Source organism: SAR86 cluster bacterium, from assembly GCA_023703615.1.
Taxonomy (GTDB): Bacteria; Pseudomonadota; Gammaproteobacteria; order Magnimaribacterales; family D2472; genus MED-G85.
In genome coordinates, this window is sequence record CP097971.1 from 576,714 (window position 1) to 692,056 (window position 115,343).

The 115,343-nt window shown below is 30.3% G+C and carries 111 protein-coding genes and 1 tRNA gene (2 of these 112 cut by a window edge); 49 read left to right on the forward strand and 63 right to left on the reverse strand.

Annotation, left to right across the window (positions count from 1 at the left end; translation table 11 throughout):
* The 6 genes in view from msbA to M9C80_03070 are tightly spaced (at most 26 nt apart) and all read left to right on the forward strand, a layout consistent with a single transcriptional unit that may run on beyond the window.
* Positions 1–2,348 carry the 3' portion of a lipid A export permease/ATP-binding protein MsbA gene (gene msbA, locus M9C80_03045; GenBank protein URQ70149.1) on the forward strand. Its footprint begins 424 nt before the window's first position, so 2,348 of the gene's 2,772 nt are visible here — the last part of the coding sequence; its start codon lies beyond the left edge, outside the window; the stop codon is at positions 2,346–2,348.
* Positions 2,341–3,057, forward strand: coding sequence for a 3-deoxy-manno-octulosonate cytidylyltransferase (gene kdsB, locus M9C80_03050; protein URQ70150.1), 717 nt, complete (start codon positions 2,341–2,343; stop codon positions 3,055–3,057). Before msbA ends, kdsB begins: the two co-directional genes overlap by 8 nt.
* Positions 3,047–4,036: a UDP-N-acetylmuramate dehydrogenase gene (murB, locus tag M9C80_03055; GenBank protein URQ70151.1), complete on the forward strand. Its 990-nt coding sequence runs from the start codon at positions 3,047–3,049 to the stop codon at positions 4,034–4,036. Before kdsB ends, murB begins: the two co-directional genes overlap by 11 nt.
* A gap of 26 nt (positions 4,037–4,062) precedes the next feature.
* Positions 4,063–4,629 (forward strand): LysE family transporter, encoded by a 567-nt coding sequence (locus M9C80_03060; GenBank protein ID URQ70152.1) that lies wholly within the window; start codon positions 4,063–4,065, stop codon positions 4,627–4,629.
* Complete coding sequence (locus tag M9C80_03065; GenBank protein URQ70153.1) at positions 4,619–5,158, forward strand: DUF1285 domain-containing protein; 540 nt, start codon at positions 4,619–4,621, stop codon at positions 5,156–5,158. The genes M9C80_03060 and M9C80_03065 overlap by 11 nt, the downstream gene beginning before the upstream one ends.
* On the forward strand, positions 5,151–5,285 hold the full coding sequence (locus M9C80_03070) for a DUF2256 domain-containing protein (GenBank protein URQ70154.1): 135 nt from the start codon (positions 5,151–5,153) through the stop codon (positions 5,283–5,285). Before M9C80_03065 ends, M9C80_03070 begins: the two co-directional genes overlap by 8 nt.
* A 7-nt stretch (positions 5,286–5,292) precedes the next feature.
* On the opposite strand, the gene M9C80_03075 is transcribed toward M9C80_03070, so the two are convergent.
* Entirely contained in the window at positions 5,293–6,915 is a 1,623-nt protein-coding gene (locus M9C80_03075; protein ID URQ70155.1) for an electron transfer flavoprotein-ubiquinone oxidoreductase, read from the reverse strand.
* 157 nt (positions 6,916–7,072) lie between these two features.
* Here M9C80_03075 and M9C80_03080 point away from each other — a divergent pair, with 157 nt between their 5' ends.
* The 6 genes from M9C80_03080 to M9C80_03105 all read left to right on the forward strand — a co-directional run bounded on the left by M9C80_03080 (position 7,073) and on the right by M9C80_03105 (position 17,097).
* Positions 7,073–7,825 (forward strand): electron transfer flavoprotein subunit beta/FixA family protein, encoded by a 753-nt coding sequence (locus M9C80_03080; protein URQ70156.1) that lies wholly within the window; start codon positions 7,073–7,075, stop codon positions 7,823–7,825.
* The gene (locus tag M9C80_03085; protein ID URQ70157.1) at positions 7,822–8,751 is read left to right on the forward strand and encodes an FAD-binding protein; all 930 of its coding nucleotides are present in this window, start codon (positions 7,822–7,824) and stop codon (positions 8,749–8,751) included. Before M9C80_03080 ends, M9C80_03085 begins: the two co-directional genes overlap by 4 nt.
* A gap of 359 nt (positions 8,752–9,110) precedes the next feature.
* Positions 9,111–9,791, forward strand: coding sequence for a hypothetical protein (locus M9C80_03090; GenBank protein URQ70158.1), 681 nt, complete (start codon positions 9,111–9,113; stop codon positions 9,789–9,791).
* Between the two features lie 75 nt (positions 9,792–9,866).
* Positions 9,867–11,642 (forward strand): cadherin-like domain-containing protein, encoded by a 1,776-nt coding sequence (locus tag M9C80_03095; protein URQ70159.1) that lies wholly within the window; start codon positions 9,867–9,869, stop codon positions 11,640–11,642.
* 5 nt (positions 11,643–11,647) lie between these two features.
* Positions 11,648–16,126 (forward strand): hypothetical protein, encoded by a 4,479-nt coding sequence (locus M9C80_03100; GenBank protein ID URQ70160.1) that lies wholly within the window; start codon positions 11,648–11,650, stop codon positions 16,124–16,126.
* Entirely contained in the window at positions 16,126–17,097 is a 972-nt protein-coding gene (locus M9C80_03105; GenBank protein URQ70161.1) for a ceramidase domain-containing protein, read from the forward strand. The genes M9C80_03100 and M9C80_03105 overlap by 1 nt, the downstream gene beginning before the upstream one ends.
* On the opposite strand, the gene M9C80_03110 is transcribed toward M9C80_03105, so the two are convergent.
* Genes M9C80_03110 through M9C80_03160 form a run of 11 tightly spaced genes read right to left on the reverse strand, consistent with a single transcriptional unit; the run spans position 17,086 to position 27,424 of the window.
* A complete protein-coding gene (locus M9C80_03110; protein ID URQ70162.1) occupies positions 17,086–18,165 on the reverse strand; it encodes a glutathione S-transferase in 1,080 nt (359 codons plus the stop codon). The genes M9C80_03105 and M9C80_03110 overlap by 12 nt on opposite strands.
* Entirely contained in the window at positions 18,165–18,776 is a 612-nt protein-coding gene (locus M9C80_03115) for a glutathione S-transferase family protein (GenBank protein URQ70163.1), read from the reverse strand. The genes M9C80_03110 and M9C80_03115 overlap by 1 nt, the downstream gene beginning before the upstream one ends.
* A complete protein-coding gene (locus tag M9C80_03120; GenBank protein URQ70164.1) occupies positions 18,776–19,459 on the reverse strand; it encodes a glutathione S-transferase N-terminal domain-containing protein in 684 nt (227 codons plus the stop codon). Before M9C80_03120 ends, M9C80_03115 begins: the two co-directional genes overlap by 1 nt.
* A 3-nt stretch (positions 19,460–19,462) precedes the next feature.
* Positions 19,463–20,521 (reverse strand): haloalkane dehalogenase, encoded by a 1,059-nt coding sequence (locus M9C80_03125; protein URQ70165.1) that lies wholly within the window; start codon positions 20,519–20,521, stop codon positions 19,463–19,465.
* Positions 20,518–21,108 carry a hypothetical protein gene (locus M9C80_03130; GenBank protein URQ70166.1) on the reverse strand — a complete coding sequence of 197 codons (591 nt, stop codon included), beginning with the start codon at positions 21,106–21,108 and terminating at the stop codon, positions 20,518–20,520. The genes M9C80_03125 and M9C80_03130 overlap by 4 nt, the downstream gene beginning before the upstream one ends.
* Before the next feature lie 49 nt (positions 21,109–21,157).
* Complete coding sequence (locus M9C80_03135; GenBank protein URQ70167.1) at positions 21,158–22,003, reverse strand: type 1 glutamine amidotransferase domain-containing protein; 846 nt, start codon at positions 22,001–22,003, stop codon at positions 21,158–21,160.
* Between the two features lie 22 nt (positions 22,004–22,025).
* The gene (locus M9C80_03140) at positions 22,026–23,675 is read right to left on the reverse strand and encodes a sulfatase-like hydrolase/transferase (GenBank protein ID URQ70168.1); all 1,650 of its coding nucleotides are present in this window, start codon (positions 23,673–23,675) and stop codon (positions 22,026–22,028) included.
* On the reverse strand, positions 23,672–24,148 hold the full coding sequence (locus tag M9C80_03145) for a hypothetical protein (GenBank protein ID URQ70169.1): 477 nt from the start codon (positions 24,146–24,148) through the stop codon (positions 23,672–23,674). The genes M9C80_03140 and M9C80_03145 overlap by 4 nt, the downstream gene beginning before the upstream one ends.
* A complete protein-coding gene (locus M9C80_03150; protein URQ70170.1) occupies positions 24,145–25,206 on the reverse strand; it encodes an MBL fold metallo-hydrolase in 1,062 nt (353 codons plus the stop codon). The genes M9C80_03145 and M9C80_03150 overlap by 4 nt, the downstream gene beginning before the upstream one ends.
* 3 nt (positions 25,207–25,209) lie before the next feature.
* Positions 25,210–27,021, reverse strand: coding sequence for a long-chain-acyl-CoA synthetase (locus tag M9C80_03155; GenBank protein URQ70171.1), 1,812 nt, complete (start codon positions 27,019–27,021; stop codon positions 25,210–25,212).
* On the reverse strand, positions 27,014–27,424 hold the full coding sequence (locus tag M9C80_03160) for a DUF1330 domain-containing protein (GenBank protein ID URQ70172.1): 411 nt from the start codon (positions 27,422–27,424) through the stop codon (positions 27,014–27,016). The genes M9C80_03155 and M9C80_03160 overlap by 8 nt, the downstream gene beginning before the upstream one ends.
* 58 nt (positions 27,425–27,482) lie before the next feature.
* Between M9C80_03160 and M9C80_03165 the strand changes: the two genes are divergently transcribed.
* Positions 27,483–28,409 carry a nitronate monooxygenase gene (locus M9C80_03165; GenBank protein ID URQ70195.1) on the forward strand — a complete coding sequence of 309 codons (927 nt, stop codon included), beginning with the start codon at positions 27,483–27,485 and terminating at the stop codon, positions 28,407–28,409.
* 1 nt (position 28,410) lies between these two features.
* Here the strand turns inward: M9C80_03165 and M9C80_03170 are convergent, their stop codons facing one another.
* From M9C80_03170 to M9C80_03180, 3 genes are read right to left on the reverse strand one after another with little or no spacing between them, the layout of a single operon-like run.
* Positions 28,411–30,522, reverse strand: a complete 2,112-nt coding sequence (locus M9C80_03170; protein URQ70173.1) for a S9 family peptidase — start codon at positions 30,520–30,522, stop codon at positions 28,411–28,413.
* A complete protein-coding gene (locus M9C80_03175) occupies positions 30,522–31,388 on the reverse strand; it encodes a DUF1295 domain-containing protein (protein URQ70174.1) in 867 nt (288 codons plus the stop codon). The genes M9C80_03170 and M9C80_03175 overlap by 1 nt, the downstream gene beginning before the upstream one ends.
* A 14-nt stretch (positions 31,389–31,402) precedes the next feature.
* Positions 31,403–31,816 carry a phosphate-starvation-inducible PsiE family protein gene (locus tag M9C80_03180; GenBank protein ID URQ70175.1) on the reverse strand — a complete coding sequence of 138 codons (414 nt, stop codon included), beginning with the start codon at positions 31,814–31,816 and terminating at the stop codon, positions 31,403–31,405.
* A gap of 122 nt (positions 31,817–31,938) precedes the next feature.
* Here M9C80_03180 and M9C80_03185 point away from each other — a divergent pair, with 122 nt between their 5' ends.
* Positions 31,939–34,383 carry a TonB-dependent receptor gene (locus tag M9C80_03185; protein URQ70176.1) on the forward strand — a complete coding sequence of 815 codons (2,445 nt, stop codon included), beginning with the start codon at positions 31,939–31,941 and terminating at the stop codon, positions 34,381–34,383.
* A gap of 42 nt (positions 34,384–34,425) precedes the next feature.
* Here M9C80_03185 and M9C80_03190 read toward each other — a convergent pair whose 3' ends face one another.
* Positions 34,426–35,451: a pyridoxal-phosphate dependent enzyme gene (locus M9C80_03190; GenBank protein ID URQ70177.1), complete on the reverse strand. Its 1,026-nt coding sequence runs from the start codon at positions 35,449–35,451 to the stop codon at positions 34,426–34,428.
* 113 nt (positions 35,452–35,564) lie between these two features.
* Between M9C80_03190 and M9C80_03195 the strand changes: the two genes are divergently transcribed.
* Complete coding sequence (locus M9C80_03195; protein URQ70178.1) at positions 35,565–36,296, forward strand: hypothetical protein; 732 nt, start codon at positions 35,565–35,567, stop codon at positions 36,294–36,296.
* Positions 36,297–36,350: 54 nt separating this feature from the next.
* Here M9C80_03195 and M9C80_03200 read toward each other — a convergent pair whose 3' ends face one another.
* From M9C80_03200 to M9C80_03220, 5 genes are all read right to left on the reverse strand, one after another.
* Positions 36,351–36,731 (reverse strand): hypothetical protein, encoded by a 381-nt coding sequence (locus tag M9C80_03200; GenBank protein URQ70179.1) that lies wholly within the window; start codon positions 36,729–36,731, stop codon positions 36,351–36,353.
* 82 nt (positions 36,732–36,813) lie between these two features.
* Entirely contained in the window at positions 36,814–38,886 is a 2,073-nt protein-coding gene (locus tag M9C80_03205; GenBank protein ID URQ70180.1) for a peptidase, read from the reverse strand.
* Between the two features lie 94 nt (positions 38,887–38,980).
* A complete protein-coding gene (locus M9C80_03210; GenBank protein ID URQ68962.1) occupies positions 38,981–39,436 on the reverse strand; it encodes a heme-binding protein in 456 nt (151 codons plus the stop codon).
* A gap of 10 nt (positions 39,437–39,446) precedes the next feature.
* Positions 39,447–40,061 carry a hypothetical protein gene (locus M9C80_03215; protein URQ68963.1) on the reverse strand — a complete coding sequence of 205 codons (615 nt, stop codon included), beginning with the start codon at positions 40,059–40,061 and terminating at the stop codon, positions 39,447–39,449.
* On the reverse strand, positions 40,036–40,512 hold the full coding sequence (locus M9C80_03220) for a hypothetical protein (GenBank protein ID URQ68964.1): 477 nt from the start codon (positions 40,510–40,512) through the stop codon (positions 40,036–40,038). The genes M9C80_03215 and M9C80_03220 overlap by 26 nt, the downstream gene beginning before the upstream one ends.
* A 55-nt stretch (positions 40,513–40,567) precedes the next feature.
* Here M9C80_03220 and M9C80_03225 point away from each other — a divergent pair, with 55 nt between their 5' ends.
* A complete protein-coding gene (locus tag M9C80_03225) occupies positions 40,568–41,431 on the forward strand; it encodes a haloalkane dehalogenase (GenBank protein URQ68965.1) in 864 nt (287 codons plus the stop codon).
* Here M9C80_03225 and M9C80_03230 read toward each other — a convergent pair.
* The 3 genes from M9C80_03230 to mmsA are packed head-to-tail and all read right to left on the reverse strand — an operon-like array spanning position 41,428 to position 45,580.
* Positions 41,428–42,834 carry a pyruvate carboxylase subunit B gene (locus tag M9C80_03230; GenBank protein ID URQ68966.1) on the reverse strand — a complete coding sequence of 469 codons (1,407 nt, stop codon included), beginning with the start codon at positions 42,832–42,834 and terminating at the stop codon, positions 41,428–41,430. The genes M9C80_03225 and M9C80_03230 overlap by 4 nt on opposite strands.
* Positions 42,835–42,837: 3 nt before the next feature.
* Positions 42,838–44,091 (reverse strand): hypothetical protein, encoded by a 1,254-nt coding sequence (locus M9C80_03235; GenBank protein URQ68967.1) that lies wholly within the window; start codon positions 44,089–44,091, stop codon positions 42,838–42,840.
* Position 44,092: 1 nt separating this feature from the next.
* Entirely contained in the window at positions 44,093–45,580 is a 1,488-nt protein-coding gene (gene mmsA, locus M9C80_03240) for a CoA-acylating methylmalonate-semialdehyde dehydrogenase (GenBank protein URQ68968.1), read from the reverse strand.
* A gap of 84 nt (positions 45,581–45,664) precedes the next feature.
* On the opposite strand from mmsA, the gene M9C80_03245 reads away from it, so the two are divergent.
* Genes M9C80_03245 through M9C80_03260 form a run of 4 tightly spaced genes read left to right on the forward strand, consistent with a single transcriptional unit; the run spans position 45,665 to position 50,254 of the window.
* Entirely contained in the window at positions 45,665–47,239 is a 1,575-nt protein-coding gene (locus M9C80_03245; GenBank protein ID URQ68969.1) for a bifunctional 3-(3-hydroxy-phenyl)propionate/3-hydroxycinnamic acid hydroxylase, read from the forward strand.
* Positions 47,236–47,826: a TetR family transcriptional regulator gene (locus M9C80_03250; GenBank protein URQ68970.1), complete on the forward strand. Its 591-nt coding sequence runs from the start codon at positions 47,236–47,238 to the stop codon at positions 47,824–47,826. Before M9C80_03245 ends, M9C80_03250 begins: the two co-directional genes overlap by 4 nt.
* 18 nt (positions 47,827–47,844) lie before the next feature.
* Positions 47,845–49,416 carry an arylsulfatase gene (locus tag M9C80_03255; GenBank protein URQ68971.1) on the forward strand — a complete coding sequence of 524 codons (1,572 nt, stop codon included), beginning with the start codon at positions 47,845–47,847 and terminating at the stop codon, positions 49,414–49,416.
* A complete protein-coding gene (locus M9C80_03260; GenBank protein URQ68972.1) occupies positions 49,400–50,254 on the forward strand; it encodes a glutathione S-transferase in 855 nt (284 codons plus the stop codon). The genes M9C80_03255 and M9C80_03260 overlap by 17 nt, the downstream gene beginning before the upstream one ends.
* Here the strand turns inward: M9C80_03260 and M9C80_03265 are convergent.
* From M9C80_03265 to M9C80_03275, 3 genes are all read right to left on the reverse strand, one after another.
* On the reverse strand, positions 50,247–50,780 hold the full coding sequence (locus tag M9C80_03265; GenBank protein ID URQ70196.1) for a malonic semialdehyde reductase: 534 nt from the start codon (positions 50,778–50,780) through the stop codon (positions 50,247–50,249). The genes M9C80_03260 and M9C80_03265 overlap by 8 nt on opposite strands.
* Before the next feature lie 135 nt (positions 50,781–50,915).
* Positions 50,916–52,007: a VOC family protein gene (locus M9C80_03270; protein ID URQ68973.1), complete on the reverse strand. Its 1,092-nt coding sequence runs from the start codon at positions 52,005–52,007 to the stop codon at positions 50,916–50,918.
* 2 nt (positions 52,008–52,009) lie between these two features.
* Positions 52,010–52,867, reverse strand: coding sequence for a glutathione S-transferase family protein (locus M9C80_03275; GenBank protein URQ68974.1), 858 nt, complete (start codon positions 52,865–52,867; stop codon positions 52,010–52,012).
* A gap of 163 nt (positions 52,868–53,030) precedes the next feature.
* Between M9C80_03275 and M9C80_03280 the strand changes: the two genes are divergently transcribed.
* From M9C80_03280 to infA, 5 genes are all read left to right on the forward strand, one after another.
* Positions 53,031–55,502, forward strand: a complete 2,472-nt coding sequence (locus M9C80_03280; GenBank protein ID URQ68975.1) for a TonB-dependent receptor — start codon at positions 53,031–53,033, stop codon at positions 55,500–55,502.
* A gap of 97 nt (positions 55,503–55,599) precedes the next feature.
* A complete protein-coding gene (locus tag M9C80_03285; protein URQ68976.1) occupies positions 55,600–56,505 on the forward strand; it encodes a fumarylacetoacetate hydrolase family protein in 906 nt (301 codons plus the stop codon).
* Positions 56,506–56,514: 9 nt separating this feature from the next.
* Positions 56,515–57,375, forward strand: coding sequence for a glutathione S-transferase family protein (locus M9C80_03290; GenBank protein URQ68977.1), 861 nt, complete (start codon positions 56,515–56,517; stop codon positions 57,373–57,375).
* 2 nt (positions 57,376–57,377) lie between these two features.
* The gene (locus M9C80_03295; GenBank protein ID URQ68978.1) at positions 57,378–58,154 is read left to right on the forward strand and encodes an SDR family oxidoreductase; all 777 of its coding nucleotides are present in this window, start codon (positions 57,378–57,380) and stop codon (positions 58,152–58,154) included.
* A 58-nt stretch (positions 58,155–58,212) separates the two neighbouring features.
* Positions 58,213–58,431 (forward strand): translation initiation factor IF-1, encoded by a 219-nt coding sequence (gene infA, locus M9C80_03300; protein URQ68979.1) that lies wholly within the window; start codon positions 58,213–58,215, stop codon positions 58,429–58,431.
* A 1-nt stretch (position 58,432) separates the two neighbouring features.
* On the opposite strand, the gene clpA is transcribed toward infA, so the two are convergent.
* Genes clpA through icd form a run of 3 tightly spaced genes read right to left on the reverse strand, consistent with a single transcriptional unit; the run spans position 58,433 to position 62,272 of the window.
* Positions 58,433–60,673 carry an ATP-dependent Clp protease ATP-binding subunit ClpA gene (clpA, locus tag M9C80_03305; GenBank protein URQ68980.1) on the reverse strand — a complete coding sequence of 747 codons (2,241 nt, stop codon included), beginning with the start codon at positions 60,671–60,673 and terminating at the stop codon, positions 58,433–58,435.
* 7 nt (positions 60,674–60,680) lie between these two features.
* A complete protein-coding gene (gene clpS / locus M9C80_03310) occupies positions 60,681–61,019 on the reverse strand; it encodes an ATP-dependent Clp protease adapter ClpS (GenBank protein URQ68981.1) in 339 nt (112 codons plus the stop codon).
* Positions 61,019–62,272 carry an NADP-dependent isocitrate dehydrogenase gene (gene icd, locus M9C80_03315; GenBank protein ID URQ68982.1) on the reverse strand — a complete coding sequence of 418 codons (1,254 nt, stop codon included), beginning with the start codon at positions 62,270–62,272 and terminating at the stop codon, positions 61,019–61,021. Before icd ends, clpS begins: the two co-directional genes overlap by 1 nt.
* A 101-nt stretch (positions 62,273–62,373) precedes the next feature.
* Between icd and mnmA the strand changes: the two genes are divergently transcribed.
* From mnmA to M9C80_03330, 3 genes are all read left to right on the forward strand, one after another.
* Positions 62,374–63,453 carry a tRNA 2-thiouridine(34) synthase MnmA gene (gene mnmA / locus M9C80_03320; protein ID URQ68983.1) on the forward strand — a complete coding sequence of 360 codons (1,080 nt, stop codon included), beginning with the start codon at positions 62,374–62,376 and terminating at the stop codon, positions 63,451–63,453.
* Between the two features lie 26 nt (positions 63,454–63,479).
* The gene (gene purB, locus M9C80_03325; GenBank protein ID URQ68984.1) at positions 63,480–64,835 is read left to right on the forward strand and encodes an adenylosuccinate lyase; all 1,356 of its coding nucleotides are present in this window, start codon (positions 63,480–63,482) and stop codon (positions 64,833–64,835) included.
* 184 nt (positions 64,836–65,019) lie between these two features.
* The gene (locus tag M9C80_03330) at positions 65,020–66,552 is read left to right on the forward strand and encodes an isocitrate lyase (GenBank protein ID URQ70197.1); all 1,533 of its coding nucleotides are present in this window, start codon (positions 65,020–65,022) and stop codon (positions 66,550–66,552) included.
* Here the strand turns inward: M9C80_03330 and nqrM are convergent.
* The 11 genes from nqrM to M9C80_03385 all read right to left on the reverse strand — a co-directional run bounded on the left by nqrM (position 66,536) and on the right by M9C80_03385 (position 77,392).
* Positions 66,536–66,718 carry a (Na+)-NQR maturation NqrM gene (gene nqrM / locus M9C80_03335; GenBank protein ID URQ68985.1) on the reverse strand — a complete coding sequence of 61 codons (183 nt, stop codon included), beginning with the start codon at positions 66,716–66,718 and terminating at the stop codon, positions 66,536–66,538. The genes M9C80_03330 and nqrM overlap by 17 nt on opposite strands.
* On the reverse strand, positions 66,715–67,683 hold the full coding sequence (locus tag M9C80_03340) for an FAD:protein FMN transferase (GenBank protein URQ68986.1): 969 nt from the start codon (positions 67,681–67,683) through the stop codon (positions 66,715–66,717). Before M9C80_03340 ends, nqrM begins: the two co-directional genes overlap by 4 nt.
* Complete coding sequence (gene nqrF, locus M9C80_03345; protein URQ68987.1) at positions 67,676–68,902, reverse strand: NADH:ubiquinone reductase (Na(+)-transporting) subunit F; 1,227 nt, start codon at positions 68,900–68,902, stop codon at positions 67,676–67,678. The genes M9C80_03340 and nqrF overlap by 8 nt, the downstream gene beginning before the upstream one ends.
* Before the next feature lie 2 nt (positions 68,903–68,904).
* Positions 68,905–69,516 carry an NADH:ubiquinone reductase (Na(+)-transporting) subunit E gene (gene nqrE / locus M9C80_03350; GenBank protein ID URQ68988.1) on the reverse strand — a complete coding sequence of 204 codons (612 nt, stop codon included), beginning with the start codon at positions 69,514–69,516 and terminating at the stop codon, positions 68,905–68,907.
* Positions 69,509–70,195: an NADH:ubiquinone reductase (Na(+)-transporting) subunit D gene (locus M9C80_03355; GenBank protein URQ68989.1), complete on the reverse strand. Its 687-nt coding sequence runs from the start codon at positions 70,193–70,195 to the stop codon at positions 69,509–69,511. Before M9C80_03355 ends, nqrE begins: the two co-directional genes overlap by 8 nt.
* Complete coding sequence (locus M9C80_03360; protein URQ68990.1) at positions 70,185–70,958, reverse strand: Na(+)-translocating NADH-quinone reductase subunit C; 774 nt, start codon at positions 70,956–70,958, stop codon at positions 70,185–70,187. The genes M9C80_03355 and M9C80_03360 overlap by 11 nt, the downstream gene beginning before the upstream one ends.
* Positions 70,955–72,187: an NADH:ubiquinone reductase (Na(+)-transporting) subunit B gene (locus tag M9C80_03365; protein ID URQ68991.1), complete on the reverse strand. Its 1,233-nt coding sequence runs from the start codon at positions 72,185–72,187 to the stop codon at positions 70,955–70,957. Before M9C80_03365 ends, M9C80_03360 begins: the two co-directional genes overlap by 4 nt.
* Entirely contained in the window at positions 72,184–73,509 is a 1,326-nt protein-coding gene (locus tag M9C80_03370; protein URQ68992.1) for a Na(+)-translocating NADH-quinone reductase subunit A, read from the reverse strand. Before M9C80_03370 ends, M9C80_03365 begins: the two co-directional genes overlap by 4 nt.
* A gap of 68 nt (positions 73,510–73,577) precedes the next feature.
* On the reverse strand, positions 73,578–75,077 hold the full coding sequence (locus tag M9C80_03375) for a glyceraldehyde-3-phosphate dehydrogenase (GenBank protein ID URQ68993.1): 1,500 nt from the start codon (positions 75,075–75,077) through the stop codon (positions 73,578–73,580).
* Between the two features lie 39 nt (positions 75,078–75,116).
* Positions 75,117–76,211: an acyl-CoA dehydrogenase family protein gene (locus tag M9C80_03380; GenBank protein URQ68994.1), complete on the reverse strand. Its 1,095-nt coding sequence runs from the start codon at positions 76,209–76,211 to the stop codon at positions 75,117–75,119.
* A complete protein-coding gene (locus M9C80_03385) occupies positions 76,211–77,392 on the reverse strand; it encodes an acyl-CoA dehydrogenase family protein (protein URQ68995.1) in 1,182 nt (393 codons plus the stop codon). Before M9C80_03385 ends, M9C80_03380 begins: the two co-directional genes overlap by 1 nt.
* Before the next feature lie 57 nt (positions 77,393–77,449).
* Between M9C80_03385 and mfd the strand changes: the two genes are divergently transcribed.
* Both mfd and M9C80_03395 read left to right on the forward strand, forming a co-directional pair.
* Complete coding sequence (mfd, locus tag M9C80_03390) at positions 77,450–80,722, forward strand: transcription-repair coupling factor (GenBank protein ID URQ68996.1); 3,273 nt, start codon at positions 77,450–77,452, stop codon at positions 80,720–80,722.
* Positions 80,709–81,536 (forward strand): peptidoglycan binding protein CsiV, encoded by an 828-nt coding sequence (locus tag M9C80_03395; GenBank protein ID URQ68997.1) that lies wholly within the window; start codon positions 80,709–80,711, stop codon positions 81,534–81,536. Before mfd ends, M9C80_03395 begins: the two co-directional genes overlap by 14 nt.
* Here the strand turns inward: M9C80_03395 and M9C80_03400 are convergent.
* Entirely contained in the window at positions 81,533–82,126 is a 594-nt protein-coding gene (locus M9C80_03400) for a NifU family protein (GenBank protein ID URQ68998.1), read from the reverse strand. The two genes, M9C80_03395 and M9C80_03400, sit on opposite strands and share 4 nt — an antisense overlap.
* Before the next feature lie 38 nt (positions 82,127–82,164).
* Between M9C80_03400 and M9C80_03405 the strand changes: the two genes are divergently transcribed.
* The 10 genes from M9C80_03405 to hisIE all read left to right on the forward strand — a co-directional run bounded on the left by M9C80_03405 (position 82,165) and on the right by hisIE (position 89,536).
* Positions 82,165–82,311 (forward strand): DUF2970 domain-containing protein, encoded by a 147-nt coding sequence (locus tag M9C80_03405; protein URQ70198.1) that lies wholly within the window; start codon positions 82,165–82,167, stop codon positions 82,309–82,311.
* Positions 82,304–83,314, forward strand: coding sequence for a tRNA (uracil-5-)-methyltransferase (locus M9C80_03410; GenBank protein URQ68999.1), 1,011 nt, complete (start codon positions 82,304–82,306; stop codon positions 83,312–83,314). Before M9C80_03405 ends, M9C80_03410 begins: the two co-directional genes overlap by 8 nt.
* A gap of 62 nt (positions 83,315–83,376) precedes the next feature.
* Complete coding sequence (locus M9C80_03415) at positions 83,377–83,811, forward strand: hypothetical protein (protein ID URQ69000.1); 435 nt, start codon at positions 83,377–83,379, stop codon at positions 83,809–83,811.
* 76 nt (positions 83,812–83,887) lie between these two features.
* Positions 83,888–84,160: a YerC/YecD family TrpR-related protein gene (locus M9C80_03420; GenBank protein URQ69001.1), complete on the forward strand. Its 273-nt coding sequence runs from the start codon at positions 83,888–83,890 to the stop codon at positions 84,158–84,160.
* Positions 84,157–85,020 carry an ATP phosphoribosyltransferase gene (gene hisG, locus M9C80_03425; GenBank protein URQ69002.1) on the forward strand — a complete coding sequence of 288 codons (864 nt, stop codon included), beginning with the start codon at positions 84,157–84,159 and terminating at the stop codon, positions 85,018–85,020. Before M9C80_03420 ends, hisG begins: the two co-directional genes overlap by 4 nt.
* Before the next feature lies 1 nt (position 85,021).
* The gene (hisD, locus tag M9C80_03430; protein ID URQ69003.1) at positions 85,022–86,893 is read left to right on the forward strand and encodes a histidinol dehydrogenase; all 1,872 of its coding nucleotides are present in this window, start codon (positions 85,022–85,024) and stop codon (positions 86,891–86,893) included.
* Positions 86,890–87,459, forward strand: a complete 570-nt coding sequence (gene hisH, locus M9C80_03435) for an imidazole glycerol phosphate synthase subunit HisH (GenBank protein URQ69004.1) — start codon at positions 86,890–86,892, stop codon at positions 87,457–87,459. Before hisD ends, hisH begins: the two co-directional genes overlap by 4 nt.
* Positions 87,459–88,178, forward strand: a complete 720-nt coding sequence (gene hisA / locus M9C80_03440) for a 1-(5-phosphoribosyl)-5-[(5-phosphoribosylamino)methylideneamino]imidazole-4-carboxamide isomerase (protein ID URQ69005.1) — start codon at positions 87,459–87,461, stop codon at positions 88,176–88,178. Before hisH ends, hisA begins: the two co-directional genes overlap by 1 nt.
* Positions 88,168–88,935: an imidazole glycerol phosphate synthase subunit HisF gene (hisF, locus tag M9C80_03445; GenBank protein ID URQ69006.1), complete on the forward strand. Its 768-nt coding sequence runs from the start codon at positions 88,168–88,170 to the stop codon at positions 88,933–88,935. The genes hisA and hisF overlap by 11 nt, the downstream gene beginning before the upstream one ends.
* 1 nt (position 88,936) lies before the next feature.
* Positions 88,937–89,536 (forward strand): bifunctional phosphoribosyl-AMP cyclohydrolase/phosphoribosyl-ATP diphosphatase HisIE, encoded by a 600-nt coding sequence (hisIE, locus tag M9C80_03450; GenBank protein ID URQ69007.1) that lies wholly within the window; start codon positions 88,937–88,939, stop codon positions 89,534–89,536.
* Here hisIE and M9C80_03455 read toward each other — a convergent pair.
* Genes M9C80_03455 through M9C80_03465 form a run of 3 tightly spaced genes read right to left on the reverse strand, consistent with a single transcriptional unit; the run spans position 89,529 to position 92,393 of the window.
* Positions 89,529–90,515 (reverse strand): glycoside hydrolase family 16 protein, encoded by a 987-nt coding sequence (locus tag M9C80_03455; GenBank protein ID URQ69008.1) that lies wholly within the window; start codon positions 90,513–90,515, stop codon positions 89,529–89,531. The genes hisIE and M9C80_03455 overlap by 8 nt on opposite strands.
* 17 nt (positions 90,516–90,532) lie before the next feature.
* The gene (locus M9C80_03460) at positions 90,533–92,212 is read right to left on the reverse strand and encodes an amino acid carrier protein (protein ID URQ69009.1); all 1,680 of its coding nucleotides are present in this window, start codon (positions 92,210–92,212) and stop codon (positions 90,533–90,535) included.
* A gap of 1 nt (position 92,213) precedes the next feature.
* On the reverse strand, positions 92,214–92,393 hold the full coding sequence (locus M9C80_03465; protein ID URQ69010.1) for a hypothetical protein: 180 nt from the start codon (positions 92,391–92,393) through the stop codon (positions 92,214–92,216).
* 135 nt (positions 92,394–92,528) lie between these two features.
* On the opposite strand from M9C80_03465, the gene M9C80_03470 reads away from it, so the two are divergent.
* Positions 92,529–93,296: a glucose 1-dehydrogenase gene (locus M9C80_03470; GenBank protein ID URQ69011.1), complete on the forward strand. Its 768-nt coding sequence runs from the start codon at positions 92,529–92,531 to the stop codon at positions 93,294–93,296.
* On the opposite strand, the gene M9C80_03475 is transcribed toward M9C80_03470, so the two are convergent.
* The 8 genes from M9C80_03475 to M9C80_03510 all read right to left on the reverse strand — a co-directional run bounded on the left by M9C80_03475 (position 93,283) and on the right by M9C80_03510 (position 98,987).
* Positions 93,283–94,260 carry an AAA family ATPase gene (locus tag M9C80_03475; protein URQ69012.1) on the reverse strand — a complete coding sequence of 326 codons (978 nt, stop codon included), beginning with the start codon at positions 94,258–94,260 and terminating at the stop codon, positions 93,283–93,285. The genes M9C80_03470 and M9C80_03475 overlap by 14 nt on opposite strands.
* Complete coding sequence (gene tmk, locus M9C80_03480) at positions 94,257–94,853, reverse strand: dTMP kinase (GenBank protein ID URQ69013.1); 597 nt, start codon at positions 94,851–94,853, stop codon at positions 94,257–94,259. The genes M9C80_03475 and tmk overlap by 4 nt, the downstream gene beginning before the upstream one ends.
* A complete protein-coding gene (gene mltG, locus M9C80_03485) occupies positions 94,850–95,803 on the reverse strand; it encodes an endolytic transglycosylase MltG (protein ID URQ69014.1) in 954 nt (317 codons plus the stop codon). The genes tmk and mltG overlap by 4 nt, the downstream gene beginning before the upstream one ends.
* Before the next feature lie 58 nt (positions 95,804–95,861).
* Positions 95,862–96,092: an acyl carrier protein gene (gene acpP / locus M9C80_03490; protein ID URQ69015.1), complete on the reverse strand. Its 231-nt coding sequence runs from the start codon at positions 96,090–96,092 to the stop codon at positions 95,862–95,864.
* Positions 96,093–96,171: 79 nt separating this feature from the next.
* A complete protein-coding gene (gene fabG / locus M9C80_03495; protein ID URQ69016.1) occupies positions 96,172–96,888 on the reverse strand; it encodes a 3-oxoacyl-[acyl-carrier-protein] reductase in 717 nt (238 codons plus the stop codon).
* Positions 96,885–97,802: an ACP S-malonyltransferase gene (gene fabD / locus M9C80_03500; GenBank protein ID URQ69017.1), complete on the reverse strand. Its 918-nt coding sequence runs from the start codon at positions 97,800–97,802 to the stop codon at positions 96,885–96,887. Before fabD ends, fabG begins: the two co-directional genes overlap by 4 nt.
* Positions 97,803–97,807: 5 nt before the next feature.
* The gene (rpmF, locus tag M9C80_03505; protein URQ69018.1) at positions 97,808–98,017 is read right to left on the reverse strand and encodes a 50S ribosomal protein L32; all 210 of its coding nucleotides are present in this window, start codon (positions 98,015–98,017) and stop codon (positions 97,808–97,810) included.
* Between the two features lie 64 nt (positions 98,018–98,081).
* Entirely contained in the window at positions 98,082–98,987 is a 906-nt protein-coding gene (locus tag M9C80_03510) for an RluA family pseudouridine synthase (protein URQ69019.1), read from the reverse strand.
* A gap of 191 nt (positions 98,988–99,178) precedes the next feature.
* Between M9C80_03510 and M9C80_03515 the strand changes: the two genes are divergently transcribed.
* A complete protein-coding gene (locus M9C80_03515) occupies positions 99,179–101,155 on the forward strand; it encodes an Rne/Rng family ribonuclease (protein URQ69020.1) in 1,977 nt (658 codons plus the stop codon).
* Here M9C80_03515 and nudC read toward each other — a convergent pair.
* Positions 101,127–101,936: an NAD(+) diphosphatase gene (gene nudC, locus M9C80_03520; protein URQ69021.1), complete on the reverse strand. Its 810-nt coding sequence runs from the start codon at positions 101,934–101,936 to the stop codon at positions 101,127–101,129. The genes M9C80_03515 and nudC overlap by 29 nt on opposite strands.
* Before the next feature lie 20 nt (positions 101,937–101,956).
* On the opposite strand from nudC, the gene nhaB reads away from it, so the two are divergent.
* Both nhaB and dusA read left to right on the forward strand, forming a co-directional pair.
* Positions 101,957–103,462 carry a sodium/proton antiporter NhaB gene (gene nhaB / locus M9C80_03525; GenBank protein ID URQ69022.1) on the forward strand — a complete coding sequence of 502 codons (1,506 nt, stop codon included), beginning with the start codon at positions 101,957–101,959 and terminating at the stop codon, positions 103,460–103,462.
* A complete protein-coding gene (gene dusA, locus M9C80_03530; protein URQ69023.1) occupies positions 103,462–104,433 on the forward strand; it encodes a tRNA dihydrouridine(20/20a) synthase DusA in 972 nt (323 codons plus the stop codon). Before nhaB ends, dusA begins: the two co-directional genes overlap by 1 nt.
* On the opposite strand, the gene M9C80_03535 is transcribed toward dusA, so the two are convergent.
* Both M9C80_03535 and M9C80_03540 read right to left on the reverse strand, forming a co-directional pair.
* The gene (locus tag M9C80_03535) at positions 104,422–104,982 is read right to left on the reverse strand and encodes a VacJ family lipoprotein (protein URQ69024.1); all 561 of its coding nucleotides are present in this window, start codon (positions 104,980–104,982) and stop codon (positions 104,422–104,424) included. The genes dusA and M9C80_03535 overlap by 12 nt on opposite strands.
* Before the next feature lie 148 nt (positions 104,983–105,130).
* Positions 105,131–105,805 (reverse strand): Mrp/NBP35 family ATP-binding protein, encoded by a 675-nt coding sequence (locus tag M9C80_03540; GenBank protein URQ69025.1) that lies wholly within the window; start codon positions 105,803–105,805, stop codon positions 105,131–105,133.
* Positions 105,806–105,842: 37 nt separating this feature from the next.
* Here M9C80_03540 and metG point away from each other — a divergent pair, with 37 nt between their 5' ends.
* Genes metG through rnt form a run of 3 tightly spaced genes read left to right on the forward strand, consistent with a single transcriptional unit; the run spans position 105,843 to position 109,403 of the window.
* Positions 105,843–107,798, forward strand: a complete 1,956-nt coding sequence (metG, locus tag M9C80_03545) for a methionine--tRNA ligase (protein URQ69026.1) — start codon at positions 105,843–105,845, stop codon at positions 107,796–107,798.
* Positions 107,795–108,835: an NAD(P)/FAD-dependent oxidoreductase gene (locus tag M9C80_03550; protein ID URQ70199.1), complete on the forward strand. Its 1,041-nt coding sequence runs from the start codon at positions 107,795–107,797 to the stop codon at positions 108,833–108,835. The genes metG and M9C80_03550 overlap by 4 nt, the downstream gene beginning before the upstream one ends.
* Positions 108,822–109,403, forward strand: coding sequence for a ribonuclease T (gene rnt, locus M9C80_03555; protein ID URQ69027.1), 582 nt, complete (start codon positions 108,822–108,824; stop codon positions 109,401–109,403). Before M9C80_03550 ends, rnt begins: the two co-directional genes overlap by 14 nt.
* Before the next feature lies 1 nt (position 109,404).
* Here rnt and M9C80_03560 read toward each other — a convergent pair whose 3' ends face one another.
* Both M9C80_03560 and cofE read right to left on the reverse strand, forming a co-directional pair.
* Positions 109,405–110,466, reverse strand: coding sequence for a pyridoxine 5'-phosphate synthase (locus M9C80_03560; GenBank protein ID URQ69028.1), 1,062 nt, complete (start codon positions 110,464–110,466; stop codon positions 109,405–109,407).
* A gap of 20 nt (positions 110,467–110,486) precedes the next feature.
* The gene (gene cofE / locus M9C80_03565; protein URQ69029.1) at positions 110,487–111,248 is read right to left on the reverse strand and encodes a coenzyme F420-0:L-glutamate ligase; all 762 of its coding nucleotides are present in this window, start codon (positions 111,246–111,248) and stop codon (positions 110,487–110,489) included.
* 68 nt (positions 111,249–111,316) lie between these two features.
* Here cofE and M9C80_03570 point away from each other — a divergent pair, with 68 nt between their 5' ends.
* Positions 111,317–111,490 carry a Trm112 family protein gene (locus M9C80_03570; GenBank protein ID URQ69030.1) on the forward strand — a complete coding sequence of 58 codons (174 nt, stop codon included), beginning with the start codon at positions 111,317–111,319 and terminating at the stop codon, positions 111,488–111,490.
* Positions 111,491–111,493: 3 nt separating this feature from the next.
* Positions 111,494–111,570 (forward strand) — tRNA-Arg (locus tag M9C80_03575).
* Positions 111,571–111,710: 140 nt separating this feature from the next.
* On the opposite strand, the gene M9C80_03580 is transcribed toward M9C80_03575, so the two are convergent.
* The 5 genes in view from M9C80_03580 to M9C80_03600 are tightly spaced (at most 45 nt apart) and all read right to left on the reverse strand, a layout consistent with a single transcriptional unit that may run on beyond the window.
* Positions 111,711–112,100, reverse strand: a complete 390-nt coding sequence (locus M9C80_03580; protein URQ69031.1) for an aspartate 1-decarboxylase — start codon at positions 112,098–112,100, stop codon at positions 111,711–111,713.
* Positions 112,101–112,145: 45 nt separating this feature from the next.
* Positions 112,146–112,958 carry a pantoate--beta-alanine ligase gene (gene panC, locus M9C80_03585; GenBank protein ID URQ69032.1) on the reverse strand — a complete coding sequence of 271 codons (813 nt, stop codon included), beginning with the start codon at positions 112,956–112,958 and terminating at the stop codon, positions 112,146–112,148.
* Positions 112,959–112,960: 2 nt separating this feature from the next.
* Positions 112,961–113,776 carry a 3-methyl-2-oxobutanoate hydroxymethyltransferase gene (gene panB, locus M9C80_03590; protein ID URQ69033.1) on the reverse strand — a complete coding sequence of 272 codons (816 nt, stop codon included), beginning with the start codon at positions 113,774–113,776 and terminating at the stop codon, positions 112,961–112,963.
* Positions 113,760–114,977, reverse strand: coding sequence for a bifunctional phosphopantothenoylcysteine decarboxylase/phosphopantothenate--cysteine ligase CoaBC (gene coaBC / locus M9C80_03595; protein URQ69034.1), 1,218 nt, complete (start codon positions 114,975–114,977; stop codon positions 113,760–113,762). Before coaBC ends, panB begins: the two co-directional genes overlap by 17 nt.
* Before the next feature lie 22 nt (positions 114,978–114,999).
* A protein-coding gene (locus M9C80_03600; GenBank protein URQ69035.1) for a HupE/UreJ family protein crosses the window boundary here: on the reverse strand, positions 115,000–115,343 show its 3' end. 604 nt of this gene lie beyond the right edge of the window; only the last 344 of its 948 coding nucleotides appear in the window; its start codon lies beyond the right edge, outside the window — the gene reads right to left on this strand; it ends in the stop codon at positions 115,000–115,002.

Genomic DNA, 115,343 nt, shown 5'->3' on the forward strand with positions numbered 1-115,343 from the left:
GTTTTTTATTAATTGGTTTATTTTTCTACTTGTTGTTTCTTAATTGGAAATTAACATTATTATTAATTGGTACTGCACCGCTAATTGCAATAATTGTTTACTTTGCTGGCAAAAGATTAAAAAAATTAGCCACAAGAATTCAAACAGCAATGGGTGATGTTACGCACATAGCATCGGAAGCAGTTGATGGTCATGTTGAGATCAAATCATTTAATGCAGAAGAATACGAAAATTCTAGATTTAAAGATGCCAATCAATCAAATAGGAAGCAAAATTTGAAGTTAGAAGCTACTGGAAATCTTGCCACTCCAATAATACAGATATTAGTATCAGTATCATTATCATTAGTAGCATATTTTGCACTTGGTCAACAGCTTGGTATAACATTAGATCCTGAAACTTTTGTTGCATTTTTTTCTGCTGCTGGATTAATGGCTAAACCAGTAAGACAACTATCAAATGTTAATATTGTTATTCAAAAAGGACTAGCCGCTGCTAGTGAAATTTTTGAACAACTTGACCAAAATGAAGAGAAAAATCTTGGTGAATTAAAAGATCCTATCATGGGTAATATATCCTTTGAAAATGTTTCTTTCTCCTATGATTCCAGTAAACAAGTTCTTAATAATATTAATTTTGAAATTAATACAAATGATACAGTTGCGATCGTTGGTAAGTCTGGCTCGGGAAAAACTACTCTTGCAAATCTTATTCCTCGTTTTTATAACAATAATTCTGGAAATATTTTTATTGATGGAATACCTATAGATAAATATGATCTCGAATATTTAAGATCTTCTATATCTATAGTTAATCAATCTCCAACATTATTCAATGACACAATAGCTAAAAATATTGCCTATGGTGATAAAAATATAGATTTTGAAAAAATTTATGAATCGGCAAGGTTGTCTGGTTGTACAGAATTCATTGAAAACTTACCAGAAGGCTTTGAATCAGAAATTGGAGATGATGGAGTTTTATTGTCCGGTGGTCAAAGACAAAGATTAGCAATTGCAAGAGCATTTTATAAAAACTCTCCAATCATAATTTTAGATGAAGCTACTTCATCACTTGATTCAGAATCTGAACTTATTGTTCAAGAGGCATTAGAAAAATTAATATCAGACAGAACCACTATTGTTATCGCTCATAGACTATCAACGATAGAAAATGCCTCAAAAATTTTAGTCCTTGATAATGGCAATTTGGTTGAATCTGGTTCACATAAGGAATTATTAAATAGTGATGGTATATATAAATCACTCTATAAAAATGCATTTGAGGATTCATCACCAAGTAAAGATACAAAAAATAAATCTAATCAAATACTTGTTCCTACTTATGAAAATGAACCATCTTCTAGTTTTGTTATAGATAGCTGGTATAAAAAAAGTATTTGGCTATACATCCTTTATCCTTTTTCACTAATTTTCTCTTTTTTAATAAAAAGTAGAAAACAAAGAATACTTAAAAATACAAAATCTACATATAGATCAAAGATACCATTAATTGTCGTTGGTAATATTAATATAGGTGGAACAGGCAAAACTCCATTAGTAAAATATTTAGCACAAAAACTAATTGATCATGGTTTTAAACCAGGGCTCGTGAGTAGGGGTTATGGAGGCAAATTTAAAGAAACATTAAAAGTTGATATGAGTACACCAGTTAAAAAGACTGGTGATGAAGCACAGATTTTATCAAAACTAAATGTGCCATTTTATATTGACAAAAATAGGGTTAGAGCAGTTAAAAAACTAGAAAAAGAAAATGATTGTGACTTAATAATTTCAGATGATGGTTTGCAACATTACAAAATGCAAAGAGACTTAGAAATAATAGTTGTAGATGGGAATAGGCGTTTTGGAAATAACTTATTATTCCCGGCAGGACCCCTAAGAGAACCTGTAAATAGACTTAATGATGCAGATTTTATTGTTAATAATGGCGGCCCAACTCAAGAAAATGAATACTTAATGAGTATCACTCCATCAAAATTTGTTCACTTAAAATCTGGTAAATCCTACTCGATTGATAGTTGGCCTATGCATAAACAAGTCCATGCCATAGCAGGATTAGGTAATCCGGGTAGATTTTTTGACTTATTGGAGCGATTAGGGTTTGATCTAATACGCCATCCATTTCCTGACCATCATAATTTTAATGAAAATGAACTACATTTTCTTGATCATTTACCCATTGTAATGACTGAAAAAGATGCCTCTAAGTGCAAAACAATTGATAACAATAAAATTTGGTATCTTGCAATCGAAGCTGCAGTAAATGATAAGTTTATCGATTCAGTTATAGACAATCTATCTTTAACAAATTCTTCAAATGAATAATGATATTTTTATCATTATTCCTTCTCGAATTGGATCTACAAGACTAAAAAATAAACCACTTGCAGATCTGAATGGCAAAACTTTAATTCAGAGAGTATTTAACAAAGCAAAAGAAGTTACCAATAATGTAATTATAGCTACTGATTCGAAAGAAATTATTGATCATTGTAAGCAATTCAATGCTGAATGTATTTTAACAGACAAAAATCATATTTCTGGAACAGATAGAATTTTTGAAGCAGCTACAAAATTAAACTTAAAAAATGAACAATTTATAATTAATTTACAAGGTGATGAGCCATTCATGAAAAGAGAATTAATAGATCAAATTATTCATGATTTTTATCAATACAAATGTGATGTAATAACAGCATCTCATAAACTTGATCAAGTTGATTTTATAAATCCAAATTCCGTAAAAGTTTATGCCAAAAAAGGCTATGCGGATAATTTCTGTAGATTGCCAGCAAAATCAAGAGATTATCAAAAACATATTGGAATCTATGGATATTGTTTTAAAACTTTAAAACAAATAGTTTTATTAGAACCAACAGCAAATGAAAAAGAACATAAATTAGAGCAATTAAGATTTTTGGATAATGGAATGAGTATTTACGTGAGTGAATTTTATGAAAATATTGTTTCTGGTATAGATACACAGGACGACTTAAATAATGCTATTGAGTATATAAAAAATAATGAAGATTAAAGAAAATGCAGTTATACAAAACTCATTAAAATTAAAGTCTAGAGCTAAGTATCATTTACTAGTTAACAGCGTTGACGATTTTGATGAGTTGAGTGAATTTGTCTTATCAAAAAAATTAAATTATTTTATTTTAGGTGAGGGCACTAATATTATTCCTTCTGATTTTTTTAATGGTATTGTTATTAGAAGCAAATTTAACAATCTTAAGTTAAGTAAAAATAAACTTGAGTGTGGATCATCAATAAATTGGCATAAATTAGTTCTTTATGCAATTGATAATAATATTTATGGTTTTGAGAATCTTTCTTTAATTCCTGGCTCAGTAGGTGCTGCTCCAGTTCAAAATATCGGTGCGTATGGTGCTGAAATTTCTAATTTAATAGATAGCATAGATTGTTATGATATTGAAAATAAAAAAATACTAAATTTGGATAGTTTTGACTGTAAATTTTCTTATAGAGATTCAATTTTTAAATCAAAAAAATATTTAATTTATAATATCAATTTTCATATAAATAAACTAAAGAAATTAAATTTTAAATATCAATCTCTTACTGATTATATAAGCGTGAATAGGATTGACCCCAACAAAATTACACTTAAAACTATGTCTAATATAATTTGTTCTATAAGAGAATCAAAACTACCAGATCCAATAAAATTACCAAATGCTGGAAGTTTTTTTAAAAACCCTATTGTATCGATTGAGACTTTTAAAAAATTAGAAAAATATGATATTGTTTTTTGGAAGATCAATAACTCAACATTTAAAATCGGTGCAGCTCGATTAATAGAACTTATAAAAGATGAGTTACCAATAATAAATAATGTAGGTATTTATGAAAAACATTCCTTAGTAATTACAACTAACGGCAATGCATCATTTAACAATTTAATCAAATATATCCAGCTTATTAAAAACAAGATCTTTGAAAAATTTGAGATTAATCTTGTGGTAGAACCTCTTATATTAAAATAATGTTTTTGTGGTCAACAATTGCACATATGATAGCAGTATCAAGTCCTGGTCCTGATACTGCTATAGTAATTCGTCAGGTAAATATTTATGGAAGGAGCTCTGGTTATCGAGCTTCACTAGGTATATCTATAGGAGTTTTAATTCATTGCTTGCTAGCAGTTAATGGTATTTCTATTTTAATAATTAGCAGTGATATAAACAAATTTTTTATAACTCTTATAGGAAGCTTCTATCTTATTTTTATAGGTCTTAAAACACTTTCGTTTGATGAAAATAACAATTCAAATGAAAATAATAGCCTTTCAAATAGTTTTCTTGTTGGTCTTATTACAAATATTTTTAATTTCAAAGCTTTTTTATTTTTTATATCTATATTTACAATTTTAATCGAGCAAATAAGTGGCATTTATCTTATAATTTTCCCATTATATTTTTCTTTTTTAACTTTAGTTTGGTTTTGTTTTTTGAGTTACTTATTAACTATTAACGAAAATATTAATTTATATAAAAATAAAATTTTTAGATATAGCACTTCACTTTTTTTATGTTTATTAGGTTTATTTATTTTCATAAATTTTTTATATGAGTATTAATAAAATTATTAACGATATAGGTCAAATAGATGACTCTGACTTTCCTCCAGTAGATAAATGGGATCCTGAATTATGTGAAGGGCAAGAAATAAAAATTGATAGAGATGGTAATTGGTTTTTTAATCATTCTTTAATAGAAAACCCTAAATTAGTTTATTTATTTTCAAAAGTTCTTAAAAAGGAAGATAACGAATATTTTTTGGTAACACCATATGAAAAAGTTCCAGTTACTGTTGATATAGCTCCTTATATGATAGTTGATTTTGAATTTAATAAAGATGATTCGTTAAAATTAATCACAAATTTAAACTATTCATTTATTTTAAAATCATCTAATGAATCAAAACTTATTCATAATAATAATTCTTTAATACCTATTGTAAAAGTCAGAAACGAAATCGAAGGTTTTTTCAGTAGGTCTATTTACTATAAACTCATAAATCTATCTATTAGAAATAATCACTATAAAAAGGATATCCTTATCTTGAGAACAAAGCATAATGATTTAGTAGTAGGAAAAATTGCATAAAAAAGAGCACCTTCCAAAAAAAATATGCCTAACATGTAATAAAAGCTTTTCATGGAGAAAAAAATGGAAAAGAGATTGGCCTAATGTACTTTATTGTAGTGAGAGATGTAAAAGATCTAAAAAGTAAACAACATCTACATGTTAGGATAATTTGGCCCACCTGGGCCCTCTGGACTAACCCAATTTATATTTTGCGATGGGTCTTTAATATCACATGTTTTGCAATGCACACAGTTTTGTGCATTTATAACAAATTTTTTCTCATTGTTTTTTTCAACAACCTCATATACACCAGCAGGACAATACCTTTGTGCTGGTTCATCATACATAGGTAAATTTACTAATATGGGTATACTCGGATCTTTGAGTTGTAGATGACAAGGTTGATCTTCTTCATGATTTGTATTGGAAAGATAAACTGATGAAAGTTTATCAAATGAATAAATACCATCTGGTTTTTCATATTCTATTTTAGGCATTTCATTAGCTTTTTTAAGACAGGCGTAATCAGGAGTAGCATGACGCATAGTGATAGGCATGTTTCCTCTAAATATAAATTGATCTATTACATTAATGGCTGCACCTAACAAAGCACCAAATTTATGAAAGATTGGACCAAAGTTTCTTGATTTATATAGTTCATTATATATCCAAGATTCTTTTATGACTGAATCGAAACTTGTTTCAATGTTATTATGAATTTTATCAAAGGCATGCTTACCTGCTAATTCACCTGATTTCATTGCTGTATGAGAGCCTTTTATTTTTGAGAAAACTAAAGTTCCAGCATTACATCCAATCAAAAGACCACCTGGAAAATCCATTTTAGGCAATGACTGAAGACCTCCTTTAATAAGTGCCCTGGCACCATATGATAATCTTTCTCCATTTGTAAGATATTTTTTTATTACAGGATGTTGTTTCCATCTTTGAAACTCATCAAAAGGACTTAGATGTGGATTTTGATAATCTAATGGGATAACAAATCCTATATATGCTTCATTATTTTCACCATGATAAAAATATGATCCAGCAGCTATGTCTGGAGTAGGCCAACCATTTGTATGGATAACCAAGCCTTCTTCATGAAGTTTAGGATCAATTTTCCACACTTCTTTAAAACCAATACCATAATGTTGAGGATCTTTATCTTCAGATAAATTATATTTATTTATAACTTCTTTACCTAAATGACCTCTACATCCCTCACCAAGAATAGTCAGTTTAGCTTTGATATTAATACCAGGTTCATTTGCTGGTTTAAGTTCACCATTTTCTGATATGCCCATATCTCCAGTTTGAACTCCAATAACCTTATCATTTTCATATAAAAGTTTACTTGCAGGAAAACCAGGAAAAATTTCGACACCAAGTTGTTCTGCTTGTTCACCCAACCATCTACAAAGATTTCCTAAACTAATAATATAATTACCATGATTATTCATAGCAGGCATAACAAATGGTGGGACGGGTATACCCATATTTTTTAGGAAATAAAAAATTTTATCTTTTTTTACAGGAACATTTAGAGGAGCATTCAATTCTTTCCAATTGGGTATTAGTTCATCTAATGCATTAGGCTGAAAAACATTTCCTGAAAGAATATGAGCACCTATTTCTGATCCTTTTTCAAGAAGACAAATAGAATAATCAGTATTATTTTCTTTATTGAGTTGTGCAAATTTTATGGCAGTAGCAAGTCCTGATGGCCCACCACCAACAATTACTACATCATATTCCATCTCTTCTCTGTGCATAGGATCTTATATTGTAATAGTTAAAAGAAATACATTATAATTATACTGTATTATAAGTATTATTTATATTAAAATCATAGATTAATAATCATAATTTATATTAAATTTGCGTAAAAATAAGTACAATTTGCAAAATAAATAAATCTATAACAACATCATGAAAATTTTAGTACCAATTAAAAGAGTTGTCGACTATAACGTAAAGGTAAGGCCTTTATCTGATAATTCAAATGTAGATCTAAATAACGTAAAGATGTCTGTAAATCCATTTTGTGAAATCGCACTTGAAGAAGCTGTTAGATTAAAAGAAGCAGGTACTGCATCTGAAATAATTGCATTATCTATTGGTAAAACTGAGTCCCAAGAACAATTAAGAACTGCTCTTGCCTTAGGAGCTGATAGAGCAACTCTGATTGAATGCGATGATTTACTTGAACCACTTGCATTAGCAAAAATTTTGGCTAAAGTTGTTGAAGATGAAAAACCAGAAATTGTTATTTTAGGTAAACAAGCAATTGATGGAGACAATAATCAAACAGGTCAAATGTTAGCATCTCTTTTAGATTATCCTCAAGCAACTAATGCATCAGAAGTAAAAATCAATGGTGATACAGTTGATGTAACAAGAGAGATAGATGGTGGATTGCAAACGCTTAAACTTAACTTACCAGCAATTATTACAACTGACTTAAGATTAAATGAACCAAGATATGCGTCATTACCAAACATCATGAAAGCTAAGAAAAAAGAATTAACTATTAAGCCTGTCTCTGAAATGGGAATTGATGTGTCATCCCGAACTGAACTGATATCAGTTGATCTTCCTCCCGCAAGAGATGCAGGAATAATTGTTGAGTCAGTAGATGAGTTAGTTGATAAATTAAAAAATGAGGCAAAAGTAATTCAATGAGTATTCTAGTAATAGCAGAACATAACAACAAAGAAATAAAAGGAGCTACTTTAAGCACTATAGCTGCAGCCTCAAAATTGGGTTCTGATATAGATTTATTGATTGTTGGTGACGATATATCAACTATTATTGAAGAATCAAAAAACATAGATAGTATTAGTAAAATTGTATCTTGTGATGATTCTTTATATGCCCATAACTTAGCAGAAAATCTTTCAAAGTTAGTTTGTACTATTTCATCCGAGTATTCATATATTATGACATCAGCTACTACTTTTGGTAAAAACTTGTTACCAAGAATTTCCGCTAAATTAGATGTTCAACAAATATCAGATATTATTTCTGTAGAATCAGAGGATACATTTAAAAGACCAATATATGCTGGTAGCTGTATTGCAACTGTTAGATCTAATGATGATGTGAAAGTTATATCTGTAAGAGCTACCGCATTCGATCCTGTTCAAAAAAATAATTCCAATGTACCAGTCTCAACTATAGACGTAGCTGGTTCAGCTGGAATAAGTGAATTTGTATCAGAAGAATTAGCTAAAAGCGATAGACCTGAACTAACGGCAGCTTCAATTATTATTTCAGGTGGAAGAGGGATGCAATCTGGTGATAATTTTCATTTATTAGATTCAATAGCTGATAAGTTAGGCGCTGCAGTCGGAGCTTCTCGAGCTGCTGTTGATGCTGGATTTGTTCCAAATGATTATCAAGTTGGTCAAACCGGAAAGATTGTTGCACCAGATTTATATATTGCTGTTGGTATTTCTGGAGCTATTCAACATCTTGCAGGAATGAAAGATTCAAAGGTAATAGTTGCTATAAACAAAGACGAAGATGCACCTATCTTTCAGGTAGCAGACTACGGTCTTGTCTCAGATTTGTTTACTTCTCTTCCAGAACTTGAAGCTAAACTATAAAATATTTTGATAACAGTAATTTTTTAGGTAGAATTCATTCTATCAATAAGATATATTTTTTATTATTATTCTATTCTTTAAATATCAGTGCTTTAACTGGTTATGTTGAAATAAATTCAAATATTGCAGATAAAGACTGGGATTTTATACCTAAACTTACAAACTCTTTTAGTAGCAGTTCTAATTCAAGTGTTAATATTTTTTTAAATAATGATTCGTATGGCGTAAGAATTTCATCTGCTAAATACGAGTTAGATCTTGAAAGATCTGTTGAACCAAAACTTGTTAATTTAACTGCAAATACCTTTGAGTCAGAATTTTATTATATTCTATCTCATGACACTGCTATCTCACTTTTATTGTCAACTCAAAAAGCCGACACACAATATTTTGATTGTTATACATTTTCCAGTCTTACAATTGGTTCATGTGCTAATGCCACAATTAACTTAACTAGCTCAAGAGATAAATATAACAGAATGAATGATTCAATTTTTCTTATTGAAGGAGAAAATTCATCAGTAGGTTTAGCTTTTTATAAAGCACTCGATAGTGTATTGATCGACGAGATTAAATTATTTATTAATGTCACTGAGAATGAATTTGATTGGTTATCACCAGTAGAGGACATAAAATCAGGTTTTCTCTATAATTTGACTTATCGTGGAGAAAAATTAGGTAATATAATTGAGTCTATTCTAACTAATATGCCTCAAAGAACACCTTGGAATACTTATATATATGGAATAGATATAAAAAAAGATTTTATTTTTTATAAAAATCTTATTTTTTTTAATGAATATTCATTTTTAAGTATTGAACAGTCTGATTACGACAAGATTAATAATATTCCTAGCTCAAATATGTCCTTAACTTCTGGCTTAAGATTAAAAATAAATGATCTTTCATTAGAGATTTTTGGTAAGGCTTATAAAAATAATTTATACGGATTCGAGCATATTTCATTTAATCAAAGATCAGAGCATCATTTTGACCAAAACTTCGCTTCAATAGGTATATCTTTAAAATATAATTTTTAGATAAATACTTACTTTTTGTATATAAATTTGATAAGGTTATTGGTACTTTTCTTTTTGTTTTTAGGGAAACATAACATGAATTCTAATTTAAAATTACTAACTATTCTTACTGTAATATTTTTAATATCCTCTTGTGGTGGTGGAGGTGGCGGAGCTGGCCCAGCTGCAATTATTAATTCTTTTACAGTAAATACTAATACAACCCCAATTTCAACAGAGGTTCAATTATCTTGGACGTCTGAAAATTCAACTGGATGTACTGCATCAGGTGCTTGGTCAGGTGCAAAATCAACTGAAGGCACTGAGTCAGTAACAGTATCTGTCGTTGGTTCAAACACATATAATCTAACTTGTAGTGGTGGAGGTGGAGACGCATCAAGTTCAGTATCAGTAACTGGTACTACAACTGTTGCTGGTATAACTGTAGATGGTTACATTTCGGGCGCTAGTATATTTATAGATACTAACGATAATTTTTCTTATGATTCTAGTGAGCAATCGACTACATCTGGTAATAATGGTGTTTTTGAAGTTCAATTTACTAATGGAAGTTTAATTAGTCTTGGTGGTATGGATCAAGATACTCAAACACAATTAAATAACTTTCTTCTTGTTCATGAATTATCTGGATATGAGGGTACAAAAGCAATAACACCTGTAACATCAGTCGCTGCATTTATTTCTGCTGATACAGATATAAATACGCTCTTAGGTATTGATTCATCTATAGATATTTCGTCTTTTGATCCTGTTGCAAATAAAGGTGATAATGGAATTAATGATTATTTATATGAGAAGGGAAACCAATTAACAGTCCTAGCTTATTCCTTACAGAATTTAACCAATAATCTCAAGACTACTACTGATTCAACTCAGGATTATTTTAAAGCAATTGCTGAGGAATTGAATGCTGAATACGCCTCTACTTCATCACGAGTCAATATAGAAGGATCAGCCTTCATTGAAAAAGTATTGGATAATCTAATAAGTGTGAAGACAATTGAGTTATCTGCAGACAATAAATCAAATGTAATTTCAGCACTTTCATCTTTACTTCCTGTTGTTGAAGTAAAATCTACAGATGATCTCACTACTTCAGTAATTCGTTTCGCAACAAATAAATTTCAAACAGATATATTATCTATTAGTTCTGGTACTGCAGATGCTACTTTAATAAATAATTATAAAACAGGCGTTCTGGCATACATTGCTGACAATCAGTCCATAAATTCTGCTGATATTGAACCTGGTATAATATCTTTTGATGATAATGTTCAAACCAATGAAGATACATCTATACAAATAAATGTTCTTGCTAATGATTCATTTACACCATCATCAAGCTTTACATTAACAGCGACTTCACCATCTAATGGTTCGATATCTATAAATGGATCTTCAATCTCCTATGTGCCGAGCTCAAATTACTTTGGAACAGATACTTTTACTTACACAGTAACTCAAGGTACTAAGTCTGCATCTGCTCCAGTTAATATAACTGTGCTACCTATAAACGATGCACCAGTAATTAATATAGCTTCAACATTTAATTATTTAGAAAATTCAACAGATCCAGTGGCTACAGTTAGTGCTACGGATGTTGACACAACAGATACGGTTGTACTTTCACTTGAAGGAACAGATAAAGATTTAATGCTTTTAGATGGAAATATTCTTTATTTTGTAAATGCACCTGTAAAAGCAACAAAAGATACATATTCAATTACTTTACAAGCTACCGATAGCGTTGAAACAGTAAGTAAAGATGTAACAATCATTATTCAAGGATTGTCAGATCTTTCTGGCTATGAAGTTCCATCTTCAATCGACGTTATAGAAACAAAGGACTAAAAAATATGAAAAATATAAAAATCACTAAATTTTTAATAATATCAATACTTTCTGTATCAATACATGCTACCGATTATGACAATGCAAAATTTGATAATTTTGTAAGTGGCCAAGGAGTGAATGAAGTATTGGCTGAAGCACAATTTATTATATGCTCAATGGCTAAGATGGGTACAAAAGAGCTCTCAGGTGATGGAACCTATAAAGCCACTTTATATTCAGATGAATGTGAACAGGCTGGAGCAGCCTCTACTGATTCATCTCAAGGCACAACAGCACCATCAAGCGCATCGAGTTCATCTTCTTCATCTACAGCTGCAACTGCTGGTTCTGATAATACTGCAAGAGAAATCGATACTGTAATTGTTAATACTGGATTTACAACTCCTACAATGCAGACAACTAAAGCCTGGTTGTTGAATGATAAACCTTATGATGAAAGATCGAATCCAGAACCAAAAAATATTACTTATCTTTTAGGTGAACAAACAGCACCAGCAAGCGATACAAATAAATATGGTGACTTTACTCTTAGATATCAACGAGCAACAGCTTTTGGTAATACAAATGAAGAATTACCAGAATGGTATTCATGTCCTGACCCAACTTCAAATGATTATCAATATTCATGGTGCTCAGATGGTGCGCCACTTGGTCAAGGCATTCTTATAGCTCAAGGTGGAAGTATCAAGTTTAAAAGTGATATACATAATTCACCACAGCAAAATGTAGTAGCTGACTATCTTTCTAATGGAGATATTGCTGGAATATATTCTAGATCTGCAGGTTTTAGAGATGAGTCTCTTTATGATCCAACATGTGATGAACAAGCTTATGATTCTAATGGTAATTGGGATGGAGATGCATTTTGGAATTGTCAACCACAAGCTTATAGAGATTCTGAGGTACAAATCTTAGGTATTTTTGCCTTTGGTATCTCAGATACATCAAAATCATATTGCACCAAAATGTCAGAACTTTATAGTGTTGATTGGACGCAATATGATGAAACAATTGGCGGACCTCCACTAACTCCTTATACGCTGTCAGAAACAGGAAAAAGATATCTTGGTGAAAGTAATTCTTGGGATACTGAAGAAAAATGTTTTTCTATAGATAGAGCTGATGCAATTCAGAATATCTGGGATTATGGTGTTTATAACTCAGATGGCTCTAGTTATGCCACAACAAATCAATCATTTCCTATTAGATCTACTGTTACAGTAGGTGATTCTTCAAGACGAGTTCATGGATATGCAAGTTATTGGGGTGTTTGGGTTGATGATGAATATCAGCAATATATTACTGATGCAACAGAATGGGTTAGAGACGATGATACTGCTGAAAGTGAAAATCAAGCAAAATTTAAATTAAAAGTAAAAACCATAGAAATAGATAAAAGAGAAAAATCTTTTATGGCATTAAATGATTTAGACAGTACTTCATTTAGATTTTGGGTAAACGATTCATACTGGTCTGATGAATATCAAAAACTAGGATTTCCTAAAGTTGAGCCCTATGAAGGTAAAATTCAATTTAAATCAAGTAAAGCTACTTTTACTGATTACAACAATGGATCAGCTTCAGAGCCTTTGACATATGGTTTATATGGATATCACGATGGAGCAAATACTTTTATAGCTGATTTAACTGGTGCAAAAATTGATAAAGATAATCTTAGAAAAATGATCAAAAATGATGCAAGTGATCCTGGTAAGCCCATGAATTTAACAATGGAGTTTAATGAATTTCCAACATATGAAAATCAAGCTTATGAATTTGACGACTGGGTTAGAATTTATTTATGTAATTCACATTTTGAACCTCCAACAGCAGCTGATGTTTATGATTTCTCAAAATTAGGCATATCTACTGGACTCTGTTTAAGTGTTGAAGGTAGAGTAAAAGCATCATCTGCATCTAACGGAAATGAATTAACATTATCAAGTGATCCTAATGAACAATACTACTTTGCAAGATTTAAAGACTTTGAATCTAACTTAGAATTAATGTTACCAGACAATCTTCTTAACCAAGGTGGTAATACATATGATTTTAAAATTTCATTAAATGGCATAGAGAGACCAGCAGGTATGGAGTTAAAATTACAAAATTTATTCACGCGTTTCGGAAGTTTAGCTCAGGGTGATAACGATGGTGGAGATATTCAAAGAGGTTTAGAGTCATTCCTGGATAGCTCAGATAGTTTTACTTTTTTAATATCAGGTAGTACTAACTTGTACGACCATGAGGGTAATAGATTTAGAAAAGTTATGGGAAGATTTAAAGTATCAGATACACCTCCTGCTACTGTTTTTGTTGATGATGTTAAAGTTAATGAGCCTTTGGGCACTGGATCAACTCCGATTACTCATTCTATAACTTTATCAAGTGCTCAATCATCTGCGGTAAGTTTCGATTATGCTATTTCAGCAGCAAGCACAGCTGATGCAAATGATTATTCGTCTTTAACTGCAGGAACTGTAACAATAGCAGCAGGTGATACAACTGCATCTATCTCATATAACGTTCTTGCCGATGGTATAGCAGAGGGTCAAACCGATGAAAAGATAATACTTTCATTATCTAATCCTACCAATGCTGTTTTAGGAAGAAGTACAGCAACAACATATATCTATGATCAAGATACAAATAGAGTTGTTTATGAAGATTATTATGGATCTTACGATGCAGCCTCTAACACTTTTTCTATAACAGAAGGTCTTAAATATAATCCTGATTATGTAAGAGAAGATCTTCCTGCGCCAATAACTTTTACAACAACAGAATGGATTACCCATATGAAGAAAATTTGGGGTGAAGGTGAAGATTGGGAGTTTACTGATTACCGTGAATTAAATGTCTACTCAGACGATACTCATCAAGATTACACAATAACCAAAGAAGCAATGAGTGATCCCACTTCAGCAACACAAACAGCTGGTGTCTCAACAACTAAATGGACTAGAGTAGATCCTTCTGAATTACCAGATACTTTGTATTGTATCCGTGAATGTTTGACAGCATCTAACTTAAACGCTCATTATGCTGATGTAAAAACTCAAGCTGATCCTTTAGGTGATGCGTCTTATACCGCATCAGTTGTTAATCCATCACCAACCCCATATGCAGATGTTGGGCCATATATTAAATCAACTCAAACTGTTACAAGAACATACGATGCCGGTACTGAATATGAGTGGTCAGAATCAGTAACTTATACTCGTGGTGATTGGCAAGATGGAATTGTTGCTAGCGACGTTTATACATATACGTCACCCAGCGATATATTTACCGATAAAGCTGGATCTGCATTAACTGTGGGTGTTGATTGGGGTGTTTCACGTCCTGGCGATTTAATAAGAGGTGCCAGATTTGCAAATCCAGATGGTTGGACTAGAGAAACAGAGTGGGGTATTAATACAGGTATGTTAATCACTCAAGATAATCTTCAATATATTGAGTGTGATTACACATTAGATTCAAGTAACAATAAGGTCTACACGGATTATCATCCAGAATATACATCTGCAAACGGTAAATTAACTGAAACCAGATATTGTGTTAATAAATTGTGGGGCAATGATAATATCTTAACTTCCTACAATGTAAATGTAAGATTAGAAAAACAATATGATATTTATAACAGTGATGGCACAAAGGTTGCTCTTGATCCTCCAAAAACACTTTACTATAGAGTGCCAAATGACGCAGCTAAGTATGGTAAAGACGCAGACAAAAAATTTAGATTGGACTACCATGGTGATCATTTAGGTGGTATCCCTGGAAGTGTTATAGATATTAATACTGGTCAAGATCTTGGTGAATATGTAACTGAATGGAAAGATGGCTATAGATGGGTCCAAAGATGGGTAATTCCTGATGGCTCAATTTTAACTGACGGCAATAACACAGAGTATCTTGTAAAAGCCTTGGCTGGTGAAGAATGGCTTGGTAAAAAAGATAGCGCCATTGGAACACTTAGCAGCCTACTGACTACCAAAACAGCCTCAGATTTACTTACTAATTTAGATGTTGATTTTGAAATTAGTCAAAGAGTTGATAATTGGTATGATTGTAATCTTACATACGAGCGAACTGAAACATATACGGATAGTGATGGTAATACTCAAACCGAAACATTTACTGAAACTGATTGGGATGCTTGCCACGCACTGGAACCAGATACTGATGAATACAATGCTGCCTGGACATTAACAAATACTTTTGCAAATTGTAACGAAAAACTTCAATATTGGATTGATGAAAGAAATGCTCAAATTGCTCAAGATAAAGCAAATCAAGAAGCAAATGGTGGAACATATGATGGGCCTGCAAATTATACTGAAGATGAGAATTTCATGTCTTGGTTCAGTCGAGAACAGGATAGATGTAAAGCAATTGGTCCATTGCCGACAGAAATAATCAATGGTGGTAATGCTTCTGTTGTAAATGGAACAATAGTTTATGATCCTACTCCATAGTGAAAAATACTCATAAAAATAGGGCGCCAAAGCCCTATTTTTTTTATATTTGTTTTGCTATATCAATTATTTTTGTTTTATTTTTCTATTTACTTAGTTTTTTTAATTTAATTCAAGATCAGCAATCTATTAATTTAATCGGAACGGCATCAAGGTGGTGTGAACGAATATCTGATAATGTTTTTCGTGAACCAATCAATACAATAAGTAATATCGGTTTTATGGCTATTGGTCTTTATTTAGCATATGTAATCTCAAATGATAAACATAAAAATAATATAAATCATTTTACTGGGATCAATTCAATATCAATCATTTATGTAATCGCTGTAATTTTTTTAGGTCCTGGTGCTATGTTAATGCATGGTACAAACACTGAATGGGGAAATTGGGTAGATAATTTGAGCATGATTATGTTCATAGTAATTCCTTGGCTGTATAACATTTTATTGATGAGAAAAAAATCCATTAATAACTTTTTACACACATATATTATATTGATTTTTTTGTATGGATTATTTCGAGGTTTATATGGTTGGGAGTTAGGGATAAATTTAAATGTTTTTGGTGTTTCAATTGGTCTTTGGATAATTTCAGAGTTTTTATATCATTTTTGGTCACCGTTAATGAGAATTGCATCAGGTTTTATTGGGTTCTTTGTAATGATGATTTTTGGCATGAATTTAACAGACATATTTAATAACTTTTCAGAATACTGGTGGATATTATTATTTTGGTTACCAGGCCTTTTAGCAAATACGAAGCCATTTACCAAGAGATCTATTAAGTGGTTCATTTTTGGTTCAATAGCCTATTATTTCGCATTTAGTGTATGGCTTACAGGAGTACCAGATCATCCATCTTGTAATCCTGATTCATTAATACAGGCACATGGTCTATGGCATTTGTTGTCTGCTATAGCATGTCTATTTTTCTTTTATCATTACCGATCACAAACTTTAATTAAATAATTTTTCACAGCCAGTTTTATCTAATACACATAAAAGCTCTTTTATACTTTCTTTGTTTAATTTCTTTGCTTCATTCTTGATCCAAGAAAGGCATTTTGCTTGGTAAGGAAAAGTCTTTTGTTTCCAATTTATATTATTTAGCTTTAACTCAAAAGTATCTTCACCAGATTTAATTGCAGTATCGTTAGCATAAAGATATGGCACATATATATTTCCTATTTCTTTAAGCAAGGGCTTTATGTGATTTAAATTTGAAACATCAATCCATCCTTCATTATTGTTATTAAAATAATTTGGTTTTGATGATAACTTATTTCCTAGCAAAGAATTTGCATTCATTTGATCATGCCAACCAGACAAATCTTCCATCAATTCAATCCATGCGACAGCTCTCATTGATATTTTATGTGCTATCTTTCTTGAGGTAGGATCAAAGTTAATTAATTGTGTTAATTGTCCATATATAGCAAAGTCACATGAAGAAGGTCTACTACCTAAAATGAATGGTGAATGTAATAGACAACCATCTAATATTCTAAGAAAGTCTTGATAATTATTTTCTATAAATTCTGCAGTATATTTATTAGATCCAACTACCCAAAGTCTATTAGTTTGTTTATCTGAAATGAAATCTGATATAGTTTTCTTTATTTTTTCGTTAGTTGTTACTCCATGTAAGAGTGTTAATTTATTTTTTGCATTATTAATATCTTCATCAAATGCCCATCTAAAATGGAACATAAATTTAGTTAGCCATTCATCAGCATAATCTTCTATAAGATAATTTACTAAAGCTAGTGTTGGATTGTTTGGTATAACAGATTTATTTGGATATTTTTGTTCTATTTCTCTTATTATAGGAGTGGAATCTGTTATGGGGTCTGAATCTTCATCTAAAATTACTGTAGGTAATAGAATAGGTGAGGGTACAGATTTATTAATGAGTTTTAAATTAGATTTAACGTCACCCCAAGTGACGTTGTAAGGTACATTTTTATATCTTAAATAACTAAGTATTTTACGTGTATAAGGCGAGGCAGGATTACCAAAAACTTTAATGGGCTGCATTACTTTGTATTGATTGCTACTTGAAATGCAGGCCGTTCTTTTATTCTTTTTACATAAGACTGAATATTTGGCATTTCATCAGATACACATCCTAAATCAGATAGTTTAGTACAACAATGCCCTGTCATAAACTCAACGCCAGAAAAGCTCCCTATTAAATAATCTTTACCATTTAATGCTTCTTCTATGGCCATCAAGGATTTTGATGCAAGTCTTTTAGCCTGACCAAGGACCACATCATCTCTTCTGTCTGGTGGCAATAAGAGAGTATGCACAACTATTGTATTCATAGGTTGTGCGATCATACCTTCACAAAAATGAAACCACTGAAGATAGTAAGGATATTCAGAGGAGTTAACAGATGGTTTTAAGCCACCATTTTTATGTTTTTCTAATATGTAATCAATTATAGCGCCAGATTCATATATGCTTATACCATCATCTTCTAATACTGGAATTCTTCCAAGTGGATGTCTTTTTCTATGTTCATCTGATTTAAGATCTTCAGGATGGAACTTCATTATATTTAATTCATACGGTAATTCTAATTCTTCTAACAACCATAGAATTCTTTCAGCTCTTGAGTGCGGTGCAAAGTGTAGTTTTAACATTATTTTTTTACCATTTTTTCAGCTTCTTTAGCAAATTCTTTTGCTTTATCTGCATCTTTTAATAAATTTTCAACATCAACAGGAACTTTAATTCCTTTTTTCATACCAGGTTGATCATACATTTCATTTTTCCATCTCTCTAAATTAATAAGACCATCCGTGGTAACACCAGACCAATTATGTGTCCTGACCCAACACCAATTAGCTATATCTGCTATTGAATAATCATCAGCAAGCCATTGATTTTTCTCTAATCTTTTATCAAGAACTTCAAATAACCTTCTAGTTTCGTTTTGATATCTGTCTATAGCAGCATTAATTTTTTCAGGAAAATATCTAAAAAATACATTAGCCTGACCCATCATTGGACCTATTCCTCCCATTTGAAACATTAACCATTGAATAACTTTTGATTTTTCATGAGTATCAGTAGGCATGAGTTTATTTGTTTTTTCTGCTAAGTAAATCATTATTGCACCAGATTCAAAAATAGATAAATCATCATTAGATATATCAACTATTGCAGGTATTCTTCCATTTGGACTTATTTTTAAAAAATCAGGTTTATGTTGATCCCCATCTCTAAGATTTACTAAAATTGCATTATATTCAATTTCTAATGCCTCTAAAGTGCATGATACTTTATGACCATTCGGAGTAGGCGCTGTATATAGATCTATCACTATTTAATTATATATAAAATCAATTAAAACATTCGATAATTTTTCTGGTTTAGTCCATTGAAAAAAATGTCCGCCACCAATGGTTTTATTAAATATAACATTTGGTGCCATTTCACGAATGTCATTTTCCATATTATTTGTTACAGGATCATTACCAGCAAAAACTGCTAGAAATGGAATATTTGATTGTTTGAAAAAATCTCTTGCTTTACCAACAGCCTCCAAGGATTGATCTGGAATCATAGGGACATGGGAGGGCATTGCTCTTGGACCCATTTTATATTCAGGGGAAGGAAAAGGCGATTCAAAAGCTTTTACAAGTTTTGATGAGAAAGGAGAGAATTTACCTAAGCCAATTATATGAAATATGTAATCAAGGAATGTAATAAAAGGATTTCTTTTTTCCATCATTGATGATGAAAGAAAACCTGACGGAAGATTTTTTGCATCCCATGTATATTTTTGCCAATACATAAATTTAAGTGCTGGATGCCCACCTTTATCCATCTTTTTGACTTCTTTCATCATAGAAAACAAAGATAATCTTTTATTACTTGTTCTGAATGATATAACTTCATCAATTACACTTTGTGAGGTATTTGGAAAGTAGGGTAAACCCGTATTACCCATAGATATTTTTATAAACTTTTCAGAATTATCAGCAATCATTCTTAAACCTATTAAGCCACCCCAATCTTGGCCAAAAAAAATTAAATTTTTAAGATCATTTTTTCTTAACCATTGATTCATCCAATCAACCTGATTTTGGTAAGAGTAATCATCTCTCGACGCAGGTTTATCAGATTTTCCATATCCAACTAAGTCTGGCGCGATGACTCTTATGCCAGCTTTATTTAATATTGGTATCATTTTGATGTATAGGTAACTCCATACTGGTTGGCCATGCATTGCTAGCAAAATTGGTCCATTTGATGGACCTACGTCAATATGATGAATTCTTATTTCACTTCCATCTTTTGCAATAATATTTGTATATATTGGTTTGAATGAATATTCTTTAATATTTTTAAAATACTTATCTGGAGTTCTTAGTATTTTCATTTAAAGTCTGTAATAACATTATCAGATATCAATTCTGAAATTAAACTTTCGAACGGTTCATCTTGTCCAAAGTAGTATTTTTCTTTATAAACATTTAATGGAACACCGTGATGGCCAGCTTTTTTTTGATCTTTTTCGTTTATTTTAATTTCCTCAATAAGTTGATTTTCATTATTTTTTATCGTTTCTCTAACTTCATCTAAATCTTCTCCAAAATCTGCAAAAAGCGGTTTAAGAAGGTCGTCATTATTCCAATTTTTTACACTCCATATTAATGTAGAAAGTTCAAATGCAAACTCAATGCCTTTACCTCTGTTAGTCATTAATTGTCCCATATGACAGACTTCAAAAATATATGGTTGATCTTTAGATATCTTACCTGTTAGAACATTTTGTCTAATAGGATCTGGTTTGATTGGCATATTTAGTGGCATATCTAATTTTTTAGCTTTCTTTTTAAAGTCCTTTATAAAAGGTATGAAAAAAAAGATATTTTTATTTTTAAACCACTCAGGCATTCTTATTGCAAGTGGATAAACTATTTTGAAATTTATATTAATTTGATGATCATTTTTAAGTTTCAACATTCGAGGAAGAATAAGATACGAATAAGGACTTCTATATGAAAAGTAAAAATCAATCATTGTTTGATAAAATTTTAACTATTTCATATATAGTTTCATGACCTGAATTTTGATTCTGGCCTGTTACAAATTTCTTTTCGTCATCTACTACAGTCATTGATGCAAATATATCAATTCTTTTAGTTTGAGCCATAAATATAGCTCCAGCTTTTTTTAGTTCCTCCTCGGGATGTTGAGGAGTGAATGATATACCAAGTTGGTTTAGCTGTTTGTCCGTTACTCCAGTCATTTTTCGTCCTGATATCAGTAGATTACCATCTTTATCTTTTGCATTTATAAGACCTAATACACCATGACAAATTGCACCTATGATTGTTTTGTCATAGTAAGCTTCTGAAATTTTTGTAGCTAACAATTCTGAAAACCCTAAATCATAAGCAGCTCCCCAACCACCACTTAAGAAAACAACATCATAGTCTGTAAAATCTAAATCATTTATTGATAAAGAATTTTTAAGTTTATTCATTAATTTTTTATCTTTTTCAAATTTTTTATCCTCTGGAGCTTTAATAAACCACGGAACTGGCTCTATAGGAATAAATCCCCCATTGATTGATGCAATATCAATACTCATATTGGTTTTAAGCAAATCAAAGTAGGGTATAGATAATTCAGATAAAAACAAACCAGTTGGTTTCCCATTTGTTTCACCAGGTTTGTTTAAAGTTCCATGATTAGTTGCAATTATTAAAGCTTTTTTATTTTCAAAGTTTGGCACATCAAAGTCATATGTAAATTTGGGATGTAGACCTGCAGTAGTTAGTATATGAGGCAATGCAATAATAGAAATTATTATAAGTATCAATAAAGTTAAAGTAATTTTAAATGTCATGCTCATAGTATGTTTCTTTGTTACTAGTTTAATTTATCCAATAATTAACTTCATCACCTTCAACATATTTATCAGTTGATACTTTATCAATTAATACGGGAGTTGCAATTGATGGCGGCCATATTGGTTCAATCTGTTGACTTATATGCTCATTTAAAAGCATGTTTAATAATTGTTTTACTTCAAGTTCATTTTCAATAAGATTAACGGCTTCATAAGGATCAGTATCTAGATTGAATAAATATTGTTTTTTTGGAATTTGTGATCTAATCAATTTCCAATTTTTATGAATAATTGCCTGATAACTTTGATCTTTCCAATATAAAGTTTCATGAGGTTCAAGATCTGAATTATTATCTATATATGGCAATAAGTTAACACCGTCATAAATTACATCTTTTGGTGGATTGATGTTAGCAGCACCCAATATAGTATGAAATATATCAACATGATGTATTCGTTTATCATATACAGATCCAGGCTTGATTTTATCAGGCCATTTAGCCAAAAATGGTATGTGAATACCACCGTCAAAGAATGTAAGTTTCCAACCTCTATATGGTTTATTTATATCTTTTAAACCAATATATCCTGCACCACCATTATCAGATGTAAAAATTATCAATGTATTATCTGATAATCCATTTTTTTCTAGAGCTTCTATTACCTTACCTACACCTCTATCTAATGCAGTAATCATTCCTGAATAAACCTCTAGTGTATGATCGCCCATATGAGAATGTTTTTCATAATCGCTTCTTAGAGCTTGAAGGGGGTTGTGCGGTGCCCAATGACTTAAATATAAAAAAAACGGTCTGTCTTTGTTGTTATTGATAACTTTTACAGCTTCTTCAGTGTAATAATCAGTTAAATAACCATTTGGTTTAAATTCATCAGAATCATTAAAGTTTGAACCATAATATGTAGAAGCCCAAATCATATCCTCTACGGGGTGATCTTTTTTTGCGTTAACAACGTCAGGATGATCTTTTGGTAAATATAAACCTGAAGTCATCAACAGGCTATCATCAAAACCTTGATCGTTAGGTTTTTTTCCATCAACAAAAGCACCTAAATGCCATTTACCTATATGTGCTGTGTAATAACCATTTTGTTGAAGTAATTCAGCAATAGTAATTTCTTCACTTGGCATACCTGCAACAAACAAACCAACCTGATCCCAATCTACATTATCTAATGTTAAAGGTGGAAGAGACTTATCATAATTTCTATTACCAATAATATTAAGCAATCTTGTAGCTGTTTTAGGATACGGGGTAAAGTCAAATCCAAATCTGGTAGAGTATCTTCCAGTCAAAATTGCTGCTCTTGAAGGCGAACATGCTGCACTCGCTGCATAACCATTATTAAAAGCAATCCCTGTTTTTGCAATACTATCAATATGAGGTGTCATTAGTGTTCCATCAGCAGCTCCACCACCATAAAATGATATATCATTAAAACCCAAATCATCTGCCAATATTAAAATAATATTTGGTTTTGATTTATCGATATCTATATTATCAGGAATGTCCCATTCAATATTGATATTCTCATTAACAGAGTTTATTTGATTGTTAATAAAAGATATTAAATTAATGGCAATGGGTGCCCTAAAATAGTTTATCAAAGATAGCAGAAGGATTATTGGTATAAGTATTAAGATAACTTTTTTCATAGAGACTTAGCTCTTTTTCTTATAGACAATAAAAACATAATAATACTATATCCAAGAAAATATATATTAGTAATCCCACCAGGTGGTCTGGATATATAATATTCTGGTGTGAGAGGGTGTAGATAAGTAGTTATAAGTCTAAATACATAATCTAAAAAAATAATAATCCATAGAAATGGTATTAAACTTTTATATCTAATAAAAATTATCATACAAAAAATTAGTAATAATACTTGAACTCCACCCCATAGTGAGCTGTACATATGAATTACAACATTAGGATCAAGCCCATTAGTTTCATTAAAAATTTTGATTGTAGCAATATCATTCACTCCAGAATCATTTTTTAAGAAGTGAACGAAACTTCTAAAAGTATAAACAAAGAGAATTGGTATTAAACCGTAAAAAGCAATTTTAGAACCTAGGTAGTTATTATTTGCTGTTTTAGGAAAAATAGTTGTTAATATTTTCATTCGCCAAAATGAGAAATAATAATTTCATCTGTGTTTACAGGAAGTGTAACCATAGTACCATCAATTGAAGGTGTGAAGTTTGGAAATATATCATCAACACCTCTGTAAAAAATACTTTCCATAATATTATTTCTAGGAGCTGGAAGAGCATGATATGTAATTAGGTGCCCAACATTAGCCTTTTTTGCAGATTCAGCAGCTTCTATTGCTGTAGCATGATAATCCTGAACATCAAAAAGAATTTTTGATAGATTTGTATTTCCAGTAGCTCTAATTGTTTTTTCTAATGTATTAAGAAGAGGGATTGACATAACTTCATGAATTAATACATCAGCATCTTTCGATTTGTTTATTAGATTCTCACTGTAAATAGTATCGCCACTAATAACTATTGATCGACCTTTGTAATCAAATCTAATACCGTATGCTGGTTCTACAGGTGAATGTTGAACTTCAAATGCTGAAATTTTAAGATCATTTGTGTTTACAAATGTAGGTGTTTCTAAACTAATAGTATTAGCAATGTAACCAGCATTACTTATTGGTGTTACATCATCACCATGATGTGAATTTCTGAATATATAATCTTGAGAATAAGTTAATTCAAAACCATCTGTTACAGACTTTACTCCCTCAGGACCATGAACCAATAACTTACCATCTCTCCCATTAACCCATCCTTGTAAATGAAAATCTGCAAGGTCTGAGATATGATCAGAATGTAAGTGGGTAAAAATTATAGCTTTTACATTAGTCCATGGAATACCATAACTATTAACATTATTAAACGATCCATCGCCTGTATCAACAATATAAATATCATCTCCTGCCTCAACTAATACACATGTTTGAGCTCTATTTGGAGATGGAACAGGTGACCTAGAGCCACAAACTATCGCCCTAAGAGTATCATCTTCGTCAAGAAATTGGTCTGGCACTAAATTAATAATAGCTCTCTCTAACAACCTATCCTGAACATAGTAAGAGTTGTTAACAAGATAAAATCCAATAGATACAACTATTAATAATATTAAAATTAATATTTTTAAAAACTTCATTTATTAAAATCCAGAATTGCCCTGAATAATATCTTGATAAAAATCATGGTTTAATGGTTCATAACTGGTTGACCCATTTTTTAATACATAGATATGATCGTTTCCAATTTTATCTAAATGATAAGATTCATTTCTTAAATCATTCTTTTTTAACTTAAATGTTCCAGTAGTGTCTAAATCACCTGTTATTCTGATAAATAAAGGTTGGGCATACTTAGGTAATGCATTTATGACGTACTTTGAAAATTCATCCCAATTAAATTTTTCTATACTGTCAAAGTTAAAAGCTGCCATTCCAGCTCTACCTTCACAGTTTGGTACTTCAACACCAAAAACATTAGCCATATTTACTTGATCAAATTTATTTAAAATTTCGCCTACTTCATTTGTTGATACATTTTCAGATTTCCACCTAAATGTATCACCTATTCTATCAACAAATTGATAATGTTTTTTTCCTAATGAGAATCCTACATCGACTGTCTTTAATAAATCACCAGAATTAAACCACGCATCACCATTTTCAAATACATTTCTTATTAATTTTTTTTCACTTGCTTCTTTATCTGTGTATCCATGATATTCCGCATTTTCTTTAACCTTAACTATTAACAATCCAGGCTCTCCATCTTTTACCTTTATATATTGATCATTTTTATCTTTTAAAATCTCATCAGTAGCAATATCATATTCAATCAATTCAACAGTTCCACTTGTCATTCCTACTGTTTTTGGTTTATTTAATAAGTTTAAAAACATTGTATTAGCTTCACTAGCTCCATAAATTTCAATAATTCTCTCTACTTTAAATCTATCTGTAAAAACGTCCCATATATCTGGACGAAGACCATTACCTACCATAGCTTTTATTGGATTATTTATTTCTGCATCACAAGGCTCTTGAAAACTTAAATATCTGCATAATTCACCAACATAAACAAATGCAGTTGTATTATATTTTTTTGCATCAAGCCAAAAGCTGCTCGCAGAAAATTTTCTTTTTATAAATGTTGACGCTCCAGAATGTATAACTGCACAAAGCCCTAGTATCAAGCCAGTGGAATGATAAAGAGGTAAACAGTTATAAAGACAATCATCTGATGTCATTCTATATCCAGCTTCAGCAATATTAGTTGAACCCGCAACAAGTTTTACATTTGGAAATATAGCCGCTTTTGGTACGCCAGTTGTTCCTGATGTAAAAATATAAAATGCGGTATCTTTAGCTGTAACATTATCAAGTGTATTAGGTAATTGAACATCTGTGTTATCGACTTCCTCATCAATGTTAGTTGCCCATTCTGGACAGCGTTGATTTATATTTTCTTTAACCCATAGAATATCTTTTTTATTCTTAATATTTATAGAATCTAAAACCTCATGTAAGGGCTCAGATTGTTCATTGCCAAAAATACACTTCTTAGAATTTGATGAATTTATGCAATGAATGAGTGGGTCTCCAGTAAGACTATAATTAATGAGTACACTGGTTGCTCCAAGCTTATTTATTGCAAGAAGTGTGGTTATGTATTCAGTTCTATTTTCCATGAATAGAACAACTTTATCACCGTGTTTAATTCCATTATTATCTAGATAATTTGCTATAACATTTGATGCATCATCAATATCTTTATATGAGTGTGTTTCATCTTCATACAAAATAAAGGTTTTATCTGGATTTTTATTAACTTGTTTTAAAAAGCTATGTGCCATAGAGGCATTATCATTATCTTCTGGCCACTTATAGTTCATACTCGGAACCAAATATTTTAGCTCACCAATAACTCTAAAGAATTCTGTTATTTTATTAATCATTATTTATTGTCTCTATATTTAATTGTCCCTCTAGACCAGCATCTCTATGAATATGAATTTTTTGATACTCTGGATCCATTATCATGTTGTACATTGATTTTCTATTGGGATATTTTGCAATAGCAACAGTGTCCCATAGATCCTCAACTTCCCCGCACATCATTCTACTAACTTTTGAAACAAATAAAAATTCACCACCATATTTTTTTATCAAATTTTTAACTTCTGATGCATAAAGTGCATATGCTTCCTCACCTGTAAGTTTTGAATCCCTGCCATCATCATAAATAGCTTTATCCTTATATTTAAGTAAATTTACCATTGATATTGGTCCAAAATCTGGATCTTCTAAAAAGCCATCGATTTGTTCTTTATTGGGTATGATTTTATTTTCTACTTTCATATTTATTAATTTTTGACATATTATATTATTATATCCTATTCAATTCTTGGAGATTATTATCAATAATAGAGTTATAAAACATACTGGTTCAAAATATCCTATTATACAAGCGCCGATGGGATGGATTGCAAGGAGTAAACTTGCATCCGCTGTATGTGAGGCAGGTGGATTTGGTATTATTGAAACCTCATCTGGTGAAATAGATAATTGTAAAAATGAAATAAAGGTGATGTCGAAACTCACTGATAAGCCATTTGGTGTAAATTTACCTTTACTATTTCTTAAAGACGATTCAATGGTTAAATTTTGTGTATCATCAGGCGTTAAATTTGTTACCACGTCTGCTGGAGATCCTACAAAATATATAAAAGTTCTTAAAGATTCTGGAATAACTGTTTATCATACAGTTCCTAATTTAGAAGGCGCTTTAAAAGCAGCTGAAGCTGGTGTTGATGGTTTAGTTGTTGAAGGCACAGAAGGAGGTGGTTTCAAAAGTCCAATTGAAATTGGTTTGCTTGTATTAATCCAATCTATATCTAAACAAATAGATCTTCCAATAGTTGCTGCTGGTGGAATTGTTGATGGTAAGGGAATGGCCTCTGTATTCGCAGCAGGCGCAGAAGGTATTCAAATGGGAACAAGATTTGTTTCATCTGCTGAGAGTCCCGTTCATTCTAATTTCAAAAATACTATTGTAAATTCTTCTATTGATGGAACTTTAATTTTAAATAAAAAAGCTAAACCTGTAATTAGAGCTCTTAAAACTGAACTTACTGAAAAAATTGATCAAATTGGTGAAATGGATATGTCAGCGTTAATGAAAATAAAAGAATTATATTTTGATGGTAATATGAATGCTGCGCCTGCGCTATCTGGTCAATCGGTCGGTTTAATAGATCAAGTAAAAAATGTTAAAGATATTATTGATGAAACTATTAATGAATTTAATAAAGTTTGTAAAGATATGGGAAAGATTAAATTTTAAATTATTCTACTAGATTTAAAATAAAACTATATTCTTCGGCAATTTCTTCAAATTGATTAATCCTTCCACTTAATCCACCGTGTCCACCAATCAAATTCATTTTCATCAAAATTGGATAATCTGAAGTATTAAATTCTCTCAATTTTGCGATATATTTTGCTGGCTCAAAATATTGTACTTGAGAATCATAAAGGCTCGATGTGACAAATACTGCTGGATAATCTAAATTTCTGATATTGTCGTATGGAGAATATTGTTTCATATAAAAATATTCTTCTTTATTGGCTGGATTTCCCCATTCATCATATTCAAAAGTTGTAAGTGGTATGGATGGATCTGACATAGTTGTTAAAACATCAACAAAAGGTACACTAGATATTATTCCTTTATACAGAGACGGTTCCAGGTTTATGATTGAGCCCATTAATAGACCACCAGCACTTCCACCTCTTGCGAATACATTATTTTTATCTCCAATACCTTTGTTTAATATTGCTCTTACCCCATCATTAAAATCATAAAATGTGTTTAATTTATTGAACATTCTGCCATCTTCATACCACTCCTTGCCCATTTCACCACCACCTCTTACATTAATAATGGCAAAAATAAAACCTCTGTCGAGAAGTGGTATTAAAGAAGATCTGAATGAAGCATCGATATTTATTCCATAGGATCCATATCCATAAAATAGTATGGGTGCGTTTTCTGGGTTTGTAGTATTTTTTGAGATAACAACAGCTGGTATCTTTTTTCCATCTCTTGCTTCAATAAAAAATCTGTTGTCAGTGTAGTCATTAGAATTGAAATTATTTATATCCTTATTCCATAATTTAAGAGATTTGTTAACTTTAAAACTATAAGAATAAATAGTTGATGGGGTAGTTAAACTTGAATAAGAGTAATTAAATGAAGTTTTTTTAACCTCATTATTATATGAAAGTGCTACATCATATGCATCATCGTTCATTAATAAGGACTTGGTAGACTTTGATTCGAGATCAAATATATTTATTTCTGGTAAACCATTTTCTCTAATCTCTAGGACCAAAAATTTGTCTACCAGCAACATATCATTTATAAATACATTTTCTCTATGAGGAATTATTTCCTCCATTTGATCGATATCTCTATTATTATCAGATATTGATTTTAATATTTTAAAATTAGGTGCGTTTTTGTTACTAAGAACTATAAACACATTTGATTCAACATGTTCTAAATAATATAAATGGTCATCAGATCTTTTTATATAGATCTTTGGTTGTTCCATAGGGGATGATGAGTCAATTAATCTAATTTCATTAGAATTTGTTGCTTCAATATTTATGTAAATAAATTCTTTTGATCTTGATGGATATATCGACATATTATATTCAGTGTCTATTTCTTTATATATAAGGACATCATCACTTACGTTTGATCCAATTTTATGAACGTATACTGAATTGGATATGAGCGTAACAGGATCTTTCTTTGTGTAAATGATATGTTTATTGTCTTTTGTCCATATTATTCTGCCTCCTGTATCTTCTATAACATCATTAAGATACTTACCAGTTTTAGGATCAAAAAATTTGATTGTATACTCGCGTCTACCGTTGTTATCCTCTGACATACCAATTAGATTATTATCATGGGATGGTGACAAAGATCCTACTGAATAGAATTGTTGTGATTTCAATTTTATATTAGGATCTAAAAGTAACTCTTCATTGTTATTTGAATCTTTGCGATAGTATTTTTCTAACTGATCAGATTTATTAATTTTTTCATAGTAACTAAATCCATTATTTTCTATGGGAAAACTTATCTCTTGATCTGGTATTTGTTGAAAAAGTTCTTCAACTAATTCTTTTTTAAAAGGTTTTTTTGATTCAAACCACATGTCTGCATATTCATTTTCTTCTTTAAGATATGAAATAACATCTTCTTTTGATCTAGAGTCATCTCTAAGCCAATAATAATTATCTATTCTTACATCTTCATGTTGAATAAGCTCAACTGGTATTTTTTTTGCTTTGGGTATATTCATATTTTCAGTTGAGACACATGCAGTTAGTATAAAAAAAATAGTTAAAGAAAAATATTTTTTATTTAGTAAACTTTTCATTATTTCTTAAACCAAATAATCAATTGGGAAGTGTTATCCATATAGCTTTGATAATCACTTCTGTTTTTTAAACTTCTATTATCCATCATTGGACAAGAAATATATATAAACAACAAATACATTGAAAGAGGGCATATAAATGTCCATATTGGAATTATGTTTGACGATAAACCAAACAAATAAACTGAAAACCAGAATAGAACTTCACCAAAATAATTTGGATGTCGTGAATATTTCCACAAACCATCTTTCATTGTAATTCCTTTATTTTTTATATCTGACTTAAATTGCCTCATTTGATAGTCTGATACTGTTTCAATTACCACAGCAATAATTGCTATTAAGCTAGCAAAAATTAATAAGAATGAATTGTATGTATTCGAAATAAAAATGTAATACAAAGGTAGTAATGATAGATTAACTTGAAGTGTAGGCATTAAGTGAATGCCAAAAAAATTTATTAACTCAGATCTAATTGGCGTAGTATTTTTTAAATCAACGTACCGAAAATCTTCGTGTTTAAATCCAGGCCATCCAATAATCCAATTATGTGTCAGCCTAAGTGCCCAAAAAATTACAGGTATTAATATATAAAGATGTTTATCTGGATTCATAGAAAAGTCATTTGCTAGTGACAAAAAAATAACTATAGGAATTGGCGCAACAGACCAAAATGGATCATATAAAGACGAATTTTTTAAAATAACACTAAATATATAAACAAATATAGTTGCTAAAATATGCCAAACTAGAATTTTTAGCCAAATATTAATGATAGATTCGGGTACTAATATATAAGCTAAGTAGAAGGTAAAACAATAAATAAATAAGCAAGTCAATAAACTATTGAATTTATTTTTTAACATTAGAGTTTTATTAACTAATCTTCTTCTAATTTATTTCTTATATCTAATTTTTGAAGGCTTATCTTATCTTTTAAAGACATTATGTATGCTGCACCGGCTAAAATTAAAATACCTGATGCTTCATATATTATATTTATGGAAGGTAGGTCTTTGCTTTGAAGAATAATCATTCTTGTTAATGCTGTCATAGCAATAATAATAGGTAACGTTACAGGTAATCTATTATTTACATAAAACGCAAGCACCATTCCCAAGACTTCTGCATATATAAATAGTAAAAATAAATCACTTAAATTAACAGTTCTTGTTTCAATGAGTCTCCAGATCTCAATACCAGTTGCAAAAAGAGTAGCAATAGCAATTATCATTAATATGCATCTCTCAGAAACCCATATAACTTTTTCCCATACGCTTGGTTGATGATTCATTACGTGATTTTACGTAATTTTTTAGTAAATATAAACAATATACATAAATATAAGTTCGATCAAACTTGACATAACTGCATTGATTATTAAAAATGACATAAATATATGTTAGGGGATAACACATGAAAAAATTATTTTTGTTTATTTGTATTGTGTCTGTAAGCTCATCTTTCGTAATAGCCCAAGATAATCTTGCTATCGAAGAAGTTATAGTAACAGCAGAAAAGCGTGAAGCTAACCTGCAAGATGTTCCAATGGCACTTGATGTTTTTACTGCTTCTCAAATTGAAGATCAAAATATCGATACAGCTAGAGATATTTCATCTTACTTACCATCTTTGATTGTAAACTATAATATTGATCCAATGTTTGCTTCAATGCGTTTGCGAGGTATTGGAGTGAGTATAAGTGATACTGCATTAGAATCAGACGTGGCTTTTATAGTTGATGGTGTATATCTAAATAAAACTGGTCTTGGTTTAAATGATCTAGTTGATGTTGAAAGAATTGAGGTTTTATATGGACCTCAGGGAACGTTATATGGAAAAAATACAACTGCAGGTGTTATCAACGTTACAACAAAAAAACCTGTTCCTGGTGATGCAAATGCATATGTTGAAATAGAAAGTGGTGATTACAACCACACAAAAATATTAGCAGCAGCAACAATGGGTTTATCAGATACTCTAGCGCTTAGATTAAGTGCAAATGTCAACGAAAATGATGGATACATGACAAATATGACGGACGGATCCTCTGCAAACGGAACTGATGATTCAACAGTAAGTTTAAAACTTTCATATGATAACGATGTTAGTAGCGTTTATTTTACTCATACTGATACATCAAAAAATTCTTCATGTTGCGCTGTTGATTCTATATATACACAAAGTCCAATAATTTTGGCAGGTGTTGGTGCGCTTGGTGGGCCAGCTGGAGCACTAGCCGATACCGAATATAACAATTACGAGTATAGATCAACACCCGGAATACCTGTCTTTAACTTAGATTCAGATTTAACTTCTCTTAAAATTGATACTGAGCTAGAAAATGGGACTTTAACATTAGTAATGGCAACGAATGATTTCACTACATACAGTTCAAATGATGCTGACTACTCACATTTGGACATGGCAACAATTCATTCAGAAAAGTATGGAGATTCTATGACAATAGAAACAAGATTTGATTCAAATTTAATAAATAATAGAGAATACACATTTGGTACATATACTTATACTGCTGAAGTTGGTGAAAAAGGTATTGGTCAAAATGAATACTTCTTTGGTATTGGCACCGATTTTGATGCAGTACTAAACGCAACTGTTGCAGGACTAACTCAACAAATTACTCAGCTAGGAACACTGGTAGCTCAAAATTTAGCTACGCCAGTACAAATAGCTACTCTTGGTGCATTGCAAGGTCAAGCACAAGCTTTAGGAGGTTTGAATGCACTAGTTGATGGTGGAGATGGAATATCTCAACATCACGTATGGTCAGATGATAGTTTTGCCGTATTTGGCAGAGTTACAACTTATATTGATGAAACATTAAGATATACAGTTGGTCTTAGATATACTTCAGAAGAAAGACAAGGCGACATGTACACAAAGACTATTACACCTGGGTATATTACAGTTGCTCCATCTATTGCAGCTGCAGCAGGGCAACCACAACTAGCTGGGGTCACAGTTTCAAGACAGACTTTAGTAGCACCTATCTGGCCGCTTAATTTAGTATCACAAGATGTTGATGCAGTTTTTTCAAGAGATGATAGTTCAACAACTTGGTCCTTAAGTGTCCAAAAAGATATTAAAGAAGACGTTATGTTATACGCTAGGGCAGCTACAGGTTATAAACCAGGTGGCTTCAATTCTACTTTTGGATTAACAGCTGATACGAGAGGATTTGATAAAGCTGAGAGTAATAACCTTGAAATAGGAATTAAGTCCCGACTTCTTGATAATAGAGTTCAATTTAATGCAGCGATTTTTGATTTCGAAGTTGAAGGACAACATTATATTACTCAAGATGCATCAGGTCTTGGAAGAGTTGTAGGTAATGCTACAGTACCATCTGAAAGATTAGGTTTTGAAGCATCTGTAATTGCAAAAATATTACCAAACTTAATATTTAATGCAGGCCTTACTTTAATTGATGATGGTGACCCTGCACCTGAAACTAATGCTGAAAACAGAGTTTCACCTGATGATGCATATGTTCTTGGATTATCATACTTTCAGCCTTTCATGGGTGGAAAGCTGTTTTCTAGATTAGACTATACTTATGATGAGGGTAATTATCAAAATAGTTCACAACCATTAGGTACATCTGGCTGGTCTGGTGTTCCTGGCTATCCAGAAATATCTCAACCAATTGAAGTAGAGAATTTAAATTTTAAACTTGGTTGGGCTAATGATGATTTTGAAGTTGCATATTCAATCAAAAATGCTACTGATGAAAAACACGTAAGATTGGTATTAACAACTAGTGGAGTAAGTGGTTTGAATGGAATGTTCATGAATTCACCACAAATTCAAACAGTTAGTTTGAAATATAATTTTTAATTAATTATTAATTATAAAAAAGGGAGTTTTTAAGCTCCCTTTTTATTTTACAGTATCTAAAATCTTTATTTCTTCTTCATTCATTTCTGGATCAATTTGTTCGAATAAGATGCTGGACATATATCTTTCAGCTGTATCAGCAAGCATACATAAAATATTGCTTCCTTTATTTGCATCACGAGCAACGCTCATAGCAACTGCAAATGTTGAACCACCAGAAATACCAGTAATAATTCCTTCTTTAGATGCTAATTTTTTTGACCATAAAATACCATCAGCTCCTGTTACAGGTATGTTTTCGTCAAAATATTTGTTATCTATAGATTCTTGTAAAACATATGGAATAAAATCTGTTGTCCATCCCTGAATAGGATGCGGGTTCCATTCAGGATGAGACGAAGAGGGTGAATTATCATTTGAACGTTTTTGTTCAATACCACTTGCAATTAATGGTGCTACATCAGGTTCAGTGATTATTAATTTTGTTTCTGGCATTTCTTTTCTTAGAATTCTTGAAACACCTGTAAAAGTTCCACCTGTACCATATCCTGAAACCCAATAATCTAGCCCAAGATCTTTAAAATCATTAACGATTTCAATACCTGTTGTTGATTCATGAATATCAGCATTAGCTGGATTTTCAAACTGTCTAGCATAAAACCATCCATTTTTCTCAACCAAAGCCTGTGCTTTATTGTATGAACCTGTGCCGCCCTCTGAACCGGGAGTTAATAAAACTTTTGCACCTAGAAATCTCATCAATTTTCTTCGCTCTATAGAAACACTGTCAGGCATTGTGACTACCAAAGGATATCCTTTAGCAGCACATACCATAGCTAAGCCTATACCTGTATTTCCACTAGTTGCCTCGACAACAGTTTGGCCAGGTTTTAGTGATCCATCAGTTTCAGCATTATCAATTATGCTTTTTGCTAATCTATCTTTAACTGAGCTAGCTGGATTGAAATATTCTGCTTTCACATATAAATTTATATCTTTCGGCGCAAGATTTTTTATTTTTATAACTGGCGTATTACCAATTGTATTTAGTATATTTTTGTAAATCATAGTTTATTCAACGTAATTCTATGATAATTTATTCATAATTTATACATTATTTTTTACTAATTATATATATTGAATAGTACAATATTTTTTATTAATCAAATAGGGAGATATCTATGTATAAGAATATATTTTTAAGCTTTTTTGCAATTTGTTCTATGAGTTTTTATGTATATGCTGATGACCATTCATCAGATATTAAAAGTGATGGATCAGTTGGTGAATTTAATTACTTTTCGGTCACAGACCCAGTAGAATTTGTTTCTGCTTTAACTTCATTTAGCGACACAAAATGTGCAAATAAATGGAGGGAAGCATCAAACGGATCCTATAGTTTGTGGTCTCTTCGTGGTTCTAGTTATAGTCATTTTGTCTTAGTTAGTTATGAAAGTTGGGATGCTATGGATAAAGGTAGCAAAGTGTTATCTTCGTGTCCTGCCTTTGCTAATATGGTTAAATCATTTGATGATTCAACTAATTCTGAAAGATCATGGAATTGGGTAACTGAAAATGCACTTTCTGGAAGAACTTGGCAAGATAATACAGTTTTTTCAAAATTTAATTTTAATGTTAAAGAGGGAATGGCCGGTGATTATGCTGCAGCGTGGAAAAAATTGATGAAAGCACAAATGGATAATGTACCAGGTTCGTTTGGAATTAATACTGTTGTTTATGGAAATGGTTATGCTAGTCATATGGTATATCTAGGTGCAAATTCAACAGAAGAATTAACTTCATCATTTAAAAAGGTAACGTCAACAGACGATTTTAAGGAATTTTTTTCAACGGTTAAAGATATTAGAAGTAACATAAATACAGAAATGGTTACATTAGTTAAAGCATTCTAATTTTCATCCACATAAAAAAAGAGGGCATATAGCCCTCTTTTTAATTAAAAAGTATTAGTCCTTAACCCAAACAAGTAGTAATTGGAAGATTACGATAAATGCATGAAAAGCCGTTTGTAACGATCCACCAATTATTCCAGGAGTATCAATTAATACAGATAATCTATCACCAGATGCAGCTCCCATGTCAACGAGTTGTCCAACATAAGAACCTAATATACCTCCACCTATTTGACTAGTATTAAAAAAGAAAAATCCCACAAATAGACAATATATAGAAGTCATTATTTTTCCTATCATTGGTGGGTTTTCTAAGGATCTAACATTATTAGCCATTCTAAAACCAAGCCATGTTAACAAAACCATAGCCACAAAATACATAGAATTCGATATGAACGCTATATACATTAAATTTAAAATTTGATATTCAGTCATTGTTCCTCTCCCTTAATTATTTAAAATAACAATATTATTATTAAAACATATATTTAATAACTTGAGGTTAACTAATAGAATATTATATTAAATTTCTTAAATCAGTATAATCCATAATTGATTTATTTATTTGACTATGTCTGATACCTAGATGATGATCGATAGACCATAAACTAACACCAACGTCATAAGAATTAAATCCATCGTGACTAATAATTGCAATTTGTGGTCTTTCAAGTAATTCAAAGTGTTCACCGCCCCAATCGGGTAACTCTTCAGGTCCAAATCCTGACTCAATTGATACAACTGAAATATTTAATTTATATGCAACTTCCTCTATTATTTTATGCAGTGAGCTTGATAGAGGATTATCCATTGCGATAACTACAACACTGCCTCTGGATAGTTTATGGCCTGATAATATAGTTTCTTTATTAATAATTCGAACCTTTACACCAAGCTCCATTAAACGAGCAGCAAATGCAACAGATCGATCATCATTACCATCAACTGACCACATTAATGCATCTGTACTTATTTCAAAATTAACTGGCAGTGAATTCCATTTTATTAAGTTAGAATTAATATGTTCTGGCACGGTTAGTGCAGACAATCCATACATCATAGATAAATTAAATGCTGTTGTATCGTACATGATGGATGAACCATCTCGAAGATTAGCTTGTTTTTCTTTTATTAGTACTGCTTCATCTATTTCAGCATCAAATTCCATCATTGCAGCTAGAATAGGGGCCTCAGCTTGCCTATTTGGAATTATTAAACTACCTGTTGGAATTGTAAAATTTTCTATTACATCCCCAGTTTGTTTGAGAGCATTTTTAACTAATATTGGTTTATCATTCTTATATAATTTTATATCTTGAAATTCTAATTTTTCAATTAATGTATTTAATCTACCAATATTTTTAGTCGGTAATACTACAAAAGTTTTATTTGCATATTCACTATCTCTTGATACATTATATTTTCTGCCTTCCCAATAGTCTTGATACATAGCTTTTGAATTTTTAAGAAGTGTTTTTAAATTAACCATTGTGCTTACATACTGATGATGTACAGATTCTTTATAAGACTGAATTGTTCCTTCTGGTCGCTTTACACCATCTTCTGCCATTCTAGATTGCTCATATAAAATCCCAAGAGTACCTCTAAATTGAGCATAAAATGAATATCCAGGATACAAATCTTCATGCCATTCCCCAGTATAAAAACGCCAGTTTTTATCATCGAATGCATTTCCTTGATCTTGAGCAAATACATTACCCCATTTAATTAGATCTTTATCTATGTTTTTATTGATAGGCTCTCTGGGAGGACCAGTCATGAATGTATCTTGTGCGCCCATTTCGTGAGCGTCTACTAATATTTGTGGTTTCCATTCATTAATTAATTTAACTCTACCTCGTGTCTCGGGTTGTGTAACATATATCCAATCTCTATTTAAATCAAAAAAGTAATGATTTGTCCTACCATATGGCCAATCACCTGTATGAAGCAATGATTGATCATCATAATTTGGTGATGCGCCTCTATATTGTTCTATGGATTTAATAAATCTTGCTCTACCGTCAGGATTCATTAATGGGTCAATAATTATTAACATTTTATCAAGCATCTCAAGAGTTTCTTTATCATTACTGGCTATTAAATGATAAATTGCTGCCATTGCTGCATCAGCTCCTGATGTTTCATTGCCATGAATAGAATAAGCCATCCATGCAATTGCAGGTAATTTCTCAATTAATGATCTAGCTTTATTTGCTTTAGTATTTGTACCATCTGATAATAGATTAATATTTTCTTTAATTTGATCTAAATTATTTAAATTTTCAGGTGACGAAATAAATATGGCATATAAAGGTCGGTCTTCATGTGATCTTGCATATTCTTTTACTATCATTTTGTCAGATTGTTTTGCCCATTCAATAATTGCACTTGATATTTGATAGGGGGATGCAGCACGTTCACCAATTTCAAATCCTAAGTATTTAATTGGTTTATCAATCTGATTTGAATATGATCCATCTAAAATAATTCCATCATATAAATCTTTAGACAAAGATGTAGGCTCCATTAATGTTGAAGAGCTAATGTGTAATGAAAATATAAGTATTAGTATGGTTTTATTATTCATAATTCATTTGTATATTATTTAAATATAAAATTATAGAGCAGGGATATATGGTATACAATATTAATAGTTCGCATAATATATATTATGTTTAATTCTATATCGCTTTATGACCAGGTATTAGTCCACATGCTTCAATTGCAGCAACAGCACAAATCTCATCTTCGTCAGATCTATCTCCTGATATGCCAATAGCACCAATATTTTTATTACTAGTTTGTATTAATAAACCACCAGGTGTTGGTATTAACTTACCATTACTTAAAGTTTGCATACCTATAAAAGCTTTATCTAATCTTGGTTGTTCTTCAAGAATAGTTCTTGCCATTGTAGTTGAAATACCATATGCAATACATGTCCATGCTTTTGCATAAGCAACATCAGCCCTATGAAGTCCTGATCCATCCTCAGCTAATGTAGCTCTAATAACTCCTGCAACATCTACAACAGTTACTGTTAATGGTGTAAAGTTTTCAATTCTTGCTTTTTTTATTGCTTCTTGGCAAATCTTAAGAGCTATATCTAAATTAATTTCACCTGGATTTGTTATCATAAATACCTCATTAGAATAATATTAAATAAGTTGCAAAAGATGTAACAATCGTAAAAGCTATAATTCCTAAAATATTTCTGTCTATTATTATTACCTTACCAAATATTTGTAATATGTGTTCAGGCACACCATTGATATCATTTAATTTACCTTTATAAACACCCATTGATATAGAAGCTATCAAAAAACTAACAAGCCACATATATGTATACAAAATTATTATTAATAAAACTTCATAACTTGAGTAAATCCATAAAATAGGTATACCAATAATTGCTGTATATATAAATGCAATAACTTGCCAAACAAGATGAAATCTAGCATGCCCTGTCCAAAGCGGATTAGTTGCATGAGATTGATTTAAATCTATTAAAGGAGCAATAACTCCAAGAGCAATAAATATTGCTGTTAATAAAATCTTACCAATTAATATATCATTTATATTTGAGAAATTTAGTGCCCATATTGACCAAAGTAATAATAGTACGATTAATTTTGAATAGGTTTCTTGAGCTGTTAAGGCAAAATTAAAGAGCTTGTTTCTCTCAAAGTCTCTTCTTGCTATTACGTCATCAGGTATATTCATATTATTTAAATCTTTAAGAAAACCAACGATGTTTGCCAAATTGATTAGATTGTACCTTTTTACCAGTTTCTATATAAAACTTAAATCCTTTAATAACATGATTTATATATGATTGAATCATAAACTTAATATATAAATTCCATGCTGCCCATTTAATAAATGAATTTCTATAAAGAATATCAGGATTGATTCTTACTCGTAATGACGAATTAATTTCATTACCAGTAATAATCCAATTTACAATTGACTTTCTTTTTGATCCACCTATTTCAAGATCATAACCATTTTCAGACCAATTAAAGAATCTTCGCTTATATCTAACACCATTTAAATAAACTAATTCATCTATAGAATTATTACCAGGCCATGACAATGCTTTATTTGAAGCACAAAATGGATGAAAATCCTCTAAACAACCTGGTTTTTTAATTGCATCTTCAATTGTTTGTTTTGGTTTATTAAAATTAGCTGAAGCTTCTACATAATACATTAGACAATAATAACTGTTTTTTAAAGTGTATTCTATTTACATATATAATCTAATTATGGAAAAACAATATTTAACTATTTTTGGTAAAAAAATGGCTTACTATGATGAGGGTGATGGTGAAACTATGATATTTATTCATGGAAATCCTTCATCATCATATTTATGGAGAAATATATCACCCGACTTTATTAATACTCATAGAGTTATTGTTCCTGATTTAATTGGCATGGGGGATTCTGATAAATTAGATGGGATTGATAATCCAGATTACAATTTTCATGGACAATACAAATATTTAAGTACCCTTCTAAGTGAGCTTAATATTCTTACTCCCATTCATTTAATAATTCATGATTGGGGCTGCGGACTAGGATTAAAATATGCAAGATTAAACAATGATCTCATAAAATCTATTACATTTATGGAGGGTGTAACTGTGCCACTTTCATGGGATCAATGGCCTGAAATAGGTACAAAAATATTTAAACTATTTAGATCAGATGCAGGTGAAGAATTAGTTTTAGAAAAAAATGTTTTTGTAGAAAGAATTTTATTAACTGACCCTTTAAAACCTATGAATGATGAAGTTAAAGAAAACTATAGAAAACCATTTAAAAACTCAGGAGAAGATAGACGCCCTACTCTTTCATGGCCAAGGAATATTCCTTTTGACGGAGAGCCCAGTAATGTATACGAAGAAATTAATTTGAATGCAGAGTTTCATAAAAATTCATTGATACCAAAACTTTTTATAAACGCCGAACCAGGTTTTCTTCTTGTTGGAACTCAAAGAGATGAAGTTAGAACATGGAATAATCTTACTGAAATAACCGTTTCAGGGAATCATTTTATCCAGGAAGATTCACCAGAAGAAATTTCTGAAGGCATTAAAAAATTTCTATCTAATTTAAAAAACTAATCTGGTATTATAAAACCTAAGCTTTCTTGTAAATCAAATACCTCATTATCAGAGGCATTCTTTCTTTTTATATAGTAGTTAACAGCGACATCTGGGAATAAAATATAATTTAATAGATCAGTTTCATTTTTATATAAATTGCTTAAATCGTTATTTATACAAATGTCCTTAAAGTCTTTTTTGTAAATTTCAATAGTTTTTTCTGCTTCACAATCTTGATTACCAGCTTTTTTTTCAGCTATTTTTAATAATTTATTACTAATCTTACCTGGGATTTTTCCATATTTACCTGTCACCAAATCAATCATTTCGTTGGTTAAATTCTTATATCTCTCTCCATCAAGTATATTCATTAAAGCTTGTGTACCAACTATTTGTGATGTTGGTGTTACCAATGGTACATAACCCAAATCAGCTCTTATATTAGGTATTTCATCTATAAGTTGTTTAAATTTATCTTCTTGATCTAAATCTTTTAATTGTCTCTCTAAATTACTAAGCATTCCTCCAGGTACTTGGTTATAGAGCATTGTTGTATCGATACCCTTCAAACTTCCTTCAAAATTTTTATATTTTTCTCTAAGTTTTGAAAAATATACATTTATTTCATTTAGTAATTTCATATCATAAGGATTTTCATCATTTTGATAGATCATAGAAATAAGACTTTCAGTAGCTGTATGGCCATATGTACCACTAAATGATGAAATTGATGCATCTAGATTATCTACTCCAGCTTCATATGCTTTTATATTTGTTGCATCTGATAATCCTGTTGTAGCATGTGAATGAAGGAATATTGGAATTTTCATGTTTTTCTTTAGTAATTTAATTAAATCATATGCAGCATACGGTCTTAGAAGACCAGCCATATCCTTTATAGCTAAAGATTTTGCTCCAACATCTTCGATCTTTTTAGCAAACTTTAGCCAATATTTATTATCATGTATTGGGCTTGTTGTATAAGCCATGGTTCCTTGTGAATGTTTGCCGGTCTTGTTGATATAAGTTATAGATTTATTAATATTATTTATATCATTCAAAGAATCAAAAGATCTGAATATATCAATACCTTTCTTTGCCGAATTATTTATAAAAATTTCTAATACTGAATCATCATATCTTTTATATCCAACTATATTTTGACCTCTAAGTAACATCTGTAATTTAGTATTTTTGAAATATTTTTTAAATATAGATAATCTTACCCATGGATCTTCATTTAGATATCTAAGACAACAATCATAAGTTGCTCCACCCCAAACTTCGATAGATTCATAACCAACTTTATTAAGTTTCGGTAAAATAGGAATCATGTCTTTTATTGACATTCTAGTAGCAATTAGTGATTGCTGGCCATCTCTGAGAACTAATTCTGTTAAGTTAGGTTTTTTATTTATCACTTGCTAAATATTATTACTATTAATCGAATTTATAAAGTCATTTATAGCATGTGCACATGATTCAGGATTTTCAATTACGTTAAAATGGGCTGAATCTGGTATTAAACAAAATCTGCTAAATCTCGCATCTTTCTTTAATTTAACCTCACTATAATGTTCTTTTTTTGTAACAAATTCACTTTTGTATTCTGACTCATCTTGAAAAACACACCCTGGATAAATATCTTCTATTTCGTTTCTAAAAAGATTATAAACACCAAAATAGGGCTGATCTGATATGTAATCACCACTTTTAGTTTTTTTAAATTCATCCTGTCCTTGGAACTGCATTATTGGAATTGATAATTTCATTAAACCAACTCTTGCATCAACTTCTTTTTTAACACCACCTTGGAGTATTGACTGTTGAAACTTATAATAAAATTTTTTATACGCAACCTGAGTTTTGTATTTTAGATGTGTGTAACGATCATAAAGATCTGATCCTTTTTTAGATTTGATTGCATTATTTTTAAAACTTTCTGAGAGTAAATGAAGTGGTTTGCTTCCAAACATAATCATTAAAAACAACACTCTAAATTGATGTCTTATGGCCATCATTGAGTGTGGTGGCCCAACACATATTGCTGGTGCTAATTTTTCCCATTCAGGATCCAAATAATTCCATAATTGTGCAGCTCTTGAATAACTCAATACTCTTGAGGGGTTATACATACAAAGATTTTCTAAAATTACTGCTCCTCTATCATGACCAATTAAATGTGCTTTATTAATGCTAAGTTTTTCAAGGATTAAATCTACAGTCTTAGATTGATTGATATGACTAAATCTAGGATCAATTTTAGTTGATTTTAAATTTATTGAATTATGAAAAATACTTAATCCATCATTTTTAGAATATAGATGTGAGGGTGATATTTTAAAATGATTTTCATAATATGGCATATGCAATATTATTATTCTCAAAGATGGGTTTAAGTAATACAGTTCCTTGGCGAGCCACATCATTGACTCAGTTGGATCTGAAGGTATACCGCCTATGAGAATTAATGTATTGTTTGAATCAGCATTTTTATCACCTAATTCTGTTACAGAGTGCTTTTCATCATTAAGTAAAACATAATATTTATTGAACGATATATTGTTAATTAAAGACTTATTAAATAATTTTTCTCTATAAAATATTCTCAAGTAAATATATAGGTCAACAAAAATGAATGCTATATAAATTATTGTCTGAAGAAGTTTATCTAGCAATCTATTTGTCTATTTTAGGAAAACCTAAGTCAACTTTACTATCTGACGGATTGGGCCATCTCGTTGTAAGAGATTTTGTTTTTGTATAAAAATCTATTGATGACGGACCAAATGCTTTAGTCTCAGAAAAACCACTATCTTTCCAACCACCAAAACTATGCGCATATGTTGGCAATGGAATGGGGACATTTATTCCTACTGAACCAGCTTGAATTTCTTCTGACCACTTCTTTGCAACACCACCATCTCTGGTAAATAAAGCAGCTCCGTTACCTAATTTATGAATATGTGCGATTTTCATTGCATGGTCGTAAGAATCAGCTCTTACGAATGATAGCACTGGACCAAATATTTCATAATCATAAACACTCATTCCTGGCTTTACATTGTCTATTAAAGTTGGCCCAACAAAACAACCCTCTAACTTATCTGATTGAATCCTACCATCAACTACAAGTTTTGCTCCATCAGGTTCTGCAGACTCAATAAAAGAATATATTCTTTTCTTATTTTCATAACCTATTACAGGACCTAATTCAGTAGATTCATCATCTGTAACACCCATAACCAAATTTGGTATTCTCTCTTTTATTTTTGCAACTAAATCATCTGCAATATTGCCAACTGCTACAACCACTGACACAGCCATGCATCTTTGACCAGCTGCTCCAAAGCTCGCAGACACTGCTGCATCTGCTGCCATATCAAGATCTGCATCTGGAAGAACTATCATATGATTTTTTCCACCCCCAAGAGCTTGTACCTTAGTATTATTTTCAATACCAAGCATTTTTAAACTTTTAGCTACACCTGTACTCCCAATAAAAGCAAGACCATCAACTTTTTTATGACAAACTATTTGTTCTACTACATTTTTGCCTCCATTTAAGACGTTATAACAACCATCAGGCAACCCTGCTTGTTTATATAAATCTCCATATAATCTTGCAATAGATGGTACTTTTTCACTAGGTTTGCATATAGAAGTATTTCCAGTAGCCAAAGCCATTGCGCTTTGAAGGATAGGTATTAAAATTGGAAAATTGAAAGGTCCTACTCCTGCAACTACACCAATTGGATATCTTAAATCTGCAATATCAATTCCCCGTGAGACATTTTGACTATAATGAGTTGGATAGTAATGTTGAACACCAGAAATATGTGTTAATGCCTGAATTGCTCTATCAAGCTCAGCTGCTGCATCAGGCTTTGTCTTTCCACATTCAGAGATGCATATATCAAGAATTTTATTTGTATTTTCAATTACAAGCTGTCTAAATTTAAGGATTAATTCAGCTCTATAGCCTAAACCTGTTTTTGACCATTCATTAAAAGCATCAGCTGCACATTCAATAGCTGTATCTATTGATTCTCTTGAAGCATGAGCTACCTCACCAATTTCTTTTCCATATGAGGGATTTAATATTTTTGAAGATTCAGTTGAATCAGAACTAGATTCGCCATTTATAAAATTATCTACTTTGTACATTTATTAATGCCTTTTTTTAATATTTTAACATTTACATTGACTACTCTATCCACTTGACTAAAATTAATCAATAAATTTATAAAAATGAAACATTACGATATAGCTATTATTGGTTATGGTCCTGTAGGTGCAGTAACCGCAAACTTATTTGCAAAGCAAGGATTTACCATCGCTCTAATTGAACCAAAGTTAGATATATGGGATATACCTAGAGCCGTTCACTTTGATGGTCAAACTCAAAGAATTTTTCAGTCTATGGGAATTATGGATGAAGTTTCTAAAATAATTCATCCAATGACAGGAATAACATTTTTAAATAATAAAGGTAAAGAAATTGTTTATTTTGGAACAGAACATAAAGCACCACCAAATGGTTATAATGAAAGTGTATTTTTCAATCAACCAATCTTTGAAAAACTTCTTAGAGATCGTGCTTCTGAGTATACAAATATTGATTTTATGCTTGGTAACAAACTCACAAAAATTGTATCAAAAGAAAATAAAAATAATCTAGAAATAATTAATACTGATACCAATGAAACAGATTCATTATCATGTGAGTATTTATTGGGATGTGATGGAGCAAACAGTTTTGTAAGAAAATATTTAAATATAGAATCTCATGATTATAAATGTGATGAAAATTGGATAGTTGCTGACTACTTAGTTGATAAAAAATATAAAGTAAATTCTGATAGATACCAAATTTGTGATTACAAAAGACCTACAACTATTGTCCCTGTTGTAGGTCAACATGTGAGATGGGAATTTAAAATAAATCATGATGACGACTTAGACCATCTTGAAAATGAGGATAATATTCGAAGTATGATGAAGCCTCATTTGTGGAGAATTAATCCAGATATACCTCTTTCGAGCGGTAAATTATTAAGATCTAAAGCTTATACATATCATGGTGTTTTGGCAAAAAATTTTAAGTACAATAATTGTTTTCTTCTTGGTGATGCTGCTCATCAAATGCCTCCATTCTTGGGTCAAGGTTTATGCCAAGGTATAAAAGATGCCTATAATCTATGTTGGAGATTAACCGGCGTAAGAAACAATGTAATGAATACTAAAATACTAGAAATGTATTCACTTGAACGAAAAGGTGTTGTTGATTTTACTATTAGAAATGCTATTAAACAGGGTGACATAATTGGAAGTCAAGATAGATTTAAAGCATACATAAGAGATATTTATTTAAATATTTCAAAATATATTCCTAAGCTTTTAGACAATTTAAGAATTGCTTATTCATGGCGAATAAAAAAAGGTAATATCGATACAGATTTATTTCCTAATAAAGCAAATGGAGTAATCATACCGCACCCTTCCCTAGCATTAAAAAAAGATAACAAGTTGTTTGATGAGTATATCGGTAACAATTTTGGATTACTTGTCTTTGATAATAGTATTAATATAGTTAATGAAATTAAAAAACTTAGTTCTTCTTCTATATTTGGAAAGAATATTTTTCATATAGATGAAACTAATGAGTTCAATAAAGATAAAAAAATATTTAAATGGTCTAAGGTAAATAATATTTCTGCAGCAATAATAAGACCAGATAAACACATATACGGTTGTGTAGATAATACAAATATAATTAATGATATTGATCAGTTGACTAATAAATTAATTAGCGAAATTCAATGACAAAAATAAAAAGTTCAAAAAGAGAGGATGTAGAACAAAAACTTATTCAGGCTGCTAGTGAATTAATATGTGATCTTGGACCAAATAAAATTACTATAAGAGATATTGCAGACCATGCTGGCGTAAATCATGGACAAATACACCATTATTTTGGCGGGAAAAAAGGTTTGTTAGAAGCTACCTATAAGCAACTTGCTTTTGAACATGTTCAAAAACTTGATCGAAGAAAGGTTAATATTCACAATTTAGGTAATGAATCAGTTGCTAAGACTGATCCAGAATACTTTAAAGCAATAATTAAAGCTGTTGCTGACGACCAATTACAGCTCGCTACACTTGAAATAGATGAAGGATTATCAATTCCCAGAGCATTAATTCAACAGTTAAGAGTAGCAACAAAAAAAAATGCAGTATCAAGTGAAATGAAAGCGGCTGTAGCAATTGCATGTGTGCTGGAGTATGGGTTAAGTATGATGGATTCATATATAGATGTTGTTTTGGATATGAAAAAAAAAGATAAAGAAGTATTTATGTCATACTTCTTAAAATCAAGAAGTGCATATATAAATGAATTAATTAAAAAATAATATATTTAGGGGAATATTATGTTTTTAAGAAGTAAAACTATTTTACTGCTACCATTGTTAATATCATTCTTAATGGATGGCAAACCAAATATAATTATAATTCTTACCGATGATTTAGGTTGGGGTGATGTTTCATATCATGGTGGGTCAATACCAACACCTAATATCGATGAATTAGTATCAAAAGGTCTTGAAATGAATAGATTTTATAGCGATCCATCATGCAGTCCAACAAGAGCTACGATGCTAACAGGTATTAATAGTTTTGCTAATGGAGTAGTTCGTCCTTTCGCTAATCCAAGAGTTGAATCACATGGAATGCCTTTAGAACATAAAATAATGCCTGAGTACTTCAAAGAAGCTGGCTATCAAACTGCTCTATCTGGTAAATGGCATCTTGGAATGTCTGAAGAAGGTTTTCTTCCAATAAATCGTGGCTTTGATTCAACTTATGGTCATTTGATGGGTGGTATTGGTTACTTTGATCATGCATTTTCAGGAAGATTAGATTGGCACAGAAATAGTATACCTTTATATGAAGATGGTTACTCTACAACTTTAATTGCTGATGAAGCAGTAAGAATAATTGAAAATATTAATGAAGATAAACCTCTTTTTTTATATGTTGCATTTAATGCCCCGCATACACCTATACAAGCTGAGAATAGTGATATTGAATTGTTTAAAGATATTGAGGATATTTACGAAAGAAAATATGCAGCAAATATATATTCACTTGATAGAGAGATTGGAAAAATAATACAAAGTGTTGAAGATAAAGGTATTCTTGAAGATACTATTATCCTTTTTTTTAGTGACAACGGACCAGTTTTTGATATCGACCCAATTGCAAACGTAATTGCTCCAGATTTAATGAGTGCTAGAGGCAGCTCAGGGAAACTTAAAGGTAGCAAGATGAGTGCTTATGAAGGTGGAATAAGAGTGCCAGCCGTTTTCTATTGGAAAGGCGTATTAGAAAAATCAAAATCTGAACAATTTTTCTTTGCACAGGATATATTACCAACACTTTTATCTGCAGCCTCAATCAATGTTGATAATTCTAAATTCACGGGTATTAATCGTTGGAATGAAATTTTAAACAACGAAATTAAAGATCCTGTTAATGTACATACTGGGAATATTATAATTAATGATGAGAGAGCATTATTTAATGGAAAGTGGAAGTTGTACTATAGACAAAATGTTCAAACGAATGGCCCAAAAGTATATGAACTATTTAACATCATCGAAGATCCATTTGAAACAAAAGATTTATCACAAATTCACCAATCTATTTTTTTAGAAATGAAAGAAACAATAGACAACCAAACATTATGGATGAATCCACCTATTATAGATCCTGTGATGATGTACCTTTGGGGTGATAGATTTACAGATGATGAAAGATTTATTGGAGAGCCTTGGTTAGTGCGTGATTATGAACTTAAATCACCTCCACCTACATTTAAGGCTAATCTAATTTTTATCTGGATACTTATATTGGCAAATAAGTATAAAGTTTTAGGAGCATTTATATTATTAATATCAGTAATATTAATTATAAGAAAGTATAGTGCAGCTAGATCCTAGTGACATTAAAACCAAAGAAGTTTTCAATTGGAAAGGCTATCATCTATTGCATTTCTATGGATCAGCATGTTCCCAAAAATTAAGAATTTTTCTTAGTCTTAAAAAAATTGAATGGAAATCGCATCAAATAAATCTTCAAAAACAAGAACAATTCGGTGATTGGTTTTTAGGTATAAATCCGAGGGGTTTGGTCCCTACCCTTGTTTATGATGGAAATGTTTATATTGAAAGTAACTACATAATGTTTTTTATAGAATCTATTAATTCAAATATTAATCTTATTCCCATTAAATATATTAAAGAGATCGAAGAAAGTTTGGAGTATGAGGATAGCTTACACCAAGATTTAAGAATATTAACTTTTAGATTTATAGTGCCTCATTTTCTAGGTAAGAAAGATTTAAAAAAATTAAAAAATAAAAAAAATAATAAAGGAACTATAAAAGGTGAGATTGATATAAAGAAGAACAAAGAAATCGATTTTTGGATGAATCATCACAAGTTTGGAATTACTGATGAACAAGTTAATGAATCCTTTAAAAAATTTTCTGAAGCAGTAAATAAAATTGAACTAAAGTTAACTAAAAATAGTTATATATTAAATAATCAGATCACAGTCCTAGATATAGCATGGTTCATAAACATTAATAGAATAGTTAAAGCTGGTTTTGATCTTAAAAATAAGTATCCAAATACGAATAAATGGTACAAAAAATTAAAATGTAATAAAAATTTTTCAAACGAGGTTAAGGAAGGTCTTCCATTGCAAATAATAGTGAATATCTTTAGATTATATAACTTTTTTACTGGTAATCTTTTAAAAAATATCGTTAGATAATTTCACAAACATCTTCAAAATCTAATCTTGGTAATCTCATAAATATTTTTGACGGATCACCATAACCAATACAACATAAAAAATTTGATTTTATATTTGTACCAGCAAAAAACTTTTCATCAACTAATTGATTATTAAAACCTGACATGGGACCACAATCTAAACCAAGAGCTCTTGATACCATCATAAAATATGCTCCTTGAAGTGAGCTATTTCTAAATGCTGTCGATGTATTCATATCATCATTATTTTTGTACATAGGCGCTACATCCATATGAGGAAAAAGTTTTCCCATATTGTCAGCAAAGTCTAAATCATATCCAATTATCGCGATTACTGGTGCTGTCATAACTTTTGGAACATTATTAGGTAACAGTGCTTCTTTAAGTTTTTCTTTAGATTCATTGGATTTAATAAATTTAAATCTTGCTGGGCAACAATTAGTGCTCGTTGGACCCATTTTTGTTAATTCATAAATTTTATGTATTAATGAATCATCGATATCTTTATCCTGCCAGCCATTCATACTTCTTGCTTCGCCAAACAATAAATCAAGTTGGGATGAAGTTATATGTTCTGCGTTATCTTTTAATTTTGTAAATTTAGCTTGTGCCTCAGCTACAGCCTTCTTTTGATCATCTGTTAATTCAATCACTTTAAATTATGCCTCTTTTTTAGCAGCAATTTCCATTTCCTTGATCGTAGTAGCAATTGTTGGATTCTCAGCCCTTGCTTTATCAATCTGATCAACAGGCATTGTTATACCAAAAGTACTTGGAACTTCAGGACCGTATTGAGCCATTGCCAAATCTCTAAAGTTAGAATTTTCTGGCTCAACAGAAGAATTTATTAAATCTCCATCTGTCCAATGTTCATGTGTAAAACCATGTGGATCTCTCCAATAATCATACATTTGACTTCCTAAAAGATGTCTACCAATTCCCCATTCATGGTAATACTCATCAACTGTTTTCATATGGTAATGACCAGCCATCAAATCATCAACAGAGTCAGTAACCTCATATCCAGCATGGCCATATGTAGGTACCCCTAGGCCACCTGGTAAGCCCATATTATTCATTGTGTGATGATCAACTGGTTTATCACCCATATCACATCTCATGAAAGCTCCCATTGAGTTTCCATCAGGCCCTATACAATTATTGCTAACTAAAAAACCTAAAACATTTGAATACCATTCAACTGATGCTTGAGGATCTTTACAATTGATTGCTGTGTGGCCTAATCTTTTTACTTTTGAAGTTAGTTCATAAACCCATTTATCTCCATGAACTTGCCATTCATCTGCAGCTTTCCCAAAACGTTGAAGAACATTTTCTCTTTGTTTGGATTGACCTGTATTTAAAACTTTAGATACAACCGCAACTGGTTCAGATTCACTCATTCCATGACAAACTTCTACTTCAATACCATCAGGGTCCATAACAGTTACTTTATGTCCACCACCAGGTTCGATATTATCAACAATAGGTACATTAAATTCTTTAGAAAGCGCTTCTAAGTCAGAATAATTATTTGCTTTATAAGCCGATCCTATATACTTATTTTCTTCGCCTTTAGTCGCTACATAAATATACGGTGAAGTTCCAGTGCCTCTAAAGAAAATACTATTTTCATCCTCGTGGGCAAGCATCATTCCGAAGTGATTTAGATATTTTTTCTGAGCTTCAAATTCTGTAAGTTCAAACCTTACATAAATAATGTCTGCTACTTTGCATATTGGTTTAGTCATAATTATTTCTCCTCTATTAATTTATTAATTTCTGTCCATAGTAAATCATTATGATCATTTGGACCCTCTCCGTACAAACCTATCAATTCTGGTTTCCATTCACCTGTTTCATAATTAATTATAGCTTCCGTATAACTAGGTCTAGATGAAATATTATTCCAATATTTTGATAAATTTGGAAGTTTTTTACCATCAAAAACTCCATAAAATCTCATTTCTTGAACTCTATGTAATAAGGCCGTTAAACAACAATCAGCTGCTGAATATGAATCACCATATATAAATTGTTTACCATGATTTAAATAATTCTCAGTATAAATAAGATGCTTTGCTAGAAATGACATCATTTTTTTATAAACACCTGGTGGTGGACCTCCTAACAATCTAACCATAATAAATATTGGTTTTCTTTTATTAACACCATGATTTTTTAAATAATCCCATAAAACACTAAAAAAGGATCTTTTGCATAATAATCTAGCTAATACAGGTATTGAGATACCTCCTCCAGTCGTTCCAAACGTTTCACCAAGTTCTTTTTCGTCATCTAAAAATAGATAATCTAATAATTTATTAAATTCTTTATCATCAGGAGGAAATAATGATTCACCTTGATTTGGAAACTCTTTATCAATGTATTTCATGATTTCAATGCTGTCTGGTATTGGCTTGTTATCTGCAAGTAGTGTTGGAATTAATGTTTTTGGATTAAGTTTTTTATATGAATCTCTTAAATGATCGCCTTTTGACTCAAGATAAACTAAGTTATAGTTGAATTTTATTTTCTTTTCAGATAAAGCTAGTCTAGCCATATTTGATGCAACAGATTCACCATATCCATAAAGTGTTAAATTTGACATATCAAAATAATATAATATTTTTAGTCAATTGACTAGTTCTTAAAAAATTAATTATTTATTTAAAGTATTCATATTATATATACATATAAATGAGCATTATTTGTTGTGTATTTTTATCCAATTGGATAGAATATTTTTAACGATAATAAATCAGGGGGATTTTATGTTATATACTACATCTGTTATTAAACAAAATATAGTCTTAGCTATTTATAAAACATTTTTTGTAATATTGGCATTAGTTATGTCAGTTAACACTTTTTCACAATCTGATTCGCGACTTGAAGAAGTAATTGTTACAGCTCAAAAGGTTGAAGAAGGTTTATCAGAAGTACCTATATCAATTCAAGTTGTGTCAAGCGAAAGACTTGAAGATATCGGAACTACTTCATGGGAAGAATTAGCAGCATATGTACCAGGCCTTCAAGTTGCAAAAGGCGTACAAGAGCAATCTATTTATATGAGAGGTGTTGGTTCTGGCACAAATAAAGGTTTTGAACAGTCCGTAACACAATTCGTAGATAATATGCCTGTTACAAGAAGTCAGCAATATACAGTTCCTTTACTAGATGTTGAGAGAGTTGAAGTATTAAAAGGAACGCAAGGTGTTTTGTTTGGTAAAAATACTATCGCTGGTGTCATAAACACTGTTAGCAAAAGCCCTGAAATAGGTGGCGGATATGATGCAAGCGTTTCATGGGAAACTATAAATGAAACGAGATCAACAAAGATTCAAGCCGCTTCGAATATCCCACTTAATGAAAATATGGCTATGAGAGTTGCTTTAATGACAAATGAAGCAGATGGATGGGTTAAAAATTTATTCAAAAATGGCGATCCTGAACCGAATACTGAATCTCGAGCTTTTAGGACAACTTTTCTTTTTGAAAACGATGAATTTGCAGCAAATATAAAGTTATTTAAATCAAGCTATGACAGAGTTGGTCAACATTCAAGTTTAACTAAATGGGGATTAGCTGCTCCTCCTCCTATACTTCAAGCTGCTGGTAAAGTTCCAGCAATTGCAGCATTTACTGTTGGCAGTATTGCTTATCCTAATATTATTGCTGGACAAGATTTTGCATCCTACCAAGATGGTACTTTTGGTACAAATCCAAATGGCGGAACAATTGATTCTGAGAATATGATAATAAATTTATCGACAACTAGAGGAAATATCGATATTAATTGGACAACATCTATATCAGAATATGACTTTACAGAAGGAGCTGATGCTGACTTTACACCCTTAAGTTTCATAGGCGTAAGTGGAAATGAACAAAATGATGCTACTACTCATGAATTAGTGATTTCATCTCAACTAAATGATAGGTTTAGTTATATTGCAGGATTTTTTCTAGAAGATACAGAGTACTCCTTTCAAAATGAAGCATATGTTGATGGTACACTTGGAAATCCAATGATTTTAGGTGCCGTTACACAACAGGCTTTAGGTCTTAATGCGCAATCACTGATGATAGCAATGACAGGTGGGCGACTCACAGCTAGAAATGCAAAGACTCATCACTTTCATGATTTAACAACTGAAAGTCAGTCAGTATTCTTTCAAGGTAAATATGACATATCAGATAAATTATCTACTACTGTTGGAGTAAGATATTCTGAAGACGAAAAATCTCTTAAAGATAAACAAGTATATACAAGTGATGTAACAGGTGGACATGATCCAGTTGCTAATGCGACTTTAAACCCACTTGTTGGAGCATTCTTCATGGGAGCTTTAGGAAGAGCTACATATGATTTTCCTATTCAGACAATTTCTGAAGATACTGTTACACCATCATTTAAATTAGATTATGAATACTCAGATTCAACTAGGTTATATCTCAGTTGGGCTGAAGGTTATAAAGCAGCAGGTTTTGATGGAACTGATAACGTTCCAGCAGTAAATTATACAACTCCAGGCGATGGTGCGAGATTTGAAGCTGAAGAAGCAACAACAACTGAAGTTGGTGCAAAAATGAACTTTCCAAATTTAAATTTGAGAGCTAATGTAGCAGCTTTTTCAACAGAATACATAAACATGCAAGTATCAGCATTTGTTGGAGCTAGTTTTCAAGTCTCAAATGCAGGGGAATCAACTATTGAAGGTGTAGAATTAGATTTTGAATGGTCACCTGTCGATGGTTTATATATCGGTGGTGCTGTATCAACCTTAGATTTTGCATTTGATGTATTCTTAGGTAGTTGTACTGTTGCTCAAGAAGTTGCTTTTTTAGCGGCGAGTGGCGGCGCTGGTGAATGCACACAAGATATGAAAGGTAAAACTGGTGTCTATACTCCTGATATATCATCATCTTTATACGCTAAATACATAACACCAATAAATAGTGATATAAATATGATTTTAGGTTTAGATATGAATAAGACTGCTGAATATTATTCTCAAAATGATCTAGATCCAGACAATCTATCACCTGAAACTAATAAAGTTAATTTCAGATTAGGCCTTGAAAGTTCTGACGAAAAATATTTATTAACATTTTTTATAAGAAACCTCACAGATGAAGCTGGAAGATCTTTTGGTGTTGATTTACCTCTTATTTCTGGTTCTCATGTTCATTATCTTGAACCTGGTAGACAAGTTGGTGCTAGTTGGAGAGTTAATCTATAAGATTTGAAAAATAAATATAAAAACACCTGCATATGCAGGTGTTTTTATATATTGATAAATAATTATTAGATAACTAATATGTATAAAGGAGAAATATATGGCTTTTAAACTGGCAAATGTTAATGGTAGGTCGTCACTAGTTAAAGATGGATCATATTATGACATTGAAGAAATTTCTAATGGTAAATTAAGTTCTGACCCATCTGAATCGTTACAATCAATAGATATATTAAATGATTTATCGAATAATATAGTTAATTTTAAATCCAAAGGAACAATTGATAATATTCAATTAGGTCCACCTGTAACCAATTCAAGAAATTGTTTTGCTGTTGGTTTAAATTATAAAAATCATGCTGAGGAAAGTGGAATGGAAATACCACCCTTCCCAATGATCTTCACAAAACATACAACGTGTATAACTGGTCCATTTGAAGATATAGAAATGAGAAGTGATATTGTTGATTATGAAGCAGAATTAGTAGCAGTAATTGGTAAGTCTGGAAAAAATATAACTAAAGAAAATGCATGGAATCATGTTGCAGGATTAACAGTTGGTCAGGATATATCTGATAGATCTGTTCAATTTCATGCAATACCACCTCAATTTAATCTTGGTAAATCTTTTGATACATTTGGACCTATTGGTCCTTTCTTAGTATCACCAAATGCATTTGATAATAAAGAATCGCTAAATCTCGAATGTTATGTGAATGATGAATTAAGACAAAAAGACAACACTAGTGATTTTATTTTTGATATTCCATATATTATTTCTTACATTTCTGAATTTATAACTCTAAATACGGGTGATTTAATATTTACAGGAACTCCAGCTGGTGTTGGAGCTACACAAGGCAAACTTCTTAAAAATGGCGATATTCTAAAAACTACTATTGAAGGAATTGGTACTTTAGAAAATAAATGTGTAAGAATTGCAGATCACTCAAATGCTTCATTTATACCAGAATTTATTAAAAGCAAAATGCCAAAAAAAGATTGATTTAACTTAATGAATCATCCAAATATTTACCTTTACCACGCAAAGTGGTCACTTTGCAGTCAAATGGTAAGGGTTGCGCTTTATGAAAAAGGCTTAAATTTTGACGGTGAAATTATAAAATTATGTGATCATTATGAAGAAGCTGATAACTTAAGTGATAATTTTTTAACTAATGTTAATCCAACTGGTGTTGTACCTGTTCTTAAAATAGATAATGAATTAGTAAGAGATAGTGCAGTAATTATTGAAAGAATAGACTCTATTGATGGAAATATATCAATTAAATTATGGCCTGAAGATAAAACTGAAAGAAATAAATTAAGAAATTGGGTAAATAATACAACTATTACTGAAGGTGTTCCACTGGGAAAAACAATTGGTACTTCAATACCTTTATTCTCAGCTGGTTTAATTGAAAATATGATAAAAAAGTTAAGCTTTAGTGCAATTTGGAAAATTCTAAAAAAACATCCAAGACCAGAAAGAAAAAGAGCTTTTTTGTTAATGTATTTTTTTTCTTTAAAAAATAAAATTGGTCCAATTGCTTATAAGGGTTTTGTAAAAGGAATTCTTGAATTAGAGACTGCTTTAAATGATAAAGAGTTTTTGTTTAACGATTTTTCACATGCTGATATTAATTTAATGTGTTGTTTACATCGTTTAGTAGATTTAAGAATGGATTCGATTCTTGAAATGGATGAGCTTAAGAATGTTGGATATTTTTGGGAAAAATTAAAAACTAGAAAAAGTTATAAACAAGGAATTATTAATTTTTCGGATCATGATCAATTATTAAAAGAGGCATTTCCAGATAATATAAATCCCCATACAGACAAGTTAAAAAAAATGCTTATTAAGAAAAAAAAGTAATTATGGAATTAAAACTAAATGGAAAAAAAGCAATAGTTTGTGCATCAAGCAGAGGGTTAGGTAAAGCGTGTGCAGAAGAATTAGCTAAAGAAGGTGTTGAAATAACTATTAATGGCACAAATAAAAAAAATTTAAATAATACATTTAATGAATTCAAGGATAAAAATTATAAGGTACAGGCAGTTTTAGGTTTACTTGAAGAGAAGGATACACAAGAAAAATTGTTAGAAAAATGTCCAAGGCCTGACATCTTAATTAATAATAGCGGCGGACCGCCGCCAGGTAATTTTTTTGAATGGAAAGAACAAAACTTTCTTGATGCAATAAAATCAAATTTCACACAATCAGCACTTTTAATGCAATCTGTAATTCCTGGTATGAAAGAAAGAAAATTTGGAAGAATAATTAATATTACATCTGCAATGGTTAAAAATCCTCACTTAATGATGGGATTATCTACATCAGCAAGATCGGGATTACATGGTTTATCAAAAGCATTATCTAGAGAGGTATCCCAATATAATATTACAATCAATAATTTACTACCTGAACGAATTGCAACAGACAGACAAATCAATATTATCAACTACCAAGCTAAAGTTGCAAACATGTCCTTTGATGAGACATTAAAAATAGTAGAAGATGGTATTCCTGCAAAGAGAATGGGTACTGTAAATGAGTTTTCAGGAATATGTACTTTTTTGTGCTCAGAGCAAGCATCATACATAACTGGTCAAAGCATTGCTATTGATGGTGGAAGTTCTACTAATCTATTATAAAGATGTTAACAGCTAAAATATTCAAAAGATAAGTGTTTATTGGTGTAAAATACAATTAATGGCAAAAGAAGATCATCTAGAATTTGAAGGAGAAGTTATCGAGACTCTTCCTAATACTAAATTTAAAGTTAAACTTGAAAATGATCATATTATAACTGCTCATATTTCAGGAAAGATGAGAAAACATTATATTCGTATCCTAACTGGTGATAAAGTTAAAGTTGAGATGACGCCCTATGATCTTACTATTGGTCGTATAACTTTTCGAGGAAGATAGCCTAAACTTTTACTTTTTTTGCAACTTCAACAAAAACAAGCTTACCTTTTTTTATATCTAATTTAATTTGACCACCAGATTTTAAATTGCCAAATAGCAATTTATCTACTAATGGTTTTTTTATATTTTTTGATATGAATCGTTCCATTGGTCTAGCACCCATTTCTTTATCATAACCATTTTCAGCAATCCAATTGATAATATTCTTTGATACTATAATTTCAACATTTCGTTTATCTAATTGAGCTTGAAGTTTGGTAAGGAACTTATCAACTATTGAAAGAATTACGGATTTATCTAAATAATTAAACTGTATAACTTCATCTAACCTATTTCTAAATTCAGGTGAAAACAATTTATTTAAAGAATTCATTGCATCAGATTCGTTAGATGAAGAATTAAAGCCAATATTTCTTTTTGCTAAAAGTTCAGCGCCAATGTTAGTTGTCATTATTAAAACTACATTTCTAAAGTCAGACTTTCTGCCATTGTTGTCTGTTAGCACACCAGCATCCATAACTTGAAGTAATATGTTGAATATATCAGGATGTGCTTTTTCAATTTCATCTAACAGCAAAACACAATGGGGAGATTTAACCACTGCTTCTGTTAAAAGTCCTCCTTGATCAAAACCAACATATCCTGGTGGAGCTCCAATAAGTCTAGACACGGTATGACGTTCCATATACTCACTCATATCAAATCTAACAAGATCAACACCCATAATTTCAGAAAGTTGTTTACTGATTTCAGTTTTACCTACACCTGTTGGGCCAGTAAATAAAAATGAACCTATAGTTTTATTCTCATCTCTCAAACCTACTCTGGATAGTTTTATTGCATTTGAAAGAGTTTCAACAGCATCATCTTGTCCAAAAATAACTCTTTTTAAATTATCTTCAAGATTTTTAAGACTCTTTTTATCTGATGCAGAAATGCTTTGTTCAGGAATTTTCGTTATTTTTGATATTGTTTTTTCAATATGTGATTGATTTACTTTAATTTTTTTACTATTTTTTCTCTCTATGTTTAACATTGCGCCTGTTTCATCTATAACATCAATTGCCTTGTCAGGCAAAAATCTATCATTTATATATTTTGCTGAAAGCTCTATAGATGTTTTAATAGCTTCATTTGAGTAATCTACATTATGGTAATCTTCATAGATATTCTTAATCCCGTCTAGTATTTCAACACATTCGTCATAGTTGGGTTCAATAACATCAATTTTTTGAAATCTTCTTGAAAGTGCTTGATTTTGATCAAATATTCCTCTGTATTCCTGAAAAGTAGTTGATCCTATACACCTTATTTGCCCTTTAGCTAAAGCTGGTTTTAATAAATTTGATACATCTAAAGAGCCACCTGATGCTGAACCAGCTCCAATGATAGTATGAATTTCATCTATGAATAAGATAGGCTTATTTTCTGAATCTAAGAAATTAAGCACTTCTTTTAGGCGTTTTTCAAAATCGCCTCTATATTTGGTACCGGCTATTAGTGCTGCTATATCCAAGCTATAAATAACAGATTCATGAAGAATACTTGGAACTTTATTATTAACTATAAGCTCTGCTAATCCCTCAGCAATTGCAGTTTTACCTACTCCAGATTCACCAACTAGTAATGGATTATTTTTTGTTCTTCTAGATAAGATTTGGATCAGTCTTTCTATTTCTTTTGTTCTACCAATAAGAGTATCAATTTTTTTTTCTGCAACTAAATTATTTAAATTAATTAAGTAGTTAGATTCTTTAGTGTTTGAGGACGTTTCGCTAACTTCTTGATCCTCATCTACCTGAGCTTCATCTTTCTTTTTGGTTGCTCCATGTGAGATATAGGAAACAACTGCAAGACGATTGAGGTTATTTTTATTTAATAAAAAAACTGAATGTGATTCTTTTTCAGAAAAAATAGCTACAAGAATATTAATAGGTTTTACAACCCCTTTTCCACTTGACTGAATATGAAATACAGCTCTTTGTAAAACTCTTTGAAAGCCTAAAGTTGGTTGCACAGACTTGCTTTGATCAATCCTAGTGACTATATTTTTCTTAAGGTGTTCTTCAATACTATTTTTAAGTGTTTCAATGTGGATATTGTTAGTCTCTAAACAATCTTTTACATCATAGTCATTCAAAATCATTAACAATAAATGTTCTACAGTTATATATTGTATGTTTGCTTCATGAGCCTTGTCGAAAAGACTTGCTATTGATAATTCTAATTCCTTACTAAACATAATTTATTTAATCTGATAACGGCTCAATCTCACTAAGAAGCGGATGTTCATGATGATTAGCCATACTGTTAACTTCTAAAGATAGCATTTCAGCTATTTCTTTTGAAAATATACCACAAACTCCTTTACCTTTGTTATGAACGGCCATCATTATTTGCGTTGCTTTTTCATGAGGATGTCCAAATACTGTTTGAAGAACGAATACTACAAACTCCATAGGCGTATAATCATCGTTTAAAAGAACAACTTGATACAAAGGGGGTTCCTTAACTTCAGGTTCTTTTTCTAAAACGACTGCACCAGTATTTGATGATGAATTATCTTTTTGATCTGATAATTTAATCATTACATTCTTTTAATCATTTCATCGGCAAAACCTGAACATGTAACGAGGTCTGCATCATTCATCATTCGTTCAAAATCATATGTAACTTTTTTTGCAGCTATAGTTTTTTCCATTGAGCTAATTATTAAATCAGCAGCTTCTGTCCAACCAAGATGTCTAAGCATCATTTCTGCTGAAAGAATTAAGCTTCCAGGATTAACACGATTTTGCCCAGCATATTTAGGGGCAGTTCCATGAGTAGCTTCAAAAACTGCATAATTGTCTGAAAGATTTGCTCCAGGGGCAATACCAATACCGCCAACACATGCAGCCAATGCGTCTGATATATAGTCTCCATTTAGATTCATTGTTGCTATAACATCATAATCTTTGGGTCTTAAAAGAATTTGTTGCAAAAAAGCATCACATATAACGTCTTTTACAACTATGTCTTTTCCTGTTGAAGGATTTTTAATAATTTGCCAAGGGCCTCCATCAAGATCTTCAGCACCATAATCTCTTTTTGCTACTTCATAACCCCAGTCTCTGAAAGCACCTTCAGTGTATTTCATAATATTACCTTTATGGACCAAAGTAACAGAAGATTTATTGTTATCTATTGCATAATCGATTGCTTTTTTTACCAAGCGATTAGTTCCACCGTATGAAATAGGTTTTACTCCAATTCCAACATTTTCAGGATAACGCATTTGATATACACCAAAATCTTTTTCTAAAACTTTAACAATTTTTTTTGATTCAGCCGATTTTGCCTTAAACTCAATACCAATATAAATGTCTTCAGAATTTTCTCTGAAAATTACCATATCAACATTTTCAGGTTTTTTAACTGGTGAAGGAACGCCATTAAAATATCTAATTGGTCTTAAGCATACGTATAGATCCATTATTTGTCTTAAACTAACGTTAAGTGATCTAATACCCCCACCTACTGGTGTTGTTAAAGGACCTTTTATGCTAACAATAAATTCTTTAAGAGCTTCAATTGTTTCATCTGGTAGCCAAGTATCTTTTGTATAAACTTTTGTTGATTTCTCTCCACAGTATACTTCCATCCATTCAATTTTCTTTTTATTGTCATAGGCAATTTTTACTGCATTATCTACAACATTTTTCATTGCGGGCGTAATGTCAACACCAATTCCATCTCCTTCTATGAAAGGTATTATCGGATTATCAGGCACGACCAATTTTCCATCGCTATATTGGATTTTTTCGCCATTTTTTGGAACTTTTATTTTATTAAATTTCATACTAAAAATATCCTGTTGTTATCTGTATTTATGATGAAAATCGTTCATAATTATACTCCTAAAAATATAAAGAATGTGTTAACGCATATAAAAATAAGCTAATGATTGATAAAAAAGTAGTTGTAGGTATGTCTGGGGGCGTTGATTCATCTGTAGCTGCTTACATATTAAAGGAGCAAGGCTATGAAGTAGTTGGTTTATTTATGCAGAATTGGCAAAGTGAACCAGGTGAAGTTTGTACATCAGAAATAGATTTTAAGGACGCAGCAAAAGTTTGTGACATTCTAGATATTAAACTTCATAGGGCAAACTTTTCAGATGAATATTGGGATAGAGTTTTTAAAGAGTTTATTAGTGAACATGAAAAAGGTAGAACACCCAATCCAGATGTTTTATGTAACAGAGAAATTAAGTTTAAAGCTTTTCTAGAATATGCATTTAAGATAGGCGCAGATCTTATTGCGACTGGACATTATGCAGATTTAGTTAAAGAAGATAACAGAACATATCTTAAAAGAGCAATAGATGAAGATAAAGATCAGACTTATTTTTTACATGAAGTTAAGGAGAGTGATTTCGAGAAATGTCTTTTTCCACTTTCAAATTTAAATAAAAGTGAGGTAAGAAAAATTGCTGAGAAATTAAATTTACCAATAGCAAACAAAAAAGATTCTGTTGGTATATGTTTTATAGGTGAAAGAAACTTAAAAAATTTTTTAGGCAAATTTATGTCATTTACTAAAGGTGAAATACTAGATGAAAAAAATAATCTAATAGGTAAGCATCAAGGTGTACCACTTTATACAATTGGTCAAAGACAAAGACTTAATATAGGAGGATTAAAAAATAAAGAAGAGCTTCCATGGTACGTTTATGACAAAGATACAAAGAAAAACATTTTATATGTTTGTCAGGGTTTGAATAATAAGAAATTAATGCAAGATGGATTGAAAATTAATAATATAAGTTGGATAAATGATAAAGCCATTACATATCCTCTGGAATGTTCTGTTCAAGTAAGACATCAGCATAAACCTGTTCAATGCAGATTAAATAAAGAAAAGGATATGTATAAAGTAACTTTTAGTGAGCAAATTCGTGCAATTACTCCAGGACAGTCAGCAGTTTTTTATAAAGATAATATTTGTTTAGGAGGCGGAATAATAGATGAATCTTTTTAACTCCATTATTTGTATAATGTACCAATATGAAATATAGCCATCAGAATATATCACCTTTAGATAGTAGATATGCATCAAAAATTTCTAACATTAGGGATAATTTTAATGAAGGTAATTTAATAAAAGTAAGATTTGAAATTGAGATAGATTGGTTAATATTTATTTGTACAAAATACCCTAAGCTTTTTGTATCAATGAATCGAATAAATATAAATAAACTATTAAAATTTAAGAAAAGTTTTAACGATCAAAGTATCAAAAGAATAAAAAAAATTGAAAAAACAACTAATCATGATGTAAAAGCTGTTGAGTACTTTATAAGAGATCATTTTCAAAAAGATAAACAACTTCAAAAATTTATACATCTTATTCATTTTGGATTAACAAGCGAAGATATTAATTCATTAAGTTATGCTATTTTAATTAGAGATGGTAAAAAAGCTTACATAACTGAACTGGTTAAATTAAATAAGTCTATCCAAAAATGTGCATCTAAGTGGTCAAATATATCATTTTTATCTAGAACACATGGACAACCTGCATCTCCATCAACCATAGGAAAAGAATTTAAAGTATTTAAAAAAAGACTAGATTTAGAGATACAAATACTTAAAAGTATAAATGAAATGGCTAAGTTTAGTGGTGCAACAGGAAACTTCCATACTTTAGAACTTGTAGATAATAAAACAAATTGGATAAATGCGACTAAAAAATTTATTAATCAATACAAAATTAATCAGAATCCATATACAACTCAAATTGAGTCACATGATTGGATATCTCAAATAAGTCATTCGTTTGTTCGAATTAATAACATTTTGACAGATCTTTCTCAAGATATGTGGATTTATATATCTAATGACATATTTTCGCTCAAAATGATTAATGATGAGGTAGGTTCCTCTACTATGCCGCACAAGGTTAATCCAATTGATTTTGAGAATGCTGAAGGAAATCTGGGTTTGTCAAATGCCTTATTTAATTTTTTTGCAAACAAACTATCTAAATCAAGATTACAAAGAGATCTTTCAGATTCTACTGTTTTAAGAAATATTGGCTTAGCTTTTGGCTATGCAAGCCTTGCTATATTCTCAACTCAAAAGGGATTATCAAAAATAATACCCAACAAGAAAATAATTACTGAAGAATTAGATAACAATTGGGAAGTACTAACTGAAGCTATCCAAACAATCATGAGGCTAGAAGGTATTTCAGATGCATATGAACAGATAAAAAAACTTTCTCGAGGAGCTTCAATTAATAAAGACGATTATATAAATTTTGTTACCAAACTTAATATTAGTAAAACCTCAAAACAAAAGTTACTAAATCTAACACCACATTCTTATGTTGGTTTATCTAGTTATCTTTCTAAAAACTAAATCTAACAAAAATAGTAGTAAAACTACATAAAATAAAGCTTATATTCTTTTTTAAAGCGTTATATGCAATACAATATTGACTTTTGAGTACAAGTATTATTTACTGCACTACATATTTTATTAATAGGGAAATTATATGTCTAAATTAAATGATCTGTCAGAAGATATAAAAAAAATTGAATCTATGAATTCGGATAAATGGAGTTCCATAAAACCTGAATATGTTGCAAGAATGCGTCTGCAAAATCAATTTAAAACAGGCATTGATATTGCCAAATATAATGCATCAATTATGCGAAAAGATATGGAAGAATATGATGCTGACTCATCTAAATATACACAATCATTGGGTTGTTGGCATGGTTTTATTGGACAACAAAAACTAATTTCTATAAAAAAACATTTTAATGATACAAGTAAAAAATATTTATATTTATCTGGCTGGATGATTGCTGCTCTTAGATCTGAATTTGGACCATTACCGGACCAATCTATGCATGAAAAAACTTCAGTAGCATCATTAATAAAAGAATTATATACATTTCTTAGACAAGCAGATGCGAGAGAACTTGGAGGATTATATAGAGATTTAGATGAATCTGAAGGAGATGCTAAAAAAGAAATACAGAACAAAATTGATAACTTTCAAACTCATATTGTCCCTATTATTGCAGATATTGATGCTGGTTTTGGAAATGAAGAAGCTACATACCATATGGCAAAACAAATGATTGAAGCTGGAGCATGTGCTATACAAATAGAAAACCAAGTATCTGATGAGAAACAATGTGGTCATCAAGATGGAAAAGTTACTGTGCCACATGCAGAATTTCTTGCAAAAATTAATGCTGTTAGATATGCGTTTCTTGAACTAGGTGTTGATGATGGAATTATTGTAGCCAGAACAGATTCTCTTGGAGCTGGATTAACTGCAAGGATTGCAATTACTAAAGAAAAAGGTGACTTAGGTGATCAATATAATTCATATTTAGATTTAGAAGAGGTAAATCAAGAAGATATGAATCATGGAGATGTGATGATTAACAAAGATGGTTATTTATTGAGACCTAAACGTTTACCTAGTAACTTATATAAGTTTAAAGAGAACACTGGTGAAGATAGATGTGTTTTGGACTCTATAACTAGTTTACAAAACGGTGCGGACTTAATATGGATTGAAACAGAAAAACCGCATATTGGTCAGATAAGTGGAATGATGTCTAGAATAAGACAAGTTGTTCCAAATGCTAAGTTAGTTTATAACAATAGTCCATCATTTAACTGGACACTAAATTTTAGGCAACAGGTTTATGATTCAATGTTTGAGTCTAATGAAGATGTTTCAAGTTATGATAGAGATTCACTAATGGATGAAAAATATGATAAAACTGACCTTGCAATTAGAGCTGATGAAAAGATTAAAACATTTCAAGCTGATGCTGCTAGAGAAGCAGGCATATTTCACCATCTAATAACGTTACCAACTTATCATACAGCTGCTCTATCTACTGATAATCTTGCAAAAAGATATTTTGGAGAGGATGGTATGTTGGGATATGTTAAAAATATTCAAAGAAAAGAAATTCGTCAAGGTATAGCATGTGTTAAACACCAAAACATGGCAGGTTCTGACATGGGTGATGACCATAAAGAGTATTTTGCAGGTGATGCAGCATTAAAAGCATCAGGTAAAGATAATACTATGAATCAGTTTTAGCACAGCTCTCTAATTCAGTCTTTCCACATATGTTACATTTACCATCATCTGAATTCATAATACCTCCACACGATCCAGAAATAGGCTTATTCCTTAGTATTAGACCTATAGATAAAGCACCAAAGGATATCAAAATGACGACAAAACTTATTAAGAAAGTATTCATGGAACCAGATCATACCATTTTTTTGTTTTAATAATCGAAATCTCATCATAATCGTTAATTATAAACATTGCTGCAATATTATATTTCTCTGCAAAAATAAATGACTCAGGATAAGTCTGTGCATTTAATGCTGTAGCATAGGCATCCGCTTCAGTAGCATTATAGTTATTTATAACAGTCACAGATAGAACAGAAATATCATTATTATTAGTTGAATTTTGTTTAATAGTGTGTGAAATTTTTTTACCTTCATTTATCAAAAAATTTCTATACTCGCCAGAAGTTGCTATTGATAGAAAATTAGATGACTCAATTATATAAATATCACTATTTTGAAATTGGTTAGGATCTTGAATAGCTATTTTCCAAGTATTTTTATTATTCTTACCGTTTACAATTAATTCACCACCAATATCTATCAAGTAATTTTTATGATTTTTACTTAAAAGATATTCATGAATTTTTTGAACTGCGTAGCCTTTAGCTATAGAGGACAAATCCAGCCAAGTGTTTTTACCAACATTGATACTCTTATCATTATTTATAGACCATTTACCATCAGCTAAATTTGGGTTTGGCATTTCATCAAAAACTGGAGCAAATCCATTTGAAGCAGATAAATGGCCAAAACCAATTTTATAAGCTTCATTTTGATTTTGAATTTTGTAAGCTATTTTTAATATTTCATGAAGATCATCTGAAACAATATTATCTTTTATCAGGCCTCTATTTAAGAAGTTAATTTCAGAATTATATTTATAATTAGATGCCATGATATCGATATCACTTAATATTTTTTCGACATCACTTTTATTTATTCTCTTTTCAGCATTTATAGACCAAGTTGTACCGAAAATTGATCCAGAAATGATATATGAATTTGAAAAATTATATAAAACGGCAAAAGTAATGCATAGAACGCCTGCAAATATAGCTACAAATTTTGAGAATAAATATCTATCCACCAAAATCGTCTAAAGCAATATTCTCTGGTTCTACACCCATGTCAATCAACATATCAATAACTGCTTTATTCATCATTGGAGGACCACACATGTAATACTCACAATCCTCTGGAGCTTCATGTGATTTTAGATAGTTTTCATACAGCACATTATGTATAAAACCAGTCTCACCATCCCAATCATCATCTGGTTGAGGATCTGATAATGCAACATGCCACTCAAAGTTATCATATTTATCTGCAAGATCATTAAATTCATTCACATAAAACATCTCTTTGAGACTTCTTGCGCCATACCAAAAAGTAATTTTTCTATCAGTATTAATTCTTAAAAGTTGATCAAATATATGAGATCTCATAGGAGCCATTCCTGCACCACCTCCAACAAATACCATTTCTGCATCAGTTTCCTTCGCAAAAAATTCTCCAAATGGTCCAAAGACTTTTACTTTATCTCCTGGTTTTAAGCCAAACGTCCATGATGACATAACGCCTGGAGGTACATCTTGACCAGGTGGCGGTGATGCAATTCTAATATTAAATTTTATTACACCTTTTTCTTCAGGATAATTTGCCATTGAATATGCTCTAATAACCGGTTCATTACTAACAGATTTATTATTCCAAACTTTAAATTTATCCCAATCTTCTCTGTATTCATCTTGAATATCAAAATCTTTGTATTCTAACTCATAAGCAGGTGCTTCTAATTGAACGTACCCACCGGCTTTAAAATCAACATTCTCACCTTCAGGTAATTTTAAAATTAACTCTTTTATAAATGTGGCTACATTTTCATTAGAAACAACTTCGCATTTCCATTCTTTTACACCAAATACTTCTTCTGGTACTTTAATTTTAAGATCATTTTTTACTGGAACCTGACATGATAAACGCCACCCATCATTTTTTTCCTTTGAATTAAAATGTGATTCTTCTGCTGCCAAAATTGATCCACCGCCTTCTAAAACCTGACATTTGCATTGACTGCATGTACCACCCCCACCGCATGCTGAAGCCAGGAAGATATTGTTTTCCGATAGTGTTTGTAATAGTTTAGACCCTGCTGGTACAGTAATTGGATTTTCTGAATCTCCATTAATTTCTATAGAAACGTCGCCCGTAGCAACCAATTTTGATCTAGCTGCAATAATTATTAAAACAAGTAACAACACAATTCCACAAAATAAACCCACGCCAAAAATTAAATCAATACTCATAATTAAAGTGATATTCCTCCAAATGACATAAAACCAAAACTCATTAATCCTACTATTATAAAAGTTGCACCTAAACCTTTTAGCCCTTCAGGTATATCAGAATATTTTAGTTTTTCTCTTATACCAGCAAGAATAACGATTGCTAAGGCCCATCCAAATCCAGCACCAAAACCATATACAATACTTTCACCAAACAAAAGATCTTTTTCTATCATAAACAGCGATGCACCTAATATTGCACAATTAACAGTTATGAGTGGTAAAAACTGTCCTAATGCTGAATATAATGCAGGAACGTATTTATCCAGAAACATTTCTAAAATCTGAACTACAGCTGCAATAACTCCTATGTAACTTATTAATTCAACAAATTCTAGATTTGTGCCACTTATTCCCATCCATACTAAAGCATCTTCTCTTAGGAAATAGTTATATATAAGATTATTTATGGGGACAGTTAACAAACATACAACTATCACTGCTATTCCTAATCCAAATGCTGCATCAATTTTTTTAGATATAGCTATAAATGTGCACATTCCAAGAAATACAGATAACGCAATATTCTCTATAAATACTGTAGTAATAAATATATTTAAATAATGTTCAAACATTTAATTCTTTTTTTGTTAAATTTGGAGCTGTTGTATGATTAGATAACTTATAGTCATCCTCTTCAACTTGAGCTGGTCTGTAAGCTCTAATAGCCCAAATAAATAAACCAATTATAATAAATGAGCTTGGGGGTAATAATAATAAATTATTACCAACATACCATCCACCATTTGAAACAAGGGGAAGAATTTCATATCCCATTAATGTTCCAGCTCCAAAAAGCTCTCTTAGAATAGCAACACCAATTAATATTATGCTATATCCAAGTCCATTACCTAATCCATCAAAAAAACTTAATAGTGGTTTTTCTTTCATTGCAAATGCTTCAGCCCTACCCATGACAATGCAATTTGTGATTATTAATCCAACAAATACTGAAAGCTTTTTACTAGTTTCATAATCGTAAGCTTTCAAAAATTCATCAACAACAATGACTAATGATGCAATAATCGTCATTTGTACAATTATTCTGATACTACTTGGTATATGGTTTCTGATTAATGATATAAACAAGTTTGAAAATGCTACTACGCTTGTTAGAGCCACACACATTACTAATGTTACAGATAAGTTACTAGTAACAGCTAAAGCTGAACAAATGCCTAAAATTTGTAATGTAATTGGATTTTCATCAATTAGAGGCTTAACCAAAACTTGTTTATATGCTTTAAGATTCATAATTCAATTCTCTAAATAATTTTGAGTACCCTTCGTCACTAAACCAATATGACAACATATTGGTTACACCTCTACTAGTTAATGTTGCGCCTGATAATCCATCAACTTTATATTCGCTATCATTGTCATCCATTTGAACTTTGCCTTTAATTACTGCTAATTGAACTTTATCATCCTTATATATTTTTTTTCCTGGCCATAATACTTTCCATTTAGGATTATCTACTTCAGCACCAAGACCGGGAGTTTCTTTATGATCGTAAAATTCTAATCCGGCAACAGTATTGAAGTCTTCTTCAATTGAAATATAACCATAAAGAGTTCCCCATAAACCATAACCTCTAATTGGTAATATAAGCTTATCAATAGACGAGTCAGCATTACGGACAATATAAAATTTTCCAACATTTTCTCTATTTTTCACAATTGCAATATCTTTTGATGCTGGAATTTGAGTAGATAAACTTGGATCTCTTGTGACAGCTATTTGATCATAGGTTTCAATATCAAAATTCTTGTATTCTTCAATGATCTTGCCAGATGTAAAGTCTATAAATTTCATTTCTAGCTGTGAAAATTGTGATGCAACATCTTGATCTACTTTATAAATATTAGCAGCTTGAAGAATTTTAATTCGCATATCATTGAGTTTATTTTCTTTTTGCATATCTCTTAATGAAACTGCTGAAAAAGAAACAATTAATGAACAAATTAAACAAATACCAAGTGCTACGCTTAATGTTTTTAAAATTGAATCATTCATGACGTTAAAGCTCTTCTTTTCCTGATATTACTCATAACTACCATATGATCTATGACTGGAGCTAGTAAATTTGCAAACAAAATAGCTAGCATCATACCTTCCGGAAATGCAGGATTAATTACTCTTATTAATATTACTAAAACACCAATAACAAATCCATATATCCATCTACCTGTATTAGTTCCAGAGCCTGAAACTGGTTCAGTTGCCATAAAAACTAAACCAAATGCAAAACTTCCAATTACAGCATGCCAGTACCACGGAACATAAAACATTGGATTAGTTTCAGAGCCAACTATATTTAAAAATGATGACATTAAAATCATACCAATTAAAGTGCCTAAAATTATTCTATAAGATGCAACTTTTGTATAAAGCAAAATTGCTAAACCAATAAGTATTGCTATTATTGAGGTTTCACCGACAGAACCTGGAATATTACCTATAAAAGCATCAAACCATGAGAAATTATTATACAACCCTGGTAGTCCATCTTCTGCAGCTACACTTAAAGCAGTAGCCCCACTATAACCCTCTGGAATAATGTTATTATCTGATAATCCAGCGACCCAAACTTTATCGCCTGATAATTGCGCTGGATATGCAAAATAAACAAAAGCTCTTCCTGTAAGTGCAGGATTTAAAAAATTTTTACCAGTACCACCAAAGATTTCTTTACCAATTACTAATCCAAATGTTATACCCATAGCTGCTTGCCACAAAGGAATATCCGGTGGACAAGTTAATGCAAATAAAACTGTAGACACAAAAGCTCCTTCATTAATTTCATGTCTTCTTATTACGGCAAATAAAGTTTCCCATGCTATGCCTACGACAAAAATAACAATGTAAATTGGCAAAAAATATGATGCTCCAAACCAAATCTTTGCAAAAAAACTATTTTGATCATAGCCAACAATATTAACTATGTAGTGATGCCAGTCACCAGTATTAGTTTTACCTATGAGTTCTAAATATTCCAATGAATGAGAGCCTAAATTATACATTCCATAAAACATTGCAGGAAAAGTAGCTAGCCATACGGTAACCATAATTCTCTGAATATCAACTGCGTCTCTTACATGAACTGGGTTTGTAGTTTTTTTTGTTGCTGTAGATGAAAATATAAAATTTTCAAAGGCATCAAATAAAGGAAACCACTTAGAATATTTCCCATCGTTAATAAAATTGGGTTTAACATTATTTATATATTTTCTTAAAAATTTCATTGTTCTGAATATAAAGTGTTGAGATTGTCCATTAGTATTGAAGAATAATCGTACTTACTTGGACAAACATAGGAACATAACGCAAGATCTTCATCAACTAATTCAAGCATACCCAAATCAACTGCCATCTCAATGTCTGATACAACCAAAGCTTTTAATAATTGAGTAACAAGTATGTTTTGTGGAATAACTTCTTCATATGAAGGTACTGGAACTATTGCTCTATCACCCCCATTTATAGAAGTATTAAATTTATATTTACTTGGTTTTACCATTGATGATGTAAATACATTTAGCTTTGAATGAAGATTTGTACCTGGCATAAGCCAGTTCAAGAAAACATCATTTCCTTCATCAGGTATTACTGAAACTAAAGAATCATAAAATCCTAAGTATTTCATAACACCCTCAGATTCATGACCATTAATAACTGAACCAGAAATAATTCTGCATTTATCACTAATCTTTCCTGCAGTTAATTCATCGAGATTAGCGCCCATTCTTGTATTCAATAATGATGGTTCATAAACCGATGGGCCAGCTAATGCAATGAGTTTATTTGTTCTTATTTTCTTATTATTTATAAGATAACCTATTGAAATTAGGTCTTGAAAGTTAATAGTCCATGCAATTCTGTCCATACTTACTGGATAAATTTGACTAATATGAGTTCCACTTAAGCCTGCAGGATGAGGTCCGATAAACTGATGATAATTAATACCATCTAAATAAGTGTTAAAGTTGTGATTTTGGTAAACTAAATTTATATCGCAATTAAAAATTTTTTTAATAGTTTCTAGCCCTTTTTCAAAGTTATCTTCATCATGAGTAATTATTTCATATGGATCAATTGACAAAGGGCTTGAATCACACGCGTTTATAAAAACTGCATTTGGTTGCGAGTCAATACTTGGAGTTCTATTAAATGGCCTTGTTCTAAAGGCAGGCCATAATCCTGATTTTATTAAAAGTTCTTTTAAGTTTGTATTATCAACTTCAAACTCTACGAATTCTTCATTTTTACTTATGTCTATTTCAACAGATAAAAATCTTCGTTTATCTCCTCTGTTAACAGAAGCTATAACTCCACCAGCCGGAGAGGTATAGAAAACTCCAGGATTTTTTTTATCTTCAAAAATTATTTCACCAGCCTTAACAGCATCACCCTCTCTTTTAATTAAGGTTGGTTTCATTCCAACAAAATCATTAGATAGAATTGCTACCGTTGATATTATTGGTATATCAGTTATTTTCTTTGAAGGCGAACCCGAGATAGGAAGGTCTAATCCTTTTTTAATAATTGTTACTTGTTTCTGAGTCAAAATTTTAGTGCAATAAATGAGTAAAAACGTTGTGATTATAAAGGTAAATTGGGGTTGATTCTACAATTTCAACCAATTGGCTTAGGTAATCTTTCTAACGATATATTAGCAATTTTTTTAGTTAAATTGATAACTTGCTTTGAATAACCATATTCGTTGTCATACCAGCAATAAAGTGTCAATTTATTACCTTTTGTTATCGTAGCTTTTGAGTCAATAACGCTGGCAAAGGGACTTGAATAAAAATCAGTGGAAACAATCTCTGACGAATTGACATATCCAAGAATTTCTCGAAATTTTGAATGAAATGCCATAGACCTTAAATAATCATTTATTTTATCAGTAGTTATTTCAGTACCTAATTCAAGTGATAAAATTGCCAAGCTAACATTTGGTGTAGGCACTCTTATAGCATTACCTGTTAATATTCCATCTAGCTCTGGAATTGCCTTACCTACAGCATTTACAGCACCTGTACTTGTAAGAACCATATTTAACGGCGCACCCCTTCCTCTCCTATCACCTTTGTGAAAATTATCAATTAAATTTTGGTCATTTGTATAAGAATGCACAGTTTCAATATGACCACTGATAACTTTATATTCATCATTTATTATTTTTAATACTGGGACAATCGCATTAGTAGTACATGATGCGGCTGAAATTATTGAATCATTATCGTAAATATGATCATTAACTCCAAAAACTATGTTCTTAATATCACCTTTTGCAGGAGCTGTTAGTATTACTTTGTCAGCACCACTATTTAGGTGTTTTGAAAGAGCTTCTTCATCTCTCCATACACCAGTATTATCTATAACAATAGGATTGCTTATTTTGTATTTTTTATAATCAACAGTAGCTGGGTTATTTGCATATATTATTTTTACAGGGTTGCCATTTATTACTAAATTCGAATTTTCTTCATCAACTCTAACTGTGCCATCAAATGATCCATGAACAGAATCTTTCGATAACAAGCTTGCCCTTTTATATATATCCTCACCTTTTGCTTCTCTGATAACAATTGCTTTTAATCTGTAATAGTTTCCAGGACCAGTATTTTGAACCATCATTCTTGTGATTAATCTACCAATTCTTCCAAAACCATATAAAACGATATCTTTAGGTATTTCTGGTCGTGATGATTCATGATTAATAACTGATTCTAATTCTTTATCAATATAACTTTTGATACCAGATGAGTCATCCTTGAGTTTTTCAAATTGAGGATAATTTACGGCCAGTTCACCAACATCTATCTCACAGTCGGCAATATTTAATGTTGAAATATATTGCAAAATGGGAAAAGTTTCTTGCTCACTTAATTCATTTTCATCAACTTGACGAGCAAATCTATGCGCTCTCATGATTCCAACGGGCGACTCATTGACAAGTGATTTACCATAGATCAGAACATTTATACCATCTCTGTACAAATTACCAATAATGGGAACCATCAACTCAGCCAATCCTTCTCTCCACTTCCAATCACCAAATGAATCTGCAGGTAAAATTCTGTTTTGTCTTTTAGTAGATTGGAGATTGATATCTCTTTTATCGCTCATAAACTAATTATAAATGGTTTGTTGCGATACCTGAATAAACTACGCAGAAAAAGTATTAAGATGGTAATCAGAATTACCAAATAGTGCATCTATTGAAATCATTTTTTTTAAATAATGTCCTATCATCATCTCCTCACTAACTCCCATTCCACCGTGGAGTTGCACTGCTTCTTGTGCAGAAAACTTTCCTGATTTACCAACATAAGATTTTAATGCTGAAACATGTTTATACATATCATCTGAATTATTATTGACTTCAAGAGTAGCCTTAATCAATAAAGATTTGGCAAGTTCAGATTCTATATACATATCAACCATTCTATGCTGCAGAACCTGAAAGCTAGATATTGGTTGGCCAAACTGTTCTCTTTCTTTAGTATATTGAAGAGTCTTTGAGTAGCACGATTGCATACATCCTACAGCTTCTGCGCAAATACAAAGAGTAGCAAGATTTATTGTACTTTTAATTAATTCGACAGCCTCACCACCAGATGCAATAAGACAATCATCATCAAGTTTTACGTTTTCAAAGGAAATTTCTGCACAAGATTGACCATCTATCGTTGAAAATGAATTAATTGACACGCCTTGGGTAGTAGAATCAAGAATTATTATTTTTAAAGTATCATTTGATGAACATGTAACTAAAAGCTTGTCAGAACAAGCTCCATTTAGTACAAGCGTTTTTGTTCCATTAAGTACATTATCAGAAGAAAGAGAGGTTTCAGCAGATAAATAATCATAGCTTTTGCCAGCTTCGGCATATGCAAAAGATATATGCATTTGACCAGAACATATCTTTTCTATTAAATCGTTTTTTTTAAGATAAGAAGATTTGTCTAATAATAAACCTGATAAAACTACTGTTGGTAAATATGGTTCTATGACAAGAGCTTTGCCAAATTCTTCAAATAAAATAGATAACTCAATTGGACCAAATCCTAAACCACCACTTTCTTCAGAAAATGGCATTAACAGCCAACCTTGTTCAGCAAATAAATTCCATACATTTTCATCAAAATCATTCTTTGATTTGATAATTTCTTCACGCTTATAAAAATCATAATCAGATTCGCAGAATTTTTGAATCTGTTCACGAAGCATATTTTGTTCTTCGTTATAATTAAGATTCATTAAACGCCTAGAACAAATTTAGATAGAATGTTCTTTTGAATTTCATTACTGCCACCATATATTGAAGTTTTTCTTAAGTTTAAAAACGCAGATAAACCATGAGCAGCATAATCTGGTCCAGCTGGTTTTGCATTACTTTCAAACCCATTAGGACCTGGATACATTAATGCATATTCACCAGCAGCTTCAACAAATAGTTGAGATATGTTTTGTTGCATTTCTGTTCCTTTAATTTTAAGAATTGATGATTCAGCTCCAGGATGACCACCATTTTCTAGCTCAGACAATAATCTTAATTCTGTTATTTCAAGTGCAGATAATGAAACTTCAAGCTCATTAACTTTCCTTTCGAGATCTTTATTGTTAATTTCATCTACTATTGACCTTAATTTTTTTAATTGCCGCATGGATGAACCGACTGCAGCTATTCCAAATCTTTCATGTGCCAGTAAAAATTTTGCATATGTCCATCCTTTGCCTTCTTCACCAATTAGATTGCAAGCAGGCACCTTTACATCAGTGAAAAAAACTGAGTTTACCTCGTGATCACCGTCAATTGTTATTATAGGTTTAACCTCTATGCCTGGTGATTTCATATCAATTAATAAAAAAGATATACCCTCTTGTTTTATTCCACTATTATCAGTTCGAACTAAACAAAAAATCCAATCTGCATTTTGTGCTAATGTGGTCCATGTCTTGGAACCATTAACAACATAATAATCTTCATCAAGGTCATTTCTTCTTACAGCTTTAGTTTTTAGTGAGGCTAAATCTGAGCCTGATCCTGGTTCTGAATACCCTTGGCACCACCATGTATTAAAATCAAGAATATCAGGAAGAAATCTTTCTTTTTGCTCATCATTACCAAATGTGTAAATTACTGGTCCGACCATTCCAACACCAAATGGTAGTATTGGTGGACAACCCGCTAAACCCAATTCTTTATTAAAAATATACAATTTGGAAGCAGACCACCCAGTTCCACCATATTCTTTTGGCCAGTTGTAACCCATCCAACCCTTTTTTGAAAGAGCTTTGTGAAAGTCAATCAAGTCTTGTTTGCTTATTGTAATATCTTGATCAGTTTTTTCTTTTACATGTTTAGGGTAATCATTTTCTAACCAATCTCTTACCTCTTCTCTAAATGAAAGATCTTCTTTACTAAAATTTATATCCATAATTTTTCTTTTGTTGTTTAATGATTGATAAAATAAGCAAACATTATACAGTCATAAATGAAGAAAAAACAGGATCAAAGCGTTGCTTTTGAAATATGCAATAAATTTAGAAAAACTAAAAAATCTTTATGTATTATTGTTGATAACGTAAGGAATGCTCAATTATTAAAAAATGAAATCTCATTTCATATTGGCGACGACAGTGTTGAGTTTTTTCCAGAAAATGAAATATTGCCATATGATCATTTTTCAGTACCTGAATCAATAACAAAAAGAAGGTTTCATATCTTAAATAAGTTTAATCAAAGAAATATTGTTATTACAACTGTAAAGAATTTATTTGAGCGATACCCACCTATCTCCCATTTTAAATCATTTAAAAATTTTGAAATAAATCAAATTTTATCTATCAAAGATTTGGTGGCAATTTTAGAAACTTTAAATTATTCAAAAAAAGAAAATGTAGAAAATATTAATGACTATTCATTAAGAGGTGGGATTGTGGATTTTTACACGCCTATTTACAAACATCCTTTAAGAGTAGAATTTTTTGATAACAAAATTGAATCTATAAGGTTCTTTGACGTCTCAACCCAGTCATCAATCAAAAGAGAATCTAAGTTTTCAATTTCCACAGGTTCTATTATTTCTCTGAATGAAGGGTCTATTAAGCTTTTTAAAGATCAATGGCGTAATTATTTTAATGATTATGATGAAAGAAATAATAAGATTTTTCAGTCAATCAATAACGGCAAACATATTGAAGGAGAAGAAATATATCTACCATTTTTTTTCAAAGAAATGTCAACTTTTTTTGATCTATTTCAAGATAGAGAATTCCTTAGAATTAATGACTTAGATGTATCAATTAACGAATTTTATGAACAAATAATAAGTAGGTTTGATGAAGAGAATATTGATCATTCACGCAGTCTATTGATGCCAGATCATGCATTTGTCAATATCAATAAAATAAAAAAAACTGTTAATAATTTAAAGGAAATACATATTGAAGATAAATATGTTGAATTAAAAAAGGATTTTGAAAATGTACTGTCTGATATTGAGAAGAAAGAAATAGACTATGAAAAGGTTCTTCTTTTAACTACTCAATTATCAGAGTATGAATCAATACTAAAAAAATTTGCTCCCTTGATAAATGAAATTGATACCTTTGAAAATATTAAAGAGGGAATAAATCTGATGCTTTCACCAATTGTTAGGCCGCTTAACTTGAAAGATAAAACTTTAATAATTCATAAAGAATACTTTTCAAAAAGTAATTCAAAATTAATGCCTCAAACTATAAATAATCAATCAAAAGTAAATATAAATTTTTTTAAGCCAGAAGATTTAGTTGTTCATGAAAATTATGGTATTGGTAAATATGAAGGATTAGAAATTATTTCAACTAACAATACTAAAAATGAATATTTTAAAATTACCTATTTAAACAATGAATCATTGTACGTACCTATTAGAAATATAAATTTATTATCAAAATATCATATTAAACCTCATGAAAAGAATTACGTTTATGATTCATTGTCATCAAATAAATGGAAGAGTAACAAACAAAAGGCCTTATTAAGAGCTAGAGATCATGCAGCAGAGATATTAAATGTTGAATCAAAAAGGTCTAAATCCTCTTCATATCAATTAAATATACCCGATAAGATTTTTAACGAATTTAATCAAGACTTTCCCTACGAACTTACTCCAGATCAAGCCATTGCAATTGATGCAATACGAAAAGATATTAATCTTATAAAACCAATGAATCGTTTGCTTTGTGGTGATGTAGGATTCGGTAAAACAGAGGTAGCAGTTAGAGCTTCATATGTATCATGCTATTCTCAAAAACAAGTTGTTATCCTAACACCAAGTACAGTTCTTTCTGATCAGCATTACGAATCCTTTCTTAAAAGATTCAAAAATGTGCCTGTAAATATCAAACTACTTAATAGACATACATCATCTAAAAATAAAAATCTAATAATAGATGATTTTAATAACAATAAAATAGATATTCTTATTGGGACTCATTCAATTTTTAATAAGGACATTAATTTTAAAAATACAGGACTTGTTGTAATTGATGAGGAACACAAGTTTGGAATACGACAGAAAAATATCATAAAAAGTAACCAAGAAAATATCCATATACTCTACTTGTCAGCAACACCAATTCCAAGAACGATGAATTTTATTTACGCGGGCCTAAAAGATTTTTCATTTCTTCAAACTCCACCACAAAACAGGTTATCAATTAAATCTTTTTTAAAAGTTAACTCAGAACAGTTATTTAAAGAAGCAATAAATAGAGAAATCTCAAGAGGTGGCCAAACATTTGTTATTCAAAATGATATTTCAAAAATAGATAAACTTTCTATTTATATAAAAAAAATATTACCAGATTCACGAGTTAGAATTGCACATGGGAAACTCAAAAAACAAGATATTACTGATGCAATGACACAATTCAATAATGGAAATATAGATATACTAATTTGCACCACAATTGTTGAAATGGGCTTGGATATACCTAATGCTAATACAATTTTAATAATAGACTCACACAAACTGGGTCTCTCGCAACTTCATCAATTAAGAGGAAGAATAGGTCGTTCAAATAGACAAGGATATTGTTATTTATTTATTCCAACAGATGAGCTAAAGAATAAATCAAAAAATAGATTAGACTCAATAATCAGACATTCAAAACTTGGCTCTGGCTATTTTATTGCACAGGAAGACTTAGAAATTAGAGGCGCGGGCGAAATACTTGGTGATAAACAAAGTGGTCATATAAATACAGTTGGTTTGAGCCTATATTTATCAATGCTTAAAAATTCTATTAATTTAATAAAATCAAAAAACGAAGAGATGGTAATTGATACAGAAGTAAACTTTTATGATGAAGCTTACATAAGTAATGAATATCTTCCTTCTCCAATAGAAAGGTTAAAAATTTATAAAAATTTGATGGATGCTGAAACTATTGAAAAAATAACTAAGATTAAACATGATCTTATAGACAGGTGTGGAAAGTTGCCTTTTGAGGTTTTAAGCCTGATTCAAAATGCTGAGCTAAATAATAAAATAAAAAAAATTGGTATCACAAGTATTAATTCAAACAAAAAAAATACGGTTTTAAATCTATCAAAAAATATACCAAGAAAAAATCTTAATAGAATTATTGAAGTTATTAAAGAAAATCCAACTACACATTCAATAACAAAACAAAATAAATTCGTAATAAAATATAATGAAGATGACTCTATTAAAAGAAAAAAATTCATTAGTACTATGCTCAATGAATTATCTTAAAACAATATTAATTTTTATCCTTTGTATTAATTTATCTACAGATGAAGTAATTAACGAGGATTATAAAATTGAGATGATTATTTTTTTAAACCAGGATATAGATACTGAGGAGTTATTTTCATCTAAATTAGTTATTCCGCAAGAAGATTTTATTTCATATTTAGAGCCAAAACTTTACTTAAATAATAGTTTGCTTACTAATCTTAATAACAAAAATGAATTTTACGATCTTCTAAGTTCGGTGCAACTAAATAATACTGTTAAAAAAGATTCTTCGAAAAAATCGGTGACTAATCCTAATACTTGGTTTAGAAAAAATGAAGGTGCATCAACCTTAGATAAACTAAGCAAAAGAATTAAATCTAATAATAAATATATCCATTTGAAGACTCTTTCATGGATACACCCTATTTTTGATGAGGGTAAATCTAAATATTTACATTATCAGGATAATAATAATTTTGGTTTTTTCATAAGATTGTATAAAAACAGATTTCTGCATACAGACCTCAAGGCATATATTGGTCATGTCCCCATTGATGAAGAATATATTTCAAGTGATTATGTCGAGTTATCAAAGAGAGAGATATATAAGATAAGTAATGATGTTAAAAAAAATATAGATATAAATCTTAAATTAAATAAAGAGATTGATTACGTAGAAATTATAACCAAAGAAGATAAATATAAAACTACAAAAAAAATTGAGGATATTAATATATTTATTGACGAATCAAGAAGAATTTTTGATGAAGAAATTCACTTTTATGATCATCCATATTTTGGTGTAATTATATTAATTTCAAAAATTTAAGACTTATAATACGCATTTTCATCATTATTATGATCTGTCACATCAGTAACTTTCTTTAATTCAGGAATTTGCTCCAATAAAGTTTTTTCAATACCATCTTTAAGGGTTACATCAACCATACCACAACCTTGACAACCACCGCCAAACTGCAATACAGCATTACCAGAATGTGTAAACTCTATAAGACTAACCTCACCGCCATGAGATTCAAGCATGGGATTAATTTCGTTATAAATAATATAATTAATTCTATCTTCTGCTGGACTATCAGGAGATATATTAGGTAGTCTTGCATTAGGAGCTTTAATAGTTAACTGGCCACCAAAATTATCGTTATCGAAGTTGACAATACAGTCTTTTAAAAATGGGATTGATCTGTTTTCGATATATACATCAATTAATTTAAGATTTAATAATAAGTCATCGGGTTCGGATTCATCTTGTTTACAAAAAGCAAGACAAGTTTCAGCTTTAGGCGTTCCTGGATCAGAAATAAAAATTCGTATAGATAATCCAACTTCATTTTTATCCTTTACAAGTTTTGCTAAGTACTCTTCAGCAGATTTTGTAATTTCTATAATTTTTGACATACAATCATTAAATGTGGTTTAAGCGATTATTAAACTCAATGCTGGGCATAAGAAAAAGATCTGAATTTGAGCATGATCTTAAACACATAACAATAAAGAAAATAATCGTTCTTTTTTTATTTCTTAATATAACATTTATTGGGATAATTTTTTTTATAACAAGAATCATCCTCATTAATGAATAAATTCAATGCAATCAAAAAACTTTTAACTGATCATTATAAAAAAAATATTATTATCCATAAGAGCCCTGATAAGGGATATAGATCAAGAGTAGAGTTTGGTTTTACTGAAAATGTATTTACGATGTATGGCAATAAAAATAAAATATTTCTGACAACCTTTGATATAGCAAAAAAAGAAATATCAACTTTAATGCCAAAACTATTAGAAGAAATCAAATTTAATGATGAAATTCAAAATAAACTTTTCCAAGTAAATTTTAGAAGTAATTCTTTAGGTTATGTAATGATAAGTCTCATATATCATAAAGAAATATCAAAAAAATTAATTGATTTAATCAATCAAATTTCAATTAAATTAAATTGCGAAATTATACTTAGAAGTAAAAAATTTTTTTACTCTACCGGCACTGGTTTTTTAGAAGATGTTTTAAATGTAAATGAACAATTTATTCTATATCAAACTGATCAGTCTTTTTATCAACCTAATTTTTATCTTTTGCCAAAGATGATAAAGAAAGTTAAATCTTTAATAAAAAAACCGAATGATCTTATAGAGCTTTATTGTGGTTCTGGAACATTTACTATTCCGCTTTCAAAACAATTCAAAAGAATTTTTGCAACAGAAAATAATCGTAAATCAATTATATGTCTTGAAAAAGGTATTAAAAAAAATAATATTGATAACATTTCATACGCTAGAATTTCTGACGATGAGGTAAGTGAATTATTCAATGGAAGAAAATTCAAGAGAATGAAAAATATTCAAATTAACGAATACAATTTTTCTCATATATTAGTTGATCCTCCCCGTTCAGGCCTTTCAAAGAATTTAATATCTATATTAATGAAATTTAAAAATATAATTTATATATCATGTAATTTTGATACTTATCTTAGAGATATAAAATTATTAAGCGCATTTGAAATTATTGATATTGAGTTATTTGATCAATTTCCAAACACATCTCATGTTGAAATAGTTTCATTATTGAAACAAAAATAACTTTTTTTTGACATTTATAATTTGTAAAGTAACAATATATTTTTAATTAATAGGAGGAGAAAATGGATGAATTACAAATACTAAGTGCCACTACAGAGATAGCTCTTTGGGAATTATTTCAATCTGGTCGAACAGCAAATCTAACATTTGCAATTGCTGGTGTAATAGCTGTATGGGTAGCTGCAAGATTTTCAAGTGTTGCAGTCGAAAAAGGCGTGAACATGTTTGGGAAAGTTATTCTCACTTTATTTGCAGCATCTGTGATGTTTGGTGGTTTTTCATTAATGATGTCTACTGAAGCTGTTTGGATTGGTCATGCAAATGCTCTAGCCAGTCTTGATATGAATAATGGTGATGCTACCTTATCGGAGGGATCAATGAGATATATTGCTGAAAGCTCAGAATCAAATCCATTACGAATGGCAGCCGGTGGAATGTTCTACGTAACTGGTTTTCTAATTGCAATTAGTCAACTATGGTTTGATACAAGTAAATAATTAATTATAAAGGCATATTATTTATATGCCTTTTTTTACTTTACAATGTGTTAACATAGTAATACACTACAACGCTATGAAAAAATATAAGTTAAATGAATCTTTACTTTTATTAAAAAATAAAAAAGAAGTTGATGAGTTTTTACGTGATTTATGCACACCAGCTGAAAGAAAAGCATTAGAAGAAAGATGGGCTGTTGCACAATTTTTATATGACAGCAAATTATCATATAGAGATATTGCATCAAAATTAAAAACAAGCACTACCACAGTTACCAGAGTAGCAAGGTTTTTAACGAATGAACCTTACAAAGGTTACCAAAAGATTTTAAAAAGGATCAACAAATGAATAAAAGACTAACAATAGCTATCCAAAAAAATGGAAGACTCTCTGCACAAAGTAAGAACTTAATTAATAAGTCAGGAATTAGTTTTAATTCTAAAGCTGATAAGCTTCTAGCAAAATCAAGCAATCTACCTGTAGATATACTTTTTGTAAGAGATGATGATATTCCCTCTCTAGTTTCAAATGGTGATGCTGATTTAGCTATAGTTGGTGAAAATGTTTTAATTGAAAAAACATTATTTAAGAAAAAGAATATTATAAAATCTCTAGATCTTGGATTTTCTAAGTGCAGACTATCTATTGCAGCTCCAGAAAATTCAAGATTTAAAAGTTTAAGAAACAAAAAAATTGCTACTTCCTATCCTAATGTATTAAAAAAATACCTCAAAGATAATAGTATAGAAGCTACGGTTATTAATATTCATGGTTCAGTAGAACTTACTCCGTATATTGGTATGTCGGATTGTATATGTGATCTTGTTTCATCTGGTGCGACACTAGAAGAAAATAATTTAAAAGAAATTAAAGTGATACTTAATTCTCAAGCAGTTTTAATTAAAAATAAATTACTTGATAAAAATAAATTTAATATAGCTGAGATGGTCATATCACGAATGAAGGGTGTTATTAATGCATTTGAAAGCAAATATGTCATGTTAAATGCTGATTCAAATAATATTGAATCAATATGTAAACTACTTCCTGGTTCAGAGTCTCCAACAATAATTCCATTAGAGAAAAAAAACAAGGTTGCTATTCATGCTTTATGCAAAGAACCTGTATTTTGGGAAACAATGGAAAAATTAAAGGCAAAAGGCGCGTCTTCTATTTTGGTTATGCCAGTAGAAAAAATATTAAATTAGAATGAAAAGTATAACGTTAAACAATAAAAATTTAGTTCTACCCTTTTCAAGCACTAAATTAAGTAGAAATGAATTAAAGAAAATAGATTTGTTTAATAAACTTGTTCTAGAAAAAGGTGATCAAGGTATTTCAGAAATATCACAGATATTGGGTGAAAAAAAACTAAAAAATTTAAAAGTAAAAAATAGTGAAATTAAAAAATCAGTAAAGAATATTGATGAGAGTCTTAAAAATGCAATTTTAGAAGCCTATTCAAACATTTATAAGTATCATAACTCACAATTTAAACAGCTATCATCAAAACCTATTGAAACAACAAAAGGTATAAATTTATGGTCAGAATTTCGACCAATTGACAATGTGGGACTATATGTACCAGGTGGCTCTGCTCCTCTATTCAGTTCGTTTTTAATGCAAGCAATACCAGCTATTATTGCTGGATGTGAAAATATAACTGTATGCACTCCTCCAGATAAGAATGGCGATATAGATCCAATAATATTATGGGTAGCAGATTTTTTAAAAATTAAAAATATTTATAAGGTTGGAGGAGCACAAGCCATCTTTGCTATGGCATATGGAACAAAAACAATTCCAAAATGTCTTAAAATCTTTGGCCCTGGAAATAAATATGTTACAGAAGCTAAGAAAATTATATCTAATATCACATCTATTGATATGCCAGCTGGTCCAAGTGAAGTTTATGTTGTTTCGGATGATCAAAAAAAGTCTAAATTTATTGCAGCTGACTTATTATCACAGTTAGAGCATGGAACAGATGCACATGCAGTAGTGGTTTCAAAAAATAAAAAACTTTTAGACATAATAAAAAAAGAATTAGAAATTCAGTTAGATAATCTGAAACGAAAAGATATATTAAAACTTAGTACAAAAAATACTTATTTTGTTAAAGCTTCATCGGACAAACAACTTATTAACTTTATCAATGAAAATGCTCCAGAACATTTGATACTAATGGATGACAACTTTTTAATTAATACGCCAAAAATTATAAATGCCGGATCAGTTTTTTGTGGTAGTTTTTCTCCTGAATCATTTGGAGATTATGCTTCTGGATCAAATCATACACTTCCAACATCTGGTAATGCAAAAACTTATTCAGGGCTCTCTGTAAAAGATTTTGGTAAAACCATAACATTTCAATATGCATCACCGGAAGGTTTTTTAAATCTAGCTCCAACTGTTGAGAAAATGGCTGAAGCAGAAAAATTAGATGCTCATAAAAATGCTGTTTCAATTCGTGAGAATTTGGCTTTAAAAGAAGTTGAATCATTGAATCGAATTGCTTTCATTAATAGAAATACAAATGAAACAAATGTTTTACTTAATTTAAACCTTGATGGAACAGGTAATTATAATATCAACACAGGATTAAATTACTTTGATCATATGCTCGAACAATTTTCAAAGCATGGAAAATTTGATATTTCGTTAAATTGTGATGGCGACACATACATTGATGAACACCATACAATTGAGGATGTTGCAATAACATTAGGAGAAGGTTTTAAACAAGCTATTGGGGATAGGCTTAATTTAGAAAGATACGCTTCTAGTGAAGATTTAGTAATGGACGAAACAAGGGCTCAAGTAAGTATTGATTTAACATCCAGATCATATCTTAAAATGAAAACTCCTCAATTAAGAGAGTTTGTTGGAGACTTTCCAACAGAGATGTTTAAACATTTTTTTATAAGTTTCGTAAACACTCTAGGTTTCACTTGTCACATAAATGTAAGTGGTAAAAATAGCCATCATATTGTTGAAGCAACCTTTAAAAGTTTTACTAGGGCATTAAATACAGCACTTAAAGTTACAAACGAGTCATCCTCTACAAAAGGACTCTTATGATAGGAATTATTGACTGTGGAGGAGCAAATTTAAATTCAATTAAGTATTCCCTTGAAAGAATAGGAAAAAAAAGTTTTGTTTCAAATATAAAGTCTGAACTTTCAAATGCTGACTCGTTGATATTACCTGGCGTGGGTTCTGCAGGAATAATAATGAAATCATTAAGAAAAAATAAATTAATTGATTTTATTTCAAATACTAATAAACCAACTCTTGGAATATGCATAGGTATGCAAATTTTATTTGAATATTCTGATGAAGATAAAACTGAATGCCTGGGTATTTTCAAGGGAAAAATAAAAAAATTTAAAAACAATAAAATGCCTGTTCCTCAAATGGGTTGGAATAAAGTTAAATGTATTGAAGAATACAAATATCTAAATAATTATTATTATTTTGCAAATAGTTATTACTCGGATAGCACAAAAAACATAATAGGTGTTTCAAATTATGGTGATGACTTTTCTTCTATAATAATTAAGGACAATTTTGTAGGATGTCAATTTCATCCTGAAAAATCTTCAAGTGCTGGCGAGAGGTTTCTTGAAGAGTTTCTAGATTTATAATGAAGATAATTCCAGCAATTGATTTATTAGACGGCCAATGCGTAAGATTATTGCAAGGCGATTATAAAAAAGTAACATCTTATAATATCTCTCCAATTAACCAAGCTAACTACTTTTTTAAAGAAGGTTTTAGATATTTACATATCGTTGATCTTGATTCTGCAAAAAATGCAGATAATAAAAATCTAAATATTATTAAGTCAATAAACAAGATTAAAAACTTAAAAATACAAGTTGGTGGCGGAATTAGAGACATTCAAAAGGTAAAAGACCTTTTAAATATTGGTATTGATCGTTTGATTGTAGGAACTGAAGCAATAAAAAATAAAAATTTTCTTAACGCTCTTAAAAATGAAGTTGACGTAAAAAAAATAGTGTTTGGGTTAGATTTTAAAATTATTGAAAATGAAGCTGTTTTATATACAAATGGTTGGTTAGAAAAGTCTAGATATAAGCTTTTTGATTTTATTGAAAAAAATAGCTGGATATTCAACATACTTGCTACTGACATATCATCTGATGGGATGTTGAGTGGCCCAAATATAAAAATTTATGAAAAAATTTTAAATAAATCAAGTTCAAATGTTATAGCATCAGGAGGAATATCTGCAGTTTCTGATATTAATAATCTTAAAAAAATTGGTATTCAAGAATGTGTAGTCGGTAAAGCAATATATGAAAATATCATCCCTATTGAGGATATTAGAAATGCTTACTAAAAGAATCATTCCATGTTTAGATGTCAAAGATGAGAAAGTTGTTAAAGGTATTAAATTTAAAAATCATGAGATTGTTGGGTCAATAGAAACATTAGCAGAAAAGTATTGTAATGAGGGAGCTGATGAATTGGTTTTCTATGACATTGGTGCAAGCACAATAAACAAGACAGTATCAAAAAAATGGGTTAAAAAAATAGCTAAGCTTATCAATATACCTTTTTGTGTGGCAGGTGGTATAAAAAGCGTTAATGATGCTCGTAATATTCTTAACAACGGAGCTGATAAAATTTCTATCAATACTCCTGCTATCGAAAATCCTTTATTAATAACAGAATTAGCAAATGAATTTGGGGCACAATGTGTAGTTATTGGTATTGATTCATTAAAAATTAATAACGATTACTATGTTTTTTCAAAAACCGGTGATCAAAAAACAATAACAAATACAAAACTAAAGACTACTGATTGGCTCAAAAAGGTACAAAATTTGGGTGCAGGTGAGATTGTCTTAAATTGTATGGATAAAGATGGGGTTAGAGATGGTTATGATATTGAACAACTAAATATACTTTCAGAAAATGCAAGAGTTCCATTAATTGCATCAGGAGGTGCTGGAAATTACGAACACTTTAAAGATGTCTTAAAAAAAACAAACGTAAGCGGAGCTCTTGCTGCAAGCGTATTTCATAAAAATGTAATGACGGTTACCAATTTAAAAAGATATTTAAATGATAAATCTATTAACGTGAGGCTATAAAATGAATACAAACGAGATTAAATGGGATAAACAAAATCTAATACCAGCAATAATTCAAAATACACATACTCTAAATATACTTATGTTAGGTTATATGAGTGAAGAATCAATTAAACAATCATTAAAAACAAACGAAGTAACATTCTTCAGTAGATCAAAGCAAAGATTATGGGTAAAAGGAGAAACCTCAGGAAATAAATTAATAATTGATAATATAGAATTAGATTGTGATAAAGACGCATTGCTTATTAAAGCAACTCCCAAAGGTCCAACATGTCATCTTGGAACAGAATCATGCTTTAGAGTTAAGGATAATCTAAATATAAATATTTTTGAAAAATTAGAATCAATAATTGAAGATAGAAAAAACTCTCAATTAAATAATTCATATGTTGCATCTTTGTTTACTAAAGGTATTAAAGAAATAGCAAAAAAAGTTACAGAGGAAGCTGGTGAAACATCAATATCGGCTGTATCAAATGATGGAAGAGTGATTGATGAATCAGCTGATCTAGTGTTCCATTTATTGGTACTCTTAAATGCATCAGGATTTAAAATGAGAGATGTGATGAATGAGTTAATAAAAAGAAGTTCTAATTAGTAAGCGGAATATACTCAATCCAATCAATTAATAACCTCTTTTTATCTGGATTATCTGGGTAATTTGAGCATTGCGCGTCAATACAAAAATGATCACTTTCAAGCGCATAGTTATCAAAATGACCTCCAACAGCAACATTTAATATAAGATAAAATTGATTATTAAAAGGATAGCTATATTGATTTAGCGGAACTGAATACGGATTTATTGAAAAATAAGGTATTTCTTCTTGGTCTAGATACATATCAATTTTATTTTCTAACCAAACAAAAGTTATTGAATGAAAATAATTTTGAAAATCATTGTCTATTGATGAAGTTGTATTCTGAGCAATATATTTATTATTTGGCCATTCGTTACCAAAATGAATTGCAGAACCGATAATATTTGACTCGGTTATGCGACCTCTGGCTTCCATTAAGTCTATTTCTCCTCCAGTTGGCCATGGTACATTTGAATTTGGCATCATCCATATTGCAGGCCACATTCCAGTTCCTTCTGGTACTTTAAAACAAACAGTAATTTTTGAAGGGTGAGAAAAAATTTTCTTATCTTTTGTCATAATTTTTGCTGATGTATATTGTTGAATAACATTATCAGAACCAGTATTTTCTTCAAAAATAGGTTGTATCTTTAAATAACCATTTTCTATGAATAAATTTTCTGAATCATTTTCAGTATAGTTTTGTGCTTCGTTGTTTCCGTTGCACCCTCCTCCGTTATCATTACAACCCTCATCATAAGACCAATTTGCTATATCAAGAGTGCTATCAAAATTTTCATGCCAACTACCATAACTTTCGTTTGATCTACTTACACAATTATCTTTAGATGTTGACATGGGAGGAGTGTAACTATATGAATTTGATAAATTTATTATTTCATTAGCAGTCAAAATAACTTCTGTTTTATTATTACTACCACTGCATGTAAATACAAATATAAATGTAAATAAATAAGCGAAACACTTTGGCATCATAATGTTTTACTTGATAGCTACTTTAAAAATGAATCAGATAAATTTTTCATTTCTTTTCTAAGAACAAATAAAGCAATCAGATTAGGTATTGATACAAGTGCAACCACTACATAAGCTATATTCCATACAACAGTTGTATCAATTACAGCAGCTAGTACAAAACATATTACATAAAAATTTCGATACCAGAAAACACCTTTTTCTCCAAAAATATACGCAGTTGATCTATCTCCGTAATAACACCATGTAATGGCAGTTGAAAAAGCGAAAAGTAATAAGGCAATTGCAACTAATTTTCCACCAAATTGGCCAAGAATACCTTGCGAAAATGCCTTAGCCGTTAATTCAGCAGAACTTACTAAAGATTTACCTTTAAAAATTAAAGACTCAACAATTTTCCCATTAATTACATTTATATTTCCTGTATAAAGATTGTTAGGTTTATCATTATCATTATTTTTTGTTGTAACAATGATACTCTCCGCAATGGACCTCGCATTTATAACAGTGATATTAGAAGATATTAATCTACCATCGACTATTGATATTGAACCTGAAAATTCGTTTACTTCAGAATTCATAGATTGAACATATTTTGTTAATTCAACAATATGATCTGGATAAACATAACTTCCATCAGGATTTTTTTGATCACTATAGACTCCCTCAAGTATCACCATATCGGTATTAGAAAATGTAGTTTCGAATTTTTGAGTCCAAACACCACTTGATAGAATAACAAGAGCTGTAACGCTACAAACAACTATTGTGTCAATAAATGGTTCTAAAATTGAAACAACACCTTGATCAATTGATTTATTTTTTGATGATGCATGAGCGATAGGTGAAGATCCTTGTCCAGCCTCATTTGAATATAGGCCTCTTGCTACACCATACTTTAGACTCATAGCAAAGCTTGCTCCTAAGAAACCACCAACCGCAGCAGAGCCAGTAAATACTTGAGCAAATATAGCATTGAATGACGGAATAATATTTTGGTAATTTTCTATCAAGATAATCACAGCGCCACCTAAATAAATTAACCCCATTATTGGAATAATTTTGCTAGCAACAGACGCTATTCTTTTAATTCCACCAATAATAATTATCCAAAGCAAAGCTCCTAAAAATAAGCCAGTAAATAATTTAGGTACAGAAAATTCACTATCCATAACAAGAGCAATATTATTTATTTGGGGCATATTCCCTGATCCAATTGCAGTTATCATCATTAAGAATGCAAACAAAATAGCTACCCATTTCATTTTGAGTCCTTGTTCAATATAGTACATAGGCCCACCAGATATTGAACCATCATTTAATTTTGTTCTATATTTATGCCCTAAGGTTACTTCAACGTACTTAGTTGTCATTCCAAAAATTGCAGTAATCCACATCCAAAATATTGCAGCTGGACCTCCGGTCCAAATTGCTAATGCCACGCCACCAATATTTCCAGTACCTATTGCTCCTGACATTGCTGTCGTAAGTGCCTGAAATCCACTTGTTTCACCGTCAGAGTCAGTATTTCTATTTTTACCTGAAACAATTTTAATTGCACTTTTAAAATATCTAAACTGAGGAAAACGAAGATATATAGTAAAAAAAATACCTGTGCCTATCAATAAAGCAGGAAACCACCAAGAACCACTAAGATTAGAATCAAGTAGTATTAAAAAATCATTAAATTGATTCACTTTAATCTCCGTATTTTTCAATTAAATCGGTATAGCCACCTACAAGGTTATTCTCTATAAAAATTTGTGGCATAGTTCTGGCAGCAGGATTTCTTTTCATTAATTCGTCAAAAATATTTTGATCGTCAGTATTATAAAGCTCATAATCGACGTTTTTTAAATCAAAATATCTTTTTGCCATTTCACAATAATAACAATTAGACTTTGAATAAATTTCAACTTTTTTAAACATAAGCTAGTAGATTTGAATTAATAAAATACCTATTGATTTAACTTATAATAGATTCTACATTAATCAATATACTAATAAACAAAAATGTCATTATTTAGTTTAAAAAATAAATCTGTTCTAATTACAGGCTCATCAAGAGGAATTGGTAAATCTATAGCCACACAATGTGCAATCCATGGAGCTAAAGTTATTATTTCAAGTAGAAAAAAAGATATGTGTGAGAAAACTGCAGAAGAGATAAATTCTCTAGTTGGTTCAGACAAAGCATATCCGATTGCTGCTAGCATAAGCGAGCCAGAACAACTTAATTATCTTGTTGATAAGACTAAGGAAAAATTAAAAAAAATTGATGTATTGATATGTAATGCTGCTACAAACCCTTTTATGGGATCAATGCTTGATATGCCTATAGATAAATTTGATAAAGTAATGAACAACAATATTAAATCTAATCAAATTCTATGCAATTTAGTTTTACCAGAGATGGTAAAAAGAGAAGATGGATCCATTATTATCATTTCAAGTATTGCTGCAATTAAAGGAAGTTCTATTTTAGGCGCGTATAACATAAGTAAGGCAGCAGATGTGATGATAGTAAAAAATATTGCAGCTGAGTTTGGTAACAAAAATATTAGAGCTAATTCAATAGCTCCAGGCCTTATCAAAACAGATTTTGCAAAAGCATTGTGGGAAAATCCTGATATTTTAAAATCAGTATTAGGTAACACTCCTATGCAAAGAATTGGAGAACCAGATGAGATTGCAGGTGTAGCAGTTATGCTGGCATCAAAAGCTGGTGAGTATATTAATGGACAAACAATCGTTGTTGACGGCGGTACTACAATTGTTTAAATGAGTAACCAATTTCACTATAAATATAATTTAGAGCATGAGCTTCATTGATAGATCCAACTTCATAAACATTATTTCTTAAATTATTAATTTCTTCGATAATATTTGATAATTTAAGTGCGCTATAACTTAGTTTATTGAATATCTTATATTTTCCATTAAATGCTTGGTTGGTTGTCTTGGAATATAAGATTATTTTTAAAAACTCTATAAGAAAATTAAGTTTATTAATGAAAGGCAAATCTAATTCAGATATTTGCTTTATTGCAATATTTAAATTGTAATTTTTAATTATAAAATTAATAGTAATTTCTACAAATTCTTTGAATACATCGTGATTACCACTTTCAATTGATTCAAGGATGGTAAATGGTGCATAAAAACTGGGGAAATCTACTGATGAATAGTCGTTAACATTATTGTTATTTAGCCATTTATTAACAATATCATCACTAGGTGCTTGTATATTTATAACCTGTGAACGGCTATAAATTGTCTTATTTAATGATCTTGATCTATTTGTTGTCATTATTATAAATGAGTTATTTGATGGTTCTTCTAGAGTTTTTAAAAGAGCATTTTGTGCTGATTGATTCATGCTCTCAGCATTTAATATTAACGCAACCTTATGATTTGAAAGTGATGGGGTTAAAGAAATAAATGAAATGATATCTTTTTTGCCTTTTTCTTCGTCCCAAGACCCTTCCCTTCTACTAATATCGTTGATGAGTATTTTTTCTTTATCTAAAACATAAAAATCAGGATGATTGTTTTTTTTAAATAAATTCAAAGTTACTTCACTTGAATTTACATTTTTTGTATTTAGTAAGTCTAATGCAATTCTTTTTGATAAAAGTTTTTTTCCAACCCCCTTTTGACCATTAATAATTACGCTTTGTGGAAGTTTATTAATATTAATATTTTTATAGATTTTTTCTAACCAATCACAATTACTTATTTTCATGGCTTTAATTTAAGATAATTTAAAATAGTAATATGAATTTCATTTATTGAATTTTCTGCATTAATAATTTTAATTCTATTATTAGATATTTTTGCTATGTCAATATATCCGTTTCGTACTTTCTCAAAAAATCTAAGTCCTGATGATTCAATTCTATCTTTTTTATCATTAGCTTTTCTAGCAAAACCTTTTTTTGGATCTATATCCAATAAAAAAGTGCAATCTGGTTCAGGGCATTTTAGCTCTTTTATAATTTTATTTATTAAATTAATAGAAATGCCTCTTCCATATCCTTGATACGCTAGAGATGCATCATAATATCTGTCTAAAAGAATGAAATCACAATCAGCATTTTTTATTTTTTCTTCAATAAGTTGTGCTCTTGAAGCAAACATTAAAAATAACTCTGAAAAAACTGAAATAGAATCATCTAAATTCAATAAAATATTTCTTATTTTTTCACCGGTATCTGTTGACCCTGGTTCTCTAAAAATTAAAACCTTAAACTTTTTTTTGACTAATAGGTCATAAAGCATATTTATTTGAGTTGATTTACCAACGCCCTCGATGCCTTCAAAACTAATAATTTTCATTTATCTAATTTAAGTTCCTTTATCATGTTTAGGTGTTCTTCATATGATTTGGAAAAGTAATGAGATGTAGGCGAATTAGCAACAAAGAAAAGGTACTCACCCGGTTGTGAGATTATTGCAGCTTTAAGAGATGATTTTGATACCATAGAAATAGGGGTTGGTGGTAATCCGTTAATCATATATGTATTGTAAATATTATTTTTATCAAGAATATCAGATTTTTTAATATCTCCATCAAAATTTGGTAACAAACCATAAATAATTGTTGGATCTGCTTGTAGTCTCATGGGTATAGTTAATCTTTTTAAAAATACTGAAGCTATTAGTTCTTTCTCATTATTATTTCCTGCCTCTTTTTCAATAATCGATGCAAGTATTAACGCTTCCTCTTTAGTTTTTATTGGATTGTTTGGATGCTTGTCTTTCCATATTTCATTCAAATATGATATCAATGCATTATTACTTTTTTTTAAAATTGATGATAGGTTCGAGTTATATTTATAATAATATGTATCAGGTTGAAAAATTCCTTCTTTAAAAATAAAAAAACTATTAACACAATTAAAAAATTTACAATCATTAATCAAAGTTGAGTCTTTGATATTATTTTGTAAATCATAGATATTTGATCCCTCTTTAATTACAAATTTATGAGTTACTGTATTTCCATTGCTTATATCTTTAATAATAATATCTAATGGTTTATTTTTTATATTATATTCACCAGCCTGCAATGTTTCTATTTTATTTAATCTTAAATATATTTTAAGAAATAATTTATTTAAGACGTTTGAAGGTGCTATTAAATTTAATATTTTATTTTGTGAGGTACCATACTCAATAAAAATCGTATCTGAATTAGAAATGCTTTTAGATTGAATAAATGAAAAATATGGTCCAATCAGTATTATAGATATTATTACAAATAATATGGAAGCTCTTTTCAACATAAACTAACTAATCGTTTTTAGACTAGTTAAATTATAGCGTGTAGATATTGTAAAGTTTTTACGAATTAGAATTTATATAATCAACAGCTTCATTAACTGTAGAAATTTTTTCTGCATCTTCATCAGCAATTTCTAGATCAAATTCTTCTTCTAACGCCATTACTAGTTCGACTGTATCAAGAGAATCGGCTCCAAGATCATCCACAAATGAAGAATCATTTTGAACTTCATCCATAGAAACACCTAATTGATCACTGACAATTTTCTTTACTCTATCTTCTACACTCATAAATGCTCCCTAACCTAAATTTGAATTTATTTTACAACTAATCTAAGTAACATGCACGAATTAGCAAAAATAATTTGCATTAATGCATGAAAAGACCTCCATCAATAGATATTGTTTGTCCGGTAATATATTGTGCCTCATCACTTGCTAAAAATGACACTGCATTTGTTATATCATCAACTATACCAAATCTCTTTAAAGGTATAGTTTGCATAATATTATTTTTGGCATCATTATTTAAAAATGAAGTCATATCTGTTTCTATGAACCCTGGTGCAATTGAATTAACTGTAATGCCTCTTGAACCTAACTCTTTTGCAAGCGATTTTGTAAAACCACCTAAGCCTGCTTTTGCTGACGCATAATTTACTTGACCAGCATTACCCATTAGCCCTGCTACTGATGAAATATTAATTATTCTACCGAACTTATTTTTGACCATATTCTTTGTAAATGCTTTTGTTAAATTAAATGTGCCGGTTAAGTTTGTTGCTAGCACATCATCCCATTGTTCGTCTTTCATTCTTAAAAAAATTTGGTCTGAAGTTATGCCAGCATTATTAATTAATATGTTGGGTAACATGTCTTCTCTTTTTAAATATTTTATACAACTCTGAATAGATTCTCTGCAATTAATATCAAGCTTGTAAGACATGAGATTGGGTAGTTTCTTTTCAAACTGAAAATCACTCCTTGATGTACCAATTACAGTATGACCAATTTCAGCAAAATAATTTGCTATTGATAACCCTATTCCTCTTGAAGCTCCAGATATAAAAATTATCTTTTTAATCATATAAATTCCTTTAACTCATCAAAATTTAAAGATGACATTGAAAAAATTTTATTCGCACCATTAAGTTTTGCTAGTCCAGATAGAACTTTTCCAGGGCCACACTCAATAATAATACCATTGTATTTATTTATACTATTCATAGTTTTATACCATTGAACAGGATTAGTTAATTGATTAATCAAATTTTCCTTAATGGTTATTGGATCATATGAAATTTGTGCATTATAGTTTTGTATCAAAGGAATAGTTGGTGTATTAATCTTTACCTCATTAATTTTTTCTCTAAATTTATCAGATGCTTCCTTCATTAAATTACAATGAGATGGAACTGTAACTTTTAGTTCAATGCATCTTTTTGCACCAGCCTCTTTGCATAGTTTTATAGCTTCAATTACTCCCTTTTCATTTCCTGCAATAACTATCTGCTTAGGTGCATTTAAATTTGCTGACGAGACAGAACAACTATCTTTATCAGAGATTGTCGAACATATCTTATTTATTATTTGTTCATCTAAGCCTAATATTGCACACATTATTCCTTTTTCAGACTTTTCCATCAATAAACCTCTTTGATAAACAAGATTTAGAGCATCTGCTATATCAATTGAGTCTGAGGCCACAAGTGCGGAGTATTCTCCTAATGAGTGACCAGCGCATATGTCAACTTTGATCTTAAGATCACAAATCAATTTCTTAAAAAAAAAATACGATGTAATTAATAATGCTGGTTGAGTTACAGAAGTTTTATTCAACTCTGCGGGAGATCCATTTTTTATAATCTCAACTAAGTCAAAAGGTAATATATTATTAGAAATGCTTGATATTAAATTTATAGTATCTTGATCAAAACTGTCTAGCATCTCAGAGTTTTGTGATCCTTGGCCGGGAAAGACTAGGGAAATATGTGTTGCCATAATAATTAGGCTGACGTTTCTTCGGCTTCTTCTTTTATCGGTTTACGTAGGTCCTTAATAAGTCTTCCCTTATAAAATCCATCTTTTGTCATCTGATGTCGAAGGTGTTTTTCTCCTGATACAGGATCGATAGATAATTTAGATGCTTTTAAAGAATCATGTGAGCGTCTCTGCCCTTTTCTAGATCTTGTAACTTTACTTTTTTGAACTGCCATCTTTCTAACCTTTAAAAAAAACGTATCCTAACAAAATTATACTAAATTTAACAGATTTATATAATTAATAACTTTCAACTAATTTCATAAAGTCATCATCAGGCTCAATTTTTATATCTATAAAAATGTCATCTTCATCTTTAAAATTAAGTTTATATGAATGTAGCGCCATTCTTTTAATATTATTAATTAAATTTGACTTGTTAAATTTATGATCTCCATATTTATTATCATTAATCACAGGATGGTTTATATTGCTGGACTGAAGACGAATTTGATGAGTTCTACCTGTAAATATCTCAATTTCTACTAGTGTTGATTTAGTCAATCTTTTAATAGGTTTAAAAAAAGATATGGAATCTTTGCCAGCATCAGATATATATGATTTTTTTTTGCCAGTTGATTTTGATTCAATTGAGTTATTGAGTTTAATTTTTGATTTTAAATGACCTTTTAGTATTGCTAGATATTTTTTTTCAATCTTATTTGCAATAGATATTTTATTGAAATATCTGTTAGCTAATTTATTTTTTGAGAGTACTAAACAACCGCTAGTTTCTTTATCAATTCTATGACATAAATCAAGCTCACTGTTCAATAATGATCTCATGATTTCAATAACGGTAATTGAATTCTTTGTACCAGAGTGAACTGCTATGCCACTTGGCTTGTCAATAATAATATAATTTTTATTTTCAAAAACTATCCTTTTCTCAAGCAAGTCCATATAGTGAGTAGGAATTTTTTTGTCAAGTTTTACATCGTCCTCTGTGATTGGTGGTATTCGAATTAGATCACCAGTTTTTATTTTTGTTTTTGCTTTTGCTCTCTTTGAATTAATTCTTACTTCGCCTTTGCGAATAATTTTGTATATCTTTGATTTAGGAATATTTTTGAAGATTGAAATCAAATAATTATCTAATCTTCTGTTGTTATTATGTTTATCAATTTCAATATTTTTGACACTCATCACACAAATCTATAGGATATACTCCTAAATAACTAGTTATTACTAGTAAAAATATAAAGAAAGATAAATACAACAGTTTTTTTTACAACCCATAAATTGGGTTAATCATTAAGCAAATAATGTAAGACTTACTGATAGAAGCTTTCATAGCATACTGCTGAATTATCTTCCTATAAAATAGGGAGAACAAAATGAAAAGAATTTTAATCAATTCATCTTATAGCGATGAATTAAGAGTTGCACTAGTCGATGGTGCAAAACTTTACGACTTTGATACGGAATCACCTGAAAGAGTTTTACTTAAAGGAAGTATTTTTAAAGCAACAGTTTCTAGAATAGAGACAAGTTTAGATGCTGCTTTTGTAAATTTTGGCTCAGAAAGACATGGATTTCTTCCTCTAAAAGAATTATCAAAGGATTATTATAAAAAGAATGCGAAAGGTAAATTTGAGTGTACTCTAAAGGAAGGTCAGGAAATAATTGTACAAGTTACAAAAGAGGAAAGAGGTACCAAAGGTGCAGCATTAACAACTCAAATAGGTTTGGCTGGAAGATTTTTAGTATTAATACCTAACTCATCAAGATCAGGCGGTATTTCAAGAAGAATAAGTGGCGACGAAAGAGATCAAATAAAAGAATCTTTGAATACACTTAATATTCCAGAAAATATGAGTGCTATAGTAAGAACTAACGGTCTTGGAAGAACCTCTGAGGAGCTTAGTTTAGACTTAGCCTACTTACTAGCATTATGGTCTGAAATTGAAAATATGTTTCCAAATGCTATATCGCCATCATTAATATATCGAGACGATAAACTGATAGTAAGAGTAGCAAAGGATTACTTCAAAGATGATATAGAAGAAATTTTAATAGATGATATTGATACATTTAATGAAGCAAAAGAGTTTATAAATGCTGTTATTCCTGATCATTCTGAAAAAGTAAAATATTATAATGAAGAAATACCATTATTTAATAGATATCAAATAGAATCGCAAATAGAGTTAGCTTTTCAAAGAGAAATAAATTTATCATCTGGTGGGTCGATTGTAATTGATCCTACCGAAGCAATGACAGCGATTGATGTCAATTCTGCAAGATCTACTAAAGGAAAAGATATCGAAGAGACTGCTTATAAGACGAACTTGGAAGCTGCTAAAGAGATAGCAAGACAATTACGACTAAGAGATGTTGGTGGGCTTGTGGTTATTGATTTCATAGATATGCTTGATGAATCTAATCAAGAGAAAATAGAAAATGCCTTTAGAAAAGCAATATATTCTGATAGAGCAAGAGTTCAAATTTCTAGTATTTCTAAATTTGGTTTACTTGAAGTTTCAAGACAAAGATTAAGACCTTCTTTAAATGAATCTTATGATATTGAACATGTTTTAGTCAGGGGTCCTAGATCACTAGGCCAATCCATTTTAAGGATAATTGGCGAGGACTCAGCTAAAGATAATACATCTGAAATTCATGTTTATGTTCCATCTGATGTTGCAAGCTACTTATTAAATGAAAAAAGATATGAAATTATTAATATCGAGAAAACTAACAACATAAGAGTTTTAGTTATTGCAGATCCATATAAATCAAGACCTTACTACAAGGTTGTTAGAATTAAAGATACTGAAAAGAAAAATCAAGATTCATATAAGCTTAGTCCTCAAAGTCCTGAGCCAGGAACAGAATGGAGAGATGATAAGAATATAAATAAATCAAATAAACCATTAGTCGATGGAGTTAGTCCTCCAAAGATGCCAAAAAAGAAAAAAGACGGTCTAATTGGGTGGATAAAAAATATTACTGGCTTAGAACAACATGTTAGTCAGGATAAAAAAACTATAAAGAAGAAACCTCAAAGACGTAAAAGTACTTTTAAAAAACCATTTAATAAAAATGCTTCAAGTAAATCTAAGCCTAAACAAAATTTCAAGAATAAAAATAGACAAGAAAAAACTGTTAAAAATGACAATGTTCCTAAAAAGAGCACCCCACACAATAAGAAAAATAAACCTAATTCTAAAAATAAATCTTTTAAAAAGAATGAGAAAGTTATAGACAAAGCTCCAAAAAAACTAGTAATCCAGGAAGTAAAGAAGGAACCAAAAAAAATAAAAGAAATTCCTACTAGAGCTTCTAACGACCCTCGATATAAGAACGAATAATCTGTCCAGAAAGTGATGATTCTGGAGGAATTAATGGTAGTTGATCGACGTTATACCAATTTGCTTCTGCAATTTCTTCCTCATCTATAACAAGATCACCTGATTCATATTCACATTTAAAACCAAGCATTAACTGTGAAGGAAATGGCCAGGGTTGACTTCCAATATATTGTATATTTTTTACTCTTATACTAACTTCTTCCATCACTTCTCGCATAACTGTTTCTTCAGCAGATTCAGATACTTCAACAAATCCTGCTAGAACACTAAACAAACCTTCTGGGAATAAATTATTTCTAGCAAGTAATATTTCATTACCTTTTGTAACCAAAGCAAGAACACATGGCGATATTAATGGATATATCATTGATGATGTTTGAGGACAATACAAAGCTTGTTCTTTGGAATTAAATTTATTTAATTCACCTGAGTAACCTGAATATTTATTACTTCTTATCCAATGTAATAACTGATTTGCTCTACCCATGAGCAAAATATCATCAGACTTTGATATTACTAATAGATGTCTTAAATCATATTCTACAATCGACTCATAGCCTATGTTTATTTCGATATTGGTATTTGATATATCAACCGCATAAATATCGTTTCCATTATTACCAATTCCTATGTACAAATGGTCTTTAATCTCAATATTTAAAAGATTTTCTTGTAATAAAAATGTTTGTAGATTGGGTTCATAAAGAATTTTATTATTATTAAAGATAATCAAAATATTATTATTACTAGCTTTAATGTCCAAAAATCTTTTAAAATGCATATAATCCTATTTGTATAAAAATGTTAAGCGAAATTCAAAAACTTTTTCTTGGTGATGCTCCTGATTGGTATAAGTCTACCATAATAGGGTTCCTCATATTTAACCCAATATTGTTAATCATATTGAACAATCTTATGCCTGGAAATTCTGGATTCATTCTTGGTTGGATTATTCTTCTTCAATTTATTTTTACGTTGGCTATGGCTCTAAAATGCTATCCATTACAGCCTGGTGGCCTACTAGCAATTGAAGCAGTAATTTTAGGTCTTACATCTACTGAAACTATTTATTATGAGATTTCTGAAAATTTAAAAGTAATTTTATTATTAATTTTTATGGTAGCTGGAATATATTTCATGAAAAATTTAATGCTTACTATATTCTCAAAGTTACTTTTAGGTATAAGATCTAAAACTTTTTTATCGCTTCTTTTTTGTGCTTCAGCAGCTGTTTTATCGGCGTTTTTAGATGCCTTAACAGTAACCGCTGTTTTGATTGGAGTTATGATAGGTTTCTATAGAATTTATCATGCGGTTATTTCAGGTAATGACTTTAGAAATCAGGATCATGACTTTAAAGATAATTCTCAAATTGACACCCTAAAAGAAAGTGAACTTGAGGACTTTAAAGGTTTTCTTAGAGATCTTGTTATGCATGGTGCTGTAGGAACTGCTCTAGGTGGCGTATGTACGACTGTAGGTGAACCACAAAATTTAGTAATAGCAGGTAAGGCTGGCTGGGATTTTATGGAATTTTTCCTTCAGATGGCTCCTATTACAATGCCTATTTTGTTTACTGGATTAGTTACATGTGTATTGCTTGAAAAGTTTTCTGTTGCTGGTTTTGGTAATAAATTACCATCAAATGTTAGAGAAGTATTTAATGATTACTCTAATTATAGAAATGAAAATATAACAACAAACGATAAAGCTGTATTACTTATTGAATCAATTGTATTAATTTTTTTAGTTCTTGCTCTAGCATTTAGTATTGCTGCAGTGGGTTTAATAGGCTTAACCGTAATGGTTTTATTAACTGCTTTTAAAGGAGTCACAAAAGAACACGATTTAGGTGAGGCATTTCATGAAGCACTTCCCTTCACAGCCTTATTAGCTGTTTTCTTCGCAGTCGTAAGTGTGATTTATGATCAAAAACTTTTCGATCCAGTTATTAACTATGTTTTATTACAAGATCCTTCTGTTCAGCCTTCTTTATTTTATATTGCAAATGGTTTCTTATCTGCTGTAAGTGATAATGTTTTTGTTGCGACTATCTATATTAAACAGGTTGCTTTAACAATTCCTGCTGGTACAGATCAATTTAATAATCTGGCTATAGCAATTAATGTTGGTACAAATATACCAAGCATTGCAACCCCCAATGGACAAGCTGCATTTTTATTTCTTTTAACATCATCCCTTGCTCCTTTAATAAATTTATCTTATTTAAGAATGGTATATATGGCACTTCCTTATACTATTATTCTATCTATTGTTGGTTATATAGCTATATATACCCTTCTTTAATGCTCAGAGACTTAAACCACAAATTATGTATTGCTCCAATGATGCAATATACAGATATGCACGATAGATATTTATTAAGACTAATATCAGAAAAAGTGTTTCTTTATACAGAAATGATTGCAACTGGTTCTTTGATTTATGGTAAGTGCTTTGATCAGCTTGAATTTAATAATGAAGAACATCCTGTTGGTGTTCAACTTGGTGGTTCTAATATAAATGATCTTGTAGAGTGTTCTAAAAAATGTGAGCAATATGGTTATGACGAAATAAATCTAAACGTAGGTTGTCCATCAGATAGAGTACAAAAAGGTAAATTTGGTGCCTGTCTTATGTTAGAGCCTGAACTAGTAAAAGACTGTTTAGGTCATATGAAAAATGCAGTAAAGATACCTGTTTCAATTAAATGTAGATTAGGTATAGACAAAAATGAATCATATAATTTTCTTTACAATTTTATTTCTATTGTTAAAGAATCTGGTGTGAAGATTTTTATAATTCATGCAAGAAATGGAATTTTGAAGGGTTTAAGTCCAAGACAAAATAGAAATATACCACCACTTAAATATGACTATGTTTATAAGTTAAAAAGAGATTTTCCAGAACTTAAAATTATTATTAATGGAGGTATCAAAACCATTGAAAATACGATAGAACATCTTCGCAATGTAGATGGAGTAATGATCGGTAGAGCAGCATATGACAACCCTTTTATGCTTAGCGAAATTGATTCAAATATTTATGGCGATCATAAAAAAACTGTTTCAAAAATTGATATTTTTAATAAATATATGGATTATGTTGAAAAAAAACAAAGTGAAGGACATGAATTATCAAGGATGTTAAAACATATATTTGGTTTATCGAGGGGTAATAAAAACGCAAAACTATATAGATTAAAAATTATTGAAATAATGCAAAATAAAGATTTAAAAAATAACAGATCTGAACTTCAAAAATTATTAGTCAATTAAAAAATCATCCATATCATCAATAAATGTATCTTCTACATCAACTCCATCCTTGATTTCAAAATACAAAGACTGAACATAAGCATCTTTTACAAAGTTATACTTGTCACCTGATAATAATGATTCAATGCCAATTAAACGCTCTCTAGTCTCTATTGCATCAATCCCTCTTAAAGTAATGTTCACATCAGTATCTGTCATATGGAATGTTACTGATAAAATAGAAGAAACTGGTTTTGTTAAAGTGTCTCGTAATGTTGATGGGCCAAAAAAAGGCAACATTATATATGGTCCCGATTCAACACCCCAGACTGCCAATGTTTGACCAAAATCTTCATCATGTCTATCAAGTCCAATTTTGGTTGCAACATCAATAAAACCAGCTAATCCAATAGTTGAATTAATTATAAATCTAGAAAAGTCGTTAAAAAAAAATTTAACTTTTCCTTGTAGTAATTGATTTATTGAGGTGTCTATTTCTTCGAGATTATTAAAAAAATTCGTCACACCCTTTTTAATGGGTTTTGGTGTTTTTGAATATACTTCAGCCAAAGGTTTTGCAATTTTATCATCAAGTTTTTCATTAAAATCAAACGTTTTTTCTATTTAATTCTTCGAATGGATCGTTAATATCATCAGAAAATAAATTTCCACCAAACATTAAAAATAATAAAAATATTATTCGCATACTTTCATTATACTATCCAATAATTTTCATTGTTACATCATCAAATAAATGTAGAGCATTTTCTATTTTTAGATTATATAAATCATCACTAAAGTCTATCTGACCTAATTTCTTAAATTCTAAAGACTCTTCGTCATTCAATGGACCCTTATAATTAGAAATATTATTTTCAACATATCCTAATATATTTGTATTTAGCTTTTTCAGCATAGAGATAGTTTTTTTTAAGTCATAGTAAGATAATTTATTTTTTGATGTTATCAATATTGTCTCCAAGTGATCAATTTCACTCGCTATTGTCAGATACGAATCTCCTGTACCAGGAGGCATATCAATAATTAAATAATCTAAATCTCCCCAATCTGTCTCTGTTAATAATTTTCTTATAGCAGAACTTAACATTGGTCCGCGCCATGTTGCTGCAATATCCTGATCAACAATATATCCCATTGAATTTATTAATAGGCCATTAATATTTATTGGTAAGATTTTTTTTGAATCCTTAGAAAATTCTAATTTTTTATTTAGTGTATTAAAAATAATATGTTGATTTGGTCCATAAATATCTGCATCTAAAATGCCGACTTTATATTTCTTTAATAAATTGAGGGCTAAGCCAGCTGAAAATGTACTCTTACCTACACCACCTTTGGTTGCAGCTATAGCTATTATTTTTTTTATGCTCATATATATTCTTATTTTTCACATATAATACAGATAATATATGAACACTCCTACAGTTAAATCTAGAAATATTTTAATTACACAAGCGCTACCGTATGCGAATGCGCCTTTGCATCTTGGACATATGTTGGAAGCTGTTCAGACAGACATATGGTCCAGATTTCAAAACTTTAACGGTAACAAATGCTACTTTTTTTGTGCTGATGATACACATGGTACTCCAGTAATGCTAAAAGCAAACGAACTTGGTATAAAACCTGAAGAATTAATAGCTGATGTCCTAGAAGATCATAAAAGCACTTATGATCTTTATAGTATAAATTTTAATAATTATTACACTACTCACAGTGATGAAAATAAACAATTTTCAGAACAAATATATGAAAGCGCTAAAAAGAATAATTTAATATCTAAATCAAGTGTTGAACAGTACTTTGATGAAAAAGAAGAAATGTTTCTTTCTGATAGGTTTATTAAGGGAACTTGTCCAAAATGTGGTGCTGAAGATCAACATGGCGATAATTGTGGTGTTTGTGGAGCTTCATATGACATTCTTGATTTGAAGAATCCAATTTCTATAATTTCAAACTCTGTTCCTGTAAGAAAAAAAAGTGATCATATTTTTTTTGATTTACCTCAAAAAAAAGAAATGCTTAAAGAGTTTATTAAAAATGTTGAATTACAAACATCAATTAAAAACAAGCTAAATGAGTGGCTTGATGATGATTTAAAAAAATGGGATATATCAAGGGATGCGCCATATTTTGGTTTTAAAATACCAGATGAAATAGATAAATATTTTTATGTTTGGCTTGATGCACCAATTGGATATTTAGCATCCATTTTGAATTGGGCTGATAATAATAATTTAAAAATGGTTGATTTATGGTCTGAAAAATCAAATTACGAGATTTATCATTTTATAGGTAAAGATATTGCTTATTTTCATGGTCTTTTTTGGCCTGCTTTGTTAAGTTCTGGAGGTTATAAATTACCTAATGGAATAAATGTCCATGGTTTTTTAACCATTAATGGTGAAAAAATGTCCAAGTCTAAAGGAACAGGTATTTTGGCAAAGGATTTTGCTAATATTACAAATCCAGAAACATTAAGATACTATTTTGCGGCAAAGTTAAATAACAAAGTTGAGGATATTGATCTAAATTTTGATGATTATACTCAGAGAATAAATTCAGATCTAGTTGGTAAATATTTAAATATCGCTTCCCGGTCAGCTTCTTTTATAAAGAAAAATGATAATGTAGTCTCTGAAAATATTAATCAAAAAATCATAGATAATTTATTGCTGATGAAAGAAGATATTTTAGATCTGTATGAATCAAAACAGTATTCAAAACTAGTTAGAATAATTATGGAATTAGCTGATAATGTAAATAAATATATAAACGACGAAAAACCATGGAAATTGGATCTTAAGGATGCTCTTATAGTAAGTTCAACATCTTTAAATGCTTTTAAAATATTATCTGTTTATCTCCATCCTATAATACCCAATCTAACTAATGATGCATTTAAATTTTTAAATACAAAAATATCATCTTTCAATGATATTGATGAAAGATTATCTGGCCATATAAATAACTATAAACCGTTGCTAAATAGGCTTGAACACATAATAATTCCTGAGGAAGAAAATATGGATAATATAAACTTAATAAATATTGATCATTTTGCTGCTGTTGATTTAAGAGTAGCTAAAATAATAAAAGCTGAACATGTTGAGGGTGCTGATAAATTACTTCAACTGCATTTAGATGTTGGTGAATTAGGATCAAGAAAAGTATTTGCAGGTATAAAAAATGCTTATGAACCTGAGCAATTAACAAATAAACTTGTTGTTCTAGTTAACAATTTAGAACCTCGTAAAATGAAATTTGGAGTATCTGAGGGAATGGTATTAGCATCAAGTAAAGATAACAATATATATTTAGTATCTCCTGATAAAGGTGCAGAGCCAGGAATGAAAGTTAGATAATGAGTAAAACTGACATCATAATTATAGGTGCTGGCCCAGTTGGATTATTTACAGTATTTGAAGCTGGACTTCTTGGATTAAACTGCACTCTTATTGATAATCTAGACAAACCAGGAGGTCAATGTGCTGAACTTTATCCTGAAAAACCTATATATGATATTCCAGGAGTACCTTTTCAGACTGCTCAAGATCATGTAAATGCCCTTCTCGAACAAATTAAACCATTTGATTATATACTTCATCTTTCAGAACGAGTTGACTCGATTAGAGAAGTAGATATTGATAATGATAAATATTGGGAAGTTATAACAACGAAAGATAATAAGTTGTTATCAAAAAATATATTTATTGCTGCAGGAGCCGGTTCATTTGAACCACGTAGACCTCCAAATATTGATAATCCTGATAAATTTGTTAATAAAGGAGTGGAATACGCTGTTCGCTCAGTTGAAAAATATGAAAATAAAGATGTATTCATATTTGGTGGTGGCGACTCTGCACTAGATTGGACTGTTGAATTGTCTAAAATTGCTAAATCAATTTCATTAGTTCACAGAAGAGATGCATTTAGAGGAGCCCAACACACTGAGGAGCAAATGCGAAAGCTTGTAAGCAAGAAAAAAGTTAAGTTGTTAACACCTTATTTAATAAATTCTATTGAAGGAAATGAAAAAGTTAATTCAGTCACATTAAAAAATTTTGATACAAATGAAATAGAGTCTCATAAAGCAGATGAGCTTTTATTTCTTTTTGGACTTAATAAAAAACTAGGTCCAATACTTGAATGGGGTATTGATTTAAATGAAAAAAAAATTAAGGTTAATACTGAAGACTTTCAAACAAACAAAGACGGTATTTTTGCAGTTGGTGATATTAATGATTATCCAGGCAAACTAGATTTAATATTGTCTGGCTTTCATGAAACCACTCTAGCTGTCCAAAAAGCTTACAAAAGAATTTATCCCGGCGAGAGAGTTCCATTTGGATACACTACCTCCAATTCAAAATTACAAGAAAAGCTTGGTGTTAAAAAATAGATTTAGAAAATATTTACCAGTTGTTGTGGACCTTGAAACAGGTGGTTTTGATCCAGAAATAAATGCAATTCTTGAAATTGCAATAACCTTAATTAACGAAGATTGCGGTGAATTGTGTGTTGGTGAAACACATCGATACCATATAGAACCTTTTCAAGGATCTATTGTTGAAGCAGAATCATTAGAATTTACTAAAATTAATCTGGATCATCCTCTCCGAAATGCAGTATCAGAAACTGAAGCAATCCAAGATTTATTTAAAATAATTAATAAAACAAAGAATAAATATGAATGTTCCAGAGCTATATTAGTTGGACACAATGCTCATTTTGATCATAGCTTTTTAAAAAAGGCTGTTGAAAGAAATAATATAAAAAAATCGCCATTTCACTCATTTTCAGTATTTGATACTGTTTCACTTGGTGCACTAGAGACGAATCAAACAGTTTTAGCAAAAATTTGTGAAAGTTTGGGAATTGATTATGACTCTAAAGAAGCTCACTCAGCAGCTTATGACTCAGAAGTTACTGCTAAAGTATTTTGTAAAATTATAAATAAATATCAATAAGTTATTTCGATGAAATATTTTGAATAAGCTTTTTTAGTTCTCCATTTTCATGCATCTGAGTAACTATATCAGCTCCGCCAATCAGATCTCCTTCGACAAAGACCTGAGGAAATGTTGGCCAATCAGAAACTTGGGGCAAGGTCGATCTAATATCATCATTCTCCAAAACATCAACATATGAAAATTGTGCTTCACATTCAATTAATGCTTGAACAGTTCTAGCTGAAAAACCACATCTAGGTTCATATGGAGTACCTTTCATGTATATTAATATATCGTTATCTTTAATTTGTTGTTTTAGTTTCTTAATTAAGTTTATATATCTATTTATAGTATCTTCGAAGCCATATTTCAAGGAGTCAGTGATTATAGCGTGGCCAATTGAAACCTCTCCTACATTACCAATCCTTATTAACTCTGATAGATTAAATAAATTTAAATCATGTCCTGCATTAATATTTAAATTTTTTCTAGATGCGTAATTAATAAAGTCTTTTAAATGCTTAAGGATACTGTGATCTTTATTTTTAATACTAATTGCAAATTGACCGGTATGAATCTCAATTGTATCTGCTCCAACTTCAATAGCGTAATCTATAGATTGATAGTTCGGTTCGTCTTTGTTAAGTAGATCAATAAATAAACTTATTCTTGATTTTGGAGAAACTTTTTTTATGATTTTAATTATTTTTTTTAATTCAATATCATGCTCTCCTTTGATCCAACCATGGTCCGATGTAACCTGATTAGGCTCGTCAGGTACAAGAGTTATCTGGTCAGGCAAAACAATCTCAACTAAATCAATAAATCCAATAAAATCATTTTTTTTATTTGAAAATGGATTTCCTTCTAAATTAAACTCGACTTTTTTTTCTTTACATATTTTTGATAGAGAAATAACATCATTGCATGTAGCATGCCTGTGGTCAGGCCTTGGGTGCAATGTTAAACCATCAACACCTAATTTTATTGCTTTATATGCGTACTCTTCAAGACTTGGAACATTCTCGCCTCTAGCATTTCTCAATAAGGCTATTTTATTTAGATTAATACTTAAATTCATAATATTTATATTGCATTAAATTATCTATACAGATCATTCCTTTCATTAACAACTAAATTAATTGCGTCATTGGTTTCATATTCAGATTTATTAAACCCTTTGATTAATACAACTGGCATTAGTTCATTAGTTTGACCCATTATCAGCCCTGCGGCGCAGGCTAGTTCATCTGCAATAGCAATTTCGGTACAACTTAAAGGTTTATTATAAATATCTCTGTTACCAGTCATATCAATGATACTTTGAATATTTGTACTTGCAATTGCAAAATTAGTGATACCGTATCTAAAAGGCCTTGTCATTGAATCAGTAATTATAATAGAAATATTTTTGTTAAATACATTTGATAAATGACTATGTATTAACTCAGAGCTTTTTGATGGATTTTTAGGTAGTAATAATACAATATCTTCATTTTCAGAGATATTAGATTTATCAATGCCAGCATTAATATTTATGATGCCTAATTGATGTTCAACTATAATTACTCCTTTTTCAATACTTATAATTTTTTTTGACTCATCAAGAATAGTTTGAACTAGCCTAGGATCTTTTTTAAGCTGTTTAGCGATATTAGTTGCTTTTTGTGATGGATTTATATTTTTTAAATCTACATATCTATTTTCGGATTTGGAGACTATCTTTTGAGCAATCAATATTACATCTCCATCTTCAATACAAATATTGTTTCGCATTACAGATTCTTCAATTAGTGCCCCAAGATCATCACCTTTTTTAACTAATGGGATATCTTTCAAACCCTGGATGTATATCTGATTCATGAATAAGAGATTTTACTGTTTTATAAATATATTTAATGTGGTATTTCAATAATGTATACTTTCGAATTATGACATTATTAGATGATAAATTACTAGAAGTTTTGGTATGTCCAATATCAAAAAAGCCATTGTCATATAACAAAGAGACTAATGAACTATTATCTGAGGATGCAGGCCTAGCTTACCCAATAAAAGACGGTATTCCAATCATGCTTCCCGATGAAGCCCGCAAAATTAAATAAAAGGCGCCCGTAGCTCAGCTGGATAGAGTACTTGGCTACGAACCAAGGGGTCGGGAGTTCGAATCTCTCCGGGCGCGCCATTTTAAGAATTTGGCATGTAAATTGCTATATTAATGTGTATGAAAAATTATATGAATAACTTATATGAGTTTTGCACTACATATCCTGTTTGGTCTATGTGTTTTATATTTTCGGGATATGTGATTGGAGTTGTATACTTTTAAACTGATTTTAGTTTTTGCTGTGGTATTGAATTTTTTATACCAGTTATATTATTACCTTTATCAAAATATACTAACGTAGGTTTATGGGAACTGGATTCTACTTCATCAAATTGACCATATGTACATATTATAAGCACGTCACCTAATGTAACCTTATGCGCTGCAGCACCATTAACAGAAAGAGTTTTAGATCCTGCCTCAGCTAAAATTAAGTACGTTGAAAACCTTTCTCCATTAGTGACATTATAAACCTCTACTTGCTGATATTCTTGCATACCAGCTGCTTCAAGAAAACTTTGATCAACTGCACAAGAGCCTTCATAATCTAGCTCAACTTGAGTTACATTTATTCTATGAAGCTTAGATACAAGTAATGTCTTTTTCATAATGTTGAGAAGTATAAATAAATAACAAATAATATCAAATTATTGTTAATTTAATCTAATATTGTCAATTAACCTTATTCCGCCAATTCTTGCAGCAATTGCAACAATGATTGAATGATTATTTGCACTGTAAGATGTCTGAAGAGTTTTTTCATTGCATGATTCTAAGTAATCAATTTCAAAACCCTCCTGTATTAAAAAATTTTTTTTTGAATTTAAGAAATCATATGAAAGATTATTAGAATTATTTTTTATATCCAAAAGAGTTTTGTATATTAATGATGCTTTATTTAAATCTTTCTGTGATAGTAGTCCATTTCTTGATGACAGCGCTAAGCCATTTTCATCCCTTTCAGTTTCTACACCTATAATATCAATAGCACTATTAGTAGTTTTAATGAATTCTTTTACCAGCATATATTGTTGAAAATCCTTAAGGCCAAAAATAACATGTGAAGGTTTTAACAAAATAAAAAATTTATTTAATATAGTTAGAACTCCATCAAAGTGTCCTGGCCTATGGTGACCGCATAAGTATTGCGATTTTTTAGACGCTTTAATTTCTTTAATATCATTTAATATTGACTTATCTGGAATATATAAACAATCACATTTACTTTCTTTTAATATTTCAATATCTTTCTCAAGCGTTATAGGGTAATTTTTATAATCACTTGCATCATTAAACTGTAGTGGGTTTATAAATATAGATACTAATATAGGTTTACCAATTTCTAGTCCTTTTTTTAAAAGAGATACATGACCCTTGTGTAAATTACCCATAGTAGGGATATAAGTAATATCAATATTATCTTTGAGATAATCTAAAATTTCGACTTTTTCTTTGATAATTTGCAATTTTAAAAGAAAGTATGTTCTTTGGCAGGAAATTCACCATTTTTAACTTGCGATACATATAATTCAAAAGCCTCATCAATAGATTGAGCTTCTTTCATAAAATTTTTTACAAATTTTGGTGTTTCATCTAAACATGATATTCCTAACATGTCATGAACCACCATTACCTGACCATCAGTTTTTGAGCCAGCACCAATTCCGATAACAGGTATTTTTAGTTCCTTCGTAATTTTATTAGCAAGATTATCTGGTACACATTCTAGCAAGAGCATTGCTGCACCAGCTTTCTCGAGTTCAATAGCTTCTTTTAATATTTTTTCATGTTCTGATGTGTCTCTTCCTTGTACAAAATATCCTCCAATACGATTTATTGATTGAGGGGTTAAACCCATGTGAGCGCATATTGGTATTCCTCGATCAGATAGCATAGATGCCATTTTTGTTATCCACTCACCACCTTCAATTTTTATAGAATGGGCACCTGCCTGCATAAGTCTTGTTGCATTTTCAAAACCAAGATCATCAGTTGAATAACTCATAAATGGCATATCTGCCATGATGTGAGAATTTATATTGCCTCTCACAACACATTCAAGATGATATATTAATTGATCCATAGTAACCGGTAGAGTACTGTCATGGCCTTGAATTACCATACCTAAACTATCACCAACTAAGACTATGTCTACACCTGCCTTGGAAATTCTATTTGTTAAAGTAGACTCATATGACGTTAAACAAGTGAATTTTTGACCATTTTTCTTCATCTCATTTAGAGTTGAAATTGTAATATTTTTTTTATTAGTTTGAGATGACATCTTTTATATTAATTTTATTTACTATTTCATTTATTATTTTTTGGGCAACTTTAAATTTAGTATCTTTTTCAATTAAAATTTTCTCATTTTCAGTATATATAGTAACTTCGTTATCATCTGAATCAAAACCAATTGATTTGTTAGAAACATCATTACTTATAATCATATTTAAATTTTTTTCTGTTAATTTTTTACGAGAATTTTCTTCAATATTTTCAGTTTCTGCTGCAAAGCCAACCACAAAAGAATTTGGATAATTTTTTGAAACATTAGAAAGAATATCATCATTTTTTTCCAATTTTAAATTAAATATTTCTTTTGAATTTTTCTTCAATTTTTCTACGGAATAATTTTTAGGTCTATAGTCAGACACTGCAGCACATCCTATAAAAAGATCGTCGTCTTTCATTACTTTAAGGACTTGATCTAACATTTCTTTTGCTGTGTTAATTTTTATAAGGTTAATATTCTTATTTACTTCTAAAGTTACAGGACCACTTATTAAGTTTACATTAGCTCCAGCTTCAATTGCAGCCTGTGCAAGTGCATACCCCATTTTTCCAGAGCTATTATTTGAAATATACCTTACTGGATCAAGCTTTTCTCGAGTGGGGCCAGCGGTTATATTAACTGTTTTGCCTGATAATTCACCTGTATTAATAGAGTTACTTATCTCGTTTAATATTTTTTCTGGCTCAACAAGCCTTCCAGGACCAACATCTCCACATGCCTGATCCCCTATGTCAGGACCAATAAAAAATACTTTCTTTGATTGAAGTTGTTCATAATTTGATTGCGTTGTTGGGTCTAACCACATATTCATATTCATTGCAGGAGCAATAAAAATATTTGCTTTTGTAGCTAAAATTACAGTACCAAGAAGGTCATCTGCCCTACCTTGGTTTATTTTTGATAATGTTTCTGCTGTACATGGAGCAACAAGAAGGATATCAGCCCATTTTGCAAGCTCAATATGTCCCATACCTGCTTCAGCTTTTTCATCGAGCAGTGAATCATGAATTTGATTACCTGAAACTGCTTGTAAAGTTAATGGTGTTATAAATTCTTTTGAAGATTCTGTCATTATTATTCTTACATCAGCACCTTCTTTTTTGAATAATCTTGTTATTTCTGCTGATTTATAAGCAGCAATACCTCCTGTAACACAAAGCAGAACATTTTTTTTATAAAAAATTTGCATATTACTATTTACATTTTTAATTTCAAATATGAATAATACCAATTACCCTCTCGATAAACCAATAGAAGCTAATTCCACCTACAGTGTAACCAATACAAAATTTAAGGTTATTTAAAAATTTATTGTTTTTAAGAAAGTATATGAGCAGCAAAGGTATTAAAATAATAGCTAGTTGGCCAATTTCAATACCAATATTAAAAAATAACAGAGACATTATTAAATTATTGTTATTTATACCTATATCTAATAAAGCACCTGAAAAGCCAAATCCATGCAAAAGACCAAATCCAAATGCATAATACCAAGGAAAAGTTTTTTTATTTTTTGAGACAACGTCTAAAGAGACAAAAATTATTGTAAGAGCTA

What these genes read in the sequence shown, in the direction of transcription:
- M9C80_03330 (URQ70197.1), top strand. Translation starts at nt 65,020, where the DNA reads ATGAATTCGGATAAATGGAGTTCCATAAAACCTGAATATGTTGCAAGA.
- M9C80_03130 (URQ70166.1), bottom strand. Translation starts at nt 21,108, where the DNA reads ATGTTGAAACTTAAAAATGATCATCAAATTAATATAAATTTCAAAATA.
- M9C80_03210 (URQ68962.1), bottom strand. Translation starts at nt 39,436, where the DNA reads ATGATAACAAATCCAGGTGAAATTAATTTAGATATAGCTCTTAAGATT.
- cofE (URQ69029.1), bottom strand. Translation starts at nt 111,248, where the DNA reads ATGAATCAGATATACATCCAGGGTTTGAAAGATATCCCATTAGTTAAA.
- M9C80_03085 (URQ70157.1), top strand. Translation starts at nt 7,822, where the DNA reads ATGAGTATTCTAGTAATAGCAGAACATAACAACAAAGAAATAAAAGGA.
- infA (URQ68979.1), top strand. Translation starts at nt 58,213, where the DNA reads ATGGCAAAAGAAGATCATCTAGAATTTGAAGGAGAAGTTATCGAGACT.
- M9C80_03150 (URQ70170.1), bottom strand. Translation starts at nt 25,206, where the DNA reads ATGAAGTTTTTAAAAATATTAATTTTAATATTATTAATAGTTGTATCT.
- M9C80_03200 (URQ70179.1), bottom strand. Translation starts at nt 36,731, where the DNA reads ATGACTGAATATCAAATTTTAAATTTAATGTATATAGCGTTCATATCG.
- M9C80_03275 (URQ68974.1), bottom strand. Translation starts at nt 52,867, where the DNA reads ATGTCAAATTTAACACTTTATGGATATGGTGAATCTGTTGCATCAAAT.
- M9C80_03100 (URQ70160.1), top strand. Translation starts at nt 11,648, where the DNA reads ATGAAAAATATAAAAATCACTAAATTTTTAATAATATCAATACTTTCT.
- M9C80_03140 (URQ70168.1), bottom strand. Translation starts at nt 23,675, where the DNA reads ATGAAAAAAGTTATCTTAATACTTATACCAATAATCCTTCTGCTATCT.
- M9C80_03290 (URQ68977.1), top strand. Translation starts at nt 56,515, where the DNA reads ATGAATCATCCAAATATTTACCTTTACCACGCAAAGTGGTCACTTTGC.
- M9C80_03205 (URQ70180.1), bottom strand. Translation starts at nt 38,886, where the DNA reads ATGAATAATAAAACCATACTAATACTTATATTTTCATTACACATTAGC.
- M9C80_03385 (URQ68995.1), bottom strand. Translation starts at nt 77,392, where the DNA reads ATGGATATAAATTTTAGTAAAGAAGATCTTTCATTTAGAGAAGAGGTA.
- coaBC (URQ69034.1), bottom strand. Translation starts at nt 114,977, where the DNA reads ATGCAAATTTTTTATAAAAAAAATGTTCTGCTTTGTGTTACAGGAGGT.
- M9C80_03285 (URQ68976.1), top strand. Translation starts at nt 55,600, where the DNA reads ATGGCTTTTAAACTGGCAAATGTTAATGGTAGGTCGTCACTAGTTAAA.
- fabD (URQ69017.1), bottom strand. Translation starts at nt 97,802, where the DNA reads ATGGCAACACATATTTCCCTAGTCTTTCCCGGCCAAGGATCACAAAAC.
- mmsA (URQ68968.1), bottom strand. Translation starts at nt 45,580, where the DNA reads ATGTACAAAGTAGATAATTTTATAAATGGCGAATCTAGTTCTGATTCA.
- fabG (URQ69016.1), bottom strand. Translation starts at nt 96,888, where the DNA reads ATGATTAAAAAGATAATTTTTATATCTGGAGCTTCAAGAGGAATAGGG.
- mfd (URQ68996.1), top strand. Translation starts at nt 77,450, where the DNA reads ATGAAGAAAAAACAGGATCAAAGCGTTGCTTTTGAAATATGCAATAAA.
- M9C80_03570 (URQ69030.1), top strand. Translation starts at nt 111,317, where the DNA reads ATGACATTATTAGATGATAAATTACTAGAAGTTTTGGTATGTCCAATA.
- M9C80_03190 (URQ70177.1), bottom strand. Translation starts at nt 35,451, where the DNA reads ATGATTTACAAAAATATACTAAATACAATTGGTAATACGCCAGTTATA.
- rpmF (URQ69018.1), bottom strand. Translation starts at nt 98,017, where the DNA reads ATGGCAGTTCAAAAAAGTAAAGTTACAAGATCTAGAAAAGGGCAGAGA.
- M9C80_03280 (URQ68975.1), top strand. Translation starts at nt 53,031, where the DNA reads ATGTTATATACTACATCTGTTATTAAACAAAATATAGTCTTAGCTATT.
- M9C80_03265 (URQ70196.1), bottom strand. Translation starts at nt 50,780, where the DNA reads ATGAATGGCTGGCAGGATAAAGATATCGATGATTCATTAATACATAAA.
- hisIE (URQ69007.1), top strand. Translation starts at nt 88,937, where the DNA reads ATGAATACAAACGAGATTAAATGGGATAAACAAAATCTAATACCAGCA.
- M9C80_03415 (URQ69000.1), top strand. Translation starts at nt 83,377, where the DNA reads ATGGATGAATTACAAATACTAAGTGCCACTACAGAGATAGCTCTTTGG.
- hisA (URQ69005.1), top strand. Translation starts at nt 87,459, where the DNA reads ATGAAGATAATTCCAGCAATTGATTTATTAGACGGCCAATGCGTAAGA.
- M9C80_03115 (URQ70163.1), bottom strand. Translation starts at nt 18,776, where the DNA reads ATGTTAAAACTACACTTTGCACCGCACTCAAGAGCTGAAAGAATTCTA.
- M9C80_03160 (URQ70172.1), bottom strand. Translation starts at nt 27,424, where the DNA reads ATGAAAGTAGAAAATAAAATCATACCCAATAAAGAACAAATCGATGGC.
- M9C80_03170 (URQ70173.1), bottom strand. Translation starts at nt 30,522, where the DNA reads ATGAAAAGTTTACTAAATAAAAAATATTTTTCTTTAACTATTTTTTTT.
- M9C80_03255 (URQ68971.1), top strand. Translation starts at nt 47,845, where the DNA reads ATGTTTTTAAGAAGTAAAACTATTTTACTGCTACCATTGTTAATATCA.
- M9C80_03185 (URQ70176.1), top strand. Translation starts at nt 31,939, where the DNA reads ATGAAAAAATTATTTTTGTTTATTTGTATTGTGTCTGTAAGCTCATCT.
- dusA (URQ69023.1), top strand. Translation starts at nt 103,462, where the DNA reads ATGCTCAGAGACTTAAACCACAAATTATGTATTGCTCCAATGATGCAA.
- nqrF (URQ68987.1), bottom strand. Translation starts at nt 68,902, where the DNA reads ATGAGTATTGATTTAATTTTTGGCGTGGGTTTATTTTGTGGAATTGTG.
- M9C80_03515 (URQ69020.1), top strand. Translation starts at nt 99,179, where the DNA reads ATGAAAAGAATTTTAATCAATTCATCTTATAGCGATGAATTAAGAGTT.
- nqrM (URQ68985.1), bottom strand. Translation starts at nt 66,718, where the DNA reads ATGAATACTTTCTTAATAAGTTTTGTCGTCATTTTGATATCCTTTGGT.
- icd (URQ68982.1), bottom strand. Translation starts at nt 62,272, where the DNA reads ATGAAATTTAATAAAATAAAAGTTCCAAAAAATGGCGAAAAAATCCAA.
- purB (URQ68984.1), top strand. Translation starts at nt 63,480, where the DNA reads ATGAAATATAGCCATCAGAATATATCACCTTTAGATAGTAGATATGCA.
- M9C80_03180 (URQ70175.1), bottom strand. Translation starts at nt 31,816, where the DNA reads ATGAATCATCAACCAAGCGTATGGGAAAAAGTTATATGGGTTTCTGAG.
- M9C80_03355 (URQ68989.1), bottom strand. Translation starts at nt 70,195, where the DNA reads ATGAATCTTAAAGCATATAAACAAGTTTTGGTTAAGCCTCTAATTGAT.
- M9C80_03395 (URQ68997.1), top strand. Translation starts at nt 80,709, where the DNA reads ATGAATTATCTTAAAACAATATTAATTTTTATCCTTTGTATTAATTTA.
- panB (URQ69033.1), bottom strand. Translation starts at nt 113,776, where the DNA reads ATGTCATCTCAAACTAATAAAAAAAATATTACAATTTCAACTCTAAAT.
- M9C80_03125 (URQ70165.1), bottom strand. Translation starts at nt 20,521, where the DNA reads ATGAAAATACTAAGAACTCCAGATAAGTATTTTAAAAATATTAAAGAA.
- acpP (URQ69015.1), bottom strand. Translation starts at nt 96,092, where the DNA reads ATGAGTGTAGAAGATAGAGTAAAGAAAATTGTCAGTGATCAATTAGGT.
- M9C80_03375 (URQ68993.1), bottom strand. Translation starts at nt 75,077, where the DNA reads ATGAGCGATAAAAGAGATATCAATCTCCAATCTACTAAAAGACAAAAC.
- clpA (URQ68980.1), bottom strand. Translation starts at nt 60,673, where the DNA reads ATGTTTAGTAAGGAATTAGAATTATCAATAGCAAGTCTTTTCGACAAG.
- tmk (URQ69013.1), bottom strand. Translation starts at nt 94,853, where the DNA reads ATGAAAATTATTAGTTTTGAAGGCATCGAGGGCGTTGGTAAATCAACT.
- M9C80_03245 (URQ68969.1), top strand. Translation starts at nt 45,665, where the DNA reads ATGAAACATTACGATATAGCTATTATTGGTTATGGTCCTGTAGGTGCA.
- M9C80_03405 (URQ70198.1), top strand. Translation starts at nt 82,165, where the DNA reads ATGCTGGGCATAAGAAAAAGATCTGAATTTGAGCATGATCTTAAACAC.
- M9C80_03295 (URQ68978.1), top strand. Translation starts at nt 57,378, where the DNA reads ATGGAATTAAAACTAAATGGAAAAAAAGCAATAGTTTGTGCATCAAGC.
- M9C80_03110 (URQ70162.1), bottom strand. Translation starts at nt 18,165, where the DNA reads ATGCAGCCCATTAAAGTTTTTGGTAATCCTGCCTCGCCTTATACACGT.
- M9C80_03540 (URQ69025.1), bottom strand. Translation starts at nt 105,805, where the DNA reads ATGAGCATAAAAAAAATAATAGCTATAGCTGCAACCAAAGGTGGTGTA.
- M9C80_03250 (URQ68970.1), top strand. Translation starts at nt 47,236, where the DNA reads ATGACAAAAATAAAAAGTTCAAAAAGAGAGGATGTAGAACAAAAACTT.
- M9C80_03175 (URQ70174.1), bottom strand. Translation starts at nt 31,388, where the DNA reads ATGTTAAAAAATAAATTCAATAGTTTATTGACTTGCTTATTTATTTAT.
- M9C80_03410 (URQ68999.1), top strand. Translation starts at nt 82,304, where the DNA reads ATGAATAAATTCAATGCAATCAAAAAACTTTTAACTGATCATTATAAA.
- M9C80_03400 (URQ68998.1), bottom strand. Translation starts at nt 82,126, where the DNA reads ATGTCAAAAATTATAGAAATTACAAAATCTGCTGAAGAGTACTTAGCA.
- hisD (URQ69003.1), top strand. Translation starts at nt 85,022, where the DNA reads ATGAAAAGTATAACGTTAAACAATAAAAATTTAGTTCTACCCTTTTCA.
- M9C80_03380 (URQ68994.1), bottom strand. Translation starts at nt 76,211, where the DNA reads ATGAATCTTAATTATAACGAAGAACAAAATATGCTTCGTGAACAGATT.
- M9C80_03060 (URQ70152.1), top strand. Translation starts at nt 4,063, where the DNA reads ATGATAGCAGTATCAAGTCCTGGTCCTGATACTGCTATAGTAATTCGT.
- M9C80_03075 (URQ70155.1), bottom strand. Translation starts at nt 6,915, where the DNA reads ATGCACAGAGAAGAGATGGAATATGATGTAGTAATTGTTGGTGGTGGG.
- M9C80_03135 (URQ70167.1), bottom strand. Translation starts at nt 22,003, where the DNA reads ATGAGCATGACATTTAAAATTACTTTAACTTTATTGATACTTATAATA.
- M9C80_03510 (URQ69019.1), bottom strand. Translation starts at nt 98,987, where the DNA reads ATGAGTGTCAAAAATATTGAAATTGATAAACATAATAACAACAGAAGA.
- nudC (URQ69021.1), bottom strand. Translation starts at nt 101,936, where the DNA reads ATGCATTTTAAAAGATTTTTGGACATTAAAGCTAGTAATAATAATATT.
- hisF (URQ69006.1), top strand. Translation starts at nt 88,168, where the DNA reads ATGCTTACTAAAAGAATCATTCCATGTTTAGATGTCAAAGATGAGAAA.
- M9C80_03475 (URQ69012.1), bottom strand. Translation starts at nt 94,260, where the DNA reads ATGAAAATAAGTAATTGTGATTGGTTAGAAAAAATCTATAAAAATATT.
- M9C80_03065 (URQ70153.1), top strand. Translation starts at nt 4,619, where the DNA reads ATGAGTATTAATAAAATTATTAACGATATAGGTCAAATAGATGACTCT.
- kdsB (URQ70150.1), top strand. Translation starts at nt 2,341, where the DNA reads ATGAATAATGATATTTTTATCATTATTCCTTCTCGAATTGGATCTACA.
- M9C80_03420 (URQ69001.1), top strand. Translation starts at nt 83,888, where the DNA reads ATGAAAAAATATAAGTTAAATGAATCTTTACTTTTATTAAAAAATAAA.
- hisG (URQ69002.1), top strand. Translation starts at nt 84,157, where the DNA reads ATGAATAAAAGACTAACAATAGCTATCCAAAAAAATGGAAGACTCTCT.
- M9C80_03455 (URQ69008.1), bottom strand. Translation starts at nt 90,515, where the DNA reads ATGATGCCAAAGTGTTTCGCTTATTTATTTACATTTATATTTGTATTT.
- hisH (URQ69004.1), top strand. Translation starts at nt 86,890, where the DNA reads ATGATAGGAATTATTGACTGTGGAGGAGCAAATTTAAATTCAATTAAG.
- M9C80_03580 (URQ69031.1), bottom strand. Translation starts at nt 112,100, where the DNA reads ATGAAAAAGACATTACTTGTATCTAAGCTTCATAGAATAAATGTAACT.
- nqrE (URQ68988.1), bottom strand. Translation starts at nt 69,516, where the DNA reads ATGTTTGAACATTATTTAAATATATTTATTACTACAGTATTTATAGAG.
- mnmA (URQ68983.1), top strand. Translation starts at nt 62,374, where the DNA reads ATGATTGATAAAAAAGTAGTTGTAGGTATGTCTGGGGGCGTTGATTCA.
- M9C80_03155 (URQ70171.1), bottom strand. Translation starts at nt 27,021, where the DNA reads ATGATTAATAAAATAACAGAATTCTTTAGAGTTATTGGTGAGCTAAAA.
- M9C80_03225 (URQ68965.1), top strand. Translation starts at nt 40,568, where the DNA reads ATGGAAAAACAATATTTAACTATTTTTGGTAAAAAAATGGCTTACTAT.
- mltG (URQ69014.1), bottom strand. Translation starts at nt 95,803, where the DNA reads ATGTTGAAAAGAGCTTCCATATTATTTGTAATAATATCTATAATACTG.
- M9C80_03095 (URQ70159.1), top strand. Translation starts at nt 9,867, where the DNA reads ATGAATTCTAATTTAAAATTACTAACTATTCTTACTGTAATATTTTTA.
- nhaB (URQ69022.1), top strand. Translation starts at nt 101,957, where the DNA reads ATGTTAAGCGAAATTCAAAAACTTTTTCTTGGTGATGCTCCTGATTGG.
- clpS (URQ68981.1), bottom strand. Translation starts at nt 61,019, where the DNA reads ATGATTAAATTATCAGATCAAAAAGATAATTCATCATCAAATACTGGT.
- M9C80_03365 (URQ68991.1), bottom strand. Translation starts at nt 72,187, where the DNA reads ATGAAATTTTTAAGAAAATATATAAATAATGTTAAACCCAATTTTATT.
- M9C80_03470 (URQ69011.1), top strand. Translation starts at nt 92,529, where the DNA reads ATGTCATTATTTAGTTTAAAAAATAAATCTGTTCTAATTACAGGCTCA.
- M9C80_03145 (URQ70169.1), bottom strand. Translation starts at nt 24,148, where the DNA reads ATGAAAATATTAACAACTATTTTTCCTAAAACAGCAAATAATAACTAC.
- murB (URQ70151.1), top strand. Translation starts at nt 3,047, where the DNA reads ATGAAGATTAAAGAAAATGCAGTTATACAAAACTCATTAAAATTAAAG.
- M9C80_03220 (URQ68964.1), bottom strand. Translation starts at nt 40,512, where the DNA reads ATGTATTATGTAGAAGCTTCAGCTAATTTTAATAAACCAAAACAAACA.
- M9C80_03560 (URQ69028.1), bottom strand. Translation starts at nt 110,466, where the DNA reads ATGAATTTAAGTATTAATCTAAATAAAATAGCCTTATTGAGAAATGCT.
- M9C80_03360 (URQ68990.1), bottom strand. Translation starts at nt 70,958, where the DNA reads ATGAATGATTCAATTTTAAAAACATTAAGCGTAGCACTTGGTATTTGT.
- M9C80_03270 (URQ68973.1), bottom strand. Translation starts at nt 52,007, where the DNA reads ATGACTAAACCAATATGCAAAGTAGCAGACATTATTTATGTAAGGTTT.
- M9C80_03080 (URQ70156.1), top strand. Translation starts at nt 7,073, where the DNA reads ATGAAAATTTTAGTACCAATTAAAAGAGTTGTCGACTATAACGTAAAG.
- M9C80_03465 (URQ69010.1), bottom strand. Translation starts at nt 92,393, where the DNA reads ATGGCAAAAAGATATTTTGATTTAAAAAACGTCGATTATGAGCTTTAT.
- M9C80_03195 (URQ70178.1), top strand. Translation starts at nt 35,565, where the DNA reads ATGTATAAGAATATATTTTTAAGCTTTTTTGCAATTTGTTCTATGAGT.
- metG (URQ69026.1), top strand. Translation starts at nt 105,843, where the DNA reads ATGAACACTCCTACAGTTAAATCTAGAAATATTTTAATTACACAAGCG.